At 69.5% G+C, this 115343-nt stretch carries 93 protein-coding genes and 3 pseudogenes (2 of these 96 cut by a window edge); 46 read left to right on the top strand and 50 right to left on the bottom strand.

Going from position 1 to position 115343, the window contains the following annotated elements; genetic code table 11:
• From ACFVBH_RS20935 to ACFVBH_RS20920, 4 genes are all read right to left on the bottom strand, one after another.
• Positions 1-602, bottom strand: the 5' portion of a protein-coding gene (locus tag ACFVBH_RS20935; RefSeq protein ID WP_354987739.1) for an alpha/beta hydrolase. 253 nt of this gene lie to the left of the window's left edge; only the first 602 of its 855 coding nucleotides appear in the window; it begins with the start codon at positions 600-602; its stop codon lies off the left edge, out of view.
• Between the two features lie 111 nt (positions 603-713).
• Complete coding sequence (locus ACFVBH_RS20930) at positions 714-1469, bottom strand: alpha/beta hydrolase (RefSeq protein ID WP_354987738.1); 756 nt, start codon at positions 1467-1469, stop codon at positions 714-716.
• 127 nt (positions 1470-1596) lie between these two features.
• Positions 1597-2460 (bottom strand): alpha/beta fold hydrolase, encoded by an 864-nt coding sequence (locus tag ACFVBH_RS20925; RefSeq protein ID WP_379003552.1) that lies wholly within the window; start codon positions 2458-2460, stop codon positions 1597-1599.
• An 89-nt stretch (positions 2461-2549) separates the two neighbouring features.
• A complete protein-coding gene (locus ACFVBH_RS20920; RefSeq protein ID WP_379003550.1) occupies positions 2550-3176 on the bottom strand; it encodes a TetR/AcrR family transcriptional regulator in 627 nt (208 codons plus the stop codon).
• A gap of 191 nt (positions 3177-3367) precedes the next feature.
• Here ACFVBH_RS20920 and ACFVBH_RS20915 point away from each other — a divergent pair, with 191 nt between their 5' ends.
• Positions 3368-6619, top strand: a complete 3252-nt coding sequence (locus ACFVBH_RS20915; RefSeq protein ID WP_379003548.1) for an ATP-binding protein — start codon at positions 3368-3370, stop codon at positions 6617-6619.
• A 397-nt stretch (positions 6620-7016) separates the two neighbouring features.
• Positions 7017-7175: a hypothetical protein gene (locus tag ACFVBH_RS20910; RefSeq protein WP_354987734.1), complete on the top strand. Its 159-nt coding sequence runs from the start codon at positions 7017-7019 to the stop codon at positions 7173-7175.
• Between the two features lie 130 nt (positions 7176-7305).
• Here the strand turns inward: ACFVBH_RS20910 and ACFVBH_RS20905 are convergent, their stop codons facing one another.
• Entirely contained in the window at positions 7306-7980 is a 675-nt protein-coding gene (locus ACFVBH_RS20905) for a TetR/AcrR family transcriptional regulator (RefSeq protein WP_379003546.1), read from the bottom strand.
• Between the two features lie 118 nt (positions 7981-8098).
• On the opposite strand from ACFVBH_RS20905, the gene ACFVBH_RS20900 reads away from it, so the two are divergent.
• Positions 8099-9598, top strand: a complete 1500-nt coding sequence (locus ACFVBH_RS20900) for an MFS transporter (protein WP_354987732.1) — start codon at positions 8099-8101, stop codon at positions 9596-9598.
• Between the two features lie 148 nt (positions 9599-9746).
• Here the strand turns inward: ACFVBH_RS20900 and ACFVBH_RS20895 are convergent, their stop codons facing one another.
• From ACFVBH_RS20895 to ACFVBH_RS20880, 4 genes are all read right to left on the bottom strand, one after another.
• Positions 9747-11345 (bottom strand): AMP-binding protein, encoded by a 1599-nt coding sequence (locus ACFVBH_RS20895; protein WP_379003544.1) that lies wholly within the window; start codon positions 11343-11345, stop codon positions 9747-9749.
• 223 nt (positions 11346-11568) lie between these two features.
• A complete protein-coding gene (locus tag ACFVBH_RS20890) occupies positions 11569-11736 on the bottom strand; it encodes a hypothetical protein (RefSeq protein ID WP_379003542.1) in 168 nt (55 codons plus the stop codon).
• A gap of 76 nt (positions 11737-11812) precedes the next feature.
• Complete coding sequence (locus tag ACFVBH_RS20885) at positions 11813-12319, bottom strand: nitroreductase family deazaflavin-dependent oxidoreductase (RefSeq protein WP_379003540.1); 507 nt, start codon at positions 12317-12319, stop codon at positions 11813-11815.
• 138 nt (positions 12320-12457) lie between these two features.
• On the bottom strand, positions 12458-12844 hold the full coding sequence (locus ACFVBH_RS20880; RefSeq protein ID WP_379003538.1) for a MerR family transcriptional regulator: 387 nt from the start codon (positions 12842-12844) through the stop codon (positions 12458-12460).
• Between the two features lie 56 nt (positions 12845-12900).
• Between ACFVBH_RS20880 and ACFVBH_RS20875 the strand changes: the two genes are divergently transcribed.
• The 9 genes from ACFVBH_RS20875 to ACFVBH_RS20835 all read left to right on the top strand — a co-directional run bounded on the left by ACFVBH_RS20875 (position 12901) and on the right by ACFVBH_RS20835 (position 21290).
• Positions 12901-14442, top strand: coding sequence for an MFS transporter (locus tag ACFVBH_RS20875; protein ID WP_379003536.1), 1542 nt, complete (start codon positions 12901-12903; stop codon positions 14440-14442).
• 240 nt (positions 14443-14682) lie between these two features.
• Positions 14683-15591 (top strand): oxidoreductase, encoded by a 909-nt coding sequence (locus ACFVBH_RS20870; RefSeq protein ID WP_379003534.1) that lies wholly within the window; start codon positions 14683-14685, stop codon positions 15589-15591.
• Positions 15592-16471: 880 nt separating this feature from the next.
• Positions 16472-16912 (top strand): PaaI family thioesterase, encoded by a 441-nt coding sequence (locus ACFVBH_RS20865; protein WP_379003532.1) that lies wholly within the window; start codon positions 16472-16474, stop codon positions 16910-16912.
• A 136-nt stretch (positions 16913-17048) separates the two neighbouring features.
• On the top strand, positions 17049-17351 hold the full coding sequence (locus tag ACFVBH_RS20860) for an urease subunit gamma (protein WP_379003530.1): 303 nt from the start codon (positions 17049-17051) through the stop codon (positions 17349-17351).
• A gap of 5 nt (positions 17352-17356) precedes the next feature.
• On the top strand, positions 17357-17668 hold the full coding sequence (locus ACFVBH_RS20855; protein WP_354987721.1) for an urease subunit beta: 312 nt from the start codon (positions 17357-17359) through the stop codon (positions 17666-17668).
• The gene (locus ACFVBH_RS20850; RefSeq protein WP_379003527.1) at positions 17668-19389 is read left to right on the top strand and encodes an urease subunit alpha; all 1722 of its coding nucleotides are present in this window, start codon (positions 17668-17670) and stop codon (positions 19387-19389) included. Before ACFVBH_RS20855 ends, ACFVBH_RS20850 begins: the two co-directional genes overlap by 1 nt.
• A 206-nt stretch (positions 19390-19595) precedes the next feature.
• Positions 19596-20264, top strand: coding sequence for an O-methyltransferase (locus ACFVBH_RS20845; RefSeq protein ID WP_354987719.1), 669 nt, complete (start codon positions 19596-19598; stop codon positions 20262-20264).
• Positions 20265-20376: 112 nt separating this feature from the next.
• Positions 20377-20637, top strand: coding sequence for a hypothetical protein (locus ACFVBH_RS20840; RefSeq protein ID WP_379003525.1), 261 nt, complete (start codon positions 20377-20379; stop codon positions 20635-20637).
• Positions 20638-20879: 242 nt separating this feature from the next.
• Positions 20880-21290 carry a YchJ family metal-binding protein gene (locus ACFVBH_RS20835; protein ID WP_354987717.1) on the top strand — a complete coding sequence of 137 codons (411 nt, stop codon included), beginning with the start codon at positions 20880-20882 and terminating at the stop codon, positions 21288-21290.
• Between the two features lie 162 nt (positions 21291-21452).
• Here ACFVBH_RS20835 and ACFVBH_RS20830 read toward each other — a convergent pair whose 3' ends face one another.
• Together ACFVBH_RS20830 and ACFVBH_RS20825 are read right to left on the bottom strand one after the other, a co-directional pair.
• A complete protein-coding gene (locus tag ACFVBH_RS20830) occupies positions 21453-22223 on the bottom strand; it encodes a VOC family protein (RefSeq protein ID WP_379003523.1) in 771 nt (256 codons plus the stop codon).
• Positions 22224-22345: 122 nt separating this feature from the next.
• Complete coding sequence (locus tag ACFVBH_RS20825; protein WP_354987715.1) at positions 22346-23014, bottom strand: helix-turn-helix domain-containing protein; 669 nt, start codon at positions 23012-23014, stop codon at positions 22346-22348.
• A 133-nt stretch (positions 23015-23147) separates the two neighbouring features.
• Here ACFVBH_RS20825 and ACFVBH_RS20820 point away from each other — a divergent pair, with 133 nt between their 5' ends.
• Positions 23148-24614 (top strand): MFS transporter, encoded by a 1467-nt coding sequence (locus ACFVBH_RS20820; RefSeq protein WP_354987714.1) that lies wholly within the window; start codon positions 23148-23150, stop codon positions 24612-24614.
• Here the strand turns inward: ACFVBH_RS20820 and ACFVBH_RS20815 are convergent.
• Positions 24589-25371 (bottom strand): hypothetical protein, encoded by a 783-nt coding sequence (locus tag ACFVBH_RS20815; protein WP_379003520.1) that lies wholly within the window; start codon positions 25369-25371, stop codon positions 24589-24591. The two genes, ACFVBH_RS20820 and ACFVBH_RS20815, sit on opposite strands and share 26 nt — an antisense overlap.
• Before the next feature lie 111 nt (positions 25372-25482).
• Here ACFVBH_RS20815 and ACFVBH_RS20810 point away from each other — a divergent pair, with 111 nt between their 5' ends.
• Positions 25483-26379, top strand: a complete 897-nt coding sequence (locus ACFVBH_RS20810; RefSeq protein WP_354987712.1) for an SDR family NAD(P)-dependent oxidoreductase — start codon at positions 25483-25485, stop codon at positions 26377-26379.
• A gap of 4 nt (positions 26380-26383) precedes the next feature.
• On the opposite strand, the gene ACFVBH_RS20805 is transcribed toward ACFVBH_RS20810, so the two are convergent.
• Positions 26384-27361: a zinc-binding dehydrogenase gene (locus ACFVBH_RS20805; protein WP_379003518.1), complete on the bottom strand. Its 978-nt coding sequence runs from the start codon at positions 27359-27361 to the stop codon at positions 26384-26386.
• Between the two features lie 114 nt (positions 27362-27475).
• Here ACFVBH_RS20805 and ACFVBH_RS20800 point away from each other — a divergent pair, with 114 nt between their 5' ends.
• The 3 genes from ACFVBH_RS20800 to ACFVBH_RS20790 all read left to right on the top strand — a co-directional run bounded on the left by ACFVBH_RS20800 (position 27476) and on the right by ACFVBH_RS20790 (position 29611).
• Positions 27476-28108: an urease accessory protein UreF gene (locus ACFVBH_RS20800; protein ID WP_379003516.1), complete on the top strand. Its 633-nt coding sequence runs from the start codon at positions 27476-27478 to the stop codon at positions 28106-28108.
• A 109-nt stretch (positions 28109-28217) separates the two neighbouring features.
• Positions 28218-28931 (top strand): urease accessory protein UreG, encoded by a 714-nt coding sequence (gene ureG, locus ACFVBH_RS20795; RefSeq protein ID WP_379003514.1) that lies wholly within the window; start codon positions 28218-28220, stop codon positions 28929-28931.
• A gap of 29 nt (positions 28932-28960) precedes the next feature.
• Entirely contained in the window at positions 28961-29611 is a 651-nt protein-coding gene (locus tag ACFVBH_RS20790; RefSeq protein WP_379003512.1) for an urease accessory protein UreD, read from the top strand.
• 116 nt (positions 29612-29727) lie between these two features.
• Here ACFVBH_RS20790 and ACFVBH_RS20785 read toward each other — a convergent pair whose 3' ends face one another.
• The 5 genes from ACFVBH_RS20785 to ACFVBH_RS20765 all read right to left on the bottom strand — a co-directional run bounded on the left by ACFVBH_RS20785 (position 29728) and on the right by ACFVBH_RS20765 (position 34621).
• Positions 29728-30504, bottom strand: coding sequence for a hypothetical protein (locus ACFVBH_RS20785; RefSeq protein WP_354987707.1), 777 nt, complete (start codon positions 30502-30504; stop codon positions 29728-29730).
• Between the two features lie 203 nt (positions 30505-30707).
• A complete protein-coding gene (locus tag ACFVBH_RS20780; RefSeq protein ID WP_379003510.1) occupies positions 30708-31622 on the bottom strand; it encodes a hypothetical protein in 915 nt (304 codons plus the stop codon).
• Between the two features lie 97 nt (positions 31623-31719).
• The gene (locus ACFVBH_RS20775) at positions 31720-33162 is read right to left on the bottom strand and encodes an NAD(P)/FAD-dependent oxidoreductase (RefSeq protein WP_354988678.1); all 1443 of its coding nucleotides are present in this window, start codon (positions 33160-33162) and stop codon (positions 31720-31722) included.
• Between the two features lie 247 nt (positions 33163-33409).
• On the bottom strand, positions 33410-34312 hold the full coding sequence (locus ACFVBH_RS20770; protein WP_379003508.1) for a tat pathway signal sequence: 903 nt from the start codon (positions 34310-34312) through the stop codon (positions 33410-33412).
• 102 nt (positions 34313-34414) lie between these two features.
• A complete protein-coding gene (locus ACFVBH_RS20765) occupies positions 34415-34621 on the bottom strand; it encodes a hypothetical protein (RefSeq protein WP_354988676.1) in 207 nt (68 codons plus the stop codon).
• Between the two features lie 180 nt (positions 34622-34801).
• Here ACFVBH_RS20765 and recC point away from each other — a divergent pair, with 180 nt between their 5' ends.
• From recC to ACFVBH_RS20715, 10 genes and pseudogenes are all read left to right on the top strand, one after another.
• The gene (gene recC, locus ACFVBH_RS20760) at positions 34802-38140 is read left to right on the top strand and encodes an exodeoxyribonuclease V subunit gamma (RefSeq protein WP_379003505.1); all 3339 of its coding nucleotides are present in this window, start codon (positions 34802-34804) and stop codon (positions 38138-38140) included.
• A 640-nt stretch (positions 38141-38780) separates the two neighbouring features.
• Positions 38781-42158: a UvrD-helicase domain-containing protein gene (locus ACFVBH_RS20755; RefSeq protein ID WP_379004559.1), complete on the top strand. Its 3378-nt coding sequence runs from the start codon at positions 38781-38783 to the stop codon at positions 42156-42158.
• Positions 42155-44041, top strand: coding sequence for an exodeoxyribonuclease V subunit alpha (gene recD, locus ACFVBH_RS20750; RefSeq protein WP_379003503.1), 1887 nt, complete (start codon positions 42155-42157; stop codon positions 44039-44041). Before ACFVBH_RS20755 ends, recD begins: the two co-directional genes overlap by 4 nt.
• Before the next feature lie 137 nt (positions 44042-44178).
• Entirely contained in the window at positions 44179-45027 is an 849-nt protein-coding gene (locus tag ACFVBH_RS20745) for an alpha/beta fold hydrolase (RefSeq protein ID WP_379003501.1), read from the top strand.
• Between the two features lie 248 nt (positions 45028-45275).
• Positions 45276-46754 (top strand): flavin-containing monooxygenase, encoded by a 1479-nt coding sequence (locus ACFVBH_RS20740; RefSeq protein ID WP_379003499.1) that lies wholly within the window; start codon positions 45276-45278, stop codon positions 46752-46754.
• A 166-nt stretch (positions 46755-46920) separates the two neighbouring features.
• Positions 46921-48597, top strand: coding sequence for a urocanate hydratase (hutU, locus tag ACFVBH_RS20735; protein WP_379003497.1), 1677 nt, complete (start codon positions 46921-46923; stop codon positions 48595-48597).
• A gap of 8 nt (positions 48598-48605) precedes the next feature.
• Positions 48606-49133, top strand: a pseudogene (locus tag ACFVBH_RS20730) (cytosine permease); the annotation flags it as partial.
• Positions 49134-49176: 43 nt separating this feature from the next.
• On the top strand, positions 49177-50361 hold the full coding sequence (gene hutI, locus ACFVBH_RS20725; protein ID WP_379003495.1) for an imidazolonepropionase: 1185 nt from the start codon (positions 49177-49179) through the stop codon (positions 50359-50361).
• Positions 50358-51347, top strand: coding sequence for a formimidoylglutamase (gene hutG, locus ACFVBH_RS20720; RefSeq protein ID WP_379003493.1), 990 nt, complete (start codon positions 50358-50360; stop codon positions 51345-51347). Before hutI ends, hutG begins: the two co-directional genes overlap by 4 nt.
• Positions 51348-51846: 499 nt before the next feature.
• Complete coding sequence (locus ACFVBH_RS20715; protein ID WP_379003491.1) at positions 51847-52563, top strand: hypothetical protein; 717 nt, start codon at positions 51847-51849, stop codon at positions 52561-52563.
• Positions 52564-52686: 123 nt separating this feature from the next.
• Here the strand turns inward: ACFVBH_RS20715 and ACFVBH_RS20710 are convergent, their stop codons facing one another.
• The 4 genes from ACFVBH_RS20710 to ACFVBH_RS20695 form a co-directional block, all read right to left on the bottom strand.
• Positions 52687-53676, bottom strand: a complete 990-nt coding sequence (locus tag ACFVBH_RS20710; protein ID WP_379003488.1) for a TAXI family TRAP transporter solute-binding subunit — start codon at positions 53674-53676, stop codon at positions 52687-52689.
• Positions 53673-55781, bottom strand: coding sequence for a TRAP transporter permease (locus tag ACFVBH_RS20705; RefSeq protein ID WP_379003485.1), 2109 nt, complete (start codon positions 55779-55781; stop codon positions 53673-53675). The genes ACFVBH_RS20710 and ACFVBH_RS20705 overlap by 4 nt, the downstream gene beginning before the upstream one ends.
• A gap of 313 nt (positions 55782-56094) precedes the next feature.
• Complete coding sequence (locus ACFVBH_RS20700; RefSeq protein ID WP_354988664.1) at positions 56095-56301, bottom strand: 4-oxalocrotonate tautomerase family protein; 207 nt, start codon at positions 56299-56301, stop codon at positions 56095-56097.
• Between the two features lie 27 nt (positions 56302-56328).
• Entirely contained in the window at positions 56329-57069 is a 741-nt protein-coding gene (locus ACFVBH_RS20695; protein WP_379003483.1) for an SDR family NAD(P)-dependent oxidoreductase, read from the bottom strand.
• A gap of 113 nt (positions 57070-57182) precedes the next feature.
• On the opposite strand from ACFVBH_RS20695, the gene ACFVBH_RS20690 reads away from it, so the two are divergent.
• The 4 genes from ACFVBH_RS20690 to ACFVBH_RS20675 all read left to right on the top strand — a co-directional run bounded on the left by ACFVBH_RS20690 (position 57183) and on the right by ACFVBH_RS20675 (position 60792).
• The gene (locus ACFVBH_RS20690; protein WP_354988662.1) at positions 57183-58082 is read left to right on the top strand and encodes a LysR family transcriptional regulator; all 900 of its coding nucleotides are present in this window, start codon (positions 57183-57185) and stop codon (positions 58080-58082) included.
• A gap of 204 nt (positions 58083-58286) precedes the next feature.
• Positions 58287-60077 (top strand): lipase family protein, encoded by a 1791-nt coding sequence (locus ACFVBH_RS20685; RefSeq protein ID WP_379003481.1) that lies wholly within the window; start codon positions 58287-58289, stop codon positions 60075-60077.
• A 110-nt stretch (positions 60078-60187) separates the two neighbouring features.
• Complete coding sequence (locus ACFVBH_RS20680; RefSeq protein WP_379003478.1) at positions 60188-60463, top strand: hypothetical protein; 276 nt, start codon at positions 60188-60190, stop codon at positions 60461-60463.
• Entirely contained in the window at positions 60463-60792 is a 330-nt protein-coding gene (locus ACFVBH_RS20675) for a hypothetical protein (protein WP_354988659.1), read from the top strand. Before ACFVBH_RS20680 ends, ACFVBH_RS20675 begins: the two co-directional genes overlap by 1 nt.
• Before the next feature lie 53 nt (positions 60793-60845).
• On the opposite strand, the gene ACFVBH_RS20670 is transcribed toward ACFVBH_RS20675, so the two are convergent.
• Positions 60846-61508 (bottom strand): TetR/AcrR family transcriptional regulator, encoded by a 663-nt coding sequence (locus tag ACFVBH_RS20670; protein ID WP_379003476.1) that lies wholly within the window; start codon positions 61506-61508, stop codon positions 60846-60848.
• A 153-nt stretch (positions 61509-61661) separates the two neighbouring features.
• Here ACFVBH_RS20670 and ACFVBH_RS20665 point away from each other — a divergent pair, with 153 nt between their 5' ends.
• Positions 61662-63233 (top strand): succinic semialdehyde dehydrogenase, encoded by a 1572-nt coding sequence (locus tag ACFVBH_RS20665; protein ID WP_379003474.1) that lies wholly within the window; start codon positions 61662-61664, stop codon positions 63231-63233.
• Positions 63234-63269: 36 nt separating this feature from the next.
• Positions 63270-64094 carry an SDR family NAD(P)-dependent oxidoreductase gene (locus ACFVBH_RS20660; protein WP_354988656.1) on the top strand — a complete coding sequence of 275 codons (825 nt, stop codon included), beginning with the start codon at positions 63270-63272 and terminating at the stop codon, positions 64092-64094.
• A 56-nt stretch (positions 64095-64150) separates the two neighbouring features.
• Here the strand turns inward: ACFVBH_RS20660 and ACFVBH_RS20655 are convergent, their stop codons facing one another.
• The 4 genes and pseudogenes from ACFVBH_RS20655 to ACFVBH_RS20640 form a co-directional block, all read right to left on the bottom strand.
• Entirely contained in the window at positions 64151-64861 is a 711-nt protein-coding gene (locus ACFVBH_RS20655; protein ID WP_379003472.1) for an HAD family hydrolase, read from the bottom strand.
• A gap of 484 nt (positions 64862-65345) precedes the next feature.
• A complete protein-coding gene (locus tag ACFVBH_RS20650; protein WP_379004557.1) occupies positions 65346-66119 on the bottom strand; it encodes a methyltransferase in 774 nt (257 codons plus the stop codon).
• A pseudogene (locus ACFVBH_RS20645) lies at positions 66111-66374 on the bottom strand (putative protein N(5)-glutamine methyltransferase); the annotation flags it as partial. The gene ACFVBH_RS20650 and the pseudogene ACFVBH_RS20645, both read right to left, overlap by 9 nt.
• Before the next feature lie 60 nt (positions 66375-66434).
• Positions 66435-67295 (bottom strand): YdcF family protein, encoded by an 861-nt coding sequence (locus ACFVBH_RS20640; protein WP_354988653.1) that lies wholly within the window; start codon positions 67293-67295, stop codon positions 66435-66437.
• A 259-nt stretch (positions 67296-67554) separates the two neighbouring features.
• Between ACFVBH_RS20640 and ACFVBH_RS20635 the strand changes: the two genes are divergently transcribed.
• Positions 67555-68406 (top strand): bifunctional 5,10-methylenetetrahydrofolate dehydrogenase/5,10-methenyltetrahydrofolate cyclohydrolase, encoded by an 852-nt coding sequence (locus ACFVBH_RS20635; protein ID WP_379003470.1) that lies wholly within the window; start codon positions 67555-67557, stop codon positions 68404-68406.
• Positions 68407-68765: 359 nt separating this feature from the next.
• Here the strand turns inward: ACFVBH_RS20635 and ACFVBH_RS20630 are convergent, their stop codons facing one another.
• The 3 genes from ACFVBH_RS20630 to ACFVBH_RS20620 form a co-directional block, all read right to left on the bottom strand.
• Positions 68766-69497 carry a L,D-transpeptidase gene (locus tag ACFVBH_RS20630; RefSeq protein WP_354988680.1) on the bottom strand — a complete coding sequence of 244 codons (732 nt, stop codon included), beginning with the start codon at positions 69495-69497 and terminating at the stop codon, positions 68766-68768.
• Between the two features lie 529 nt (positions 69498-70026).
• On the bottom strand, positions 70027-70164 hold the full coding sequence (locus tag ACFVBH_RS20625) for a hypothetical protein (RefSeq protein WP_379003468.1): 138 nt from the start codon (positions 70162-70164) through the stop codon (positions 70027-70029).
• A 213-nt stretch (positions 70165-70377) separates the two neighbouring features.
• Positions 70378-71028, bottom strand: coding sequence for a cyclodeaminase/cyclohydrolase family protein (locus ACFVBH_RS20620; protein WP_379003466.1), 651 nt, complete (start codon positions 71026-71028; stop codon positions 70378-70380).
• A gap of 149 nt (positions 71029-71177) precedes the next feature.
• On the opposite strand from ACFVBH_RS20620, the gene ACFVBH_RS20615 reads away from it, so the two are divergent.
• A complete protein-coding gene (locus tag ACFVBH_RS20615; protein ID WP_354987694.1) occupies positions 71178-72218 on the top strand; it encodes an LLM class F420-dependent oxidoreductase in 1041 nt (346 codons plus the stop codon).
• Positions 72219-72310: 92 nt separating this feature from the next.
• On the opposite strand, the gene ACFVBH_RS20610 is transcribed toward ACFVBH_RS20615, so the two are convergent.
• The 3 genes from ACFVBH_RS20610 to ACFVBH_RS20600 form a co-directional block, all read right to left on the bottom strand.
• On the bottom strand, positions 72311-72646 hold the full coding sequence (locus ACFVBH_RS20610; protein ID WP_379004554.1) for an STAS domain-containing protein: 336 nt from the start codon (positions 72644-72646) through the stop codon (positions 72311-72313).
• 406 nt (positions 72647-73052) lie between these two features.
• Entirely contained in the window at positions 73053-74444 is a 1392-nt protein-coding gene (locus ACFVBH_RS20605) for a family 1 glycosylhydrolase (protein WP_379003464.1), read from the bottom strand.
• 186 nt (positions 74445-74630) lie between these two features.
• Positions 74631-75782, bottom strand: coding sequence for an asparaginase (locus tag ACFVBH_RS20600; protein WP_379003462.1), 1152 nt, complete (start codon positions 75780-75782; stop codon positions 74631-74633).
• 127 nt (positions 75783-75909) lie between these two features.
• On the opposite strand from ACFVBH_RS20600, the gene ACFVBH_RS20595 reads away from it, so the two are divergent.
• A complete protein-coding gene (locus tag ACFVBH_RS20595) occupies positions 75910-77544 on the top strand; it encodes a bifunctional aspartate transaminase/aspartate 4-decarboxylase (protein WP_379003460.1) in 1635 nt (544 codons plus the stop codon).
• 29 nt (positions 77545-77573) lie between these two features.
• Positions 77574-79256, top strand: coding sequence for an aspartate-alanine antiporter (gene aspT, locus ACFVBH_RS20590; RefSeq protein ID WP_379003458.1), 1683 nt, complete (start codon positions 77574-77576; stop codon positions 79254-79256).
• Between the two features lie 106 nt (positions 79257-79362).
• Here the strand turns inward: aspT and ACFVBH_RS20585 are convergent, their stop codons facing one another.
• The 9 genes from ACFVBH_RS20585 to ACFVBH_RS20545 form a co-directional block, all read right to left on the bottom strand.
• A complete protein-coding gene (locus ACFVBH_RS20585) occupies positions 79363-80145 on the bottom strand; it encodes a helix-turn-helix domain-containing protein (protein ID WP_354987689.1) in 783 nt (260 codons plus the stop codon).
• Positions 80146-80503: 358 nt separating this feature from the next.
• On the bottom strand, positions 80504-82861 hold the full coding sequence (locus ACFVBH_RS20580; RefSeq protein WP_379003455.1) for a SpoIIE family protein phosphatase: 2358 nt from the start codon (positions 82859-82861) through the stop codon (positions 80504-80506).
• Positions 82858-83580: a SpoIIE family protein phosphatase gene (locus tag ACFVBH_RS20575; protein WP_354987687.1), complete on the bottom strand. Its 723-nt coding sequence runs from the start codon at positions 83578-83580 to the stop codon at positions 82858-82860. The genes ACFVBH_RS20580 and ACFVBH_RS20575 overlap by 4 nt, the downstream gene beginning before the upstream one ends.
• A complete protein-coding gene (locus ACFVBH_RS20570) occupies positions 83573-83998 on the bottom strand; it encodes an ATP-binding protein (protein ID WP_379004552.1) in 426 nt (141 codons plus the stop codon). Before ACFVBH_RS20570 ends, ACFVBH_RS20575 begins: the two co-directional genes overlap by 8 nt.
• Positions 83976-84365 carry an STAS domain-containing protein gene (locus tag ACFVBH_RS20565; RefSeq protein WP_354987686.1) on the bottom strand — a complete coding sequence of 130 codons (390 nt, stop codon included), beginning with the start codon at positions 84363-84365 and terminating at the stop codon, positions 83976-83978. The genes ACFVBH_RS20570 and ACFVBH_RS20565 overlap by 23 nt, the downstream gene beginning before the upstream one ends.
• A gap of 14 nt (positions 84366-84379) precedes the next feature.
• On the bottom strand, positions 84380-85276 hold the full coding sequence (locus tag ACFVBH_RS20560) for an STAS domain-containing protein (protein ID WP_354987685.1): 897 nt from the start codon (positions 85274-85276) through the stop codon (positions 84380-84382).
• Between the two features lie 195 nt (positions 85277-85471).
• Entirely contained in the window at positions 85472-85948 is a 477-nt protein-coding gene (locus ACFVBH_RS20555; protein ID WP_354987684.1) for a MarR family winged helix-turn-helix transcriptional regulator, read from the bottom strand.
• 154 nt (positions 85949-86102) lie between these two features.
• A complete protein-coding gene (locus ACFVBH_RS20550) occupies positions 86103-86252 on the bottom strand; it encodes a hypothetical protein (RefSeq protein ID WP_379003451.1) in 150 nt (49 codons plus the stop codon).
• Between the two features lie 100 nt (positions 86253-86352).
• The gene (locus ACFVBH_RS20545) at positions 86353-87153 is read right to left on the bottom strand and encodes a helix-turn-helix transcriptional regulator (RefSeq protein ID WP_354987682.1); all 801 of its coding nucleotides are present in this window, start codon (positions 87151-87153) and stop codon (positions 86353-86355) included.
• A gap of 299 nt (positions 87154-87452) precedes the next feature.
• Between ACFVBH_RS20545 and ACFVBH_RS20540 the strand changes: the two genes are divergently transcribed.
• The 4 genes from ACFVBH_RS20540 to ACFVBH_RS20525 all read left to right on the top strand — a co-directional run bounded on the left by ACFVBH_RS20540 (position 87453) and on the right by ACFVBH_RS20525 (position 91738).
• Complete coding sequence (locus tag ACFVBH_RS20540; protein WP_354987681.1) at positions 87453-89129, top strand: fumarate hydratase; 1677 nt, start codon at positions 87453-87455, stop codon at positions 89127-89129.
• A gap of 17 nt (positions 89130-89146) precedes the next feature.
• Positions 89147-89749 (top strand): M15 family metallopeptidase, encoded by a 603-nt coding sequence (locus ACFVBH_RS20535; RefSeq protein ID WP_354987680.1) that lies wholly within the window; start codon positions 89147-89149, stop codon positions 89747-89749.
• Between the two features lie 108 nt (positions 89750-89857).
• Complete coding sequence (locus tag ACFVBH_RS20530; RefSeq protein ID WP_379003448.1) at positions 89858-90130, top strand: hypothetical protein; 273 nt, start codon at positions 89858-89860, stop codon at positions 90128-90130.
• A gap of 219 nt (positions 90131-90349) precedes the next feature.
• The gene (locus tag ACFVBH_RS20525; protein WP_379003446.1) at positions 90350-91738 is read left to right on the top strand and encodes a metallophosphoesterase; all 1389 of its coding nucleotides are present in this window, start codon (positions 90350-90352) and stop codon (positions 91736-91738) included.
• Between the two features lie 258 nt (positions 91739-91996).
• Here the strand turns inward: ACFVBH_RS20525 and ACFVBH_RS20520 are convergent, their stop codons facing one another.
• From ACFVBH_RS20520 to ACFVBH_RS20495, 6 genes and pseudogenes are all read right to left on the bottom strand, one after another.
• A complete protein-coding gene (locus ACFVBH_RS20520) occupies positions 91997-93214 on the bottom strand; it encodes a hypothetical protein (RefSeq protein ID WP_354987677.1) in 1218 nt (405 codons plus the stop codon).
• 580 nt (positions 93215-93794) lie between these two features.
• Positions 93795-98636, bottom strand: a complete 4842-nt coding sequence (locus tag ACFVBH_RS20515) for an SbcC/MukB-like Walker B domain-containing protein (protein WP_379003443.1) — start codon at positions 98634-98636, stop codon at positions 93795-93797.
• Between the two features lie 731 nt (positions 98637-99367).
• Positions 99368-100729: pseudogene (locus ACFVBH_RS20510) on the bottom strand (TIGR02678 family protein); the annotation flags it as partial.
• Entirely contained in the window at positions 100729-102666 is a 1938-nt protein-coding gene (locus tag ACFVBH_RS20505; RefSeq protein WP_379003440.1) for a TIGR02677 family protein, read from the bottom strand. The gene ACFVBH_RS20505 and the pseudogene ACFVBH_RS20510, both read right to left, overlap by 1 nt.
• A 52-nt stretch (positions 102667-102718) precedes the next feature.
• Entirely contained in the window at positions 102719-103477 is a 759-nt protein-coding gene (locus ACFVBH_RS20500) for a DUF2127 domain-containing protein (RefSeq protein WP_379003438.1), read from the bottom strand.
• 36 nt (positions 103478-103513) lie between these two features.
• On the bottom strand, positions 103514-104707 hold the full coding sequence (locus tag ACFVBH_RS20495) for an XRE family transcriptional regulator (protein ID WP_354987674.1): 1194 nt from the start codon (positions 104705-104707) through the stop codon (positions 103514-103516).
• Between the two features lie 189 nt (positions 104708-104896).
• On the opposite strand from ACFVBH_RS20495, the gene ACFVBH_RS20490 reads away from it, so the two are divergent.
• A complete protein-coding gene (locus tag ACFVBH_RS20490) occupies positions 104897-105202 on the top strand; it encodes a hypothetical protein (protein ID WP_379003436.1) in 306 nt (101 codons plus the stop codon).
• Positions 105203-105585: 383 nt separating this feature from the next.
• Here the strand turns inward: ACFVBH_RS20490 and ACFVBH_RS20485 are convergent, their stop codons facing one another.
• Positions 105586-106479, bottom strand: a complete 894-nt coding sequence (locus ACFVBH_RS20485) for a PAC2 family protein (RefSeq protein ID WP_354987672.1) — start codon at positions 106477-106479, stop codon at positions 105586-105588.
• 210 nt (positions 106480-106689) lie between these two features.
• Here ACFVBH_RS20485 and metH point away from each other — a divergent pair, with 210 nt between their 5' ends.
• Positions 106690-110268: a methionine synthase gene (gene metH / locus ACFVBH_RS20480; RefSeq protein ID WP_379003434.1), complete on the top strand. Its 3579-nt coding sequence runs from the start codon at positions 106690-106692 to the stop codon at positions 110266-110268.
• 81 nt (positions 110269-110349) lie between these two features.
• Positions 110350-112080 carry a serine/threonine-protein kinase gene (locus ACFVBH_RS20475; protein WP_379003432.1) on the top strand — a complete coding sequence of 577 codons (1731 nt, stop codon included), beginning with the start codon at positions 110350-110352 and terminating at the stop codon, positions 112078-112080.
• A gap of 52 nt (positions 112081-112132) precedes the next feature.
• Here the strand turns inward: ACFVBH_RS20475 and ACFVBH_RS20470 are convergent, their stop codons facing one another.
• Positions 112133-113938 carry a hypothetical protein gene (locus tag ACFVBH_RS20470; protein ID WP_379003429.1) on the bottom strand — a complete coding sequence of 602 codons (1806 nt, stop codon included), beginning with the start codon at positions 113936-113938 and terminating at the stop codon, positions 112133-112135.
• Positions 113939-114189: 251 nt separating this feature from the next.
• On the opposite strand from ACFVBH_RS20470, the gene ACFVBH_RS20465 reads away from it, so the two are divergent.
• Together ACFVBH_RS20465 and ACFVBH_RS20460 are read left to right on the top strand one after the other, a co-directional pair.
• Entirely contained in the window at positions 114190-114864 is a 675-nt protein-coding gene (locus tag ACFVBH_RS20465; RefSeq protein ID WP_354987668.1) for an HAD family phosphatase, read from the top strand.
• Between the two features lie 225 nt (positions 114865-115089).
• Positions 115090-115343 carry the 5' end (the start) of a cutinase family protein gene (locus ACFVBH_RS20460; RefSeq protein WP_354987667.1) on the top strand. 1414 nt of this gene lie beyond the right edge of the window, so the window shows 254 of its 1668 coding nt (coding positions 1-254); its start codon is at positions 115090-115092; its stop codon lies beyond the right edge, outside the window.

The following is a 115343-nucleotide window of genomic DNA, read 5'->3' as shown; positions in this document are numbered from 1 at the left end:
AACGGATTGAAATTGGCGGTCGCGGCCTGGAAGATCGGCACACTCGACGCGGGGACGTGGAACTCCTCGTAGAGTGCGCGACCCTCGCTTTCGCTCAGCGCGTTCGACCAGCCGAACGCGAACTGCTCCCAGGTAAGTGTCACGCCGTGCCTGGTGTGATTGAAGCGGAGTAGCGCGGGCGCCGCGGCTTTGAGTGCCTTGGGCGGGAGCGCGGTCACACCCTGGAACTGGGCCGGGCTGATGGCGACCGTTGCGGCGTTCTTCGATTCGCCGGCGAGCTTCTGCGCGATGAGGCCACCGAAACTGTGACCGATCACCACCGGTGCTCGGTCCAGGGCGTCGATTGCCTCGGCGTAGTGCTCGGTGACCTGATTGACCATCTTCCCCGCGAAGGCGTCCGGGTTGGCCTTCGCTTGATCGACCGTGTCCGGGTCGTCGGGCCAGCCGGGAGCGAGGGTGGCATAGCCCTGGTCCTCGAACAGGTCACGCCACACGCGCCAGCTGCTGGAGAGCAACCAGAGGCCGTGCACGAACACGACCGGGGTCTTGCCGGAGGCGTTCGCGGCGGTGATCTCGTCGAGTTCCGTGGAGGTCAGAGTCATTGCGGTTCCGTTCTGTCGTGGGTTGTGCACGGGCTCAATCCGTTTCGGCGCCGATCGTGCAGCTCTCCGGACATCTCGAGAGCTGCACGGTCATCGCGTCCGCGCCGCTGCTTACCGCGCCGACGATTCGGCCGGCTCGTTCTGCGCGGCGGTCACGGCGGCGAGAGCCTCGCGGATCACAGCGACGACCTCCGCGGGACGGGCGTGCATGACGAGGTGTGAGGACTCGACCTCGACGACCGATACTCCGGCGCGCTCGTAGCCGAAACGCTGCACGTCGGGGTTGATCGCCTGGTCGGCGGAGGCGACGATGCCCCACGCCGGCTTCTCGGCCCAGGCGGGCGCGCCGACAGCGGGTTCGCCGAACGCGGCCGCGGCGAGCGGGCGCTGGGACACGGCCAGGACCGTGGTCAGCGCGGCGTCGACCTCGGCTGCGAAGATCGCCGGGAATCGGGTGACGTCGACCGACACGTCGGTGCCGGGCTCGGCTGCTCCTTCGATCGGATACGGGGTGTAGACCAGGGCTTCGCCCAGGGGCGAGGGGGCGAAGCGGTTCTGCAGTTCGCCCAGGCTCTCGCCCTCGGCGAGCACATATGCGGCCAGATAGACCAGGCCGGCGACGTTGGGTTCGTTGCCGGCGACGGTGATGACCGCTCCTCCGTAGGAATGCCCGACGAGCAGGACCGGGCCGTCGATCCGGCGCACCACGGAGGCGATGTAGGCGGCGTCGGCGGCGAGGCTGCGATTGCCCGACGGCGGCGCTACCACCTCGATGCCCGCATCCAAGAGCCGGCGGACAACGGGGGCGTAGCTCGAGGCGTCGGCGAAGGCGCCGTGGACCAGAACGACGGTGGGGGAGTTCGACATGATGGGCTTCTTTCGTGAACCGCCCGGGGCGGCGGACTCGTCCATCGGGATGCGATGGCCGATACTCGAACGCTAACCAGGGCCTGTTGATGGCGAGTGACCGATTTGTGTACCCGCACATCCGATTTCAGAGGTGTTTGCCGAGGAAGCCCACTACCAGAGCGGCGACGTCGTGCAAAGCGGTTTCGAGCAGGAAATGTCCGCCGTCGAGTAGATGCACCTCGGCATCGGGGAGATCGGTGACGAAGGCGAGCGCGCCCGCGGGCCCGAACACCGGGTCGTTGCGGCCCCACACCGCGAGCAGGGGCACCTGGCTGGCGCGAAAGTACCGCTGTACCAAGGGGTACAGCATCAGGTTGGCGGGATAGTCGCCGAACAGTGCGAGCTGTACCCGGTCATTGCCGGGCCGGGTGATCAGGTCGTAGTCGCGCGTCCACGTCGCCGGATCGATGAGCGTCTCGTTGGGTTCGCCCGATACGTACAGCCACCGGATCAGGTCGAGGGTGAGCATTTCGCGTGCACCCGCTTCGGCGTCCGGCACCGGGTTCTGCCAGTACCGGCGCAGCGGGACAAAGAACTCGGGCTGCAATCCCTCGTTGTAGGCATTGCCGCTCTGGCTGACGATCGCCCGCACCGCCTCCGGCGTCCGCAGCGCGAGACGCCAGCCGATCGGTGCACCGTAGTCGTGCACGTAGAGGGCGTAGCGGTCGATGCCGAGCTGAGTCAGGAGTCCGGCGGTGATGGTGGCCAGCGAATCGAAGGAGTATGCGAACTCTTCTGCCGGTGGCGCGTCGGAGAGTCCGAATCCGAGCAGATCGGGCGCGAGGACATGCCACCGGTCCGCGAGCAGCGGCAAAAGCCCCCGGAACATCGACGAGCCGGTCGGGAATCCGTGCAGGAACACCACGCTCGGATGGTCACGAGAACCGGCCTCGCGGAAGAACACTCGGTGCCCACCGACGTTGGCATAGCGGTGGTGGACAGAGACCATGTCAGCGCGTCCTCGACTCCGGTTCTCGGTGACCTCGTACTCGTCGCGAGCGTAGGAGAGCGTTGTTGACGATCAGTTGACGGGCACGGTCAGGGCTCGAGAACGGCGGATTCGACGCGCTCGAGCAGCCAGCGCTGCGCCCGGTCGATACCCCATCCGAAGGTCTCCGACGCCAGCACGAGCTGGGGGTTCCGGAAATGGAAGAAGATGATCCGCGCCGCGTCGGTCACCGAGAGTCCGTCGGCGAGCTCGCCGATATCCGCGATGCCCTGCGTGATGATCTCGAGCGCCTCGGTGTGTCTCCCGTCGGCGATCCGCATGAACTCCTGCGCCTGAGGTGAGCTGGCCGCCGCCCGTTCGACGATGCGCATGATGTCCCCGGCCTCGGCCGCGTGGGCGACGTATCCCTCGGCGAGGATGCGCAGTTTGTCGCGGCCGGTGCGGCCACGCTCGGCGTCACCGATGATGCGGCCGACCGTCGGGCTCGTGGTCCACATGTCCATCAGGGTGCCGAGCAGCCCCTCTTTGCCGCCGCATTGCGCGTAGACGGTGGCGGGGGAGACGCGCGCCTCGCAGGCGATCATGGCGACCGTGGTCCGCTCGTAGCCGTGGTCCGCGAACAGTTTCCGGGCAGCCGCGACGACCCCGCGGCGGGTCATCTCGGCGTATTCGTCGCGCCGGTTTCGAGTCGTTGCCTGCTCGGTCTGCTCGGACATCGACTGCCGCACTGCCTTTCCCCTTGGCGGAACACCGTGCGCAGCGGGTGTTCGTCCCCATCACCCGCTGTGCTCGAAGGTCTCTACTGGCTGGAGTGGCACTCCAGCCAGTAGAGTGTACCTCGACGCCACGCCGGAGCAGCCCCCGATCAAGGGTTCGACGACTGGGTCGCCTATCCAGGGAGTCGCACATGACCATCGAGCTCTTCGTGCAGAGCGCAGATGACGCGGAGCCCGAAGCGGCGGCCGATGAGCTGCGCCTGCAGGTGCTCGGGCCCCTGCGGGTATGGCAGGGCGAGATCGAATTGCACGCCGGACCTCGTCAGCAGGCCTACCTTCTGGGCCTGCTGCTCGCCCGCCACGGCCGCCCGACCGGGGCCGACGAGCTCATCGACCTGATCTGGGGCGAGGACGCACCGGCGAGCGCACTCAATGTGCTGCACAAGTACATCGGCGCCATCCGCCGAATTCTGCAACCCGACCTGCCTGCCCGCGAGTCCGGCGCCTTCCTGCTCAAACGGGCCAGCGGGTATGTCTGCACGATCGGGCCCGACATCCTCGACCTCGCCCGATTCCGGGAGTTCACCGCTCGCGCTCGGTCCGATCTCGCCGCCGGCGACACCGCGGCCGCATTCGATCGCTTTTTGGACGCCGTCGCGCTGTGGAGCGGCCCGGCCGGTGATGGCTGGACGCACAATCCCGACGCGGCACCGATCTTCGCCGCTCTGAACGACGAGTTCCTCCAAACCTGTGTCGAAGTGGCTCGGCTCGCCGACTCGCTCGGTGAATCGACTCGCGCGCTTCCCGCCCTGCGGCGCGCGGCCGCGATGGCTGCCCTGCACGAGCCGGTACAGGCCGCCTTGGTCACCCTGCTCGGGCGGGCCGGAAGGCAGGCGGAAGCCCTCGAGGTGTTCGACGCGGTCCGGCGGCGACTCGACGAGGAGCTCGGCATCGACCCCGGCACGATCCTGCGCGCGGCCCGCCAGGGCGTCCTGACCCAGCTGACGGCCGGGTCGGATGCCGTGCGAACGTCCCCCGTAATCCCCTCGCCCACAGCCACTCTCGGCGCGCTGTCGCCAGCGGACGAGAGCCTGCGGACACCGGTCGCGCGACCTGGGATCGTCGGCCGATCCGAGGAACTGGCCGCCCTGGATCGAGCCCTGGAACCGGCGCTGCTCGGTGGGCGGGCGATCGTGGTGCTCGAGGGCGAGCCCGGAGTGGGCAAGAGCCGACTGATGGAGTTCCTCGCGCACGATGCCGAATCCCGTGAGGCCCTGGTCGTCTGGGGCCATTGCCTCGACGGTGACGGCGCCCCGACGATGTGGCCCTGGGTCGAAGTGGCGACCGGACTCCTCGACGCGCTGCCGGCAGCGCGGCGTGAGCACTGGCTCTCGCGCGACCTCGGTCACTTCGTGGGCGCCCATCGCGACGAGATGCCCGCCAATCTCGATGGAAACGCTCGCTTCCGGCTGCTCGAGCAGATGGTCGATGTGATCACCGAAACCGCTGCGGCCCGGCCCGTCGCGCTCATCTTCGACGACCTGCAGTGGGCCGAGCCCAGCTCGCTGCAACTGCTCGATGCCGTCGTCAAGCGGCTTCCGCCCGCGGTGGCGGTGATCGCCGCGATGCGAGACCGAGGCACGGCCCCGAGCCTCGAACTGACCCGAACCCTGGCGACGATGAGCCGAACCTCCGGGCACCGGCGAATATTCGTGGGCCCACTCGCTCCGGTGGAGGTCGGCGAGCTCGTGCGCAGCGAGACCGGAACCATCCCCCCGGCCGAGGTCATCGAGATGATCTACCGACGCACCACCGGCAACCCCTTTTTCGTGCGAGAACTGGCACGGCTACTCGGGCCGCAAGGTGTGAGCGCCACCGAGGCCGTCGCGTTGAGCGGTGTTCCGCTCACCGTGCGCGATGTCGTGCGCGACCGGCTGGCCGCCCTGGGCGGTGACACGATCGCGCTGCTCGAGGTGGCCGCGCTGATCGGGCGCTCGGTCGAGCTGCTGTTACTCGCCCGTGCGGCGTCCCTCGACGTCGGAACCTGCCTCGAGCGGCTCGAGCCGGTGCGCGATCTCGGATTGATCGGCCCGGTAGCCGATGATCCCTTCTCCTATCGGTACACCCATGACCTGGTTCGCCAAGCGGTGTCGGAGGGAGTCTCGCCGGTGCGGCGCTCGGCGATCCACGGACATATCGCGGACGCGATCGAGACGGGCGCGCTGAGCGACGAGTCCGCTCCCGAACGGCTGGCGCACCACCTGTGGTCGGCGGGTCCGATCACCGATCCCGGCCGAACCGTCTCGGCGCTGATCGGCGCGGGTTCCCGGGCTACCGCCAAGACCTCGCTGCAGGCCGCCGAACGACACCTCGGGTCCGCGGTCGAGCTGGCGCGCAAGGCGTCGCTACCCGAACTGGAGCTCGCCGCCCTCTCGCAGCTGATCGCGGTCGTGGGCATGCGCTCGATGTACGGCATCGCCTCGGTCAGCCTGCTCGAGCGGGCCGAGCAGGTGGCCAGGCGACTCGGGGACGAACGCGTCGCCACCGGATTTCTGTTCTCGCGCTGGACCGCGCACGGTCAGGGACTGCAACTCGAGCAGAGCACCGTGCTCGCCGACCAGCTCGACCGGCTCGCCTCGACATCGGCCGATCCCGTCGTCCGCATGTACGGAACGACCGCCGTCGGCATCCATCGCTGGTGCATCGGCGAGGTCGGAGAATCCTTCCGCCGCCTCGATGCCATCAGCCCGGCCCTCGTGCCGCAGCTCGATCCGCTGGAGAACGACCCGGTTCGTGACGGTGTGCAGTTGATGGCCGCGGGTATGTTCGCCGAGATCACCGGCTACCACGGCGACCTGGCACGCGCCGACGACCTGTTCGCCATCCTCGGCATGGCAGCCGGTCGCGATCCCTACGCGGTCACCGTCGCCACCTCGTTCGAGGCCAGAACCGCCGCGGTCGCGGGTGATGCGCTCGGAGCACTGCGGGCGGCCGACCGCGGCATAGCGGTCGATCCCGAGTTCTCGTTCGTCTCCCTCGGCACCTACCTGCGACTGGCTCGCCTATGGGGGCAGGCACTGACCGGACTCGCTCCGGCCGATGCCGCCGGCGCGGCCGACGAGCTCATCCGCGGCAATCTCAGCAGCCCCGCACGGACCTGCGTCTCGACCTGGCTCGCGCTGCTGGCCGAAATGTATTTGGCCGCCGGCTCTTCGGCGGCCGCCGCGGCGGCCCTCGATCGCGCCGACGACGCACTCATCCGCTACGGGCAGCGATCGGCCGAGCCCCTCGCCATCCTCGTCCGCGCCGAACTCGCCCGGGCCGAGGGCGACGATCACGCCGCGTTCCGCGCGGCCGAGCGCGCCCGCGCCCTGGCTCGGAAGCGTGAGGCGCACCTGTTCGCCGAGCGCGCCGAGCGATTCCTCATCGAACTGCGTGGGTGAAACGGAGCGGTTGCCGGAATCCACCAACTCTCCACTGGGCGCCGGCGCTCGCCGGTCGATGCTGTCTTCGAACTCGGGCGTGAAGGGACGGCTGATCCGTCCATGGTGTCCTGACCGGATAACTCGAATCATGGCTTGGAACAGCACATTCCCGCGATCCGAGCCCGTGTCCGCTTCCTCGCACCGGCGTTGAGGACTTCACTGGTGTTCGCCACTCGGCACCACGGAAAGTGTTGGTGTCGAACGGCATACCCGGGGATCGGCAGGCCGACTTCAAGGGTTCGTCAACAGCAGACTGATTTTCGTGAACAAGGGGGAACACAGTGAAAGCAATCATCGCGGCCGTCACGATGGCCGGACTCGCACTCTTCGGCGCAGGTACGACGGGGATCTTGAAGTGACCGCGAACGACGCCGAGCCCGATCCGCGGGCGCACTGGCGGCATCTGCCTCCCGAGCCGCGCGAGTGGATCGAGGAGAAGCCGGTCGAACCCTCGGCCGCGAGCTACATACCCGAGCCGGATACCTCCGCACAGGCTGCTCGCTACGGCAACTGAGCCCGGCGAACCTCGTTTCGGGTCTCTCGGATGTCCGGAGCCGGTGACACTCTGCCGCGCGTTATCGGACGAACAGGGGGAGTGCGGGCGATGACGGGAACTGACATCGGCCGGCGAGCAGGCCGGCGTATCAGCGCTTCCGGCCCGTACAGATATGGGACTTCGCCATCTCCACCTGTTCGTCCGTCAGCGGGGGCACGATCAGCGCGAGGCGAGGAGCCGCGTCGCCGCGGATCCCGTTGAGGACGACGGCCTGGTAGCGCCTCCAGAGGTCGGGGTTCACCGGTCTGGCGAACTCGGCCAGCGAATCGATCATGTGGACCAGGGAGAAGATGTCCGACGGCTCGATATCGGGTTGGATCACGCCCGCCGCGCAGGCGCGACCGACCACCGCCGAGATGACCGGCTTGATGCGATTCCGCATCTCGGCCAGGCCGTCGAGATCGTTGTCGAGTTCCAGCATCACTTCGCTGAGCCCGCGGTTGGTGGCCAGGTGCGTGCACGCGTACTCGAAGAACTGCACCAGCCCCTCCCACGGGTCGGGGTGGGCGGCCGCGGTCTCGGCGGCGATCGCGAACCCGCCGACATTGGCCGCGAAGACCTCGGCGATCAGTTCGTCCTTGCCCGTGAAGCGGCGGTAGACCGTCCCGATGCCCACCCCCGCGCGCTCGGCCACGTCATCGAGGGAGATCTCCAGCCCGCGGTCGGCGAAGAGCTCGCGGGCCGCTTCGACGATCCGGCGCTGATTGCGGACCGCGTCGGCGCGCAAACGCCGAGGTGGGGACCCGGTTGTGGTGTGGTTCACATGTGCCTCCCGATGAGACGCGCGAGACTAAGTGGAGGAATGTCCTCCGTTATGGTGCTAGCTTACTCGATAAGCGGAGATTCGCCCTCCGCATCACGCTTCGACACCAAGGGGACTCATGACAACCACGTACGACCGTGGGGCACCCGCCCCCGAGAAGACGGATTCGGGCCGCCGCGGCTCGCATGCTCTGCGCTGGTGGGTGCTCGCCGTTCTGGGCGTCGCACAGCTCATGGTCGTACTCGACGCGACCGTCGTGAACATCGCGCTTCCCGCGGCGCAGGCGGACCTCGGCTTCGGCGACGGCGACCGCCAATGGGTGGTCACCGGGTACGCGCTGGCCTTCGGCAGCCTTCTGCTGCTCGGTGGTCGGCTCAGCGACCTGTTCGGCCGTCGCAACACCTTCATCGTCGGTCTGGTCGGTTTCGCGGTCACCTCGGCCATCGGCGGCGCGGCCACCAGCTTCGAGATGCTGGTCGCCGCGCGCGTCGGCCAGGGTGTGTTCGGCGCGCTGCTCGCGCCCGCGGCCCTGTCGCTGCTGAGTGTCACCTTCACCGAACCGTCCGAGCGCGCAAAGGCTTTCGGCATCTTCGGTGCCGTCGCGGGCGCCGGCGGCGCCATCGGCCTGCTGCTGGGCGGCATGCTCACCGAATGGGCGTCGTGGCGCTGGGTGATGTTCGTGAACCTCGCTTTCGCCGCCGTCGCGCTGGTCGGCGCGGTGCTGCTGCTGGCCAAGCACGCGGTCACCGAACGCCCCAAGCTCGACATCCCGGGCACCCTCGTGGTCACGGCCGCGCTGTTCGGCATCGTCTACGGCTTCTCGCACGCCGAGTCGACCAGCTGGACCAATCCGGTCACGCTGGGCTTCCTGATCGGCGGCGCGGTCCTGCTCGCGGTCTTCGTGTGGCTCGAGACCCGGGTCGCGAATCCGCTGCTGCCGCTGCGCATCGTGCTCGATCGCACCCGCGGCGGGTCGTACCTGACGGTGTTCGTCATGGGCATCGGCATGTTCGCGATCTTCCTGTTCCTGACCTACTACATGCAGCTGAGCATGGGCTACTCGCCGATCAAGACCGGCCTGGCCTTCCTGCCGATGGTCGCGGGCATGGTCATCTCCTCGACCACCGTGCCCTCGCTGGTGCTGCCCAAACTCGGCCCGAAGATCGTGGTGAGCGCGGGCTTCCTGGTCGCCGCGGCCGGCATGGGCCTGCTGACCCAGATCAGCCTGGACAGCTCCTACGTCGCCAATATCCTTCCGGCACTGGTGCTCATGGGCCTCGGCCTCGGTGGCGCGATGTCGACCGCCTTCCAGGGCGCGACCTCGGGCGTACACCACGAGGACGCGGGCGTCGCCTCGGCGATGGTCAACACCAGCCAGCAGGTCGGCGGCTCGATCGGCACCGCGCTGCTGAGTACCATCGCCGCCTCGGCCGCGACCGACTACCTCGGTTCGCATCAGCCCAGCGCACTGGCTGCCGCACAGGCCCAGATCGAGAGCTACACCACCAGCTTCTGGTGGGCCACCGCGATTTTCGTGGCGGGCGCGGTCCTGACCGGGATCCTGATGCCCAACACGGTTCCGGCGCCCGCGGAAGGGGAACCGGTGCTCGCGCACTGATTCCCGGAACGAACGACACAGCGCCCGCGTCAACGACGACGCGGGCGCTGTGCTGTGAGAAGACCGCTGTTTCGCAGACCGGGCGGTGACCACCTTCGGCGCGATCGGTGATGTTGCCGTGGTCGAGTGGCGTGAGATGGCAGGTGGTTCAGCGATACCCGGCCGCGATCTCCACGCGTCGCAATTTGCCCGAGGTGGTCTTGGGGAGTTCTCCGACCGGGACCAGATCCACCAACCCCGGCGTGACCCCGCATTCGGCCGCGACCCGTTCGGAGATCAACCGGCGAGCGGCTTTCTTGTCGTCGCCGGAGTACTCGGCCACGACGACGAGCTGGTCGCGCCGTGCTCCACTGCCACCACCATTGACCGCGGCGATGGCGCCCGGGCGAACCCCCGCGACACCCACGACCGCCCGCTCGATCTCCTGCGGGAAGATGTTCCGCCCCGCGATGGTGATCAACTCCTTGCTGCGGCCGCAGACGACGAGCTGGTCGTCGACCAGGTAGCCCAGGTCTCCGGTGCCGATCCATTCCCCGGCGCCGATCGGGGTGTCACCGTGATACCCGATCATCTGTGCGGCGGAACGGAATTGGATCTCGCCGACCGGGCGTACGGCATCGAATTCGGTGTTGTGGGTGGTGGGCGCGACTCGGAGCTCGACACCGTCGAGCGCCGAGCCGAGCAGTGCGGCCCGATGTGTCGTTCCATCGGGCGCCGGTACCTCGTCGTAGGTGAGTCCGGTCCCGGCCGTGGGCATCGTGAGCGCACAGGTGGCCTCGGCGAGCCCGTAGGACGGGCATACCGCGCTCGCGTCGAACCCCGCCGACGCGAGCTGCTCGCTGAATCGCTGCGTCGCGGCGACGTCGATGGGTTCACCACCGTTGATGGCGACCCGTAGCGCGCTCAGATCCGCGCCGGCGGACAGCCGCGCGTAGCGGCCGACCAGCGCGTAGGCGAAATTCGGTGCGGCAGTAACGGTCGCGCCGCTGGTGGTGAGCCATTGCAGCCAGTCGAAGGGTGATTTCGCGAATGCGGAGGTCGGTGCGAGCCAGGTGGGAGCGCCGGTCAGCAATCCCGCGAGCAGCATCATCAAACCCATGTCGTGATACAGCGGCAACCAACTGCACAGGACGTCACCGTCTCGAAACTGCTGGCGCGCAAGCACATCTCGGACATTCGCCAGCGCAGCGGGCGCGGTCAGCGCGACGGCCTTCGGCATACCGGTGGATCCCGCGGTGCCCTGATAGATCGAGACGGCATCGACCGCTGTCGGTGTCGGCCCGAATCCCGCCGGCGCGGTACGCCAGAGGTCGACTTCGTCGAATCCCCCTGTGCGGAAGCCGGATTCGGCGGCCTGGACCCCGCCCAGCGCATGTAGCGCGGTGCCCTGGCAATACACCTGCCCCACGCCCAACGCGCCGAGCTGGGTCGTCGTTCGCGCGGCCCACGAATCCAGGCTCGTGAAGCGGTTGGGCCCCGGCAGCAGGGTGGAGGCGCGTCCGGCCAGCCACGCCGCGAGCACGATCGTGACGGTTTCATAGCCCGATTCGCCGATCACCGCCACCGGCCCTGCCGCGCTCCCTCGGTCCTGCAGGTGAGCGGCGATGCCCTCGGCGTGCGCCAGCACCTCGCTCCACGGTCGACTGTCCCAGCGGTCTTCGTCCTTGTTCAGGATATGGAGGTCGGCATCACGGCTCGAGGCCGCGCGGACGGCCGCGGCGAGCGCGTTCTCCTTCGGTGGTGTCATCGCGTTCCTTACCTTGTCGCCGATCTCTGAGGCGTTGGCCGGCGGTCGACCGAGATCCTTCAGTCAACCGGGAGCGGCGGCCATGGATCGGGACTAATGAGACGGGATGTGTGACTCACATCACCGCCGCTGTCCGCCGTCGATCGGCCGGCGCACCACTGAGAACCCGCTTGCAGGGTCTGGATCCTCGCGTGCAGTGACATGGACGACCGCTACTGGACTGTCATGCGAGCGTCAAGCGCTCGTCTGACATGTCGTACCGCTCGGCGATGGGGTACCCGGGATCGGTTTTCGCGGGGGATTCCCACCGGACGAGGCGCTCGCCGATATCGGACGCCACGAACCATGCGGCCGACTCGGTGAGATAGACGTATTCCTTTGCCTTTGCCATGTCGTCAAAGGTGAGGTCCAGGCACCCTCGACACGGGGCCGAACGCGCCACACTGCTTGCTGAGTCGGCCACCGGCCTATCTTGTCAGGGCGAAAATGCGCAAATCGCGCGCGGTGCGGTTCTTGTAGGCGGTGTACGCCTGTGTGGTCTCCTCGAATCGCGCGAAGATCTCGCGCTTGCGCGTCTCGTCCTCGATGAGGCCGGCGCGCACCGGAATCCGCTGTCCGGCGATGGTGACCTCGCCGTCGGGATTGGCAAGCAGGTTCCCGGTCCAGGCCGGGTGGTGTTGCTGTCCGAAATTGCTGCCGATCACGTACAGCGTGTCCCCGTCATGTACGTACAGCAGCGGGGTGGTGCGGGGCTGCCCGGATTTGCGCCCGATGGTGGTGAGCAGGATGACGGGCGCGCCGATCGGCCCGAGCACGGTGTATTTGCAGCCGGTGCGCTCGAGAATCCGCCGATCCAGCGGCGTGAGCTTGCGTACCACCAGAGACCCGAGCTTGGTCGCGGCGAACGGGCTGGCAACACGGGAAAGGAGGTTGGTGCGCGAACCCCAGATTCGGTCCGGAAACTGCTCACTCATGTCCGGAACCTTAGTGCTCGGCATCGTGCCGTGTCGGCCCGTCGCGCACCTTTGGCTGTCGCACGGACGTGGTAGCGAGTGATGCGGCCGCTCTCGACGGTCAGGTCCAGGTCGAAGCGGGAACGGTCCCGGGCGTGGTCAGGTGGCTGAACGTTCGACCGCATTGACGACTTCGGCTGGCGCGGTGGCTATTACGGTGTCCAGCGCCCGGCGGGCGGTTTCCAGGTCGATGATGTTCGCGGTGATGCGGTCGCGTTCGCGATAGAGGTCGACCAACAGTTCGGGGCAGTCGGCGATGAGTTGTCCATCGCCGGTGGACATGCAGGGGAGCAGGTCGGCGATTGTCGTGGTGGACAGGCCCGCGGCGAGCAGGTTGCGGATGTTGAGCACCGTGTCGACGTCGGATTCGGTGTATTCGCGGTACCCCGACGGGTGCCGGTACGGGTGCAGCAGTCCCTGCTCCTCGTAGTAACGCAGCAGACGCGGGCTCACGCCGGTGCGCCGCTGCAATGCCCCGATTCGCACCGAACCTCCTGCGGATACTTGACTCTCACATTGATGTGAGACTTTAGCGTAGCCGCATGTCCGATTCCCACTCTCCGTCCAGCCATCGAACGGTCGAATCCGCTGCAGGCCCGCGCGAATGGCTCGGCCTCGCGGTACTCACCCTGCCCACCCTGTTGCTCGCGATGGATGTCACCGTCCTCTATCTGGCCGTACCGCACCTGACGGCGGATCTGCGGCCGACCGGAATCGAACAGCTGTGGATCGCCGACATCTACGGCTTCATGATCGCCGGTTTCCTGATCACCATGGGCACGGTCGGTGACCGCGTCGGCCGGCGCAGACTGCTGATGTTCGGCGCGAGCGGATTCGCCGCGGCGTCGGTACTCGCGGCCTTCGCCACCAGCCCGCTGCAGCTGATCCTCGCTCGCGCACTGCTGGGGATAGCGGGTGCGACCCTGATGCCGTCGACCCTCGCGTTGATCAGCAATATGTTCCGCGACGCCGGACAGCGCACGATGGCCATCGGGGTGTGGGCAACGTGTATGTCGGCCGGTATGGCCGCGGGTCCGATCATCGGCGGGGTCATGCTGGAGTCGTTCTGGTGGGGCTCGGTGTTCCTGCTCGCCGTGCCGATCATGGCGCTGCTGCTGGCCACGGCCCCGGCACTGCTACCGGAGTACCGGGATGCCGACGCCGGCGGCATCGACGTGCCCAGTGTGCTGCTGAGCCTGCTGACGATCCTGCCCCTGGTCTTCGGTATCAAAAAGGCGGCCGAGACCGGGATTTCCGCCCTGCCGTTGGTGTCGATCCTGGTCGGTTTCGTATTCGGCCGGGCCTTCGTGCGCAGGCAACGCACACTCGAGTCTCCGCTGATGGAGCTGCGCTTGTTCGGCAATCCGACTTTCCGTGCGGCACTGTTCATTCTGCTCTTCGGCCTCGGAACGGTCGGTGGCAGCTATCTGTTCATCACGCAATATCTGCAATTGGTGCGCGGTCTCACGCCGCTTACCGCCGGCCTCTGGCTGCTGCCTCCTGCGGGCGCGCTGATTCTCTCCTCGACGCTGACCCCGATCATCGTCCGCAGGACACCGCCGCGATTCGTCATCGCGGCCGCGCTGGCACTGGCGACATCGGGCTATCTGACCCTGGCGTTCGTCGACGCCGTCGGGGGTCTGCCGCTGCTGATAGCGGGTTTCGTCCTGGTTTACGCCGGCATCAGTCCGCTCATGGTGCTCGGCACCGATTTGGTCATCGGGACCACGCCGCCGGAGCGGGCGGGCTCGGCCGCGGCCATGTCCGAGACCGGCATGGAGTTCGGTGTCGCCACCGGCATCGCCGTGCTCGGCGTCGTCGGTACCGCGGTGTACCGATCCGAGATGTCCGCGGCTGCGCTGCCGAATATGCCTGCGGCAGCGCAGGATTCACTAGCAGCTGCCGACGCCGCTGCGGCAGACCTGCCTCCGATCCTCGGTGACGCCGTCCTCGCCGCAGCCCGTGCGGCGTTCACGAACGGCCTCAACCTCACCGCGCTCGTGTGCGGGGCGACGACGGCCGTACTCGCCGTCGTGACGCTCCGCTCGCTGCGGACGGTCGCGGATTCGGAGACGTCGCGGTGACACGACCCGATAGTCCGGCGTTGCCAGCAACACCCGAGGCGACCCACACCTGCCCAACGCCTGAAAAGCCCCTAATAAGAGGCCATTTCGGGCGTCATCATGTGCTGGTCCCGTCCGGGGCGATTTCATCCCTGGGAGGGCGTGGTCGGCGAGTGCGAGCATCCGCGAGACAGTGGCAACACCCATCGCGGTGTTCTCCGCGCAGAGCCGGGCCCGACTCTGGCGGGTAGGTTCGCAGGGATGGCACGCACCGGATGGACCACAACTGATATGCCTGCGCTCGACGGCCGCACCGTCATCGTGACGGGCGCGAACAGCGGGGTCGGACTGGCGACCGCAACGGCGTTCGCGCAGGCCGGTGCTCACGTAGTACTCGCGGTGCGCGACACCGAGCGTGGTAAAGCAGCCGCAGCTGTCGTGGGCGGGCGTAACGAGGTTCGCCGCCTCGATCTCGCCGATCTGGCCTCGGTACGGGAATTCGCCGGGAACTGGAACCGGCCGGTCGACATTCTGATCAATAACGCCGGGGTGGCCGGATTTCCCGGTTCGCGCACCGCGGACGGCTTCGATCTGCAGTTCGGCACAAATCATCTCGGCCACTACGCGCTGACCAACCTGCTGCTACCGAACCTCACCGACCGCGTGGTGACGCTGGCCTCGGGCGCGCATCGGGCCGGTGATATCCACTTCGACGACCTCGAACTGTCCCGTCGGAAGTACGGGTTCGCGGCCTCCTACGGTCAATCCAAACTCGCCAACCTGCTGTTCACTCTGGAACTCGATCGCCGTTTGCGCGCGGTCGGATCGCCGATCCGGGCGCTGGCGGCGCACCCCGGGTACGCCGCCACGAATCTGGGCACCCAGGGCCGCAACAGGTTCCTCGTCGCCGCCGTCCGCGCGGTGGGCAACGCCCTGGCCCAAAGCAGCGAACAGGGCGCGCTGCCCACTTTGTTCGCCGCGACCCAGGACCTGCCCGGTGCCAGCTACATCGGTCCGGACGGACGACGCGAAATGCACGGCCATCCCACACTCGTCGGCCGATCCGCCAAAGCCGCCGACCCGATCATCGCGCAACGCCTCTGGACGGCCTCCGCGGAACTCACGGGCATCGAGTTCGACCTGCGGCCCGAATCCATTCGGAACACGTGAAGCCCGTTGCGCCAAAACTAATCCGAGCGTCACTCCTCTGGCCGGTCAAGTCGGGCGCGGGTGCGTCCGCTTCCTGACGAGAAGTCGAGACCGAGGCGTGGGCTGAGACCTTCACTGAGCGTCTGTCCCATCGAGCCGCTCGTGATCGCGAGACCTGAACAGCTCCACCGTGATTCGAACCGGGATGTGACTCAGGCGCACTACGGCGAAACGCGGTGTACTTCGGATTGGCGGAAATTGGGCGGTGGGTCCACCCGCTTGGAGTGAACCCACCGCCGGCACGGGATCGGGGGCCGCCGCAGCCCTCGGGGCCTCTCTCGATCCAAACGCCACCCTGATAGTAGGACAGGCTTACCTAACTTGCAAGGTTGGTCGATGGGGATCTTTCGGTGCGGTTCGTGGGAGAAGTCTGTCGGTGGTCTTCGAGCCTCGCGCTCGACGACGTGGGATTGATTGGCGCGGAACCGTGTTCGATGTCGAGGTGGGTCCGCGGCGGCGGGGTTCTCGGCCGGTGGCCGACCGACCGGGCTCCGCTGGGGAAAGAAAAAGGGCGGTGGGTTCTCGCAGCCGAAGCTGGGAACCCACCGCCCGGCAGGAGATCGAGACCGCGGCAGCCCTCCGGGTCTCGCTCGATCCAAGCGCCACCACTAGTGTAGGTCAGGCTTACCTAACTAGCAAGTGGTGGTGTCGGCATCCGGGCCGAGACCTCACGGTTCCGAGCTTTGCGGCTGTCAACACCGCTGTTCGAGGCGACCCGCCATCCCGTCCAGTCATCACCGCCAGTGGCCAATGGACGGGCCTCGCCGGTGAGTGCGGCCACTGCCGCGGTCGAGGGGAGCCCGCCGCTTCGTATTTCCGGGGCCCGTGCGAATGTGACGGTATGACCGACGACTTCTCCCAGATCAAGTCCATGGCCGACGTGACGCCCGAGCTCATGACCAAATTCAGTGAGGGCACCTTCACCGATCTCATCGGGTTGAAGTTCACCGAGCTCAGCGTCGACCGCGTCACCGCCGAGTGGGTGGTCACCCCGCAGCAGTTCCAGCCCGCCGGCATCGTGAACGGCGGCGTGTACTGCACCGTCATCGAGACCTTGGCCAGCATCGCGGGCAGCGCGTGGCTGGGGGAGCGCGGGACCGTCGTCGGGGTCAACAACAACACCGACTTCCTGCGCGCGGTACGTGAGGGCACGCTCAGGGGTGAAGCCACCCCCGTGCATCGCGGCCGCTCGCAGCAACTCTGGGTCGTCGTCATCACCGACGAACAGGACCGCACCGTGGCGCGCGGGCAGGTCCGGCTGCAGAACCTCACCCAGAACTGAACGACCGGGCTGGGTTCTGGCGTCGCGCGCCGGGCCGGGCAGCGCCGAACTGCCCGGCCCGCACCGAAACACGGGGTTAACCCGGACCGTGTCAGAATGGCCGACGACCCGCCCGCGACCTCGGTGAGGAGCCCGAATGCGACTGTCGCCGCACGAGCAGGAACGCCTGCTGCTGAGTTACGCGGCCGAGCTGGCCCGCCGGCGGCAGGCGCGCGGACTCAAGCTGAACCATCCGGAATCGGTGGCGCTCATCGTCGATCACGTGCTCGAGGGCGCGCGCGACGGTCGTACCGTGGCCGAGCTCATGTCCTCGGGCCGGGGCGTGCTCAGCCGTGACGACGTCATGCCCGGCGTCCCGGAGATGATCCACGACGTGCAGGTCGAAGCCACCTTTCCGGACGGCACCAAGCTCGTCACCGTCCACCACCCGATCGGCTGACGCCCATGATCCCCGGTGAATACCTCTGCGCCGAAGGCACCATCGAACTCAACCCCGGCGCGCAACGTCTCGAACTCGAGGTGGTGAACACCGGCGACCGGCCGGTGCAGGTGGGCAGCCACGTGCACTTCCCGCAGGCCAATGCCGCGCTCGATTTCGATCGCGACGCCGCGCACGGCCACCGGCTCGACATCCCCGCCGGCACCGCCGTGCGCTTCGAACCCGGTCTGGCCCAGCGGGTTCGGCTGGTCCCGCTGGGCGGCACCCGCGAAGTCCACGGCATCAGCCTCACCCCTCCCGGAAAGCTGGATGCCTGATGGCCGAACTCTCCCGCGCCCGCTACGCCGAACTCTTCGGACCCACGACCGGCGATCGAATTCGCCTGGCGGACACCGACCTGCTCATCGAGATCACCGAAGACCGCAGCGGCGGACCGGGTCTGGCGGGCGACGAGGCGGTGTTCGGCGGCGGCAAGGTCCTGCGCGAATCCATGGGCCAGGCCCGCGCCACCCGTGCCGAAGGCGCCCCGGACACCGTGATCACCGGCGTGGTGATCATCGATCACTGGGGAATCATCAAGGCCGACATCGGCATTCGTGACGGCCGCATCAGCGCCATCGGCAAGGCGGGCAACCCCGACACCATGTCGGGTGTGCACCCGGATCTGGTCGTGGGTCCCTCGACCGAGATCATCGCGGGCAACGGGCGCATCGTCACCCCGGGCGCCATCGACACCCACGTGCACTTCATCTGCCCGCAGCTGCTCGAGGAGGCCATGGGCGGCGGCATCACCACGCTCATCGGCGGCGGCACCGGCCCGGCCGAGGGCTCCAAGGCCACCACCGTCACCCCGGGCGCCTGGCACCTGGGCCGCATGCTCGAGGCCACCGACGGCTGGCCTATGAATATCGTGCTGCTGGGCAAGGGCAACACCGTGCGGCACGAGGCCATGTGGGAGCAATTGCGCGGCGGCGCCGCCGGTTTCAAGCTGCACGAGGATTGGGGCACCACCCCGGCCGCGATCGACGCCTGCCTCACCGTCGCCGACGCGTCGGGCGTGCAGGTGGCCCTGCATTCGGACACCCTGAACGAGGCCGGATTCGTCGAGGACACCCTCGCCGCCATTCGCGGCCGCGCGATCCACTCGTATCACACCGAGGGCGCGGGCGGCGGGCACGCGCCCGACATCATCACCGTCGCAGCGCATCTCAACGTGCTGCCCAGCTCCACCAACCCGACCCGGCCGCACACGGTCAACACCCTGGACGAGCACCTGGACATGCTCATGGTGTGCCATCACCTGAGCCCGTCCATCCCCGAGGATCTGGCGTTCGCCGAGAGCCGGATCCGGCCCTCCACCATCGCCGCCGAGGATCTGCTGCACGACATGGGCGCGATCTCCATGATCGGCAGCGACTCCCAGGCGATGGGCCGCATCGGCGAGGTGGTCATGCGCACCTGGCAGACCGCGCACGTGATGAAGAAGCGCCGCGGCCCGCTCGCGGGAGACGGTGCGGCGGACAACAATCGGGTACAGCGCTACATCGCGAAGTACACGATCTGCCCGGCGGTCGCACACGGGCTCGATCACGAGATCGGGTCCATCGAGGTCGGCAAGCTCGCCGATCTGGTGCTGTGGGAGCCTGCCTTCTTCGGGGTGCGCCCGCACGCGGTGCTCAAGGGCGGCATGATCGCCTGGGCCGCCATGGGTGATGCCAACGCCTCGATTCCCACCCCGCAGCCGGTGCTGCCCCGGCCCATGTTCGGCGCCGCGCCGGTGGTGGCGGCGGGCACCTCGCTGTCGTTCGTGTCCGAGCAGGCCATCGAGGACGGGCTGCCGAATCGCCTGCGGGTGAATCGAAAACTGGTGCCGGTGGCCAACGTTCGCAAGCGCACCAAGGAGCACATGCCGCGCAACGAGGCCATGCCGCGCATCGAGGTCGATCCCGACACCTTCACCGTCCGGATCGACGGCGAGGTCTGGGCGGAGGAGCCCGCCACCGAACTGCCGATGGCGCAGCGCTACTTCCTGTTCTGACGCGGGTAGGCGCGCGGATCGCGGCATGTGGACCCGGCCGCGATGCCGCATGGACCCTCGCCGCGGCGTCGTGCGGGTGCCCGGTCGCGATATGGCGTCGATCTCGGTCGCGATGCAGCTCGGATCCCGCACACGCGGCCCCCGGATCCCGATCACGCTGAATCGAAGGGGACCGGCGTTCTCGCCCCGGTGGCAGACTGGCGAGCATGACTACTGCCGACTGGGCCGATGTTGATCGCTATCTGGTGGACACCCTGGTGGGAGACGGGGATTCCGCGACCCTGGAGGCGAACGCCGCCGCCGGGCTGCCCGCCATCGATGTGTCGCCGCCGCAGGGCAAGTTCCTGTACCTGCTCGCCCGGACCGCCCGGGCGCGCCGCGTGCTCGAGATCGGCACGCTCGGCGGCTACAGCACCACCTGGCTGGCCCGCGCGGTCGGCAAGGACGGCCGGGTCGTCACCCTGGAATTCGAGCCCCTGCACGCCGAGGTCGCGCGCGAGAACCTGGACCGCGCCGCGGTGGGGGACCGGGTAGAGATTCGCGTCGGCGCCGCGCTGGACACGCTCCCGGTGCTCGCCGAGGAGGAGTCCGAACCGTTCGACCTGGTGTTCATCGACGCCGACAAGGTCAACAACGCGAACTACGTCACCTGGGCGCTGCGGCTGACCCACCCGGGCTCGGTCATCATCGTCGACAACGTGGTGCGCCACGGCGGGATCGCGGACCCGGATTCGGCCGATGCCGCGGTGCGCGCCAGCCGCGAGGTGCTCGAGCTGCTCGCGGCCGAGCCGACCCTGGAGGCCACCGCCGTGCAGACCGTCGGCGGCAAGGGCTGGGACGGATTCGCCTACGCGGTGGTCAAAGACGCCGACTGAGACGTGTTATAGCTCACCGAATGCCCCTGACCTGGTGTTTGGCTAACGGTGTGGCGCAGTTCTCGCGATTGCTGTTTGTATGCCGGTTGCCCGGTCAATACCGTCGGTGGGTATGAGCGACCCGTACGGACCCACCTTCCCGCCGCCCGGGTTCATGGCGCCACGGGAGCCCGGTGACCCCGAATCCGAGACCCTGCGAAACCGTCTGCGCCACACCGTCGTTCTCGTCGCTCCGGTCGCCACGCTCGTGCTGATGGTCGGCCTGCTTGCCGCCATCATGTGGCAGGGCGAGCACGGCGGCGCGGCGCACGTCAAGGACGGCCGGGCCACCACGGCCACGGTCGCGCCCACCGCCGGCCACCAGCCGTCGTAACCCCGGGCGCACGAGCCTCGGCCGCGCACCCGGGAAGGGGGCGCGGTTGTCTCGCGGCCGATGAATATGCCCATATGTGTTCTGCGACCGCGCTTTCGAAGGTCGGCCGACTGCACGGGCGTCGGCCGCCTCGTGCATCGGGCCATGCGCGAATGCGCCGGGCGGGTGTGCGGATGCGGGGCGGTAGGGGGTGCGGTATGCCGCCGTCCAGCACCGGGTCCGGTCCCAGCACAATGGTGCCCATGTCCAAGCGTGGAAAGCCCCGTCCGGTCGCTACCGACTGCCCCTGCGGCCTGCCCGCGACCTACGCGGACTGCTGCGGCCGGCTGCACGCGGGAACGATGCGGGCCGGTACCGCCGAACAGCTCATGCGGTCGCGATTCAGCGCGTTCGCGGTGCGGGACGAGGCGTATCTGCTGCGCAGCTGGGACCCCGGCACCCGCCCGGCCGACGTCGACTTCGATCCGGGCACCCGCTGGGAGCGCCTGGAGATTCTCGGCGCGACCGGCGGCGGGCCGTTCCACTCCGAGGGCACGGTCGAGTTCCGCGCGCACTACCGGGCCGGCGGCGCGGCGGGCGCGCTGCACGAGAACAGCCGATTCCGCCGCGCCGACGGCGACTGGGTCTACCTCGACGGTGACATCGAGAACTGATCGCCGAGCCTGGATGTGCCGCTGGGTCGCGCGGTTGACGCCGTGGCCCACGATCGGCAGGTCCGGGTCCCGCGGTTCAGGGCACTCCCGATTGCGGGCGATGGCCGTGCGTATGTCGGCCGAGACCCGGTGACCGGCGGCTCATCCGTGAGGCGATGCCCCTCAGCCCACGGCCATGATTCCGAATACCGCCCCGGCCTGATCCGCGATGACACCGACCCGGGACGGGCCCGGCAGATCCTGCGGCTCCTGAATGACGCTGCCGCCCAGTTCAATTGCCCGCGCCGCGACCTTGTCCGCGTCGGCGACCCGAATCGTGGTGCCCCAGAACGGCGCGGGCTCCCCGGTCGTCGCCCGATGCGCGCCGCCGAACTCGTGGCCCGCGTCGAGCGAGATCGCCTGATACGGGTTCTCCGTCGCGGTCTCCCAGGCGGCGTTGCCGTACTTCCAGCCCAGCACCCGCCCGTAGTGGGCGAGCGCGTCGGCGGGCGCGCGCACCGCGCCGTACTCGATCCAGCACGGGTTGTCGTACTGCCCCCAGCGTTCGGTGCCGGGTGCGGTGTGGAGGCGGGTGATGCCGTAGGGCGCGCCGTCCGGATCGGTGAGGATGGCGAACTCCAACTCCCCGAACGCTTCTCGCGGCTCGAGGAACACCGCGCCGCCGTCCGCCACGGCCGCGGCGGTGGTCGCGGCGACCTCCTCGACCGCGAAGTACGGCAGCCAGATCGCGGGTTTGACCGAGCCGTCGTCGGCCAGCGCGGTCACGATGCCCGCGACCTGCGCCCCTTCCAGCGACAGTCGCGTGTAGTGCCCGGCCTCGGCTCCCATGTCCTGCGCGGTCCAGCCGAACAGTCCGCGATAGAACTCCGCGGTCGCGCCGATATCGGGTGCGGTGACGTCGAACCAGCAGGGTGTGCCCGGGGTGAATGCCATGTCATCTCCTCGTCGATCGAATGGACACGCGCATGCGGGAACGCCGGATGTGCAGCGCGTGCACCAGTGGGGACGATGTGCGGCGGCGGAATTCATCGCCGCGCGCGGAATCGGCCGGCGGGTTACCGCGCGGTGCGGACCTCGAACCCGTCGCACAGCGCGGCCAATCCGCTGTCCAGCATGACGATGGGGTCCAGCAGTCCGGCATCGCCGATTCCGTGCAGGTCGGCCAGCGCGGGCGGGGTGGGCCAGCGCGGGTCGCCGTCCAGCAGCGCGGTGAGACCCGAGCCGGGCTCGGCCTCGGTGTCGCGCACCGCGAGCAGATGCGCGCTGACGTGCTGGAGGGCGACCCCGGCGATGTAGCTCCACACCGACAGCGACATGCGGGTCGCCTCGCGGGTGTCGACGCCGAGTTCGCGGAAGCCCTCGACCAGCCAGGCCAGCACGACCAGGCTGTGCTCGCCGAAGTTGTAGCGCGGCACCGCGAAGGTGAACAGCACCCAGGGATGTTCGCGGTACAGCCGCCAATCCACCTCGGCGGCGATGCGCACCCGATCGCGCCAGGTCCAGCCCTGTCCGTCGGCGGGTGGGTAGGGATTGCGCCGTGACACCTCGTCGGTCATCTCGGCCAGCAGCGTGTCCTTGTTGGGGATGTGCCGGTACAGCGACATGGCTCCGGCGCCCATCCGGTCGGCGATGCGGCGCATGGACAGCGCGTCCAGTCCGGCTTCGTCGGCGAGGGTGATGGCGGCCTCGACAATGGCCGTCCGGGTGAGCTTGGCCTCGGTCATCGGATGAATTCTTCCCTTTTCCACGATGGCGTGCGTACACTGTACCCCGGCCCACGCGTACGTCGTACGCACGGCCGCTCCGACTTCCCGGGCCGCCGCGTGCGACCCGAAAATTCAGCCCGAAGGATAGGTGATGACCAGTACTCTCGCGCGCTCTGCCGAGCAGACGCCGCGCCGCGCCTGGGCCGGACTGGCGGTGCTGCTGCTGCCGGTTCTGCTGGTGTCGATGGATATGTCCGTGTTGTACCTGGCCATGCCCACCCTGACCGCGGACCTGGATCCCTCGGCGACCCAGCAGCTGTGGATCCTGGACATCTACGGCTTCATGATCGCCGGCCTGCTCATCACCATGGGCAACCTGGGCGATCGCATCGGGCGGCGCAACATCCTGCTCGCGGGCGCCACGGTCTTCGGCGTCGCGTCCGTGCTGGCGGCCTTCGCTCCCAGCGCCCCGGTGCTCATCGCGGCCCGCGCGCTCATGGGCGTCGGCGGTGCGACCCTGCTGCCGTCGAGTCTGGCGCTGATCTCCAACCTCTTCCCCGAAGCCCGGGCCCGCGCCACCGCCATCGGCGTGTGGACCGCGTTCTTCGCGGGCGGCTCGGCGGTCGGCCCGATCATCGGCGGCGTACTGCTGCACCACTTCTCGTGGGGCTCGGTCTTCCTGATCAACACCCCGGTGCTGCTGGTGCTGCTGGTCTTCGGTCCGCTGCTGCTGCCCGAACACCGCTCCTCGGCCCTGGGCCCGCTGGATCTGTGGAGCGTCGCGCTGTCCATCGGCGGCATTCTGCCGCTGGTCTACGCGGTCAAGCACTGTGCCGCCGAGGGATTCGACGCGCCCGCGATCGGCATCGGCCTGGTCGGATTGCTGCTGCTGGTGCTGTTCGTGCGCCGCCAGCGGCAGTTGAGCGAACCGCTGCTGGATCTGAGCCTGTTCCGCCGCGGCCTGTTCTCGGTCGCCATCGGTTCGAGCACGGTCGGCATGCTGGCCCTGGCGGGCATGAGCTTCCTCACCAGCACCTACCTGCAATCGGTGACCGGCCGCGATCCACTGCAGGCCGCCCTGCTCGGAATCCCCATGGCCGTCACGGTTTTCGCGTGCTCGATGACCGGCGCGCGGGTCGGGCGGTGGCTGGGCAACCGGCGCAGCTTCGTCCTGGCGCTGGGTATGGCCTCGATCGGCAATCTGCTGCTGCTGGGCATGGGCGTGCACGACGGGATCGGTTACTACATCGCCGGAACGGTGATCGCCGGCGCCGGACTGGGTATCGCGTTCACCCTGGTGTCCGAGGTGGCGGTGTCCTCGGTGCCCCCCGAGCGCGCCGGTTCCGCGGTCGGGATCTCCGAGACCAGTTTCGAACTCGGCAACGGCCTGGGCCTGGCGCTGCTCGGCTCGCTCGCCGCGCTGGTGTTCCGTAACGGCGGTGATTTCGGTCAGACGCTGGGGGAGACCATCACCCATGCCGGGGACAACGTGGCGCTGATCGAATCCGCGCGCGCGTCGTTCGTGCAGGGCATGCACGTGGCCACCACCGCGGGCGCGATCCTGCTGGGGATCATGGCGATCATCGCCGGGGTCAGCGGCCGAACACCGCGCTCATGATGTCGCCGACCGCTTTGTTCATGGGTCGCACGACCTTCGCGTAGAGCCACCCGAGCGGGCGCACCACCGTCGCCCGCCACGCGGTGGCGATCGCGGCGAACAGCGGCCGCAGCACGGTGCGGTACAGGAAGCTGCAGGGTGCCACCACCAGGACTCCGACGACGATGGTGGCCACCCGCCAGCCGTAGGCCAGCGCGGCCCCGAAGACGCGCACGATCGGCAGGACGATCCAGCGCCAGATCGCCACCGCCGGGGCGATGATCAGCCATTTGACCAGGAACCAGGTGATCGCGGCGACGGCCCGGCCCACGGGCCGCAGAATCCGGCGATCGAGCCACCGGGCGGCCGGGGCGATGACACGGGTGCCGAGCCAGACCAGCGCGGGGCGCAGTGCTCGCCGCCAGATCCATTGCTCCACGGCGTTTTTCAGCGGGCGCAGGACGAAGTCGAGCAGCAGCGCGCCCAGCGGGGTCAGGATCGCGCCCCACAGCAGCTGCTGAATCAGCAGGCCCCACAGGTAATCCTTGACGAACACGATCGCCGGTCGCACGATCCAGCGCCGGACGAAGCGGCCGATCGGGACCAGTAGATGATCGAGGATGTACTGCAGCGCCGTGAGCACGACGCGGCCCAGGAGTTTGCAGCCCTCCCAGAGCAGGCGCAACGGCAGGAAGATCACCACCGCGATCGCGCGGGCTACCCAGCCGCCGATGGAGATGTTTTCCGAATCCCGCTGTGGCGGAGTCTGTGCCGACATGCATCCCATCTTTTCCGGTCGGGGACGTTCTCGATCCCGTAGCAAAACTCTGTGTGCCCCGGGTATTTCCACTCAGCCCCCCGCTCGCGTTAACGCGGTTACAGTCGAAGCGTGGGTGAGAATTCGACGCCGAACACCACCGAGAACTCCGGCTCGAACGGGCGGCCGTTCGCCGAACGAGTCGCTACCAGGCTGTTGTATCCGACCACCCGCCCGCGACCGAAAGAACTGCGCGAGGCCGTGTCCGGGCGCGTGGTGCTGGTCACCGGCGCATCGCACGGCATCGGCAAGGCGGCAGCCAAGAAGCTGGCCGCGGCCGGCGCGATCGTGCTGCTGGTGGCGCGCAGCCTCGACGATCTCGAGGAGGTGGCCGCCGAGATCCGCGCGGCCGATGGCGTCGCGCACATCTATCGCGCCGACATCACCGATATGGCGGCGGTGGAGGAGCTCGGGGCCGCGCTGCTCGCCGAACACGGGCAGATCGACGTGGTGATCAATAACGCGGGCAAGTCGATTCGCCGTTCACTCGACGAATCCTATGACCGCTTCCACGATTTCACCCGCACGATGGACGTCAATTACCTGGGCCCGGTGCGATTGCTGCTGACCCTGCTGCCGAGCATGCGCGAGCACCGCAACGGTCACATCGTCAATATCTCGACCTGGGGCCTGCGTATGCCGCCCGCCCCGCGCTGGGCGGCCTACGGCGCGTCGAAGGCGGCCTTCGACATCTGGTTGCGCACGGTGGCGACCGAGATCGCCGTCGACAATGTCACGACGACCTCGGTCTACATGCCCCTGGTGCACACGCGGATGAGCGCGCCCAGCGATTTCACCGGCGTCCCCGGGCTCACCGCCACCGAGGCCGCGGATCTGGTGTGCCACGCGGTGGTGTCGCGCCCGCACGAGATCACCCCGTGGTGGACCGGCCCCGTCCAGGCGTGGACGGACCTGCGCCGCGGCGCGACCCAGCGTTTCATGGAACGCAGCTTCCGCGGGCGGGAGTGAGGGGCTAGGGGATCAGCACGACTTTGCCGGTGGTGGCCCGGGTTTCGATGGCGTGATGGGCGGCGGCGGCCTGGGCCAGGGGGAAGCGGTGCAGGTCGGGGCGCAGGCGACCGGCGGCAGCCTCGGCGAGTGCGCGGTTTTCGAGATTGCGCAGACCGCCCGCGCGCTCGAGCATGGGCGGGCCCAGCACGAACCGGGAGCTCACGCCGAGGGCGGCCTGCTCCTCGTCGGTGATCGGGGCGGTGTCGTCGGCGAAGCCGTAGATCAGGCGCGTGCCGCCGGGCGCGAGCAGACCCAGTGCGACGCGGATGGTTTCGCCGCCGACGCTGTCGAACAGCACCTGTGCGGGACGGTCGCCGAACTCGGCGCGAATCCGATCGGCCCAGTCGGGGCGGAAGTAGTCCACGGCCAGATCCGCGCCGTTGCGCGCGACGAGATCGATCTTCTCCGGGCCGCCCGCCGCGCCGATGACCGTGGCCCCGGCGTTCTTCAGGTACTGCACGAGCAGGGTGCCGATGCCGCCCGCGGCGGCGGTGACGACGGCGACGGTGTCCGGGGTGATGTCGGCGAATTGCAGTATGCCCAGGGCGGTTCGGCCGGTGCCGATCATGGCGACGGCGGCCGGTGCGTCCAGGGTGGCCGGAATCTCGTGCAGGCGTTCGGTGTCGGTGACGGCGAACTCGGCGTAGCCGCCGGGCACCGGTCCCAGGTGGGCGACGACGTCGCGGCCGAGCCAGCTCTCGTCGGCGCCGGGACCGATAAGATCCACGCGGCCCGCGACCTCGCGGCCGGGAATGGTGGGGAGTTCGGGCAGGGGCAGTGGTCCCGCCGCGACGCCGCGCCGGATGGCGGTGTCGATGACGTGGACTCCGCTCGCGGCGACCGCGACGCGCACCTGCCCCGGTCCAGGGACGGGGTCCTCGACGGTCTCGTAGCGCAGATTCTCGGCGGACCCGAAGGTCGCGAGGCGAATGGCGTGCACGGCAACTCCTAGAACTCGACTGCCGCTAAGCCTGCAACCTCACCCCGGGTTCAGGTCAAGCGTCCGGTCCGCTTCGCTCTAAGATCGAACGATGCGATCCCCGGAGCAGCGCCGATGAGCCTGGCCACCCTGCTCAATCTCGCGGACTCGCGCCTGCCCATCGGCGGGCACGTGCATTCCGGCGGCATCGAGGAGGCCATCGCCTCGGGTCTGGTTCGCGACGTTCGCACCGTCGAGCTGTATCTGCGTCGTCGCGTGCGCACCTCGGGCGCGGTGGCCGCCGCCCTGGCCGCCGCGGTGTGCGCGGGCGAGCTCACCCCCGCCCGCGCCGAACTCGAAGCCGATGCCCGCACCCCGTCTCCGTCGGCGCGCACGGCGTCGCGCGCCCAGGGCCGCGGTTTGCTGCGCCTGGCCAAACAGGTGTGGCCGCAAGCGGATTGGACCGGCCTGCCCGCCCGCCCGCACCTGTCCACCGTCTTCGGCGTCGTCGGTATCGCCTGTGCCGCGGCGCCCGAAGAGGTCGCCTCGGTCGTCGTCTACACCACCATGACCGGCGCCGCGACCGCCGCCCAGCGCCTGCTGGCCCTGGACCCCGCGGCGGTGGCCGCCTGCACCATCCGCCTGTCGGCCCTGTGCGACGACACCGCCCGCACGGCCGCCGGGTCTCTCACGGCCCTGTCGGACCCGCTCCAGGATGTCCTGGCCGAACGCCATCTCCGGCGCGATATGCCGCTGTTCGCGTCCTGACCGCCGGGGACGGTGTTTCCGCGCCGGGATGCGGTTCGAGGCGCGACCCGCCGCGCGTTCGCGGTGGCGGGTTACACGCGGTTTACGTGCGTGCGTCAGGATGGGCGGTATGCCACCTCATTTCATCGATGGAGAGCCGCACGATCACGGGCCGGACCGGCCGCGGCGGGAGCGCACGGCGGGGGAGCCGGTGCGGATCGGGGTCGGGGGACCGGTGGGGTCGGGCAAGACGGCGCTGGTGGCGGCACTGTGCCGGCAGCTGCGCGAGGAACTGTCGCTCGCCGTGCTGACCAACGACATCTACACCACCGAGGACGCGGACTTCCTGCGGCGGCACGCGGTGCTGGCCGACGAGCGCATCACCGCCGTGCAGACCGGCGGCTGCCCGCACACCGCCATTCGCGACGACATCACGGCGAACCTGGACGCGATCGACGATCTGATCGAAGCCAATCCGCCGCTGGATCTGATCCTGGTGGAGTCGGGCGGGGACAACCTGACCGCCACCTTCTCCTCGGGCCTGATCGACGCGCAGATCTTCGTGGTCGATGTCGCCGGTGGCGACAAGGTGCCGCGCAAGGGCGGTCCGGGGGTGACCTTCTCGGATCTGCTGGTCATCAACAAGACCGATCTGGCGCCGATGGTGGGTGCGGATCTGGCCGTCATGGACCGGGATTCGAGCAAGGTGCGCGAGGGCAGGCCCTTCGTGTTCACCTCGCTGACCGAGGATCCGGCGGCGACGCCGGTCCTGACCTGGGTGCGCGAGCAGCTGCGCCTGGCCGCCGAGCAGGACGCCGCCGCCGTTGTGCCGCATGCGCATTGACGCGCCGACCGGCCGCGGGCCGGTGATCCGTGCGCACTGAGCTGCGTATCGTCGCGGCCGCCGGAACCCTGCCGCGACTGCACGCGGTCGGCGGCCTGGCGGCCCGGCACACCGGGCCCGACACGGTGCACCTGATCGGCACGGCCGCCACCCCCCTGGGCGGCGACGAGCTGGACATCTCGATCGTGGTGGGCGCGGGCGCCCGGCTGATCGTGCGCTCGGTGGCGGCCACCATCGCGCTGCCGGGGCGGCACACCCGGAAGTCGGTGGCGCACTGGCGCTTCGAGGTGGGCGCGGACGGTGACCTGGACTTCGATCCGGAGCCCACGGTGGTCGCGGGCGGCGCCGAGCACGAGACGTTCACCACGGTGTCGCTGGGGGAGAACGCACGCCTGCGACTGCGAGAAAGGGTGCAGATCGGGCGGATCGGGGAGACGCACGGGCACTGGTCGGGGGAGCTGCACGCCGACATCGGCGCCACGCCGCTGCTGCGGCATCGACTGGAGTTGGGCGCGGACGCGGTGACCGACGACGCGCTGTCCGGTCCGCGAGCGCTGGAGAGTGTGCTCACCTACCCGGATGCCCGGGACGTCGAGACCGCCGGGCTGGATTCGGCGCTGCTGCCACTGGCCGCGGGCGGCGCCCTGTTCACCCGCACCGCATCCCTGCTGACGGTCTGATCGCTACGGCCGTAAGAACTTTCACGCGCGGCGGGAGCCGGACCTCACCCCCGGTTCCCGCCGCGCGCGCACTACTGAACGCTGTACTACCGCGAGAATGGTGTCGACGAGGAGAATCAGTTGCCGACGACGCGCGGCGGAGCGTTGAACGCGTTCACCGCACCGACCGCGGCACCCACCGCGGCGCCGGCCACGGCTGCGGGTACGGCTACGGCGGCGGCGCCGGCCACGGCACCCGCCGCGGGACCCGCGACCAGGCCGACCGGGAACAGCGGCAGGCCGACCACGAGGCCCAGGACCGCGCCGACGGTCGCCGAGGTGAGCGCGACCGGCATCGACGCGCTGGCACCGGCCACCGCACCCATGGCGGCGGTGCCCATGGTCTGTCCGGCAATGCGATCCGAGCGGCTGCGCTCCATTCCGATGGAATCGAGGAACGTCGCGATGTTCGCTTCGGTCTGCGCGGACTGATCGTTGATCTGGATGGCCTGTTCTTTGTCCATCCAGGTCGGGGCGTCGACCGACACGTCGCCGAAGCGGAACTTTCCGGCGGGCGGGGCGATCGGCGGCACCGGGGCGACCGGAACCGGCGGGTGGAGCACGCCGACGGGCGCCAGGTAGCTCTTGTCCGGGGCCGACCGCGACCACTGGATGGAGCTGTAGGTTTCGTTCGGGATCTGCATGCCCTCGTAGGGCATGACATTCGGTGAGTCGGCGGCGGGCCACTGAGCGGGCGCGTCGTCGGTTTGCGTCACCGGATTGGGCTCTGCCGGAGCGGCATTGGCGGCGCCGGATCCGACGATCGCCAAGACTAGGGGAACCGCGCCTGCCGCGACAACATTTCCGACCTTGTTGCGATGCGGGTTGAGCGCGCGGTGCTTACCTGCGGCCATTACGACCTTTCTATCCGGGGGACATCGACGCCCGACATTCGGACCCGTCGGTCAACCGGATTGGTGGTCGAATCGGACTATCGGAATCGTCCGTATTGCCGAAAGTTAGCTAATTGCGGTGCTATTCGGGCAAAAGGGCCGGAACCCCCATTAGGGGATTCCGGCCCGTCCATTCGCCGATCACTCGAATGTTGCTATCGGCACTACCCCGCGGGGACGACCTCGGCCGGCGCCATGACGCCGTTGGCAGCCCCGACCGCGGCGCCGACGCCCGCGCCCACGGCGGCCGCGGGCACCGCGACCAGCGCGACGGCCGCACTGGCCCCGATGGTCGGGCCGAAGAACCAGCCGAAGGGTGCGAACGGGGTGCCGGCCAGCGCGCCGACGAGGCCGCCCATGGCCGCCGCGGCGATCTCGACCGGTGCGGCCACGCCGACGCCCACGACCGCGCCGACGGCGGCGTTGCCGATGGTCTGGGCCGCGATGCGATCCGAGCGGCTGGCCTCGAAGCCCGCCGAGTCGAGGTTCGCGGCCAGGTCGGCCTCGGCCCGCGCGGAGATGCCATTGATCTGCGCGGCCTGCTCCGGGGTGAGCCACGCCGGGATGTCGACCTGGGTGTCGCCGAAGCGCAGCTTGCCCTCCGGTGCGGCGATCGGCGCGACGGCCCGGACGGCGGCCGGATCGGGCATGCGCAGCGCGTCCGGGTTCACCGCGGCGAGCGGGGCGTTCGGGATCTGGCGGACCCCGGTGGCGGAGTCGCGGCCGACGTAGACGACCGGGGCGATCGCGGCGACGGCGGGCTCGGCCGCGCCGACGACCGGTTCGGGCTCGGCGGCGGGCTCGACCTCGAGCGCGACGGGCGCGGTCTCGGCGGCCGGCGGCGCCGCGAGCAGACCGCGCAGTTCCGCCGGTACCGCGAACTGCCCGAACGGGGTGTCGAGCAGGTCGGTTTGCGGCTCGGTGGCGGCGGGCTGGGTTTCTTCGGTTGGAATCGGCTCGGCCGCTGCGGTTCCGGCGGAACCGAGTGCGGCGACCAGCGGGAGCGCGCCCGCGATGGCGAGGGAACCGATACGCCGCCGGCGCGACGAAATCTGATCAACCGGTTGGCGTTTGCCCATGGATGACCTTTCTGCCGAATGTCAATTGATGACCGACATTCGGATCCGGCATATGGGCCGGATTGGTCAGGGGATCCCCCCGGTCGAGGTTAGGGGATTACCCCGCGCGCTGTTCTCCGGACGGACCGGTCTTGGTGTTCGCTACGGATTTGCCATTCTCCGTCGGTGATTCGCCGCCGATTTGCTTGTGCAGCTCGAGCGCCTCTTCGGGGTCGTCCAGCGCCTCGAGTGCGAGCCGGGCGAACACCCACTGCTCGGTCGCGGCCATCTGCCCGCGGTGCCGGCCCAGGAACGAGACGAACCATTCGAAGACGGTGACGAACCGGCTGCGGAACCCGACCAGGTACCACAGGTGCAGCGCGAGCCACGCCAGCCAGGCGATGAACCCGCTGAACTCGAGCTTGCCCACCTGGCACACGGCGTAGAACCGCGACACCGTGGCCATCGAGCCCTTGTCGAAGTACTTGAAGGGCTTGCGCTGTTCGGGCGTCTCACCCTTGATGCCGGACTTGATGGCCTTGGCCGCGTAGGTGCCGCCCTGGATCGCGCCCTGCGCCTGGCCCGGCACGTTCGGCACCGACATGAGGTCGCCGATGACGAAGACGTTCGGGTAGCCCTTGATGGTCAGGTCCTGCTCGACGATCACGCGCCCTGCCCGGTCGGTCTCGGTGCCCTTGGAGCGCTCGGCGAGCATCTTGCCGAGCTCGCTGGCCTGCACGCCGGCCGACCACACCTTGCACGCGGATTCGATGCGGCGGGTGCCGTCCTTGTCCTTCACGGTCACACCGCGCGCGTCGACGTTGGTGACCATGGCGTTGAGCTGGATCTCCACGCCCATCTTCTCGAGCCGCTGGTGCGCCTTGCCGCCGAGCTTGGGGCCCATGGGCTTGAGCACGGCGTCCGCGCCCTCGACCAGGATGACGCGCGCGTCGCGGGTGTCGATGTTGCGGAAGGTGCCGTCCAGGGTGCGATCGGCGAGTTCGGCGATCTGCCCGGCCAATTCGACGCCGGTGGGGCCGCCGCCGACCACCACGAAGTTCATGAAGCGCTCGCGGGTCTCCTCGTCCTTGGCCAGTTCGGCCTCTTCGAAGGAGCCCAGGATTCGCGCGCGCAGTTCGAGGGCGTCGTCGATCGTCTTCATGCCCGGGGCGTAGGTGGCGAACTGATCGTTGCCGAAGTAGGACTGCTGCGCGCCGGTGGCCACGATCAGGCTGTCGAACGGGGTGACGGTGTCCTGGTTGAGCAGTCGCGAGGTGACGTTGCCGCTGTCGAGATCGATGTCGTTGACCTCGCCCATGATGACCCGCACGTTGCGCTGTTTGCGCAGCACGATGCGGGTGGCGGGGGCGATCTCACCGACGGACAGGATGCCGGTGGCGACCTGGTAGAGCAGCGGCTGGAACAGGTGCGTGGAGGTCTTGGAGATCAGGGTGACGTCCACGTCGGCCTTGCGTAGATGCTGGCAGGCGAAAAGGCCACCGAACCCGGACCCGATCACCACCACGCGATGGCGCTGTTCGACGGAATTATCGGTGCTCATCTAGTCCCTGCTCCTCGCCAGACGGTGAAACTACGACACTTCACGCCCAACGGTAGTACGGCGTGAGGTGCGACGACCAATCAGGACCAATCGGAATCCGCGCCACGACAGCTCTGTCGAAAATACAATATGGGCGGTCGTTCAGGGGCAATCTCGTGGTCATCGTGGCCGGTCGGGTTTCCCGGTGTGCGGGACCGGTGGCCGCGACCCCGGCCGGAGCCGGGATCGCGACGTCCTCCGATACCGGTCAGCGACCGGCGAACAGCATCTTCGCGACGCGCGTGGTGGTCTCCGAGCCGTCGGTGTAGCTGCCGGCCGGGCCCTGCTCGCTCATGATGGCCAGGGTGTAGCGCTCACCCGGTCCGGCGAAACCGACCGAGTTCACGACCCAGCCGCCGTTCTCCTGTGACCAGCCGTTCTTCAGGCCCGGCTGCATCGCCGCGCCCGCGCCCCACACGCCCCAGTGCTGATTGGTGTCCACCCGGCGCATGCGATCGACCAGATAGGCGCGGTCGTCCGGGTGCATACGGGTCAGCACATTGTCCATGAGCGCGTCCAGATCGGACGGGCTGCACTGCTGGAAACCCCAGTCCGGGAACAGCTTCGTCTGCTCGACGGTGGTGACCGGCGGCAGCGGCACGAGATTGCTCATGCCATTGGCGCGGAAGGCGTTCTGGAACGCCATCCGGTCCAGGCCCGCGTACTTGTTCCAGAGAATGTCCGCGGCATTGTCATTGGACGTGGCGAGCATCGATTCGAGCAGTGCGCGATCACCGGTATCGAGGTTGATGGCCCCGACCCGCGCGCGATTGATCAGATCTTCCGCGATGGCCAGCTTGATGGTGGACGCGGTCCAGAACATCCTGTCCGCGTTGTCATTACGGTAGATGCCGCCGGTGACTCTGTCGCGCACCACATATCCGGTGGTGCCGGGGCGAGTGCGCAGATAGTTGTCGACCGCGGTGATTCTGGTGCTGAGATCGCAGTCGAAACCGGGCAGGCAACCCTGCGCCAGTACCGGCAGCGCACCGGCGGAAGAGACGAATACCGGTGCTGCGGGAATGAAAGCGGCAGCGGCGAGGACGCAAGCGGAGGCGGCCACGCGGGAGCGCCGGGCCATGGGGGAACGCACGTGGGGAACAATAGACATCACAATGCGGTTGGCGCACGTCTTGAGCGAAAGCAATGTGTGTGATAGCGAAATTCCACTGTCACACCGGGATTCGCATCCCCCTCCGGCGCGTCGATGCCGTCAGCGGAAGGCCGCGGTCAGTTCCTCGATGCTGCGCCCGTTGAGCCGGTAGCAGTGTTCGAACGCCTCGGTGTGCCGATCCCGCGGCCAAGCCGCCAGTACTACGCCGCGGCCGTAATACCGCGAGTGCACGAGTTCCCAGCGGTCTCCGACCCGGCGGACCGTGAACCCGCGCCTGGGCACCATGGGAATCACCGACGCTGACATGCCTCGAACCAGCCTTTCCTTCACCGATTTTCTTTCCTCCCCCGAAATGCACTGTCGCATACCACACTCGATATCCCGGGTGACGCGCCCTAGCTAATCTTCGGCATGTGGCGGGTGTCACCCGCCGAGCCGGGGTGCCCGGTGATTGCATGCGGATCGCTGACTGTATAAACACAGCTCGTGCACATTCATCGGGCCGAGCGTGCGGACACGCTCGCCGACGCGCTGGCCGAGCTGCTCGCCGAACCGCTGGGCGACCCCTTCACCCCCGAGGTGGTGGCGGTGCCTGCCAAAGGCATCGAGCGCTGGCTCAATCAGCGCCTGTCCGCGGTGCTCGGCAGCGGGGCGCTCGCCGATGGAGTATCGGCCAATATCGATTTCGCCGACCCGGCGGGGCTGGTCGCGGCGGTGCTGGCCGAGGCCACCGGGTACGCGCCGGATGAGGACCCGTGGGCGGCCGAGCGGGTGGTGTGGACCCTGCTGCCGGTGCTCGACGACGTGCTGGATCAGCCGTGGGGCGCGGTGCTCGCCCGGCATCTCGGGCACAACGACCCGGCCGGTTACCGGGTCGGGCGGCGCTACGCCACCGCGGCCCGGATCGCGGCGCTGTTCGCGGGCTATGCCCAGCAGCGGCCCGCCATGATCGCCGAATGGGCGAGCGGGGCCGACACCGACGGCGCGGGCGGGCGGCTGCCGGAGGATCTGCGCTGGCAGCCCGAGCTGTGGCGGCGGCTGCGCGCGGCGGTCGGCGCGCCGAGTCCGGCCGAGCGGCTCGAGGCGGCCTGCGCGCGACTGCGATCGGACCCGTCGGCGGTGTCGCTGCCGGAGCGGATCTCGCTGTTCGGGGTGACGCGCCTGGGCACCGACCAGTGGGAGGTGCTGTCCGCGCTCTCGATCGGGCGGCAGGTGCACCTGTGGCTGGTGCACCCGAGCCCGGCGCTGTGGACCAAGCTCGCCGACGCCGAGGTGATCCCCAATTCCAGTGTGCGGGTGCGGCATCCGCTGCTGGCCGCGCTCGGCCGCGACGTGCGGGAGCTGCAGGAGCGGCTGGCGGGCTACGACCACATCGACACCTACCACCCGCGCCCCGAACCGGCCGGCGCGCGCAGCCTGCTCATCGAGTTGCAGGCCGCCATCCGGCAGGACCGCTGGTCGCTGCTGCCCGATCCGAGCCTGGCCGACGGCAGCATCACCGTGCACTCGTGCCACGGTCCGGCCCGCCAGGTGGAGGTCCTGCGGGACAGCCTGCTGGGGTTGTTCGCGGCCGATGCCACCCTCGAACCGCGCGATGTCATCGTCATGTGCCCGGATGTGGAGAGCTACGCGCCGCTGGTGCGCGCGGCGTTCGGGCAGTGGTCCCTGGAGGGCGGTGAGAACGGGCATCCGGCGCACGGCTTGCGGGTGCGCCTGGCCGATCGGGCGCAGCGCGCGGTGAATCCGCTGCTGGACGTGATCGGGATTCTGCTCGAGCTGGCGGACGGTCGCGTCACCGTCACCGAGGCGCTGGATCTGGCTGCCTCCGAACCGGTTCGGTTGCGCTGCGGCTTCGACGACGACGATATCGAGCGGCTGCGGGACTGGGCCGCCGAGACCGGCGCGCGCTGGGGGATCGGGCAGCGCCAGCGGCAGGCGTTCGGGCTCGGTGACTTCGCGCAGAACACGCTCAACGCCGCGGTGGATCGGATCCTGCTGGGTGTGGCCGCGGGCGAATCCAGCGAGGACTGGCTGGAATTGGTGCTGCCGCTGGACGACGTGGACAGCAACGACATCGACCTGGCCGGGCGCTTCGCCGAGTTCGTGGACCGGCTCGCGGTCTGCCTGCGCGATCTGCGCGGGCCGACGCTCGCCGAGCCCGCCGGAACGGCGCGGCCCGCGGCCGACTGGGCGCAGGTGCTGGGCCGCGCTCTGGACCTGCTGACCGAGGTGCCGCCGGCGCAGGGCTGGATGGGCGTGCAGGCGCGCCGCGAACTGGCCGCGGCCACCGAGCACGCGGGGCGGATTCCGCTGCGGCTCACCGACATCGCGGCGCTGCTGGACGCGCGGCTGGCCGGGCGTCCCTCGCGCGCGAACTTCCGGACCGGTGAGCTGACGGTGTGCACCATGGTGCCCATGCGGTCGGTGCCGCACCGGGTCGTGGTGCTGCTCGGGCTCGACGACGAGGTGTTCCCGCGCGCGGGCGGGGTGGACGGCGACGACGTGCTGGCCCGCCATCGCCGCCCGGGCGACCGTGATCCGCGCAGTGAGGATCGGCAGCTGCTGCTGGACGCCATCATGGCCGCGGGTGAGCGACTGGTGTTGCTGCACACCGGATCCGATCCGGTGTCCGGCGCGCATCGACCGCCCGCGATTCCACTGGCCGAACTGCTCGACACGGTGCGCGCGCACGTCGGAGCGCAGGCGTTGGGGCGGGTCGTCACCCGGCATCCGCTGCAGCCCTTCGACCGTCGCAATTTCGAGGCGGGGAAGCCCTTCAGCTTCGACACCGTCGCGCTGGCGGGTGCGCAGGCGGCCCAGCGGCCGCCCGGGCCGCGCCCGCTGTTCCTGCCCGCGCCGCTGCCCGGGGGCGAGCGCGCGGATGTGGAGCTCGCCGATCTGGTGGCTTTCGTCGAACACCCGATGCGCGCTTTCCTGTGGCAGCGCTTGGGGATTCGGGTGCCCGAGGACGCCGAGGAGATCGCGGACCGGCTGCCCATCGAACTCGACGGGCTCACCAAGTGGAGCATCGGCGAGCGCATGCTGACCTCCCGGCTCACCGGGGTCGACCCCAACGCGCTGCGGGCCGCGGAGTGGCGGCGCGGCACCCTGCCGCCGTTCGCGCTCGGCGCGGCCGTGCTGGACGAGGTGGAGGGCACGGTGGACCGGCTGGTGCGCGTCGCCCAGCCGCTGCACGAGATCCCGGGCCGGACGATCGACATCGCGGTGGATCTGGGCGACGGCCGCCGCCTCAGCGGTACCGTGCCGGAGGTGCACGACGACGCGGTACTGCGCACCACGTTCTCCCGGGTCGCGCCCAAACACCGGATGGCCGCGTGGGTTCGGCTGCTGGCGCTGGCCGCGACCGGCGACCATCAGAGCTGGCGGGCCATCACCATCGGGCGCGGCAAGATGCAGCGCCCCACCTGGCAGTCCACCCTGGTCTCGCCGAACGCGCCGACCGCCCGTGCGCTGCTGCGCGACCTGGCCGACCTGCGCGACCGCGGCCTGGCCGAGCCGCTGCCCATAGCCCCCGCGGCCTCGTCCGTCTACGCCGAACGCCGCCTGGCGGGCTCCACCCCCGAGGACGCCCTGCTGGCCGCCGAACACGAATTCGACGGCGGCAAGGACGGTCCCGGCCGCTACGGCGAACACACCGACCGCTACCTGCGCTACATCCTGGGCCCGGCCCCCCGCTTCCACCAGCTCGCCGAAACCCTGACCCAGGACCCGCCGTCCGCGCAATCCGAACCGACCCGCTTCGGCGAACTCGCCCGCCGCCTGTGGAACCCCCTGCTCACCAACGAGCACCAGGGCCAGCCGTGACGACCCACCCGACGACCCCGGAAAGGCGCGGATGACCGACGACCTGTTCTCGCTCGCCGACGCCCCCGCCATCCCCCCGGCCCCGCGCGCCCGCCGCGACCCCGCACCCCCGCCCCGCCGGACCTCGGAAAATCCCGACGCCCCGGACCTTTTCAGCGTCCCGGGTGACGCTGCGACCGGCGCTGAGCCGGACCCCGCCCCCGCCGCGGAACAGTCCGGCGACCGCTCCGCCATGACCGGGCGGCATCCCGCGGACGACCCGGATCCCGGGCGCTCCGCCGACGCACGGCCCGCCGACCCGACCGGGTCCCTGCCGACTTCGGACTCGCCTGCTGCCCGGGATGTCGCGGGTGCTGGGGAGCCGGGGCTCTTCGATGACGTACAGCCTTCCGGTGGGGCCGACTTCCTGCCGACCTCGGACTCGCTCTTCGGCGATGTGGGAGGCGGCGGCGCGGGGAGCGAGCCGGATCCGGGACCCGCGTCCGGCGGGACCGTTCCCGGCCTCTTCGGTGATGCGGCAGCCGGTGGGGGTCGGGATTCGGTGGCGGAATACGCTGCGGGTGAGGCGGATTCGGGTGATCGCGGATCGGGTGTGGCGCAGGGCGAAGGGTTGTGGGGGGACGAGGAGAGGGTGGGGCCGGTGGGTGCGAGTGGTCTCGGGGGCGCGGACGGTGTTGCGGGCGGCGGGGATTCGGGGGACGGATTCGCGTTGACGGGGCCGCTGCCGGTCGGGACGACGGTGCTCGAGGCCAGTGCGGGGACGGGCAAGACCTACGCCATCGTCGGACTGGCGGTGCGGTTCGTGGCCGAGGCGGGCGTGGACATCTCGCGACTGCTGCTGGTGACCTTCAGCCGGGCGGCCACCCAGGAACTGCGCGAGCGCACCCGCGACCGGTTCGTGGCGGTCGCCGCGGCGCTGGCCGAGCCGGAGCGGGCCCAGGCCCAGGACGACGAGCTGATCCGGCATCTGGCACAGGCGAATCCGGGTGAGGTGAACGCGCGCCGGGAACGGCTGCTGGCGGCGCTGTCGGATTTCGACGCCGGGACCATCGCCACCACGCACAGCTTCTGCCAGCGCATGCTGGACGAGCTCGGCTTCGCCGGCGAACTCGATCCGGGCGTGCGGCTGGTGGAGAGCATCGAGGACGTGGTGTCCACCGTCGCGGACGATCTGTACCTGGGCAGGTACGCGCGCGGGGACGCCCCGTTCGGCCCGGCCGACGCCCAGCGCCTGGCCGCCGCGGCAGTCGGGGACCGGGCCGCGACGCTGGTGCCCGAGGCCGAGGGCGAGGATGACCCGGCGGGGGAGCGGGTCGCGTTCGCGGCCGCGGCTCGCGCCGAAACCGCGCGGCGCAAACGGCTTTCGGGCCTGCGCGACTTCGACGACCTGCTCACCCTGCTGCACGACGTGCTCGCCGATCCCGAGCACGGGGAGCGCGCCTGCCGCCGCATTCGCGACCGCTTCGAGGTGGCCCTGGTCGACGAGTTCCAGGACACCGACCCGCTGCAGTGGGACATCCTGCGCCGCGCCTTCCACGGGCACACCACCCTGGTGCTGGTCGGCGACCCGAAACAGGCCATCTACGCCTTCCGCGGCGCGGAGGTGCTCAGCTACCTGGACGCGGTCGTGCACGCCGACGCCAAGCGCGAGCTGACCACCAACTGGCGCAGCGACGCCGGACTGCTGGCCGCCCTGGAACACCTGCACGGCGGAGCGGCCCTGGGGCACAAGGAGATCACCGTCCACAAGGTCGCGGCCACCCGCGCCTTCACCCGCCTGTCCGGCGCTCCCGAAGCCGTCACCCCCTTCCGGCTGCGCTGCCTGCCCCGCACCGGCGCGGGCCCGCTGAACCGCTCGGGCTACCCGACCGTCGGCCGCCAGCGCGAGCGGGTGGCCATCGACGTCGCCGCCGATATCGTGCGCCTGCTGGAATCGGGCGCCCTGATCAACGCGGGCACCCCCTGCGAGAGGCCGCTCGGGCCCGGCGATATCGCGGTCCTGGTGCGCAACCGCAATCAACTGGACCTGATCCGCAAGGAACTCGAACTCGCCGGTGTCGCCGCCGTACTCGCCGGTGGCGCGAGCGTTTTCGGCACACCCGCCGCCACCGAATGGCTGTGGCTGCTGCACGCGCTGGAACAGCCGCACCGCGCCGATCGGGTGCGCCTGGCCGCGGGCACCGCGCTGCTCGGGGTGAGCGCGCAGGAGATCGATTCCGGCGGTGCGGATCTCGTCGGCCGGCTCGGCGCGGAACTGCGCGACGCCGCCCGCCTGTTCGGCCGCACCGGCTTCGCCGCCGTCTTCGAGAAGATGAGCGCGCACACCCGCCTCGCGCCGCGCCTGCTGGCCCTCGAAGGCGGCGAACGGCAGCTGACCGATCTGCGCCAGATCGCCCAGCTGCTCGACGAGGCCGCCCTGCGTGAGGGTTTGGGCCTGAGCGCGCTCACCCGCTGGCTCGCCGACCGCGTCCGCGACCCGCATTCGGGCAGCGTGGCCGACCGCAGCCGCCGCCTGGACCGCGACGCCGCGGCGGTGCAGATCGCCACCGTGCACGCCAGCAAGGGCCTCGAATTCCCGGTCGTGTACCTGCCTTTCGCCTGGGACGCGGCCAAACTCCGCAACCCCCCGACCATGCTCTTCCACGACGAGCGGGGCCGTCGCGTCCTGGACGTCGGCGGCCCGGACGCCCCCGGCTACGGCACGCGCCGCCTGCGCGCCGAGAGCGAGGAAGCCTCGGAGGAGCTGCGCCTGCTGTACGTGGCGCTCACCCGCGCGGGGGCACAGGTGGTGGCCTGGTGGGCGCCCGCCTTCGACACCCAGACCGCGCCGCTGCACCGCATGATCCTGGGCCGCGAACCGGGGAGCCCCGCCGTGGCCGACAAGGTCGGCGTTCCCGCGGATTCGGTGGTGCTCGACCGCATCCGGGAATGGGCGGCCGGCGCCGAGCCGGGCGTGATCGCGATCGAACCGGTGTCGGTCTTCCAGCGTGAACGCCTGCGCCGCACCGACGCCGGCGTCGCCCCCGAGCACCTGGACGTCGCGCGCTTCGACCGCACCCTGGACCAGGACTGGCGGCGCACGTCCTACTCCGCGCTCACCGCCGGGGCGCACGACGCGATGCCGGCCGGGGACACCCCCGACGGCGGTGGCGTCGCGGACGAACCCGTTACCCCGAGCGTGCTTCTCGACGACGCCGAGCTCTTCGCCGCGGCCGCGCCCTCGCTCATGAACACGCTGCCCTACGGCGCGGAGTTCGGCACGCTGGTGCACGAGATCCTGGAGTACGTCGACACCGACGCCGCCGACCTGGCCGCCGAAATGCACACGCGCTGTGCGCAGGCGGTGGCCGAGCAGATGTTCGACGCCGATCCCGAGGTGCTCGCGCGGGCCCTGCTCGCGGTCATGCACACCCCCATCGGCGTCGGCACCCTGGCGAGCATCTCGGCCCGGGATCGGCTCAGCGAACTGGATTTCGAGTTGCCCCTGGCCGGCGGCGACCAGCCCGTCGCGGGCCGTGTCACGGTCCCGGCCATCGCCGATCTGCTGCGCCGCCACCTGCCCGCGGGCGACGTGTTCGCCCCCTACGCCGATCAGCTCGCCCACCTGGACGACGCCCCGCTGCGCGGCTACCTCACCGGCAGCATCGATGCCGTATTGCGCGTCCCCGGACCGGCTTTCGTGGTGGTCGACTACAAGACCAACCGCCTGGGCGCCGGCGACCTGACCGTCGCGCACTACACCCACGAGCGCATGGCCGCGGAGATGATGCGCTCGCACTACCCCCTGCAGGCGATCCTGTACTCGGTTGCCCTGCACCGCTACCTGCGCTGGCGGCTGCCCGCCTACGACCCCGCCACCCACCTCGGCGGCATCCGCTACCTGTTCGTCCGCGGCATGATCGGCCCCCACACCCCCGGCGGCGCAGGCGTTTTCGACTGGAAACCCCCTGCCGCCCTGGTGGTGGATCTGTCCGCCCTCCTCGCGGGCGACGTGAACGCAACGGAGGTGGCGCGGTGACCGCGATTCAGCTGGCGCAGCGGGGGACAGGGCTGCTGCAGGTGTTCAACGCCGCCGGTGTGCTCAACGCCGCGGACGTGCACGTGGCGCTGCGGCTCACGCGACTCGCGCGGGAGAGCTCGGAGGCCGTGCTGTTCGCGACCGCGCTCGCGGTGCGCGCCGTGCGGTCGGGATCGGTGTGCCTCGAGGTGCGGCGCATGCACGAGATCGGCGTGGACGCAGAGGGTACCGAGGAATCCGCGATCGACCCGGCCACGCTGCCGTGGCCGGACGTCGGGCAGGTCATCGCGGCGCTGCGGGTGAGCCCGCTGGTGTGCGGGAGCGCGGCCGGGCCGTTGCGCCCGCTGCGGCTCATCGACCCGGCGGGCGGCTCGGACGCGGGTCCGCTGCTGTACCTGGACCGGTACTACCGGCAGGAGGAGACGATCCGGCAGGTGCTGACCGAACGCTCCACCACCCAGCCCATGGTGGACGCGGGATTGATTCGGCGCGAACTGGATCGGCTGTTCCCGGAACAGGGCGGACCCGGCGAGCCCCCGGACCGTCAGCGCCTGGCCGCCGCGCTGGCGACCACGCAGTGGACCACCGTCGTCGCGGGCGGGCCGGGCACCGGCAAGACCCACACTATCGCCCGGGTGCTGGCCCTGCTGGTCGCCCACCAGGAAGCGATCCCGGGCGCGCCCGCGCTGCGCATCGCCCTGGCCGCCCCCACCGGCAAAGCCGCTGCGCGCCTGCAGGAATCGGTGCGCGAGCAGGCCGGTGACATCGGGCTGCCCGAGCTCACCGCCGCCACCCTGCACCGGCTGCTGGGCTGGCAGCGCGGCGGGGCGGGGCGCTTCAAGCACAACGAGTTCAATCGGCTGCCGTACGACGTGATCGTGGTCGACGAGACCTCCATGGTGTCGCTGACCATGATGAGCCGCCTGCTCCCGGCGGTGCGCCCGGACGCCCGCCTGGTCCTGGTCGGCGACCCGGATCAGCTCGCCTCGGTCGACGCGGGCGCCGTGCTCGCCGACCTGGTGGCCGGACCGATTGCCGGACAGGCGAATCCGGCCCTGGAACAGATCCTGGGCGCGGATCTGCGCGCCACCGCGGCACATCCGGACGCCCTGTCCGGGCGCGAACGCGAACGCCTGCGCGGCGGCATCGTGCGCCTGACCCGGGGCCGCCGCTTCGGCGGGCGGATCGCCGAGCTCGCGGTCGCCGTGCGCGCGGGCGACGCCGACACCGCCATGGAACTGCTGGCGTCCGGCGGCGCCGAACTCTCGCTGCACACCCCCGACGACATCGCACAGGTGCGCGCCGATGTGCTGCGCGCGGCGCAGTCCGCCACCGACGCCGCGCTCACCGGCGACGCCACCGCCGCCCTGACCGCGCTGGAATCGCATCGCCTGCTCTGCGCGCACCGGCAGGGTCCCTTCGGCGTGGAGCGCTGGGACCGCCTGGCCGCGAGCTGGGTGGCGGCGGCGGGCATCAGCTCCGATCCCGGTCCCGGCCACTGGTATCCGGGTCAGCCGCTGCTGGTGACCGCCAACGATCACGAGGCGCGGATCTACAACGGCGACACCGGCGTCATCGTGCGCGCGCCCGACGGCACCCTGCGCGCCGCGCTGCAGCGCGGCACCGAACCGTACCTGGTGCATCCCACCCAGTTCCCGGGCGTCACCACGGTGTACGCCATGACGATCCACCGCAGCCAGGGCAGCCAGTACGACAACGTCTCGGTGGTGCTGCCGGGCCCGGAGTCGACGCTGCTGACCCGGGAGTTGCTGTACACGGCCATCACCCGTGCGCGGCGGCACGTGCGGGTGCTGGGCACCGAGGAGTCGATCCGCGCGGCAATCGGCCGGCGTGTGCTGCGCGCCAGCGGTCTGCGGGCCTGAATTCGCCGACACACCGGACGCGCGGGTGCGAGGTTCGCGAATGCTTTGCGGGCCTGCGCCGCAGGCGTAGCGTGTGCTCCGAAATACCGTTGTCGCGCGCGTAATTCGACACCGCGCCACTGGTCGGAAGGTTTCAGATGGGTGATACCGAATCGGAAATCGAGCAGAGTTCCGATACCGTCATTTCCGCGGACGGCACACAGATCGAATACCTGACCGTCGGTGACGGTCCCGCGGTGATCGTGGTTCCCGGCGCGCTATCGGTAGCTGCCGGATTCGCCCGTTTCGCCGGCGCTTTGAGCACCGGCTTCACCGTGCACACCATCCAACGGCGTGGACGCGGCGGCAGCGGCCCGCAGAGCGAGCACTACACGATCGCCGAAGATCGCGCGGATGTCGAAGCGCTACAGGCCAAGACCGGCGCGGCCCTGTTGGTCGGCCACAGTTACGGTGGGTTGGTCGCCCTGGAATCCGCGCGCGGCAATTCCGGATTCACGAAACTGGCGCTCTACGAACCCGGCGTCTCCATCGCCGGTTCCCTGCCCACGGAGTGGATGTCCGCCTACGAGAAATACCTCGCCGAGGACAAACCCTTCGACGCGTTCGTCGAATTCGTCCGCGCCCTGGGCCCGGATCTCGTGCGCAAGATGCCGCGCTGGATGTTCCGCAGCATGATGACGGTGTTCATGAAGGCTCCCGAGAAGGAGATGGTGTTCAGCCAGCTCGAGCAGAACCTGCGCGAACACCGGGAGATCGTGCGGCTCGACGACACCTATTCGAACTACGCCGAGATCACCGCCGCCACTCTGCTGCTCGACGGTGACAAGGACCGTCACGTATTCATCGACCCCAACCACGAGCTACTCGCGTCCACCCTGCCGCACTGCGAACGCCATACCATCGCGGGAGTCGACCACTTCGGCATGGACAAGGGCGATCCCGAACGCGTGGCCGGTGTCGTCGGGGAATTCTTCTCGCGCAAGTGAATCGGTGAACCGCGCGGCGGGCCGGAACGGAACCACGGGCATGCACCACGCTGTCCTGTCCGCCACCCGCCGCATCGGCCGCCCGAAAATTTCATCCATCATCGGCGCATTGCGACTGCGTACCTGATCGGCGCTTCGAGCCATCCCCTCGGCGCGGGTGGATACCCTGGGGTCGGATACGCCGGTGTCCGCCGGCCGGGTTCGGTTGACGACGAGCGCCGGATACATGCGAATCGAAGGGTAGATCGATGAGCACCACGCCCGAGCACGTCGATGTGCTGATTGTCGGGGCAGGATTGTCCGGGGTGGGTGCGGCGCACCACCTGCAGTCGGCCTTCCCGGGCCGGACCTATGCCATTCTGGAGATGCGCGAGGCGATCGGCGGAACCTGGGATCTGTTCCGGTACCCCGGGATTCGCTCGGATTCGGACATGTTCACCCTCGGCTACCGGTTCAGGCCGTGGCTGGGGGACAAGGCCATCGCCGACGGTGACTCGATCCTGAACTACGTGCGCGACACCGCCGCCGAGGGCGGCATCGACAGGCATATTCGCTACCGGCACCGGGTGGTGCGCGCCGAATGGTCCAGCGCGGCCAATCGCTGGACCGTGACCGCCGACCACGACGGCGAATCCGTGGTCATCACCGCCGGCTTCCTGTTCAGCTGCTCGGGCTACTACCGCTACGACCGGGGGTACACGCCGGAATTCGCGGGCCGGGACAGGTTCGCGGGCCCCATCGTGCACCCGCAGCACTGGCCCGAGCAGCTGGATGTGGCGGGCAAGCGGGTGGTCGTCATCGGCTCCGGGGCCACCGCGGTCACCCTCGGCCCGGCGCTCACCGCACAGGGCGCGCGGGTCACCATGCTGCAGCGCTCGCCCTCGTACATCCTGTCCATGCCCGCGCGCGACGCGTTCGCCGACCGGGTGCGCCGCGTACTGCCGGCCAAGGCCGCCTACGCGCTGGCCCGCGCCAAGAACGTGGTCTTCAGCACGGTCATGTACCAGGCGTCCCAGCGCTATCCCGCGCGCGTGCGCGCCTGGATCCACGGCCTGCAAACCCGCTGGCTCCCGGCCGGATACGACATCGGCACCCACTTCAATCCCGCCTACAACCCGTGGGATCAGCGCCTGTGCCTGGTGCCCAACGGCGACCTGTTCCGCGCGATCCGGCGCGGCGAACTGGAGATGGTCACCGACCACATCGACACCTTCACCGAGTCCGGTATCGACCTGCGCTCGGGCCGTCATCTCGACGCCGATGTCATCATCACCGCGACGGGTCTGAACCTCGTCGTCTTCGGCGGCGTCGAGATGGTCGTGGACGGCCGGTCGGTGCACCTGCCCGACGCGATGGCCTACAAGGCCATGATGCTGTCCGATGTCCCCAATTTCGCGTTCATCATCGGCTATACCAACGCCTCCTGGACGCTCAAGGCGGACCTGGTGTGCGAGCACGTGGTTCGCCTGCTGCGCCATATGGACGCCAACGGCTACGCCGCCGCCACCCCGGTCCGGGATCCGGCGGTCGGCACCGCCCCCTTCATGGATTTCGAACCCGGCTACGTTCGCCGCGTCCTGGACACCCTGCCCAAGCAGGGTGACCGCGCGCCCTGGAAGCTCACCATGAACTACCTGTCCGACATTCCCAAACTCCGGTACGGCCGTGTCGCGGACCCGGCCCTGCGCTTCGACCGTGCGCCCGCGAAAGTGCCTTCGGCCCACTGACTTCGGCGCCGCGCCGGCCTGTCAGGCAGGCCGTGCCCGATCCGGGCGCACGGCCTCAGCGCCCGAACACGCTCGCGCCGGTTGCGCGAACCCGGATGGACTCCCGCAGGTCCGGCTGAACGGAGTCACACGGCCGGATGTGCGCCCGACGAGACCGAGGAACACCATGGACATCTCTTCCCCCGGACACGAACCGCGTCCCGTGCGCGCCCCCCGCGGCCCCGAACTGACAACCCTGGGCTGGCAGCAGGAGGGCGCGCTGCGCATGCTCATGAACAACCTCGATCCCGAGGTCGCCGAACATCCGGACAGCCTGGTCGTCTACGGCGGCACCGGCCGCGCGGCGCGCAGCTGGGCGGCGTTCGACGCCATGGTCGCCACGCTGAAGACCCTGAAGAGCGACGAGACCATGCTGGTGCAGTCCGGCAAGCCGGTCGGGGTGTTCCGCACCAGCGAATGGGCCCCCCGCGTGCTGATCGCCAATTCGAATCTGGTCGGCGACTGGGCGAACTGGGAGGAGTTCCGCCGGCTGGAGGAACTCGGGCTCACCATGTACGGGCAGATGACGGCCGGATCCTGGATCTACATCGGTACCCAGGGCATCCTGCAGGGCACCTACGAGACCTTCGGGGCCATCGCGCGCAAGCGATTCGGCGGCACCCTGGCCGGAACCATCACCCTCACCGCGGGTCTGGGCGGAATGGGCGGCGCGCAGCCGCTCGCGGTCACCATGAACGAGGGCGCGGCCATCTGCGTGGACTGTGACGTCACCCGCATCGACCGCCGCATCGCGCACCGCTACCTGGACGTCAAAGCCGACGACCTGGACCACGCACTGGAATTGGCGACCGCGGCGCGCGATGCCCGCCGGCCGCTGTCCATCGGCGTGGAAGGCAATGCGGCCGAGGTCTTTCCGGCGCTGCTGGAGCGGGAAGCGCCCTTGGACATCGTCACCGACCAGACCTCCGCCCACGACCCGCTGTCATACCTGCCGATCGGCGTCGACTTCGCCGACATGAAGACCGTCGCGGAGAAGGATCCCGCCTGGTTCACCGAACAGGCGCAGTTGTCGATGGCCGCCCACGTGCGCGCCATGGTCGGATTCCTCGATCGCGGCGTCGAGGTGTTCGACTACGGCAACTCCATCCGCGACGAGGCCCGCAAGGGCGGCTACGACCGCGCCTTCGACTTCCCCGGCTTCGTGCCCGCCTACATCCGCCCGCTCTTCGAGGAGGGCCTGGGCCCGTTCCGCTGGGCCGCGCTCTCGGGCGACCCGGCCGACATCGCCGCCACCGATCGCGCCATCCTCGAACTGTTTCCGGACAACGAACATCTGCGCCGCTGGATCACCCTGGCGGGGGAGAAGGTCGCCTTCGAGGGGCTGCCCGCGCGCATCTGCTGGCTCGGCTACGGCGAACGGCACCGGGCCGGACTGAAATTCAACGAGATGGTCGCCGGTGGAGAGCTGTCCGCGCCCGTGGCCATCGGCCGCGACCACCTGGATTCGGGGTCGGTGGCCTCGCCCTACCGCGAAACCGAGTCCATGCGTGACGGATCCGATGCGATCGCCGACTGGCCGCTGCTGAACGCCCTGCTCAACACCGCGTCCGGCGCGTCGTGGGTGTCGCTGCACCACGGCGGCGGCGTCGGCATGGGCCGGTCCCTGCACGCCGGGCAGGTCGTCGTCGCGGACGGCACCGACCTGGCCGCCCGCAAGATCGAGGCGGTGCTCACCAACGATCCGGGAATGGGCGTCATCCGGCACGCCGACGCCGGCTACGAACACGCCATCGACACCGCCCGCACCCGCGGTGTCCGAATCCCCATGTCCGAGAACAACTGATCCACCGCGATCGCGCCACCTTCAGGTCCACCTTCGCCGGTAGGGTGCTCGGCTCGCAGTGGTCCATGACGTTCGGCGCGCTCATCGCGGCCGTGGCCGGGGATCGTTCATGAAGGGACCAGGTCGGGTTCATCGGCGATCTCGCCGGACCGGCGCTGGTTGCCGCGGCGATGTACCCGGTGATCGTGATCGGCAAGCTGACGGTCAACGTCGTGCTGGCGCGGCTCATGGTGCCCACGCCGTGGATCGCGATCAAACTGATCGACTACTACCTGATCTCCAAGGAGCGCATCGACATTCCGGCGCTCCACGACGCCGCGGGACGGTACGGGGCCTGGAATGTGACCGCACTGAGCTGCTACGCCCTCGGTGTCGCGGCGCAGATTCCGTTTCCGGCGACCAAGCTCTATACCGGTCCGGTCACCGGGTGGCTCGGCGGCGCGGACATCTCGTGGATCGTGGGCCCGGTCGTCACGGCCGGTCTGTACTACCTGCTCGCCCAGCGCACCGCCAACCCGCCGGAACGGATGATCTAGCCGCCGGACACCGACATGGCCGAGGTCTGAAGGGAATTCGATCGTGAACGCGTTCGTCATCGGCAACATCGGCACCCTGGTCACCAACGATCCGAGCCTGGGGGCCGGGCCGCTGGGTGTGCGGCACGACGCCGCCGTCGCCTTCTCAGACGGGCGGGTGGGCTGGGTGGGGGACAGTGCCCGCGCGCCCGCCGGGGATCACGGCGTGGATCTGGGCGGGCGGGCGCTGCTGCCGGGCTTCGTGGAAAGCCATTCGCACCTGGTGTTCGCGGGCGATCGCGCGCGGGAGTTCTCGGCCCGTATGACCGGGACGCCGTACACCGCGGGCGGGATCCGCACCACGATCGAGGCGACACGGGCGGCGAGTGACGATGCGCTGGAAGCCAATGCGCGCCGGCTGCTCAACGAGGCGCTGCGCTCGGGCAGCACGACCGTGGAGATCAAGACCGGGTACGGGCAGACCACCCGCGACGAGCTGCGCGGGGTGCGGATCGCGAGCCGGGTCACCGACGAGGTGACGCTGCTCGCGGCGCACGTGCCGCCGCCGGAATACGCGGGGCGAGCCGATGACTACGTGGCCATGGTGTGCGCGGAGATGGTGGAAGCCTGTGCGCCCTACGCGAAATGGATCGATGTGTTCTGCGAGCGCGGGGCGTTCGACGAGGATCAGTCGCGGGCGGTGCTGAAAGCCGGTGTGGCGCACGGGCTCGTGCCCCGGGTGCACGGCAATCAGCTCGGGCAGGGCCCGGGTGTGCGGCTGGCCGTGGAGGTAGGCGCGGCGTCGGTGGATCACGTCACCTACGTCTCGGCCTCGGACATCGATGCGCTGGCGGGCGGTTCGACGGTGGCGACGCTGCTGCCCGGCGCGGATTTCTGCACCCGCAACGACTATCCCGGCGCGCGGGCGCTGCTGGACGCGGGCGTGACCGTCGCGCTCGGCGCGGACTGCAACCCCGGCACCTGCTACACCACCAGCCTGCCGTTCTGCATCGCCCTGGCGGTGCGAGAGATGCACATGACCCCGGAGGAAGCGGTGTGGGCGGCCACCGCGGGTGGCGCGAAAGCGTTGCGGCGCGGCGATATCGGGACGCTGTCGATCGGCAGCCGCGCCGATGCCATCGCTCTGGACGCGCCCTCGTATCTGCACCTGGCCTACCGGCCCGGCGTCGCACTGGTCCGCGAGGTCTTCAAGGACGGCACACTCATCATCTCGGGAGGACAGCGATGACGGCCACGGATGGCAGCGACGGCGCGGAGATCGTCGTGGACGTTCCGCCCGCACCCTGGACCGGGCGGATCGACGGGGACGGTCCCGAGCACCTGCGCTGGCACGGCGCGGTCCGCCCGTACGATGCGTCGGCGTCCGAAACCGGCTGTGTGCTCATCGGTTTCGCGAGCGACGAAGGCGTCCGCCGCAACCTGGGACGCGTCGGCGCAGCCGCGGGCCCCGACGCCCTGCGGGCGTCCCTGGCCTCGATGGCCCTGGCCGCGCCCCTGCCGATCGAGGACGCCGGAACGGTGGCCGTCACCGACGGCGACCTGGAGTCGGGCCAGCAGCGCCTGGCCCGCGCGGTCACCGCCGCCATCGACTCCGCCCGGTTGCCGGTGGTCCTCGGCGGCGGTCACGAGGTGGCCTACGGCACCTACCTCGGCGTGGCAGCCTCCCGCCCCCGCCGCACCCGCCCCCGCCTGGGAATCCTGAACCTGGACGCCCACTTCGACCTGCGCGCCGATCCGGTCCCCAGCTCGGGCACCCCGTTCCGCCAGGCCCTGGAGGCCGAACGGGCGGCAGGCACCCCGCTCCGCTACGCCGTCCTCGGCATCAGCGAGCCCAGCAACACGCCCGCCCTCTTCGCCGCCGCCGCCACCCACGACGTCCACCACCTCCTCGACGAGGACTGCACCCCAGCAAATCTGACGAAGATAGACACTTTCCTCGACGCCTTCGTATCGGCGGTAGACCTGATCCACCTGACGATCGACCTCGACGTCCTCCCCGCCGCCGTGGCCCCCGGCGTCAGCGCCCCCGCCGCCTACGGCGTCCCCCTGGAAACGATCCACCACGTCTGCGCCCGCATAACCACAACCGGGAAGTTGATAGCCGTAGACGTGGCCGAACTGAACCCGTCCTTGGACGTCGACAACCGCACCGCCCGCACCGCCGCCCGCCTGATCCACACCGTGGTGACCCGGCATATAGCGCCCACATGCTGAGCTGCCCCACTCGCCGGTCGCCGATAAGGACCGTTTCGCCTCGGCGGGCCCGCAACGACGAGACCCGTATCGCCCAGAGGGGTCAACCGGTACCGGCCGAGTGCGGCTTCCAGCCCCCGCACAGGATTGCACTCTCTGCCGGGCGAGCGCAGCCATGGTGCCGAGGGGATGGGCCAGTCGTTTTGCGTCGTCGGTTCCCGCAACGGCGGAAGGCGTACCTCCCGGGCGGATCAACCGGCACCGGGTGAGTGTGGATTCCGGCCGCCCACACGAAATTTGGCTCCCGCCGGGGCGAGCGTAGCCATCGCGACGGGGGATGGATCAGTGGGCTCGCGTCGTCGCCGGGACGGTGGAACCGCGAGCCTCGACATTCGAACGCCCCGGTCGATCGGTCGTTTCAGCCCGCCGGTGGCACGGGGAACGGAACGCGCCGGGTCGATAAATGACTGTGGCACAGCGACTTTCACGCGATTGCGTACCGTCGACTACCGTCGGCAACGTGCTCTACGTGATTCTGTGGCTGGCCCCGCTGGTGAGCTGGGCGTTGATCGCGCGGACCTGGCGCGGGCGGATCACCGGGCTGGGGGTGCTGGGGCTGCTGGCGGGTGGGCAGCTCGTCATGTGGCAGGGGTGGGTGGGGCGGGAGTACCAGCTCACCTCGCTGGCGGTGCTGACCGGGGTCATCATGTTCGTGGCGGTGATCGGGCCCGTCGTGGATATCTTCCGGGCTTCGCCGCCGCCACGGTCCGCGCACGGGCGGATGGCGCTCGGGTGGCTGCTCAACGCCGGATACTGCGTGCTGTGCGGACTGATCCTGCTGACCTCGGCGACGGTCGTCGGTATGTTCGGGCGCATGTCCTGGGTGCCGGGCGAGGACGCGCTCGGGCCGTTGCCGGCGGGCCTGTCCGTCCGCGAGACCGTCGACCTGGGCTGCACCGCCCGCAGCTCCGCGAGCAGCTGCGACCGTAATTTCGTCATCGACGGTGCGAACAGCACCCCCGACCGGACCGCCGAAGACGTCCGCCGCCACCTGGAAACCACGGCCGGCTGGACCTTCGCCCCCGCCAAGTCGTTAGCCCGCGGCACCCGCGTCCTCTGGCAGGGCGCGTGCCGCTCGCAGGGCCGCATGCTGGATCGCTACGTCGCCTGCGCCTGGGTGTCCATCAAGGAGAGCGGCATGGTCGTCGTGCAGATGAGCTACCAGGACGACTGGTGAGACCCGTCCCGGCCGAACCGACCCATTCACCCACTGGATCCACGCGGACGTCACCGCACGCCCTGTGTCACTGATCGTTTCGATCCCGGGCGGTCGTGCCAAGGCGCGGCACCGAAGGCTGGGTTACCTCAGTGCGTGGTCCGCGCCGCGGTGAAGTTCCACCGGGGCGGTGTTGCGGGCCGTGGCGCGGTCTATGCCCTTCGCCGCCGGGTTGGCCTGTTCCAGTTGGGGTTTGCGGTCGAACAGGACGGTCGTCAGGGCGCAGGCCAGGTTCGCGTCGAGGTCGGCGCGGACCAGCAGGAGGTTGGGGACCACTATCGTTTTCACGTCGGTGGGGAGGGCGTAGGTCGCCGCGGGGATCGTGCCTGCCTCGTAGACCGGGTTCACCGTGCGCATCTTGTCCAGGAGATCGGCTATGTCGAGGAAGCGGACCTTGTCCTTCGCGGTGGTGAACAGGTCGGTGATGCCGGGGGTGGGGAGGCCGCCGGACCAGAACATCGCGTCCACCGAGCCGTCTTTCAGGCCGTCCACGGTTTTGGCCAGGTCCAGGCGCTGGGCCGAGACGTCGGAGTCGGGGTTCAGGCCGGCGGCTGTCAGCAGGCGCTGGGCGATCACCTCGGTGCCGGACTTCGGGGAACCGGTCGAGACGCGTTTGCCGCGCATGTCGGCGACCGAGTTGATGCCCGCGTCGGCCCGCACTATCACCTGGGTGTAGTTGGTGTAGATGCGCGAAAGAGCCCGCACCGGTTGCTTTTCGGTGAAACCACCGGTCCCCAGCACCGCGTCCGCGGCGCTGTCGGCGAGGGAGAACGCGACCTGGTAGTTGCCCGACACCAGCTGCTGGATGTTCTGCACCGAGGCGCCGGTCTCGGCGGCGGTGGCCTTGACCTTGCCGCCGGTCGCCTCGGAAATCTGTTGCGCGTAAGCGTTTCCGAGCGCGAAGTACACCCCGGTCGCGTTGCCGGTGGCGATGCCGACGCGGGCCTCCTGACCCACCTCGCAGGTCACCGCCCCGCCGGTGTCGGCCTGCGGGGCGTCCTGGCGCCCACCGCATCCGGTGAGCGCGGCCGCCGCCAGCACCGCCGCCACGGCGATCGTTCCGAACCTGGTCATGGATTTCCCTCGACTTCTGCCTGCGGCGGAACTGCCTCCGCCGGAGTGGATTCCCGGCCCGGCCGGGTCATACGGGTGAGCAGCCAGGCCACCGCGAGCAGCGCGAGCCCGATGCCGAGACTGATCAGGGTCGGATACAGCAGCACGATGCCGGCCGCGGCCGCCAGCACCCGGGCGGGTGTGCCCGCCGCGCCCGCGCCGAAGATCCAGCCGCCCGTCGCCATGGCCAGCGCCGCCACCCCGACCGCGACCATCAGCCCGGTCGCGACGATCTCCAGGATCGGCCCGCGCCCGAGCAGCCGCTCCCCGGATCCGGTGAGCACGAACACCAACGGCACCAGGAACGCGGGCAGCGCATAACGCAGCGTCTGCCACATGGTCGGCATGGTCCGCCCGCCGGTCACCGCCGCCGCGCCCACCGCCGCCAGCGCCGTCGGCGGGGTGACCTCCGAGAGCACCGAGTAGTAGAAGACGAACATGGCGGTCGCGGGCGGCGACACCCCGAGCGTGAGCAGCGCCGGCCCGATGATCACCCAGCCGATCACGAACGACGCCGTCACCGGAATGGCAAGACCCAGCAGCGCCAGCGCCACCGCGGCCAGCAGCACCGTGCAGGTCAGCACCACGGTCGCGTTGTCCGACACCGCCGAGGCCGCCCGCACCAGCACCGCCGCCAACTGCGCGCCCAGCCCGGTTTTGGTGGTCATGGAGGTGATGACCCCCGCCGCCGCGCACACCGCCACCACCGGCAGCGCGGCGCGAATACCACGGGACAGCGCGGTCAACCCACCGATCACGAAGTCGCGGACGGTCGGATCCGAACGCGGATCACGCCGCCGCACAGCACGATCCGCGACCGCCAGCACGAACGCGAGCGCGGTGGCATAAGCGACCGCGCGCGTAGCGCTGACCCCGATCAGCAGCAAACCCATGATCGCGATGAGCGACAGGAAGTGATACCCGAAGCGCCCCAGCAGCTTCCACGCCGACCCCGGTGCGTCCGCGAGCGGCGGCGCGGCCCGCGAGCGCGCGTGGAACCGTCGCGCGTCGATCTCCACCGCGAGCAGAATGCCCAGGTAGTACAGGATCGTCGGAATCGTCGCCCACACCAGCACCGTCAGGTACGAAACCTCCAGGTACTCCGCCACGATGAACGCCGCCACCCCCAGCGTCGGCGGCGACAGGATCGCTCCCACGCCCGCCGCCGCGAGCATGCCGCCCGCCTGCTCCGGCGCGTATCCCGCGCGCTTGAGAATCGGCCACGTCACCGCGGCGGTGCTGACCGCGGTCGCGGTTCCCGACCCCGACACCGTGCCGAGCAGGAAACCCGAGGTCACCGCCGTGCGCCCGGCCGCACTGTTCGAACGCCGGAACGCCGCCACCGACAGGTCGACGAAAAACCGCGCCGCACCGGAGAATTCGAGCACCGCGCCGTAGATGGTGAACAGCACGATGTAGCTCGCCGCCACGTCGAGCGGTGTGCCGTAGAACCCGCTCGCGGAGTTGTAGAGCGCGTCCACGATCTGCGCGAAATCCAGTCCGGCGTGTGCCACGGACCAGTGCTGGGGGAGCAGTCCGCCGTAATACCCGTACGCCAGGAACAGCACGCACACCACCGGCAGCACCCACCCCGTGGTGCGCCGGCACGCCTCCAGCACCAGCAGCAGCACGACCGCGCCCATGCCCACGTCGACCGGATCCAGCAGCCCCTGCCTGTCCAGGAACGCGTCGTACCCACCGCCGCCCGACCCGATGCGCACCGGCAGCACCGGGTACAGGCACACCAGCAGCGCGATCGCCGCCAGCGCCCAATCCAGCGGCGCCGGACCGTCTTCGCGATCGAGCGGCCGCAGCCGCCACCCCGACCGGTAGCTCAGGAAGACCAGCGGCAGCGTGCACGCCAGAAAGATGACCAGGTAGTACTGACTGCCCTGCGGCAGCGGCCGGAACACCTGCCACAGCGTGAACACCGCGATCGCCAGGGCGCACGCGGACACGAACGCCGCCGACCGCCCGGACAGCACCCGCGCGGGCCGCTCGTCATCGTCCACGCCCAGGTCGGCCGGCGTCGCGAGCTCCGGACTGGCATCGCGCGTGGCCGACATGGGCGCGACCATATCAACGGGCGGTCTGTTTCGCAGCGGCTTGCGGCTCGGTGTCGTGCGATCTTCGCAATCGACGTGGTCCGCATCGAATATCCGCGTCCCGCTGCGGGTTCGGCGCGTGGACCCGCGTCCGCTGGCGACCGGATCGGCGGCGGCCGTACGCGCCCGTCCGGTCCGCGCGGCGCGATTGCGGCCGGGTGGAGCCACGGGCCCGGCTCGGTCGCGCAGGTCGATGCCGGCGATGCGCGGTCGGTCCCGCGTCGACCCCGAGCCCGCGCTGCCGCCCGGCGCCGGGTGTCGTGCTCGGCGCCGATCAGCCCCGGGTCGCCGCGCGGTACTCCTCGACCGGCAACCCGCCCACTCCCCAATCCTCGAGCGCCACTTCGTCGATCACCACGAACGTGGTCCTCGGATCCTTGTCGAGCACATCCACCAGCACATCGGTCATGCGCCGGATGATCTCGGCCTTCTGCTGAACGGTGACGCCTTCGCGGGTGACTTTGACGTTGACGTAGGGCATGTCGGTGTCCTTTCTCGGTTATGGGATTCAGCGGCGGGCGGTGACGTAGCCGCCGTCGGAATTGATGCGCACGCCGGTCGCGAATTCGGCATCGGTGAGATGCAGGACCGAGGACGCGATCTCCTCGGCCTCGGCGATGCGGTTCAGCACCGCGAGCGCGGCAAGATCCTCCGAACCGTTGGCCGCGTGCAACGGCGTCCGCACGATGCCGGGCGCGACCTCGTTGACCCGAATGCCATACTGCGCCAACTCCGCCGACAGCGCCACGGTCAGCGCCCGCACCCCGCCCTTGGACGCGAGCGCGGCACTGGCGGGCAGCCCGCCGATGGCATGGGAGAGCAGCACGGTGGTGATGTTGACGATGGCGCCGCCGCGACCCTGCTCGACCAGTTGCCGGGCCACGGCCTGCGTGACCAGGTAGGTGCCGCGCAGATTGCCGTTCAGGAAGCCGTCGAGCTCCTCGACCCGTACGTCCAGAAGCGGTGTGGCGCCGAAGGTTCCGGCGTTGTTGACCAGTATGTCGACCGATCCGAACGCCTCGACGGCGGCGGCGACCAGCGCCGGGCCGGTCCCGGGATCGCCGATGTCGCCGACCACGAACCGCGTGCGCTCGCCCCCGTCCAGGCGCTCGACGGCCGCGCGTAGTTTGTCCTTGTCGCGACCGCCGATCACCACGTTGTCACCGCGGGCGACCAGGGCCGCCGCCACCGCGTAGCCGATGCCGCTCGATCCGCCGGTGACGATCGCGGTACGTGAACCCGTAGTCATCTCAACCTCTTTCGTCCCGCCGGTCCCGCTGGACCGGCTTCGCTATCGAGGATCGCCCGTCCCGGGTATATAAGTCCAAGACGTACTTCTGCGATTAACGCTAAGCTGAGCTTATGGATCTGGATGTCCGTGACCTGGAACTGCTGGACGCGCTGGCCACCGGTGGCACGCTGCAGCAGGCCGCCGATCGGCTCTTCGTGAGCCAGCCCGCGCTGAGTCAGCGCCTGCTCAAGATGGAGGAGCGGCTCGGTACGGCGCTCTTCGATCGGGTGGGCCGGCGGCTGGTGCCGAATCTGGCGGGAAAAGGGCTGCTGCCCAAAGCCTCTCGCATTCTCGCCGATCTCTCGGCCGCGGAGCGGGAGGTGCGCCAGGTAGCCCGATACGGTGACCGGCACGTGCGCCTGGCCACCCAGTGCGCGACCACTTTCTCCTGGCTCACCCCGCTCATGCGCGAGCTGCGCGTCGCGCGCCCGGACGCCTCGGTCCGCATTCGCGATATCGCCGATGACGATCCGCTCGACGCGCTGCTGGCCCAGCGCATCGATGTCGCCATCGTCACCAAGCTCGGCACCGGCGCGGCACACGTGCGCCTGACGCACCTGATGGATGACGAAATGGTCGTGGTCGTGCCGCCCGGGCATCGCTGGACGGCCAGAAAGTACCTGACAGCGCGGGATTTCACCGGTGAGACCCTGATTCTGCACGACAGTTACGACCAGTCCCGGCCCAATCCCGCCCCGCTGCCGCTACCGGTGGGCGCGCGCCCGGCGGAGGTGACCATCGTCCCCATGGTCACCGAACTGCTGATCGAACTCGTCGCCAACGGCGAGGGTGTGGGCGTCATACCCTCCTGGGTCGCAGCGCCTTTCGTGCAGCGCGGCGAGGTGCTCACCGTGCGCATGGGCGCTCGCGGCGACATCCGGCCGTGGTTCGCCGGGGTCCGCCCGGACGAGGATCGCCCGCACATCCTGGACTTCATCACCCTCCTGACCGCGCATTTCGCCGCCCTCTGAACCCGGCGCGGGACACGGGCGCGTTCGTGCGCGCCCGGCTCCGCGGCTCACGCATGGTGACGGCGTCCGGCTGCTCCTGGAGTGTCGGCGTGGTGGGCAGGTGGTCGCGGAACACGACGCGATCGGGCGTTGGCGCGCGAGAGCCCCGGTCCGGCCCGGCCTGTGCCAGTATTCTCGGATGCTGGCGATGTGCTGGAGGCTCGGATGACGCGGGATGGATCGGCGCGGCGGGCTCGGCGGTTCACCGAAGTCCTGTCCGGTCTCCCGAATTGGGTGTCCCTGACCGCCGGGGTGCTCGCCGTGCTCGTCGGCGCGATCCTGGTCGTCCGACCGCTGACCTCGTTGACGCTGCTGGCCCTGCTGATCGCCTGCGCGGCCCTGGTCACCGGCGTCGGCGAAGTGCTGGGCGCGCGGGAGCATTCGGCGTGGGACGCCGTGCTGGCGCTGGGTTGGATAGCTCTGGGTGTGCTGATCCTCATCGCCTCCGGGCCGGCTATCGACCTGATCGCACCGGTGGTGGCGATCGCCCTGGTCGTCGGTGGTGTGCTGCGGCTGCTGCGTGCTCGCCGCGGAACCACCTCGGCTCGTCTCGTCGCACTCCTGCTGGGGATCGCCGAGATCATCCTGGGCATCGTGGCGCTGCGGTGGCCCGATGTGACGCTGCTGATCGTCGCCGTCCTGTTCGGCATCCGCACCGTCGCGTTCGGCGTCTCCATCCTGTGGGATGCGGTAACCGGCCGCCGCGCAACGACTTCCGGAGCCGTCGAACCGGCACGCTCACGCTGGGCCGCCTCCGGCCGGGTCCTGGCCGCCGCGACGGCGCTGCTGATCGCGGTCGCCGCCGCCCTCACGAGTGCGCATCTGCGTTCGGGCACCCCGCGGGTCGACGCCTTCTACACGGCTCCGGACGAGATCCCGGCCGCCGCCGGCACCCTGCTGCGCGCCGAACCCTTCACCCGCGACGTCCCCGGCAACGCCCGCGCCTGGCGGATTCTCTACACGACCACCTTGGACGCCGATCGCCCCGCGCTCGCCAGCGCCATTGTTCTGGTGCCGGAACGCGAAGCCGCGGAACCGCTTCCGGTGATCGCCTGGGCGCACGGCACCACCGGCTACGCGCGACCCTGCGCACCCAGCCTCGCCACGCACCCCTTCGAATCGGGCGCGCTGCCCGCCCTGGATCAGATCGTGGAATCCGGATGGGCCTTGGTCGCAACGGATTACACCGGGCTCGGAACCGAAGGCTCGCACCCGTACCTGATCGGGCAGGGGGAAGGCCGCTCGGTGCTGGATGCCGTCCGGGCCGCCCGGCAGCTCACCGATATCCGGCTGGCCGATCGCACCGTGGTGTGGGGGCATTCGCAGGGCGGCCACGCCGCGCTCTGGGCCGGGCTGCTCGCACCCGGCTACGCCCCGGAGGCCGGCGTGATCGGCGTCGCCGCAATGGCTCCCGCCAGTGACGCGGTCGGCCTCGTCTCGCGGCTGCCCGAGATCACCGGCGGCAGCGTCTTCGCCTCGTACGTCGTCGCCGCCTACACCGCGCACTATCCCGACGTGGATTTCAACGCCTACATCGATCCCGCCGCTCGCACCCTGGTCCGGCAGATGAGCGAACGCTGCCTCGCCGAACCCGGCGTGCTGGTCTCGGTGCTGTCGGCGCTGTCGCTGGAGAAGGACCGCCCGATCTTCGCCACCGATCCGCTCTCCGGTGCGCTGGGAGTCCGCCTGCGCGAGAACATTCCGGCGGGCGCGCTCACCGTGCCGGTCCTGCTCGCACAGGGCGCGGCCGACACCCTGGTCGACCCGGCTGTCCAATCCCGTTACGCCGCAGCGCGATGCGCCGACGGCTGGAATCTGGACTATCGCGTCTATCCGGGCCGCGACCATATCGGCGTGGTCGCCGCCGATTCCCCGCTGATTCCGGATCTGCTCGGCTGGACCCAGCAGCGGCTCTCCGCGCTGCCCCAGCAACCCGCCTGCCCGCCGCTCGGGTGAACCGCCGTCGCGCAATGTCCGCCATTATCGGCGTCTATTCGTCGCGTTTTCGACGGCCATATCGCCGGTATGCGGTTTCACCTGCCGTAATACATGCGTAGTATTGCCGCATGGGGTTTGATTGGGCCGATTGGGCGCTGGCACACCTGATCGGCATCGATCCCCAGGAGGTACGCCAGGTTTTGGCCACCGCGCGGCGCTGGCCGCGCACGGCGCACGATGGAAATGTCGAAGTGCTCAGCATTTGGGGGCGCACGGCGGGCGGGCGACCGCTGATCATCGTGACCAGGCAGACCGACCAGTGGACGTGGATGATTGTCGGCGCCCGCGAAATGCACGACGATGAGCTGAAAGCCTTCGAACACTGGGAGAAGGAGAGCCGGTGATGAGCGAGAACTTCCCGTCGACCCCGCACGAGACGGCCGCGTTCCTGGATCGCCTCGTCTTCAGCGATGATCCGGTCCCCGCGGACCGGGTTCCCCCGCGCCTGCAGCCCGACGACGACATCATGGTCACGACGTCGATCCGCCTCCCGCTCTCCCTGCACGGCCGCCTGAAACAGCTCGCCGAGGAACGCCACATAGGCGTCTCCACCCTTCTGCGCGAATGGGCCGAGGCCGCGGTGGCCGACCTCGACGACGAGAACCAGATGATCTCCCTGGCCGAGGCGAAACGGGCCCTGTCCCGGGTTCATCCCATCCACCGCGCGAGCTGAATTCCGAACGCCGCCTATGGTTCAGGGTCGGTCGTCCGCTATCCCCGACCGTTTCAGTCGGTGAAGAGGGTGGGGATCGTCAGGGCGTATTCGACGTCTTCGCGGCGGCCGAGGGTCACCAGGACGCTGCGGATCATGGTGAGACGAGCGGCGGCGACGGTCTCGGGGGTCGGTTCGCCGGCCGCTGAAATGCGGTAGACCACGTATTCGCAGGTGTGCAGGGCCGTGTCGAGATCCAGGGGTGAGGGGATCGGGCGGCCGAGGTCGGTGAACTTGGCGCGGATCAGGGCCCGGATGTCCTCCAGGGCGGATTCGCGGTAGGACGAGACGGGGGAGCCGGGGTCGTACAGCTCGGCGAAGAGCGGGGACAGCATGGGCCCGTGGCCGCCGGCCCAGTACAGGTACGCCTCGATCATGTTGATACCCAGCTCGACCGGGACCTCGGTGCGTTCCAGCGCTGAGCGGATGCCGCCCACCAGGTCGTCGTTGGAGACCGTGAGCACCGCGTGCAGCGGTTCCACCGCGTTGGCGAAATAGCGGTAGAAGGTCGGGCGAGCCAGGCCCGCCGCCTCGATGATGCGGGCCACGCTCAGTCCGCGCGAACCGTGCTGGGCGAAGACCTCGGCGGTGGCCAGGATGATGCGGGCGCGGACCTGATCGGCCTGCTCCTCGGTTTGCGGCGGTCGGCCGCGCCGGGTGGGCGAGGCGGCGGTCACGGGCGTGTGGCCCCGACGCGAGTGCGCGTGGTCGGCGCGAGGCTTGACATGAGGTGTGTCACGACTATTAATCTAACACTAGTGTTCACCTAACATTGGTGTTCAGAAAATAGTGGGCTACTGCCCGCGATATGCCTATCGAGAGGGCGACCAATGACGACTGCCCCGCAGCTCGCCACCGCCGACGCACTGCCCTTCGACCTCGTGCAGCGCCTGCTGGGCCATGCCGTGGCCGGCGGCGCGCCCGCGGTCGAGGTGTTCGCACCGGCCACCGGCCGCAAGATCGCCGACCTGCCGCAGTCCTCGGTCGCCGATGTGGAGACCGCGTTCGCGACCGCGCGCCGGGTCCAGGCCGAATGGGCCGGGACCCCGATCGAGGAACGCGTGGCCGTGCTGCGCCGCGTTCACGATCTGGTGCTCGCAGAGCAGGACACCATCCTGGACATCGTGCAGACCGAGACCGGCAAGTCCCGGGTGCACGCCTTCGACGAGGTCTCCGACGTCGCGGTCAACACCCGCTACTACGCCGCCGAGGGCAAACGCATTCTGGCGCACCGCAAGCCGCGCGGCGTCATGCCGGTGCTGACCCAGGTCGAGGTGCGCAACCGGCCCAAGGGCGTGGTCGCGGTCATCTCGCCGTGGAACTACCCGCTCGCGCTGGGCGCCTCCGACGCGCTGCCCGCGCTGCTGGCCGGCAACGCCGTCGTGGGCCGCCCGGACAACCAGACCGCGCTGACCCTGCTGTGGGCCATCGACATCGCCGAGCGCGCGGGCCTGCCCAAGGGGCTGTGGCAGGCGGTCCTGGGCCGCGGCGCGACCCTAGGACCCGAGGTCATCGCCCGCGCCGACTACGTCGACTACACCGGTTCCAGCGCAACCGGCCGCACCATCGCCCAGCAGGCGGGCGAGCGGCTCATCGGCTACTCCCTGGAACTGGGCGGCAAGAACCCGCTGCTGGTCCTGGGCGACGCCGACGTCTCGGCCGCCGCCAAGATCGCGGTCCGTGCCTGCTTCGCCTCGGCCGGTCAGCTGTGTGAGTCGATCGAGCGAATCTACGTGCACGCCAACGTCTATGACCGGTTCGTCACCGAATTCGTGGCCAACACGAAGAAGCTCGAGCTCGGTAAGGCCCTGGACTACGGCTACGAGATCGGCTCGCTCACCTTCCCGCGCCAGATCGATACCGTCAGTGCGCACGTCGACGACGCCGTCGCCAAGGGCGCGACCGTCCTCGCGGGTGGCAAGGCCCGTCCGGACCTGGGCCCGTACTTCTACGAGCCCACGATCCTCACCGACGTGCGCGAGGGCATGACCGTGTACCGCGAGGAGACCTTCGGGCCGGTCGTGTCGGTGTACAAGGTCGCGAGCGACGACGATGCCGTCACCCAGGCCAACGACACCCCGTACGGTCTCAACGCCAGTGTGTGGAGCCGCGATACCGAGCACGGGCGCGCTGTCGCCGCGCGTATCAACGCCGGGTCGGTGAACGTCAACGAGGGTTTCATCGCCGCGTGGGGCTCGATCGCCGCGCCGTCGGGCGGTCTGGGCATCTCCGGCACCGGCCGCCGGCACGGTCCGGAGGGGCTGCTCAAGTACATCGATACCCAGACCATCGCGGTGCAGCGCGTGCTGCCGATCGCGCCGCTGCCCGGTATGTCCGAGCAGCTGTGGGCCAAGACCATGACACTGTATTTGGGTGTCATGAAGAGCTTGCGGCAGAAATGATCCGGCGAGAACTTTGGACAAGGGGAGCGGCAGGGAATGAAGAACGTAGCGGGTAAGAAGGTCCTGGTCACCGGTGCGGCGATGGGGCTCGGAAAGTCCTTCGCCGAGCACGCGGTGCGCGAGCAGGCCGCCGACGTGGTGCTGTGGGACATCAACGAGATCACCCTGAAGCAGACCGTGGCCGAGCTGACGGCGCTGGGCGGCAGCCGGATTCACAGCTACGTGGTCGACGTGTCCGACCGCGACGCCATCGCCGAGGCGGGTGCGGCGGTGCGCGCGGAGGTCGGCGATATCGACGTGCTGGTCAACAACGCCGGCATCGTGCGCGGTAACGGGTACTTCTGGGAGACCGAGAACCGTACCGACATCGACAAGACCATGGCGATCAATTCCCTTGCCCCCATGTACATCACGCTCGAGTTCCTGCCCGCGATGGTGGCCGGCTCGGGTGAGGCTCGGGTGCTGAACATCGCCTCCTCCGCGGCCCTGGTCGCCAACCCGCGCATGAGCGTGTACGCCGCGTCCAAGTGGGCGGCGCTGGGCTGGTCGGATTCGGTGCGGCTGGAGCTCGAGCAGGCGGGCAAGGACCACGTCAAGGTCACCACGGTCTGCCCGACGTACATCAACACCGGAATGTTCGACGGCGCCAAGGGTTTCCTGTTCACGCCGATCCTCGAGCAGGACCACGTGGTGGACACCTCGTGGGCGGAGATGAAGAAGGGGTCGGCCCTGGTGGTCATGCCGTGGACCTCGCGCCTGAACCGCGCGATCTCCGGGCTGCTGCCGCTGAAGGTGCGCGACTTCTACCTCAACACCGTGGGCGTCTACACCTCGATGGAAGAGTTCACCGGCCGCAAGTAGAGCGGTTCGCGCGATGGCCCGTTCCCGGTGTCGGCCGGGGCGGGCCATCGCGTCGTTCAGGCGGTGAGCCTGCCGAAATCCTCGGCTGCGACCAGCTCGGTCAGCGATCGGATGACGGTGATGCCGTCACCCGAGCTGCCGGTGCCCGTGCGGTCGAGCCAGTAGGCCCGCAGGCCCGCGTCCCGGGCGCCGATCCCGTCGGTGTCGTAGCGGTCACCCACGTAGGCCACCTCGCCGGGCGGCAGACCGAGCATGGCGCAGCCCGCCAGGAAGATGGCGGATTCCGGCTTGGCCGAACCGAATTCGGCCGAACACAGGATCGCGTCGCCGAAATGCTCGTGCAGCCCCACGGCCCGCAGTTTGCCCATCTGATGGTCGCGCGCGGAATTGGAGACGACCCCGAGCGCGGTCCGTGCCCGCAGTCCGGTGAGGGCCTCGGCGACTTCGGCGAACGCCACCCAGTTGGTGTCCCGCCGCGCCGCGTACCCCGCGAACCACGCGGCCGGATCCTCGGCCCGCACCCCGATCCGCTCCAGAAATCGGGTCGTGCGCAGCAGCTGCTGTCCGTGAAAGGTCAACTCGCCCGCCAGGAATCGCGGATACTCCTGCTCTTCGAGCTCACGCCACAGCGCCACCGCCGCGTCCTCGGAGTCGAACCGCTCGACCAGCCCCTCGGCCCGCAGATGCCGCAGAATCCCCACCCGCGCCGTGGCCGAGTAGTCGATCAGCGTGTCATCGACATCGAACAAAATCCCGCGAATACCCACCACCCCAAGCTACCTCCCCGCCCCGACCCCCACCCGCCCCGCCACACCCGCCCACCCGGCGTGAGCCGAGTTTGTTGAGCTGCCCGGTCCTCAATAGCAATTGACTGGCAAATTTAGTCACCGTGGTCGAGCAGGGAGCCGCCGAGTCCGCGAGACCCTGTACCTGCCGGATCGGTAAGCGCCGTCCCGCTCGAATGCATCCTGCTTGTCCGGCCGCCGGCGTGCACTCGCAGCAGTTGCATGTCCTGGGCACCCGCATCCCCGAGCAAACGCGCGCGGGATCCGGACGAGACCGCCGAGCTGAGCCGACGCAGCAACTCCGGGCTCTATCCCCTTGCGGGCGAGTGTCTTTGCCGCTCGATGCCGCCGGGCCCGTCCGGCTGCATCGAATGCGGCTCCACCTGATCGCGGGGCGCCGAGCCGGCGGGGCGCCGAACCATCGCGACCTCCGGCGAAACCGGTCGCGTCGAGGCTGGTGCGCCGATCAGTCGGGGCGGGTGCCTATGACCACGGTGGCCCCGCGTTCCTCGTCCTCGGCGACGCGGGCGGACAGGCCGGCGGCGCGCATGATCGCGGCGGCCGGGTCGGCCTGGGCCTCGGACTCCTCGACCAGCAGGTGGCCGCCGGGGGCCAGCCAGTGGGGGGCCGCGGCGGCTATGCGGCGCAGGAGGTCGAGGCCGTCGGGGCCGCCGTCGAGGGTCACGCGGGGTTCGTGGTCGCGGGCCTCGGGGGGCATGGTCGCGATCTCGGCGGAGGGGACGTAAGGGGTGTTGGCGAGCAGGATGTCGACGCGGCCGGCGAGGTCGGCGGGGAGGGGCTCGAACAGATCGCCGTGGAAGACGGCGGCGGCCAGCGGCTCGAGGTTGCGGCGCGCGCAGGCCACCCCGTGTGGCTCGATATCGGCGGCCGTGAGGTTCACCCGAATACCTTCGGCGAGTAGGTCTGTCACGAGAGACAAGCCCAACGCGCCACTGCCGCAGCACATATCGAGTATGACCAGGTCGGAGGCGGACGAAACGGCAACGGGTGAAGGCGAGTTCGCGAATGCGGATCGCCCTCGACCGCCGGCGGGCGCATCGCCGGATCTGGGAACCGCGGCTGTCTCGGGCTCCGGGCCGGGGGCGCCGGGTGTGCTCGTCGCGACCGTCGGCGCCGTTGCCGGCGTGTTCTCGGCCCGGGCCGAGACGGGGTGATCCCGTGCGGGCTCGCCGGTCGAACCGGTCAGCCCGCGCTCGGCCCGGTCGCGGCCGAGCGTCACCGCCTGTTCCACCAGGAAGGCCGTGCGCTGTCGGGGGACGAAGACGTGCGGGCCGACCGCGACGCGCAGGCCTCGGAACTCGGCCCAGCCGAGGAGATGCTCCAGGGGAGAGCCCGCTACGCGTTGGGCGACAAGGGTTTCCAGGTGGTCGGGGTCCGCTGCCGCCGCCAGGAGCAGGGCGGCCTCGTCTTCGGCGAAGACGCAGCCGGCCGTGCGCAGGCGGTGCACCAGGGTGTCGAGGTCGTGCGCGCTCACCGGGTCATTGTGCGCCGCGGACCCGCGCCGAATCGACGCGGGTCCGCGGGAAAGGGGAGGTCAGCGCTCGGAGGGCAGGCGCATCGTCCGGGTGACATCGAGGTAGATACCGCGCTGGCTGCTGCGCGCGGGCGGGGGCAGCTGGGAGACGAGCTGCTCGAGCGAGGTGGTCGCGCCGACCACCGGGATGCCCGCGACGATGAAGTCGGCCACCGCGCGGCGAATGTGGTTGGGGGAGGTCACCACGATGGCGCTGGTCGCGCCCGCCTCGCGCAGCATGGCCGCGCCGTACAGCGCGTTCTGCACGGTCGATCCGGCGCGATGGTCGGTCAGGATCCGGCTGGCCGGAATGCCGCGCCCGATCAGCCAGCCCGCCATGGCCGCCGCCTCGGTGATCCCGTTCTGCGGGTTGCCGCCGGACACCAGGATCGGCGACATCGGGGAGGCGATGGCCTGCAACCACGCCGCCTGCATGCGATTCACCAGCTCGGGGCGCATGCTGCCGTCGGGCAGCAGCCCGTACCCGCACACCGCGATGCCGGTGCCGGGTCCGGCGATGGCCGGAATCGGGTTGGGCAGCGTGCCCACCGCCGAGCCGATCGCGTGGAAGACGTGCCGGGTGCGCCCGGCCAGTTCGGGATCGATCACGTTCAGGCGGTTCAGCGCGACCTCGCGGGTGATCAGGTCACCGGCGTAGTCCGACCAGATGGCCTGCAGTGACAGCGCGTGCGCGTCATCGGGAGATTCGGCGAGCAACTGCCGCAGGTCGGCCAGTCCCGCGGCGTCGTCGCCGTCGAGGAAATTGTCCTGGGCCGAGTTGTAGAGCGTGCCCGGGTCCGCGTACGCGGTGCCGGGTGCGAACAGGGTCAGGGCGGCGGCCGCCGCTACGAGCAGGGTGGGGATACGCCTGGCGATCTGCACTGCTGTCGACCTTTCCGAGAGATGGTCACGCATGCTTCCGAGCGGGTCTGCCTTCTTTGCTGAATAGTGGCTCGGTTCCGACTGAGAGCACGATACGGCTGGCGCGGGCCGTTGTCGGGGATTTGCCGTAGAGAAATTGCAGGTTTGAACGGACCTGTTACCGGCAACGCGCGTGGGCGCGCGGAAATCAGCGGAGAACGTCCCGCCTACCCAAAGGCGCGTGCGGCTCGCCCCGGCCCGCGGGTTAGGGTGTCAATCCGTGGACACGACTTCGCTCATCGGCAAGGAACTCGCCGCCGCCATCAATGCCGACACCAAGCAGCGCGCGGTCGCGCGCACCGAAGCCGGCAGCGCCCCGCGCCTGGCCCTGGTGATCGCCAACGACGACCCGGCCAGCGCCTGGTACGTGAAGTCGCTCAATCGCGCCGCCGAGCGCAACGGAATCGTCTGCGAGAACGTCGATCTCGGTGTCGAGGCGACCGCCGAGGAGATTCGCGCCAAGCTCGCCGAACTCTCCGCCGACGTCACGGTGGACGCCATCATGCTGCAGACCCCGCTGCCCAAGGGCGTCGGCCTGGACGATGTGAGCCTGTCCATCGCCGCGGCCAAGGACGTGGACGGGGTCAGCCCGCTCTCGCTCGGCCTGCTCGCCTCCGGCCTGCCCGGCTTCCCGCCCGCCACCTCCGAAGCCGTGGTGGAACTGGCCAAGTTCCACGGAATCGCTTTGGAGGGACGGCATGTCGCGGTCGTCGGCCGTTCCAACGTGGTCGGCAAGCCGCTGGCCCAGCTGCTGCTGGCCGAGAACGCCACGGTGACCGTCGCCCATTCGCGCACGCGTGACCTGCCGGCGATCACCTCGGCCGCCGACATCGTGGTCGCCGCGGTCGGCCGCGCGGGCCTGATCACCGCCGACCATGTGCGCGAGGGCGCGGTGGTCATCGACGTGGGCACCAACGAGGACGACAACGGCAACATCACCGGCGACGTGAACGCGGAGTCGGTCACCGGCGTCGCCGGCGCACTGAGCCCGGTCCCCGGCGGCGTCGGCCCGGTCACCACCGCGCTGCTGATGCGGCACGTGGTGCAGGCCGCGGAGAACGCGAATCACTGAGCGCGGCAAACTGATTCCCCGCTGACCGGGCGGGGTGTCGACCCCGCTCGCCGCGCGGCCCGGATCGGCCGCGCGTGGTCGAATCCGCCTCTCTCGGTGGAATCGGTCTGCGCACAGCCCGAGTCGGCCCCCGGACATCGGAATCGACGCGCGTACAGCCGAGTCGGCCTGCGCACATCCCGAGTCGGGTCGCGCACGTCGGAATCGCCGCGCGTACAGCCCGAGTCGGCTCGCGCACAACCGAGTCGGCCCGGCCAGCGGAGTCGGCCCAGCGCAGCGGAGGAATCAGCCCGTACGCAGCGGAACGGTGCGGGATTCGTATGAATCCCGCACCGCCGCCGTCTATTCGGGGTAACCGCCTACCAGTGCACGCTCACCGGATCGCCGATTCCGACGTTGTCGTAGAACCATTCGGCATCACCGGGCGCCAGGTTGATGCAGCCGTGGCTGACATTCGCGTAACCCTGTGAATCCACCGACCATGGCGCAGAGTGGACGAAAACACCGCCCCAGGTGAGCCTCTCGGCGAACTCACCCTCGATCAGGTAGCCCTCGGACGAGTTGAGCGGAATGCCGATGGTGCGCGAATCGAAGGTCACCGAGCGGAAGCGCTCGAGCACCGGGAACGTGCCGACCGGTGTCTCCCAGCCGGGTTTGCCCATGGACGCCGGCATGGTGCGCACCGGGACGCCGCCCATGAAGACGGTGAAGGTGTGCGCGGACATGTCGGCATCGGCGCTCACGCCGCCGTTCGTTTCGAATTGGGTGTGCAGGCGCCCCACCGACACCGTGATCGGCGACGAGGTGGGCAGGTAGCCGGCCGACGTCCATGTCAGTTGTCGATCGTCCACCCAGGAGAAGTTGCCCGCCAAAGTGGTGCCGGCGCGAATGTTCACTGCCCGCTCGGCGCGGGCGCGATCCTTCACGGGTTCGGCGAACCGCACGTTCACGGGTGCGGCAATTCCCACTGTCTGACCGGGCCCCGGCGTAATCGCCTGCACCGCCGGGAGATTGGGTGCCGATATCAGCACCGCCCCTGCGGCTCCGGACCCGAACGCGGCTGCCGCCGCCACCACGGTTGCGACGAACATGAGACGAATCGCGTTCCGCATTGGTTCCATCCCTTCACACAGGGGTGTGGTCCTGGACGCTCAGCCTATGACCGATTCGCCCTCGGCGTACGGAAACGTGCCCGCTTCGTGACCTACGCATCGGCGTGGAAGATGGACGGAAAGCCGCTGCTCTAGTAGTGATTCCCCCGCTGACAAGGGCTATTGGGACGAATGTGCCGATTTTCCGGCGGCACCCGCCCGGGCGTGGCGAGATACGCCCGCCGCGCGGATTTGGCGGTGTGTCAATGCCACTGCCGCCCGAACACGGCGGTCGCCCGCCGCCCGAAAGCGCCCCCGGAGCACAGTCGCGCGGCGGCTGACCGACCCGATGGTCCGGTATCCGGAGGGCCGCGGATTCACCGCCGCCGATTCCCGGCCGGACCGGATCCAATGTGCTGCTGCTCGGGGGCGGGCGGCGGCGGGGGCGGGACCTCCGCGGGCGGCGGTTCCGGAGCGGGCGGCGGCGCCGAATCGACGGGCTGCGTGGTCGACGACTTGGATCCGACGACTAGATCGTGGTGAGGCACTGCGCGCTGTCCGCCGGTATGTCGACGTCCAGGTACTCCCGGCCGGTGATTCGGCTGATTCGCGCCGCCGCGCGACCCCGCCGCCGCGCGACCCTGCTGCTGCGCGGCTCTGCTGTCACGCGATCCCGCTGTCATGCGTTCTGCTGCTGTGCGATCCCGCTGCCGCGCAATGCTGCTGCCGCGTAATCCCGCCACGCAGAACTACACATTTGCGATGCCGTGCTGGTCGGATACGTGATGCCGTGCCGGTCGGGTGGGCGATGCGTGCCGGTCGGATACACGAGAGCCCCGTCCGGCGCCGGACGGGGCTCTCGTGTGACGCGGGTCGATCCTCAGCCGGTGATGGCCGCGACCACGTCGTTGTGCAGCGCGTCGGCGCGGGCGATGACCTCTTCGATCTGCTTCAGTACCGGCGCGAACTCCGCGCCCGCCACCCCGTCCAGCGACGCGACGTTGATGGCGATGTTCAGCTGCGAGCTGGCCACCGCGGCCCGGGCGGCGTCGGCGGCCGCGCCGATGTCGGTGACCACGTTGGGGTTGCCGATGGGCAGCAGCTCGGCCGCCAGGGAGACGACCTCGTCGGCGGCGGCGACCACGGCCGCGGGGACACGAGCGGCCTCCAGCAGCGCGGCGGTGATGGCCTCGGCCCGGCTGGCCTTGTCCGCCTCGGACTCCTTCGCCAGCTTGTACGCGGCCCCGACCGCGGTGAAGGCGGCGGCGTCCGCGTCGGCCAATGCGAGCGCGCGTTCGCGGGCGGTGTCGGCGGCGGCGATGATGCGGTCGACGACCGGGCGGTTGTCGGCGTCCTTGGCGCGGGTGGTGTAGCGCGCGACCATGGCGACCAGGGCGGCCCCCTGTGCGGCATGCAGCGCGGCGACCGCGCCGCCGCCCGGCGCGGGCACCTTCGCGGCCAAGTCCTCCAGGTAGGCCTGCAGTGTCGAATCACCGAAGCTGGTGCCGGCCTGCGCGGCGTCCTGAGTCATGAGGAATGGCCTCCCTTGGGATTGCGGGTCTTTCGCACGCGTGGGCGCACGTTGTCCCCGCTCACGGTACCGGTTGCCGACCACCGCCCCGACTCCGGCAGCCCCGGCCGATGTGAACCGGGAATCGCATGGTGAGTAATGTCCCGGCTATGCGTATCGGACTGTCGATCAATTACACCGACGGCTTCAAGGAAATCGCCGCCGAGGTGGCCGATCTCGAGAAGGCCGGCCTCGACATCGTGTTCGTGCCGGAGGCGTATTCGTTCGACGCGGTGAGCGCGATCGGCTACCTCGCCGGCAAGACCGAGCGGGTCGAGCTGGCCTCGGGCATCATGCAGCTGTACACCCGCACGCCCACCCTCACCGCCATGACGGCGGCCGGTCTGGACTACGTCTCGGACGGGCGGTTCATCCTCGGGCTGGGCGCCTCGGGCCCGCAGGTGATCGAGGGCTTCCACGGCGTGCCCTACGACGCGCCCATCGGCCGCACCCGCGAGGTGCTCGAGATCTGCCGCAAGGTGTGGAAGCGCGAGCGCCTCGAGTACAACGGCAAGTACTACACGATCCCGCTGCCCGCGGAAAAGGGCACCGGCCTGGGCAAGCCGCTCAAGCTCATCAATCATCCCGTGCGCGAGGACATTCCGGTGCTGCTCGCGGCGCTCGGCCCGAAGAACGTGGAACTCGCCGCCGAGCTCGCGCAGGGCTGGCAGCCGATCTTCTTCCTGCCGGAGAAGGCCGACGCCATCTGGGGCGAGTCGCTGAAAGCCGGTCTGGCCAAGCGTGATCCGAAGCTGGGCGATCTGCAGGTCTTCGCCGGTCCGGCGCTGGCGATCGGCGACAACGTCGAGCCGCTGCGCGAATTCGTGAAGCCGCATCTGGCGCTGTACATCGGCGGCATGGGCGCCAAGGGCAAGAACTTCTATCACACCCTGGCCACCAAGTACGGCTACGGCGCCGAGGCCGACCGCATCCAGGAACTGTACCTGCAGGGCAAGAAAGATGAAGCCGCCAAGGTGGTGCCGGACGATCTGGTCCGCGACGTCTGCCTGATCGGTTCGGCCGGTTTCGTGAAGGAGCGCGTGGCCGCGTTCCGTGAGGCCGGCGTGACCGCGCTGAACGTGGTTCCGCTCGCGGCGACCTCCGCCGATCGGGTCAAGCTCGTCGAGCAGCTGCGCGCCATCTGCGACTGATCACCGAGTCGACGACGCCCCGGCCGTTCGTGACGGCCGGGGCGTTCTGCGTTCGGGGACTCGCGACCGCGTCGTCGCGGGCGGGGAATCGGTCAGTTCTGTTGCAGCGCGGTGAGGGCCTCGGGCAGCGTCGGGTGCAGCGCGAAGACCTGATCGAGATTGGTCATGCGCAGCTGCCGCCCGGTGGCGGGCCCGTCGGCGACGACGACGATCCGGGTGGCCCCGGCGCGCTGGTGCGCGGCCACGAGCGCGGCCATGCCGGCCGAGGCCAGGAAGCTCACCTCGGACAGGTCGATGATCAGGGCGCCCGGCTTGCCGCCCAGGATGGATTCGATCGCGTTCTCGAGCGCGGGTGCGGTCGCCAGGTCGACTTCACCGATCACGGCGAGCACGGTCGCATCGTCGTGGACGGTGACCGAGGTGGTCATCGTTTCGCCGAGTGGATACGCGTCTCCGGAAGTGTTGGTCACCTAAGAGACTCTACAAGTGAACGGTGACGCAAGTGTCCGCAACAGCCTCAGCTAACCCGCATAGCGCTGGTAGGCAATGATTTTGGCCGGTGTGCACACGCACTCGGGCGAACGGTGCGGGCAGGGCTTACCCGTTCTCGGCGGGGTGAAACACTCGCGATGAATCTCGCATGTCGGTGCAGGTCGGAGCATGGACCGCGGTGCATGGAACCGGCGTCGAGGGGTGTCGGGGCGGCTGAAATCCGGGTGACAAAAGATTCCGACCGGTACGGGCGAGTCGGGGCCAGGCCGCGGCGTGATCACGTGGCGGCGTAGATGCGCCGCTGACGCAGATGCGCCAGCAACGGCCTCGTCTCGTCTGCGCCTACGGCACCGACACCGGGCGCAGGCAGCTGTCGATGGGCGTGACGATCGAGCACAGGGCGGGTTCTCGGGTCGGGCGGTACTCGGCGGCGACCCCGGCGCGCGCGGTGATGTCCCGCAGCGCGGGGACGGCGGTGGTGGGCCGCCGCGTGAGAGCGGGGTCGGTCTTCGCGTCGACGGTGTACAGCCCGAAACGCGGTGCGTAGCTGCCCCATTCGTAGTTGTCGGTCAGGCTCCAGTAGTTGTAGCCGATGACGTCGATGCCGTCGGCCACGGCGCGCTGGATCCAATAGACGGTGTCCCGCAGGTGATCTCCGCGGTCGTAGCCGTCGGAACGGGGGAGTCCGTTGTCGGTCGGCATGCCGTTCTCGACCACGTAGAGGGGCAGGCCCGGAAACTTCTCGGCGTAGCTGCGCAGGTCGTAGTAGATGCCCTCGGGTTCGATGGCGTTCTTCCAGAGTTCCTCGCCCACCAGCGCCGGGGTCGGCGGATTCGACAGCGACGCACCGTAATAGAAGTCGATCCCGAGGTAGTCGAGCTTGTCGCGCACGCGGTCGACGAAGAGCAGATCGGTGAGGTTCTGCACGATGGGGTACTGCGCCACGTTGCTGGTGACCCGGGCGCCGGGCTGGCGGGCGTGGATGTAGTCGTAGATCTCGCGGTGCGCCTGCACGAGCCGCTCGAACATGGGCAGGGCGTCCAGCACCCCGATGTCGCCGATCCGGATCGACTGCATGACGTAGCCCATGGGCTCGTTGATGGTCACCCACAGCGGGTCCAGCGGTGCGTACCGGTCCACCACGCGGCGCATGTTGGCCAGCCAGTCGGTGGCCATGTTCTTGTTCTTCCAGCCGCCGCGGTCCGCGGCCCAGCCCGGGAAGACCCAGTGGTCCAGGGTGAGCATGGGCCGCATGCCCGCCGCGCGAATACGCTGCACGACCCGGTCGTAGAACTCGAAATCGCCGTCGTTCCAGACCCCGGCCCGCGGTTGGACGCGCGCCCATTCGATGGAGAGCCGGAACACCTTCACCCCGAGGCCGGCGGCCAGGTCGATGTCCTCGGCATAGCGGGTGTAGAAGTCGACCGAGTCGCCGTAGGTGTGGGTGGCCTTGCCCGAGTTCGCGTAGCGGCTCCAATTGCTGTCCGGGGCATGGCCTTCGGACTGGAAGCCGGCCATGGACACGCCCCAGAGGAAGTCCGGCCCCAGCGGCTGCACGGTGGTGGGCGCGCCGCCGAAGCTGCCCGTGCCGGAGCCGCTGCCCGAGCCCGATGATCCCGATCCGCCGGATCCCGATCCCCCGCTGCCGGTCGGTGCGGCGGCGGCCATGCCGGACCCGGCCAGGGTGATGACGACGGCCGACACGACCGTACAGAGCAGCCGAGAACGTCTCATGCCAGTACTTCCTCCGGGGCGATCCAGCGCGTTCCCGACATGGCCGCGCATGGTGCCCACACCCTACTGGTCACTTGTTCAACATGGGTGGTGAATGGGTAGAACCCGGGAAACCGCACGGCGGCAAGCTATTCGGTGGATCCGGCCCGGGTCACAGCCCCGCGCCGGATCACCCAACCGCCCGGATCAGGACGCCGCGGCGAAGTCCCGCTGCACCTGCTGGGGATCGGTGACGCCGTTGACCAGCAACAGCTGCAATAGAATCCGGGACTTGGCCGGGTTCAGCCCGAGCGCGGACACGGTGCCCAGCTCGTCGTCGTTGAGTTCGGCGTTGCGCACCACCGCCCCGGAGCCCACCCGGCTGGACCGCACGACGAGGACGCCCTTGCCCGCGGCCGCGCTCAGCGCGCTCACGACCGGCTTGGCGGTATTGCCGTCGCCCACGCCCGCGAGCACCAGGCCGCGCGCGCCGTGGCCGAGCGCGTCGTTCACCGCGGTCGCGTCCATCCCCGCGTGCGAATAGATGATGTCGACCCGCGGCAGCGGCGCGGAATCGGGCACCGGGAATCCCAGGCGCGTCTGCTGCGCGGCGGGTTCGGCGAAGGTCACCGCGGCCGCGTCGACGTGCCCGATGGGCCCGGTATTGGGGGAGACGAAGGTCTGCAGGCTGGTGGTATTGGATTTGGTCACGTCGGTCGCGCCGTGGATGGTGTCGTTCAGGACCACCATCGTGCCGCGATCGCGCGCTGCCGGATCGGCCGCGACCTGCACGCCCGAGCGCAGATTGGCGGGCCCGTCCGCGCTCAGGGCGGTCGAGGGGCGCATCGAGCCGACCAGCACCACCGGCTTCGGGCTCGCGACCACGTGATCGAGGAAGAACGCGGTCTCCTCGATGGTGTCGGTGCCGTGGGTGACCACGATCCCGTCGGCCCCGTCCGCGGCGAAGATCTCGTTGATGCGGTCGGCCAGCTTCAGCCACACCTCGTCGTTCATGTCCTGGCTGCCGATGTTGGAGATCTGCTCGGCCTGTAGCGCGGCGATCTTGTCCAGACCCGGTACCGCGTCGATGAGGTCCTGTGCGGTCGCCTCGCCGGCGGTGTAGCCGACCGCCGAATTGGCGTTGGCCTTACCGGCAATGGTGCCGCCGGTGGCGAGAATGGTGACCCGGGGGAGAGTGCCGGGGGATTGGGATTGATTCGACGAGGTCCCGGCGGCGGGTTGTGCGGCAGCCGATGTCTTTCCGGCGGCGGATTCCTCGGGGTCGTTCGCGCAACCCGCGACCAGCAGGCCCGAGCAGGCCAGCAGGCCGACGATACGGAGAATGGAACTTCGCGCCATGGAGACTCCTTCAGAATCGGGTTGCGCGCGTATGATTCTTCCGTTCAGTAGTGATCCTACGATTCTTCCTATCACGACGTGCGTTGCCTCGGAGAGTGACCGGACTTCGACATACGGAGAGTGGACGATGAGCATCGATAATCAGGTCGATCGCGGTACGGAGAAGAAGTACGAACAGCTCAGTCCGTTCGAACTGAAAGACGAACTCATCGCGCTGGCCGATGCGAATATGCGCAAGACCGCGCACGTGATGATCAATGCCGGTCGCGGAAATCCGAACTGGACCTCGGTCGTGCCGCGCGAGGCGTTCTATCTACTCGGGCAGTTCGCCGTCGCCGAAGCGAAACTCGACTGGGACGAGTTCCCGGGCCTGGCCGGTATGCCGCAGCCCGCGGGCATCGCGGGCCGCCTGGACCAATTCCTGACCGCGCAGACCGAGACCGACGCCGTGCGGCTGCTGCGCGGGTCCGTCGAATACGGCACCGCCACTTTGGGATTCGACGCCGACGCCTGGGTGGGCGAGCTGGCCGACGCCATTCACGGCGACCACTACCCGGTGCCCGACCGCATGCTGACCCACATCGAGCAGGTGGTGCACGCCTACCTCGACCTGGCCATGGGCGGCGCCCCGGACAGCGGCTGGGACCTGTTCGCCACCGAGGGCGGCACCGCGGCCATGTGCTATCTGTTCGATTCCTGCGTCGTGAACGGCATGCTCGCGCCCGGTGACCGCATCGCGATCATGACGCCGATCTTCACGCCGTACCTGGAGATTCCGCAGCTCGAGCGATTCCATTTCGACGTGCTCGAGATTCAGGCGTCCACGACCTCCGCCGACGGCATGCACACCTGGCAGTATCCGCCCTCGGAAATCGAGAAGCTCGCCGATCCCAGCGTCAAGGCGCTGTTTCTGGTGAATCCCTCGAATCCGCCGTCGGTCATGCTGGATTCGGCGACGCTGGAACGGATCACGCAGATCGCGACGAAGGAGAATCCGAACCTCACCATCATTACCGATGATGTGTACGGAACCTTCGTCGAGGGTTTCCGATCCCTCATGTCGGTGGCTTCGGCCAATACCATCGGCGTGTATTCGTTCAGCAAGTATTTCGGCTGTACCGGTTGGCGTTTGGGCGTCATCGCGGTGGCGAAGGACAATATCTTCGATCGGCGGCTGGCGAATATGCCCGCCGCCGATCGGGATCGGCTGACCGCACGGTATTCCAGCATCGCGCTGGAACCGGAGAAGCTGAAGTTCATCGACCGCATGGTGGCCGATTCGCGCGATGTGGCGCTCAATCACACCGCCGGGCTGTCCACCCCGCAGCAGGTGCAGATGGCGCTGTTCTCGCTCGCCGATCTGCTGGACAAGGATCTGAGCCATCGCAAGAACTGCGAGGCGATCATCGCGCGGCGGTTGACGATGCTGGCGGATGCGCTCGGGGTCGAGGCGCCCCGGGATCCCAACGCCGCCAACTACTACGTCGAACTCGATCTCATGGCGTGGGTGAAGCAGCACTGGAGTGCGGAATTCGCCGCGTGGCTCGAATCCGAGCACGAACCGGTGGATCCGGTGTTCCGGCTCGCCGAACAGGGTTCGATCGTGCTGCTCAACGGCGGCGGGTTCGACGGACCGCAGTGGTCGGTGCGGGTGTCGCTGGCCAACCTGCGCCAGGACAGTTACGCCGAGATCGGGCGGTGGCTGCGGCAGATCATGAACGAGTACCACCGGGAGTTCCAGGACCGCAGCAAGACCAACTGACCGGGCTCGCCGCGACAGAGGACGACTTCATGCATGCGATCAAGACGTTCCTGCAGGACACCCCCGAGGCCGCGCTGTTCCTGTGCCTGGCACTGGGTTACGCGATCGGCAAGATCAAGATTTGGAAGCTGTCCCTGGGCGGTGTGGCCGGCACGCTGATCGTGGCCATCTTCGTCGGCATGGCGGGGCACATCACCGTCAACGATCAGGTGAAGAACATCGCCTTCGCGATGTTCATCTTCACCCTCGGCTACATCTCCGGACCGACCTTCTTCGCCAGCCTGAACCGAAAGAGCCTGAAGTACGGCACTTTCACGCTGATCGAGGTGGCCAGCGTGCTGGCCATCACGGCGCTGGCGACCGTGATCATGAACCTGGATCCGGGCACCGCCGCCGGGCTGCTGGCCGGCGGCGCGACCGAATCCGCGGCCGTGGGCACCGCGACCGACGCCATCGCCCGGCTGGATCGCTCCGCCGACGAGATCACCGCCCTGCAGGCCAATGTCGGTACGGCGTACTCGATCTCGTACATCTGCGGGCTCATCGTGGTGGTGTTGCTGTCGAGCCAGATCTTCCCGCTCATCATGCGGATCAACCTGCGCGAGGAAGCCGACAAGCTGTGGAAGCAGCTCGGCGGCGGCAGCGACGACGATGACGGCACCCACGTGGAGGCCGCGCCCGATCTCGTCGGCCGCGCGTTCCGGGTGCAGCGCGTGGCCGGGCGGACCCTGGCCCAGGTGACCGCGGATCTCGGCGGTCACCTGACCGTGGAGCGAATCCTGCGCGGCGGCAAGGTGATCGCGGTCGCCGACGACGTGGTGCTGCTGGCCGGCGACCAGGTACTGGTCGTGGGTCCGCGCACCGCCATGGTCCCCGCCGAGACCGCCATCGGGCCGGAGATCGTGCCCAGCGCCGATCTCGAGACCGCGCTGGAGATCGACCAGGTCGTGCTGGATCACCGCCAGCGCGCGACCACCCTGGACGGCATCACCAAGCAGCTGGGCAACCGGCTGTACGTCACCGGTCTGGTCCGCGAGGACAAGGACCTGCCGTTGCGGCCCGGCATGCCGGTGCAGCGCGGCGATACCCTGAAGCTGACCGGCGCCAAGGCCGATCTCGACAAAGTCGTTCCCGCCCTGGGCTATCGACTGGACCCGACGGTCAAGGCCGACATCATCTACATCGCGCTGGGCCTGGTCCTCGGCTTCGTGATCGGCAAGATCGTGCTCACCGTGGGCACGATTCCGCTCACCCTCGGAACCGGCGGCGGCTGCCTGCTCACCGGCCTGCTCTTCGGCTGGTTCCGCTCCCGCAATCCCGAGATCGGCCAGTACGCACCCGCCGCGGCCGATGTCATCAAGACCCTCGGCCTGTCCGTGTTCATCGCCGTGGTCGGCCTCACCTCCGGTCCCCAGGCGGTGGACCTGGTCAAGAAGTTCGGCTGGGGCCTGCCGATCGCGGGCGTGCTGATGACCGCGATCCCGGCCTGCATCTCCCTGGTGGTGGCCTGGAAGTTCATGAAACTCCCCGCGCCCCTGGCGCTGGGCGCGATCACCGGCCAGCAGTGTTCCACCCCCGGCATCAGCGCCGTCCAGCAGGTGGCGGGCAACGCCACGCCGCTGATGTCCTACACGATCGTCTACGCCCTCTCCAATGTCGCACTCCCGCTGCTGGGTCCGATCGCGGTCGCCATGACGGTCGCCCTGACCTGACGCACCCCCGCGGCATGACGCCCGCGCTCGATCGCATCCGGCGATCGGCCGCGGGCGTGGTGATTTCGGTGAGCCGAGTCGACAGGGCGAGGCGTCGGGCCCGGTTCTACGCCGCGACCGGGAGCAGGAACTGGGAGATCAACCAGCCGGGGTGGGTGCCGGTTTGGAGCATGCCGGTTTGGACGAGGACCGTTCGGGGCGTGCCGGTGTGGAGATCGTGCAGGTTGAGGCGCCAGACCGGGGGAACGGCGGCCACCGTGCCCTCGGCCCAGATGCGGCGGAACTCGGGGTGGCGGCCGAGCTCGTCGAGGAGGTCGGCGAAGGCCGCCGCACCGCCGAAGCCACCCATGGCCAGGCGGAAGGCCTGGACCGACAGGGTGGTCGCGGCGCGCCAGTCGGCCAGCACCCGGCGGGCCAGCGGATGGGTGAAGAGCCAGCGAAACTGGTTGCCGCTCTCCAGCATTCCGGGGAAGGCGCGTTCCCAGCCGGGATTGCGGAGCAGGATGTGGCCGCCCACGGCCGTGATGGCGGCGGGGTGCGGGCCGTCCAGCAGGCGCTGGAGTTCGGGGGTGACGGCCGCGCGCAACTCCCGCAGCGGCGGGCAGCCGACATTCGACAGGCCGGCGAGTTCGCGCACGTACCGGCGCTCGACCTCCGAAAGGTGTTCCACGCGATCGAGATACCGGATGACGGCGTCGACCACTTCGTGCGTGGGGTGGCTGCGCGTGCCCTTTTCGAGGTGCGTGACATAGCTGGCGCTCACCCCGGCGTTGAAGGCGAGTCGTTCGCGTGAGATCCCGCGTGCGTCGCGCAATCGGCGCAGGAGAACGCCGAAAGTCGGCGCTGCCGGTTTGCCCGCGCGCCGTTCGATGGATAGCTCCGCTGTCACGACGGTTCTCCTCCCCTTGGTCGCGCAAACGGCTGTTTTCCGGGTGCGCGACCCCTCGACTGTGTCACGAAATCGGTCGCGCCGCAGGTCTGTGAGCTGAGCAAATGTGTAGCCACCGGCGAATATGAACGCGCACAATCTGTGTGCGCGTGGACATCCGGCCGGTCCGAGGCCGGAAAAGTGTTCTGGGTCACAGTCGATTGTGCGATTGCCCCAAGTTTTCGGGGCGCGCCCGGCAACCTCGCGCTCGGTGTGTCCTACGGCGAGTCGCAGGAGCCGGGTCGTGCCGCCGCGGGCGTCGACACTCGACGCGGTCGGCGGCTCGCCGGCCGGAAACCCGCCGAGCGACCCGGCGACGTCAGACGCGGCTGGCGGCGGAGAACGAGACGGCGGGCAGGCGGGTGGTCATCCGGACCTGGGTGCCCGGCCCGGAGTGATCGAAGTCCAGCTGCGTGGTCAGGGCGCGCATCATGGCGATGCCGCGGCCGCGATGGCCCGGATCGGACGGCAGCGGCCGCCAGACGCCGGTGTCGGTGACCACGAGGGTGACGGTGTCCGGCCCGCATTCGGCGGTGAGCAACACGCGATCACCGGTGCCGCCCTGCAGATACGCGTGTTCGATGCTGTTGCTGCACGCCTCGTTCGCGGCGGCGATGAGGTCCGCGGCGCAATCGTGCGGGACGGCCGCGGCGGCGAGCCAGAACTTGAGATCGCGGCGGATGCCGGAGAGTTCGGCGGGTTCGGCGGGCAGGTCCAGGCGCAGCGGTTCGGGGGGCTGCCGGTAGACCACCATGGCGATGTCGTCGTCGTATCCGGTGTCGGGCCGCAGCCGATCGAGCACCGCGTCGGCGACCTCGCGCGGCAATTGCCCTGCCGCGCCTGTCAATTCGTCGGCGAGGTCGACGAACCGCTCGTCGATGTCGATGCCGCGCTGTTCGACCAGGCCGTCGGTGAACAGCACCAGCGTCGAGCCGGGCGCCATGGCGGTGGTCGCCTCGGGACGGCGGGGCAGGTCGAAGGTGGCCAGCGGTACCGCGCGCCCGCCCTCGAGCAGCCGCCCGCGCGTGCCGGGTTCGGCCAGCACCGGCGGCATGTGCCCGGCGCTGGAGTAGCGCACGAGCCCGCGCACCGGATCCAGTATCGCCGCGCACACCGTGGTACACATGGCCCCCGGAATTCGCGAGGCGACCGTGTCGAGTTCGGCGAGCAGCTGCGCCGGTCCGGCCCCGCGCAGCAGCAGCGCCCGTGCGGCGGTGCGCAATTGGCCCATGACGACGGCGGCGGACAGCCCGCGGCCGACGCAATCGCCGACGACCACGCCGATGGTGTCATCGGCCAGGCGGACCACGTCGTACCAGTCGCCACCGATCTCGAGCGGCGGCAGCGCGGGTTCGTAGTGCACCGCGAAGCGCGGCGGCAGCTCGATCGGCCCCAGCATGGCGCGCTGCAGGGTCAGCGACGTGGCGCGGGCCTGATCGAAGTTCCGCGCCCGCTGCACCGCCAGGCTCAAATGCCCGATCAGCAGCGAGAACAGCGCCCAGTCGCCCGGTGTGATGACCCGCGGCGCGGCGAACCGCAACCACAGCGCCGAGTCCCCGGACTCCCCGAGCGGTGCGACGATGCCCTCCGAGCTCGCCGCGCCCTCGGGAATGGCGAACATGGTGCGGCCCGGTCGCAGTCGTGCCCGGTCCAGCAGTGCGCGCGCTCGCGCGTCGAGCACCTGGCGCGATTCGCGGCCGTCCCGGCCGGCGCCGTAGCGCCCGTCGCCCGCGGCCGCGCCGAAACTGTTGTGCGCGGCCAGCGAATTGCGCATACCGCTGACGCTCTGGGCGCCGTTGCCCTGCTTGGCGGCCTGCTCGGTCGGAAAGTCGTCCGAGACATAGAATTCCGGCCCGCTCTGACGGCTGTCCCACACCGAGACGACCGCGGATTCGGCGCCGACGGCCCGGCGCAGCTCCTCGAGCCCGACGGCCAGCACCTCGCCGACGCTGGTGGCCGCGACCACCTCCGCGGCCATGCGCGAGATCGCCTGATCACGCGCCTGCGCATCGTGTTCGGCGGTCACGTCGCGAATGGTGCCCACGAAGATGCGCTCGTCGTTCTCGGGTTTGACCAGGGAGCTGGTGCTCACCGCGAGCCAGAGCTGGCGCCCGTCGCGATGGCGGACCGGGGTGACGAACCGCGCGGCGTCGGTGCCCAGATCCGGGTAGCGCGGCGCGTCGGGCACCGTCCAGGGATGGGGGAGCGGGTACGGCACCCCGTCGGGGCCGTACCCGGTGAGCGCGCCGAAGGCCGAATTGACCTCCACCAGTGTGCCTTCGGCGTCCACGACGAAGAAGCCGTCCTGCAGCGACTCCACCAGCGCGGTGCGGAAGGCGTCGCGGCCCGCGAGATCGTCCGCGCGCGAACGCTGTTGCTCGTACCGGCGGTTGCCGTCCAGGAAGCCGCGGGTGGCCACGTCGAGGGCGGCCATGGTCTGCAGCAGGAATTCCAGTGCCGCTTCACCGCGATCGCCGACCTCGGGGCCGGGCAGCAGCTCCTCCTGCTCGAGGATGCGGAAATGGTGTTCGGTGAGATCGAGAATGCTGACACCCTCGACCAGGGCGCGCCGGCCGAGTTCGTAGCCCTCCGCGAGGGTGTTCTGGTTCGGGGCGCGCAGATGCAGCCGCAGCGCGGTGGTGTACGCGTCGCGGAAGGCCGCCAGCACCGAGCTCATTGCTTGGCGCCCGGGTGTCCGGGGACCGGGTGACCCGCGAGGGTGTGCCCCGGCCCGGAATGACTGTGCGCGGCTTGGCTCTGCACCGAATGCCCGTGCGGCACATGCCCGCGATGGCGGGCCGCGAGCACGAGGGCGTCGTCGGTGTCCTTGGCGTAGCGGGCCAGCACGTCGGCGGTGATGTCGGAAGTCGGCTTGCCCAGATCGATTCCGTCGGGGAAGTCGCTGGTGATGCCGTCGGTCGACATGAGCAGCAGATCGCCGGGGCGCACCGGCACGGTTTGCGGTTGCAGGTTCGGCGGCAGCAGATAGCCCACGATGCCGCCGGCGAGCAGGGCGGCGGCGCGAACGGCGGGTTTGCCGGGAGCCGCTGCGACGACCCGGGATTCGACGTTTCCGACGCCCAGCCAGTGCAGGCGGTCGCCGGAGTCGAACAGGGCCAGCGATACCGCGGCCCCGCGGGTATCGGACATGGCGCGATGGCACAGCAGCATCAGCACATCCAGGGGTTCGGCGCGATTCTCGGCCAGCACCTGTGCGGCCCGATCGGCGGCGTCGGCGGCGGCGGCGCCGTGCCCGAGTCCGTCCAGGACCGCGAAAAGCACTGAGCCACCGCCCGCGTCGAGGACGACGGAGCGGTCACCGGATACCCGCTGGCCGGGTAGCGCGCGCCCGGCCACGGCCCATTCCACCGCGCCGATGAAACCGTCCTCACGCACCGGTGGGTACCCACTTCCACATTTCCACAAGCGTGCCCTGACCCGGTTTGGAAGTGATGGCGAGACCGTCCATCAGACGGCGCGCGCCGGGCAGGCCGAGTCCGAGACCGCGGCCGGTGGAGTAGCCGTCCTCCAGCGCGCGGTCGATGTCGAGGATGCCGGGGCCCTGATCCTGGGCCTGAACCACCATGGAGCGGCGGCCTTCCCGGTCCTGCACCGTGAGCCGGACCTCGCCGGTGCCCGCGTAGCTCGTGATGTTTCGCGCCACCTCCGAGATGGCGGTGGCGATCATGGTGCGATCGGAGAGCGAGAAGCCGAGAGCGCTTGCCATCTCGAGTCCCGCTTGCCGTGCGGTCACGATGTCGTTGGACACCTTCACCGCGATCACCACGTTTTCAGCGGCCACGATCACGACCATCTCGTTGGCCACGTGCATTGATCTTGTGGTTCAGCCAGGCGAGTCCCTCTTCGAGGTCCAGTGCGGTGTGCATGCCCTCGAAGGTGAGTCCGAGTTGAACCATGGCGAATGCGACTTCGGGTTGCAGGCCGACGATGACCGTTTCCGCGCCTCTCAGCTTGGTCATGTGGGCGATGGTACGCAGCGACCTCGCGGCGAAGGAGTCCATTACATCGATTGCGGTGACATCGACGATGATTCCCTGCGCGCGGTACTTGCTGACGTACTTCATCAGGTCGTCCTGCAAGCGCTCGGTATCGGCGTCGGTGAGTGCGGACTGCACCGACGCGATCAGATAGGTGCCCTGCTTGAGTATGGGTACCGGCATTGGCCTGTCCCGGTTTACCGTCCGTCGCGATCGGCGGGAACTCGCGACACCTCGTAACCCAGGAGTCGCTCCGCCTCTTCGATACCGCCCTGAAGGTCGCCGACGGCGTTCATCTTCGACAGATCCAGGCCGATGGTCACCAGTGTGAGCGCGATCTCCGACGACAGGCCGGTAATGATGACATTGGCGCCCATGAGGCCGGACGCGTCGACGGTCTGCACGAGGTGGTTGGCCACGGTGGAGTCGATCGCCGGCACACCGGTGATGTCGATGACGACGACCTTGGCGCGGTTGGCGCGGATGGCGCGCAGCAGCTGTTCGGTGAGCTGCCGGGCGCGCTGGGAGTCCAGGACGCCGATGATGGGCAGAATCAGCAGCTGCTCGCGCACCTGGAGCACCGGGGTGGAGAGTTCGCGAATGGCTTCCTGCTGCTGGCGGATAACGCGCTCGCGCTCCTGCACGAAGGACACCGATACGGTGTTGGCGATGCGGTTGGCGGCCGGCTCGTACGCGTCCAATACTCGCTTGAGCAGCTCGAAGTCGCTCTGGTACTTCTCGAAGAGGCTGCGGGCCAGCACATCTCGCAGCAGGAGCACGATGCCGACGACCTCGTCGGTCTCGACGCCTCGCGGAATGATTCGTTCGGACAGGTCGCGCGCGTAGGTCTGCAGCGCTTCGACGCTACCGGTTTCGAGCACCTCGACGTAGTTGTCGTAGACCGAGGTCGCCTCGGAGAAGATCTCCTCCGGGGTCATCGCGGTCAGCAGCTGGGCATCGGTGATGCGACGGGCCCACTCCTCGCGCAGCTCGGTGCGGTTCTGCCGCAGATGCTCGACCAGCTGCGGGAGCAGATTGTCGACAGAACCGGCGGATTGTGAATCCGCCGGAAGGCCGATGGACACGTCGGACATGGAAATTCCTGCCCCTTTCGCTAAGGCCAGGTCGGGTGCTCGCTCATCTTCAACCAGCACAGCGCCGGCCGATTTGCCGACCGTACGCCGGTGCCGACCGCGGTCGGAAGCCGGTGCCGAGCCTAGTCTTACCCACTACCCGGCGTGTGCCAAACCAAACGCCGGTCAGCACCTTTTTCGGCATCGAAACGCGGTTCAGGACGGGTTCCGGGTGGCCGGTCGGCGGTGATGGGCCAGCAGGGTGTCGTAGATATCGGCGAGTGCGGTGAGTTGTCCGCTGTCCAGCACGTCGATCATGTGCCGGCGCACGCTCTCCACGTGCGCGGGCGCTGCGCCCGCCAAGACCTGCTCGCCCTTGGCGGTCAGCACCGCCGCGGTGCGCCGGGCGTCGTCCGGCACGGCCTCGCGCGCGACCAGCCCGCGCTTCTCCATCCGGGTGATCTGATGCGAGAGCCGGCTCTGCGACCATTCGAGCACCGCGGCCAGTTCCGCGAAGCTGCGCCGGTGGTCGGTGGCGTCGGCGAGCCGGGCGAGGACCGTGTATTCGACGTAGGTCAGGTTGGATTCCCGCAGGGAATCACGTCCGACCGCGGCGGCGATGAGGTCGCGGGTGAACACGAATCCCAGCCATGCGCGCGTCTCGACGTCGTCGAGCCAACGGGGTTCGGTCACGGTTCCACTCCCGGGTTCTGCACTCATGCTAAGTCCTCCCCGCCGCCGATAAGCGCATCATCACAGGTAACCACCCCCCGACTTGAAGGTGCAACCTGTGCCGACACACACAACTCGTTGCCGATTCACACAAGTCCGGGCGCGAATACGCAGTTCACCGCTTGTGCGAACCGAAGCAAGTGTGCAGCGCGCCCGCGCTCCGCGCGCCCGGGGCGGCGCCCACCGCGACCTCGGCGCGGCCGGGGATGACGAGGGTGACCGGGGCGGTCGCCATGATCAGCGGCGCCGGGACGTCGATCGGCACGCGGTGTCGCGGTCGCCGCGGTGGTCCCGCCGGCCGGTCGCACGGGTTCGCTGCTTTCGCCGATCGGACATTCGGTTCGCACCGGTATCCGCCGCACCACTCAGCCCGCCAGTTCGTTCAGCAGATCGATGGTGTGCCCGCTGCTCGCCGCCTGCCCGGCCAGGAACACATGGAACTGGCGATAGCGCTCGGTCTCGTGCGGGACGACCGAGAACCGGGTGTCGGCCAGTTCGGGCTGGCAGAGCAGATCGGGAACCGTGGCGTCGGCAAAGCGCAAGCAGGTGAAGGGGTTTCGCACGAACGCCGGCCCGCAGGCGTGATCCTCGATGATCTGCAGCGTGATGTGCGGGCGCTGCGCCAGGCCCAGGAGGTGCTCGACCTGCTCGGCCCAGACGGCCTCGCCGCCGAGCGGGCGGTGGAACGCCGCGTTCTCGACGATCATCCACACGTGCGGGGGATTCGAGCGCCCCAGCGTCAGTTGCGACCGCATGCGCTGGGCGAGCATTCGATCGATCTCGTGCCGGGCGTGATCGGGATGGGCGGATTTGAGTGCGGCGCGGGCGTATCGGGGCGTCTGGGCGAGCACGGGAACCAGCGCCTGTTCGTACTGCAGGATCTTGGCCACCGGTTCCAGATCCATCAGCAGATCCAGTCGCAGGGTGTGGTCTACATCGCTGCGGTCGCCATAGCCGCAGGCCAGGTACCGCGCCTGCGCGGAGTCCGGAATCCCGTACAGCCGCAGCAGTGCGCGGACGGTCTCGATGGGAACGTGCCGATAGCCGCCGGATTCGAGTCGGCTGATCTTGGATGCGTCGAAGTGGATGGCCGCCGCGACCTGCTGCTGGGTGAGACCGCATCCGTCGCGTAGTCGGCGTAGCTGGATTCCCAGTAGTACGAGCAAAGCCGGTGGGCCGGTTAGGTTTCGCGCCGGCCCGGGATGTCTGGTTCGGCGGCTGCGCGTGTCCTGTGTATGAGGCACCTGCCCGAGTGTTCCATGTGTCGCGTGTCACTTTCCAGGGCAATTGTCCGTGCAGATGCAATTGCATATGACTTCACAGCGCGGTGGATCGCACGTCGTGAGGGGTCCTGAACCGTGCGGTAAGGCTTGCCTTTGCTCGGGGGCAGGGGCGGCGGTGGTTACAGTCTTTCTGCTTGAACCGTTGGCTGAACAGCCCCAGCCCTGCTCGAGGAGTGCGATTCGTGACCGCGCCTGACTTCCTGTACTCGGATCTGCTGCCTATCGGTGCCGACGAGACCCCGTACCGGTTGCTGACCACCGAGGGTGTCAGCACGTTCGAGGCGGGCGGGCGCAGCTTCCTGCAGGTCGAGCCCGAGGTGCTGCGCATGCTGACCGCCGAGGCCATGCACGACATCAGCCACTTCCTGCGGCCCGATCACCTGAAGCAGCTGCGCAAGATCATCGACGATCCCGAGGCCAGCGGCAACGACCGGTTCGTGGCCCTGGACCTGCTCAAGAACGTCAACATCTCCGCGGGCGGCATCCTGCCCATGTGCCAGGACACCGGCACCGCGATCGTGATGGGCAAGAAGTCCGAGGGCGTGCTCACCGGAGCCGATGACGCGGAATGGATTTCGCGCGGTGTGTTCGACGCCTACACCAAGCTGAACCTGCGCTACTCCCAGCTCGCCCCGATCACCATGTGGGACGAGAAGAACACCGGTCAGAATCTGCCCGCGCAGGTCGAGTTGTATTCCGAGCAGGGCAATCCCGCGTCCCCGGCCTACAAGTTCCTGTTCATGGCCAAGGGCGGCGGTTCGGCCAACAAGTCGTTCCTGTTCCAGGAGACCAAGGCCATCCTGAACCCGGACCGCATGCTCGAGTTCCTGGACGAGAAGATCCGCTCGCTCGGCACCGCGGCCTGCCCGCCGTACCACCTGGCGGTCGTCATCGGCGGCACCAGCGCCGAATTCGCCTTGAAGACGGCCAAGTACGCCTCGGCGCACTACCTGGACAACATGCCGACCGAGGGATCGATGGCCGCGCACGGCTTCCGCGACCTCGAGCTCGAGGAGCAGGTCTTCAAGCTCACCCAGTCCTTCGGCATCGGCGCGCAGTTCGGCGGCAAGTACTTCTGCCACGACGTGCGCGTGATCCGCCTGCCCCGGCACGGCGCCTCGCTCCCGGTCGCCATCGCGGTCTCCTGCTCGGCCGACCGCCAGGCCCGCGCCAAGATCACCGCCGAGGGCGTGTTCCTCGAGCAGCTCGAACGTGAACCGGCGCAGTACCTTCCGGAGCAGACCGACGCCATCCTGGGCGGCGACGTGGTCCGCATCGACCTGAACCGGCCGATGGACGAGATCCGCGCCGAACTCTCCAAATACCCGGTGAAGACCCGGCTTTCGCTGACCGGCCCGTTGGTCGTGGCGCGCGACATCGCGCACGCCAAGATCAAGGAGCGGCTGGACGCGGGCGAGCCCATGCCGCAGTACATGCGCGACATGGCCGTCTACTACGCCGGTCCGGCCAAAACCCCGGACGGCTACGCCTCGGGCTCGTTCGGCCCCACCACCGCGGGCCGCATGGACTCCTACGTCGACCAGTTCCAGGCCGCGGGCGGCTCGCACGTCATGCTCGCCAAGGGCAATCGCTCGGCCCAGGTCACCAAGGCGTGCAACGCGCACGGCGGCTTCTACCTCGGCTCGATCGGCGGACCCGCCGCGCGGCTCGCGCTCGATTGCATCAAATCCGTCGAGGTTCTCGAATACCCTGAACTCGGCATGGAGGCGGTGTGGAAGATCGAGGTCGAGGACTTCCCGGCCTTCATCGTCGTGGATGACAAAGGCAACGACTTCTTCGCCGAAACCTCGAAGCCGATCGCGCTGCGAGTGCGCGAGCGGTCCAAGGAACGAGTCTGAGCGAAGGAGCTGATTCGATGCGGGCGTACGGCCGCGACGACGTGCGGGGTTCGACCGCACGACGGAATGTCTCGACCGTCCGGCGGTATGCCGCGATAGCCGCATTGGCCGGCGCCGGCGTGGTGGGCGGCGTACTGCCCGCCCCCGCGGGCGCCGCGCCCCGCCCGCACGCCGCCCCCGTCCTGCCGGGGCACACCGAGGCGCCCGGGAACGCCGTACCCGCGGCCACGGCCATCGCCGATGACGCCGACGGCCTGAATCCGCTACTGGCGGCGGCCTATTGGGCCGCGGCGGCGGAAGCGCACGCGGCCGGTGTTCCACTCTCGATCACCTCCGGGCACCGCACCTACGGCGAGCAGGACGCGCTGTGGCAGGACGGCATCGCCACCTACGGCAGCCCCGACGCCGCCCGCCGCTGGGTGCTGCCCCCGGAGGAGTCCACCCACGTGTCCGGCGACGCGATCGACGTCGGCCCGCTCGAGGGCGCGCAGTGGCTCGAGGCCAACGGCAATCGCTGGGGGCTGTGCCGCTCCTACGAGAACGAGTACTGGCACTTCGAGCTGGAGACGCTGCCGAATCACCCCTGCCCGCCGCGACTACCGGACGCGAGCGCGCGCTAGCAGCGAACAAATCCGACCGGACACTCTGGTGTCCGGTCATTCGCCGCTGTGCGCACGCTCCGAGTTCGGCATTCTGGGTTCGGCACATATCTAGCTACGGAGGCATGGGTGGGCAGGCAACGCACACGAACGGCATTCGGCTCCATGGGCCGGCAGCGCCCTCCCGTTCGCATCTCGCGTGTCGCCCCCAGAAAAGCACCGCCGCGCACCGGGCTGGACGCCGTGCTCACCCCCGGCTGGCTGATCCTGGAACTGCCCACCGCGATTCTTCTCGCGGTGTTCGTCGGCACCGGCTGGCTCGGCTACGCCCAGCATTCGGGCACCCCGGCCCAGCCGCGGCCGGCGGTCGTGGTGCCCGCCGACCAGCCGCCCGGCCGCTGAGCGCCGCGCCGGTCGAACAGGTTGCCGCGTAAGGGATGCGGCTGTGCCCGTGGGGCGCGTGCTGTGCCGCGGCAACGTGTGAGCGATCGGTGCGGGGCGCCACGCGTCGCGGGCAAAATCCTTCTGCGCGAAGCCGATCGGTCAGCCGCAGGGCGGCCGCTGTTCAACGGGCGGCCGTAGCGTCACCGGTGTGCGGTGACCCTGCGGACGGAGGCCCCCATGCTGGATCCTCGACTTCGGACCGGATGGCTGGCGGGCGCCGCCACCGGCGCGGCGGCGGTGGCCGTGCGCGTGCCCCGGCCGTCGGCCGCGAATGCCGTTCGGGCGACCGGCAATTCGGTGGTGGCCTCGGACCTGGAGGTCGTCACCGTCACCGACACCTCGGTGATCCTGACCTGGACAACGCGCGCTCGCGATCGCCGGGGGAGCTGGCGGCCAGAACCGGCCGACACCGAGGTGCGGATCGGACCGGGGGACAGCCGCGAACCCGTGCCGGTGCGGCTGTTCGACGCCGAGCGCACCCCCTACCACTACGCGGAGATCCACGGCCTGGAACCGGGCCGCGCCTACCGCTTCGAAGCCTATTCCGACGGCGGTCGCGCCCACCCCGCCCGCACGCTGGTCACGCGCCGCGCCGGAACACCGGAATCCACCGGGATTTTCACCACGCTCACCCCGCCCCCGGGCCGGCTGCTGCGCACCCTCGCCCTGCTGAACGACCTGCACTACGGCGAGGACCGCAGCGGGCAACTGGTGCCCGGGCTGCTCGAGGGCGAACGCGGCGAGCAGTACCCGGAATTCATGCTGGGCGCGGCCCTGGACGAACTCGCGGCTCCGAATCGGCGTGCCGACCAGTTGATCGTCGCGGGCGATCTGACCGACACCGGAACCCTCGATCAGACCCTGGCCGTGCGTGCGCGCCTGGACGATTGGGGCGCGCTGGGCCGGGAGTACTTCGTCTGCCGCGGCAATCACGACATGCCGCCCAAAGGCGAACCCGACCACTGGGGCTCGATCTTCCATCCGCATCAGCGGTTGATCGAGTACTCGGTGGGCGGATTGCGCCTGATCGCACTGGACACCACCCGGCTCGCGGGCTCCGGCGGCACCCTCGGCGGGACCCAGGTCGAGCGCCTGCGCGAGCTGCTGCGCGGCGACCCCGACCGCCCGACGCTCGTATTCGGTCACCATCCGGTCACGAGGCACGCGGCGGTAAGCAACCCCGGCGGACCGGGTTTCGTGCTCGACAGGGCGAATGCGGCCGCATTACACGGCATCTACCGATCGGCGCCGGGCGTCTTCCTGCATCACAGCGGGCACACGCATCGAAATCGGGTGACCCGGCCCGATATCGGCGTCGGCGTGGAATTCCTGGAAGTGGCGGCGGCCAAGGAGTATCCGGGCGGCTACACGCTGCTGCGCGTCTACGAGGGCGGCTACCTCGCGAACTTCTACAAGACGCGGTCCGAACCCGCACGGCGCTGGAGCACCCGCACCCGCCGCCAGTACCTCGGCCTGCACCCGGATCACGCGCTCGGCAGCTGCGCCGACCGCAATCACGCGGTGCGGCGCGACTTCTCGGGTCTGCGGGCCGCCGGGGCCAGTTAGGCCGCGGGCACGGACGCGACCGGCCACGGCCCGAATCGCGTGTGGGCACGGTGATTCGTGTGCGAGGTCCAGCGCCGATCACTGGCGACCGCGCCCGGAGTGGGCAGCCCGTGGGCGGCGTTCTCACCCGGCGATCAGCTGATTATCGCCGGGTGAGCCGGACTCGTGCACCCGGTGCGAGTGGGTACGCCGGGGGCGGGACGACTCGAAGGAGTTGTCGCGCAGGGTTGGTCGCGAGCGCGGGGGCGCTCGGCCGGATCAGTCGTCGAATCCGCCGGAGCCACCGTTGCGGGCACGCGCGGCGGCCCGGGCGCGACGGCGCGCGGCCTGCAGTTCGGCGAGTTCCTGTTCCAGGGTCTCGGCGATCCGGAACTGGCCGGTGTCGTACACGTTCAGCGGGGGCACCGGGTCGGCGCCGTCACTGAGCGAGGACTCGGCTTCGAGCATCTTGCGGGACTTCGTGGTGGCCGAGGTGCGCTCCTCGCGTTCGGGCGCGCGCGGGGCCTCCTTGGGCTTCGCCTTCGGCTTGACGGCCTCGGCGCTGTCCACCACCTGGGCGTTGCCCATGTCGCGAATCTGCTCGGACTCCACGTGCGGCTGGCCCGCGGTCAGCGCGGGCGTGGCCGGAGCCATGCCCGGGCTCGGCGCGGGATTGCGGGTCGGCCAGCTGACCACGGTCGGCAGCGTGCGCCGCATCTGCTCGGCCGGGTCCGGCAGATCCCGGATCTGATCGGTGGCACGCACGATGGCCAGGCCGTACCGGGCGCTCGCGGCGTTGTGGATCAGCAGCGCGACACCGATCATGATGGGCGCGATGGCGTGCACGGCGACGTCGTACCAGCTACCCGACTTCAGGTACGGGTAGGTGTTCAGCGTGACCGTCAGGCCCAGCAGGGCCATCTCGGCCGCGACGACCTGCTTGGTGCTGTCCAGCACGCCCCACTCGGCGACCTTGTTGGTGCCGATCATGATGATCACGAGGCAGACGCTGATCATGCCTTCGAGCAGGTAGCTGAACCAGAACAGCGGATCGCTGGGGCCGCCGGGCGCGATGTTGTGCTGCACGTTGACCGCGGACCAGAGCATGCCGGCCGCGACGACACCGGCCAGCGCGCGCAGCGACCAGGCCCGATGCTTGTACAGCGACGCCAGTTTGGCGTGCGGGCTGGACTCACGCCGCTGCGCGGCGATCGCCTTGCGAGCGAGCAAGAGGTCCCGAATGTCGGCCTTCTCAATCTCTTGGGTGGTCTGCCGCGTGCGGTCGGCCGTGGCGGCCGCCGCCTCGGCTTGCTTCCAGCGCTGCGAGCGATCCTCGTCGCGGATGCGCTCGGCCAGCTCGCGTTCGGCTTGCAGCTCGTTTTCCGAGAGCGCTTCGGTGAGGGCGGGATCGAACTGGTAGACCAGCCGGCCGCGGGCCTTCTCGACCCGCCGCGCCAGCTGGGAGACGTCGTCCTCGGGCGGATGTTCGAGAGTCATCAGGACCCCTGTCCGGGGAAGTTCGATGGGCGAGCGGTGAACTCGAAAGGGATCGGCACGGAAAACATTTCTAGTCGATAACTGCCTCTCGGCGAAACTGTTGATTTGCCGATGCACCAATCCTTACGGCGCGCCGCGCCGCGACACGCGCAATCCGATCTTGCCCGGGACGTTTACCGGGTGGTATCGGCCCGGGTGTCAAGGTGGGTGATCGGTACTGTCCCGCTGACGGATTCGCGAGATTCGGTGATGCGGAACGGGCATGGATCGGTCGCGCGGCCGGGTGGCGGTGCGCGTCGGGCGGCGGCGAATCCGGCATCGCGCATCGAACCGGGCGTTCGGAACCAATCGCCGGGACCGTGTGCGCGGGCTCACTCGACGCCGCGTTTCGTAGCGTAGTGAATGTGCTGCCGTCGGCTGCCACCCGAATCGGGTGCCTTCGGTACGCGTTTCGGGCAGGGGCCGCGGGCGCGATTCCGGGCATATCGGCGGGGCGCGACTGGCGGGCCGCACCGGTGCGGCTTGTTGTGCACCGGACAATTCGATCGAACTTCCCGAATGTCCGGTGCACGAGCAGGACTCAGAGCAGCGCTACCGCACCCTCCACCGCGTGCGGGAGCCGTCGCCGATTAGGGGAGCCCAGCGCCGTGGTCAGGTCCGAGCCGTCGTGCTCGGCCAGCAGATCGGCGCTGTCCCACACCAGCAGCGTCGCGCTGACGGTGTTCTCCGCCGCCGAGTGCGCCAGATCGTAGTGCGCGCAGCCGGGCACGTGCGCGTAGGTGATCCAGAGGTCGTAGCCGGTCATGAACAGGTCCAGATCGAATTGCACGGACAGGCCCAGCAGTTCGCTCTTACCGTTGTCGTCGACGCCGGCGAAGGCTTCGTCCAGCGCCAGCAGGCGCGGGGCCTGCGGGTCGGCCGAATCCAGCATGACGTGCGCGGCCGCGAACAGCGGCAGGTGCAGCGAGACCGACTGCTCACCGCCCGAGAGCGCGCTGTGCCGGGCCACGGTGAGCCGGTCCTCGGTGCCGTCGGAGGTGATGATGGTGAAGGAGAACACCCGCCACGCGCGGTAATCCAGTGTCGCGGCCAGGATCTCGGGGAACGAACGCTCGGGGTGCGCGGCGCGCGCCGAGCGGATCTCGGCCGCGAAGTGCGAGCGAATGGTGGCCAGATCGTCGGGCACCAGTTCCGAGGAGTCGCGGTCCAGGAGCTTGCACACCGCGCGGGCGGGTTCGGAGAGATTGTCCGCCAGCACCCAGTGCACGCCGATCGTGTTGCCCGAGGACATGCGCCGCTGCTTCATCTCGGTGCCCATGCGGGTGATGAGATCGCGGGCGTCGCTGGTGCGTTCGTGAATCTGCTGCGCGAGTCCGGTCAGCAGCGCGTCCTCGAGGATGCGGCGTTCGGAGTCGGTGAGCAGCAGTTCCTGATCCTTGCGCGCCCCGCCGATGCGCTCGGCGAAATCGGCGAGCGCGGACAGGCCGTGATCGTCGTGGACCTGCACCACGGTCAGGCCGTCGGCGGCGTCCCAGTGCAGGCGGTAGTCCTGGCGGGCGGCGGTGAGCGCGGCGTCGAACTCCTGCAGTGCGGCGGTGACCGCGCTGCGGGTGGACTTTCGGGTCGCCTCGCCCGCGCGCACCGAAGCGGTTGCGGCGGCGAGGTTCTCGAACAGGGTCGCGACCTCCTCCGGCAGCACCCGCATGTCCTGTTCGGGGTCGCCGTTCTCGATGCGGTACAGCAGCTGCTCTGGGGTGGACCAGGCGGCATCGCTGGCGGGCCAGCGGTTCTCGACGGGTGCGCCGAGCAGGCTGAGCAGATCCGGGCGCGCGTAGGGGGCCAGATGCCGGACGTCGGCGAGCAATTCGGTGAGGGCGGTCCGCAGGGTCTCGTGCGCGGCCCGGTGCGCGCCCTCGGCGGTGCCGACCGCCTCGATGGCCTCGTGCGCGGCCTTGCGCGCCGACTTCTGTTCGGCCCGAGCCGCGTCGATGCGTTCGCGGGCGGCCTCGAGTTCGCGATCGATGTCCGCTGCCCCTGCTCCCAGGGCCTCGCGCAGGGTCTCGAGCTTGCGCAGCTGCTCCTCGTAGCCCGAGCGCGCGGCCTCGGCCTCCTCGGCGAACGCCTCGGCGAGATCGGTGGCCTCGTCGAGCCGGTCGGAGGTCTCGCGGGAGCGCTCGTGCTCGCGGGCGTGATCCCCGCGCAGGCGCAGCAGCGCGGTGCCCGCGTTCTCGAAGTGCCGGACCGCCGCGGCGAGCGCGTCGAGTTCGGCGGGTTCGCGCGGGACCCGGTGCTCGGCCGCGATCGCGCGCACCTTCTTGTCGGCGGCGGCGTACTCGTTCACGGCCTGGTCGATGTCGCGCTCGGCCTGCGCGGCGGCCTCGGATCGCGATCGCAGCATGCCCGCGGCCTCCGAGACCGCGCGCAGGGCGGCGGTGACAGCGGTGGTGCGCGGCAACGCCTTCGACGCCGCGGACACCCGTCCCAGTTCCTCGGTGGCGGCCTGTTCGGCGGCCTTCGCGTCCCGGGCCTCGGTCTCGGCGGTCTCGATGGCTGCGGCAAGCTCGGCCAGGCGCAGTTCCCGGCGCCGGGCGCGCGCGGTGCTGCCGATGAACTCGGCATCACCCTTGGCGTGCCGCCCGACCTGCACCCCCTGCCGGAACCGGCCGTCGGTGCCGACGGTCAGCTGCCCGTCCGCGCCGACGGCGGTGGTGGCGGTCGCGACCCGCGCGGTCGTCTCCTCGTACAGCGCGATCGAGGCCAGCACATCGGCGACGCGCTCGCGCGGCACCGCCAGGTCACCGGAGTCCTCCTCGACGACGAGCACGTCGGCGAGCGTGCGCCCGGTGGGCCGCTGCCTCGCCGGCAGGGGCACCAGGAACTGATCGGAGGCATGCTCGGGCAGATCCGCCCCCGCGCACACCCACCCGTCCAACAGGTTCGCCGCCTGCAACGCGGCCTCGATCCCCGCGGCGGCACCGGGCTCTACCGAATCGGCGAACCGCACGAGCCGCCACAGCGGTGCGCCCGCGGGTGCGGCCGAGGCGGTCGCGCCACCTGGCGAATCATTCGAGACCTGCGCGCGCGCCGCGCCATCCGCACCGGCTGCGCTCGCGGCCGATGCGGTCGTGCTCCCTGCGGGACCGTTCGAGACCTGCGCGCCTGCCGCGTCATTCGCACCGGCGATCTCGTCGACCGTGCTCTCGGCCGCGCCCCGCGTGCGACTCGCAGCGCGTGCGGCGCCCGGCGTACCGGATGTCCCGGCGTGCGGCGTTCCGAGCCGGTTGCGATCGGCTCGAGCGTGGAAAGCCGGTGGGGCGTCGTCCCGTTCGGCCGCGACCTGCTCGCGTTCGGCGCGCAACTCGGCGGCGCGCGCGGTGGCCTGGGCCGCGTGGGCGCGGGCCTCCTGGCGGCGGGTCCGGATCTCCTCGGTGAGCGGCTCCGAGCGCTCGGCGAGCACTTCGGCCGGCGTGAGCGCGACCGATGGCTCGTCGGAAAGCGCTGCCGCCAAGGTGTTTCGGGCCGGGGTGGTCGCGGAATCGCCCGGGGTCACGGGGGAGCCCGTGCCGGAACCACCCGCGTCGCCAGCGCGGTCCGCGCCGGAACTGCTCGCCGGGCCCGTTCCGAGCGCGCCGCCCGAACCGCTCACGGAACTGGTTCCGAGCGCGCCGCCGGAACTGCTCGCGGGGCCGGATCCAAGCGCGCCGCTCGAACTGCTCGCGGGGCCGGATCCAAGCGCGCCGCTCGAACTGCTCGCGGGGCCGAATCCAAGCGCTCCGCCCGAACCGCTCGCCGGGGTCGCCCCGGCCGACGCACCACGTCCGCGTCGCTTGCCCTTCGCCGCTGCGGGCGGCCGTGCCGAATGCTCGGTGCCCGCCTGGGCGAGGGCCTCGTCCAGGGACTCGAACAGGCCTTCGCGGATGGGGGAGTAGACCTCGCGGTGGCTGTCCCACCAATCGCGCAGAGCGGTCGCGGTGTCGGCGCGGGTCAGGGCCACGGCGGCCTCGGTTTCGGCGAGGTCCACGGCCGCGGACTCGCGGAGTTCGGTGGCGCGCTGGGCGGCTCGTTCGGCCCGGGTCCGTTCGGTGGCGGCGGCCTCGACCAGGGTCAGGGCGCGGCGGACCGCGCGCACGTCGGCGTCGCGTTCCTCGGCGTGCGCGCGGACCGTGGTGGTGAGGTGTTCGGCGCGAGCCTGTTCGGGCAGCGCGGTCCAGGCGATGCCGGCTTCCTCGGCGGCCGTGCGCAATTCGTCCTCGCCGCGGGCCAGGGCCGCGGCGGCGTGCTGCACGGCGGCCAAGGCGCGCTCGGACTCCCCGGCGCGCTGATCGACGGTCTGGCGGGCCTTGAGGGACTTGTCGTGGTGCACCGCGGACGAGGCTTCCAGGCGGCGCACCGCGTCGGCGAGGTCGTCGAGCTGCTGTTTGCCCTCGTAGGCGCTCGAGCGCTGCAGCGTCTCGCGATCGGAGAGCGCCTGTTCGTAGGCGCGGTCGGCGTCCTCGGCCCGCGTTTCCACGGCCGCGCGCTCACCATCGCGACGCCGGCGCAGCGCCGCGGCCGCGTGCAGCGCGGTTCCGGCGTGTGTCACCGCGTCCAACCGCGTGCGAACCTGGTCGACATCGGTCTTGGCCTGTACCGCAAGGTATTTGCGGTACACCCCGACGAACGCGCGGGTGGCGGTGTCGGCCTGCACCAGGCCCTCCAGGGTCCGCCCGACCTCTTCCATATCGCTGAACGAGCGCGCCGCGTCCAGGATCATCTGCTCGTCCAGCGGGCGCAGACCGTCGGTGAGCGCTTGCGAGAGCCCGCGCGGGTCGAGGTTCTTGGCCAGCTGCGGGCGGCGCAGGGTCAGAATGAGATTGATGAGCTGGTCGTAGCGCTGCTGCCCGAGCCCGAACATGCGCGCGTCGATGGCGGCGCGATACTCCACCGGCCGGTCCACGATCGCGTCGCCGCCGATCTGCTCGGCCAGCTGCTTGCGGGTGAGCGGGCGGTCGTCCGGGCCCAGCAGTGAGAAGTCCACGCCCACGCGGCCGTCGGCGACGAAGTACCAGCGCGTCACCTTGTCCGAGGAGCGGGTGGCGCGCATGCCGATGCCGATGGTCACCGCTTCGGGCGCGTCCCAGCTGCCGCGCGCGAACTCCATCCACACGTACGAATACGCCGATTCCTGCTTGCGGTACAGCAGATTCGACTTCATGGTGCGCTCTTCACCGGCGAACGGATTGAGCCGGCGCGGCTCGATCCGCCCGTCCAGCACGAACGGGAACAGCACCTCGAGGGCCTTGGTCTTACCCGAGCCGTTGGGCCCGCGCAGCACGAGCCTGCCGTCGCCGAAGCAGAACTCCTGGTCGCGGTAGTCCCACAGATTGACGATGCCCGCGCGCGTGGGAACGAAGCGGACGCCACCGTGAATGAGCTCTGCCATCAGTCCCCGGAACCCTTCTCGATGAAATCTGCCGTCTGCATATCGCCCCGCCGCTCCGGACCCGCCGCCGTGTCGGCCGCCGGCTCGCGGTCACCCGGTGAGCCGCTGCCCGCTTCGTCACGTGGCGAGTCCCCGTCGCGCTCCGCACCCGGGTCGGCGTCACCCGCCGCCGGTTTCGGACCCGCGGCGTCCGGCGGCCGTGTGCCGCCCGACATGTCCCGGGTCGAGGGGTCATCCGCCCGTGCGGCGGGGCGGTCGGTCTCCCCGTGTCCCGCGGCGGTCGACGGATCCGGCTCCACAGCATCGGACGGCAGGTCTCCCACCGCGCTGAGGTCGGAGACGTCGTGCTCGGTCGGCCCCGCGCCGGGAACGGTGTCCCCGGCGACGGATTCGTCAGCTCCAGTGGCGGATTCGTCCGCCCCGGCCACGGATTCGACCGCGTCCGCCACGGATTCGATCGTTGCGACCGTGTCTCCAGCCGATGCCGCGGCACCTCCGCCACCCTCCGGCGGCGCCGTTGCGGAGGACAGGTCTCGATCCGCGCTGAGGTCGGAGACGTCGTGCTCGGTCGGCCCTGCGCCGGGAGCGACCACTTCGGTGGCGGATTCGACCGTCGCGACCGGGTCGGCGGCATTGGCCGAGGACGTTCCGTCACCGTCCGCGCTATCGGACCGGTCGTCGCCGTCCGCGTCGCGCACGGGCTCCCCGGCCGCCGGTGTGCCGAGTTCGGTTGCGGAGCTGAACAGTTCGGTCTCCGCACGGCTGCGGATGGTGACTATCGCGCCGCGGTAGCGGGCCAGGGCGGGCAGGACCAGCAGGCCGGTGCCGATCGGTTCGACCAGGCGCAGGCGCTCGAGCAGGCTCACCGCCTCGGCCGTGAGGCCCGGCACGTCGGCCTGCCATTGCGCGGCGAAGGTCGCGCCGTATCGATGGGTGAGCATTCGGACCGTGTCGCCGATCCATTCGGACGCGATGAACGGGAACTCCGGAACTTCCGGCTCCGCAACGTCTTCGAGTTCGGTCGCGTCCTCGTCCGCGGCGAAGATGTCGACGGGATCGGCGAGGGGAGCGAAGACGCTGGAACGGGGGATCGCGCTGTCGAGCTGTTCCACCAGATCTGTCAGGGGCCGTTCGGGCCGGGGCATGCGGAACACCGGATTGTCGATGTCCAGCACCAGATCCGCGATCTCCCCGGCCAGCAGCAGCGCCACCTGCGCGAGGGTGCCGGTGCCGGGGAACCGCACGTCCGAGAGCCGCCCCGAACTGTCGATGAGCGCGACGCCCTCCGCGCGCCGTTCGGCCCGCAGACCGGTGATCAGCTCCACCTCGGCGACGAGCTTCTCCTGGGCGAGCATCGTGCGGTGCGGTTCGGCGAAGTCGTCGGCGTACACCACCGGCTGTTCGACCAGGGCGCGCCGCACCTTGCGCGCGGCCAGCGACTGCGCGGGGGAGCGAGTGTCCTTGCCGCCGGCCTCCTCACCCAGCAGCCCGGTCACGCTGTGCAGATGCTGCAGCGCGCGCGGCGGCCGGAACAGCGCGAACACCACCGAGCGGTCGATGTCGTAGAGCGCTTCGCCCGCTTCGGGATCGCTCGCCCAGCCCCCGGCGTCACCGTCCGCCAGGGTCACCGCGCCGCGCGCGGCCAGCCAGCCCACGGCGTCGACGAAGGCATCCCGGTCCGCGGCGCGGTCGGCTGCCAGGTCCAGCCCGTCCACCCGCTCGGTGTACGAGGCGACCTGATCGGCCAACTCCGACAGCGTGATCTGATCCCCGGCTCGCCCGAGCGCGGCCAGCGCCAACGCCAGATACGCGTAGCGGCGGCGGTCGAAGAGCCGATCCGCGGTGGTCCGCCCCGGCCGCCCGGACTCCAGCCGATCCAGCACCGGGAACAGCCGCGCGGTGGTCTCGGTGACCTCGAGTCGGTACCCGAACAGCTCGGCGAGATCCTCGCGCAGTTCGGTCGCCCACCGCCGGACCAGCGGCAACGCAATGCGATCCGGGTACTGCCGGGTGATCAGGTGATTGGCCAGCACCACCCGCGCCGCACGCTGATAGCCGTCCAGCGCCAGCGAATCGATGCCTCGCGCGTGCATCAGCGCACCCCCTGCTCGACGGCGGCGTCCGCGCCACCCGCGCGCCCGGCATCCGATCCGGCGGCGGTGACCTCCGGCTGCCGGTCGCCGACCGCTGATGTGACGCCAGGGTCGGTCGCCACCGTGTGGCCGCCGGCATCCGGCGATGTGCCGCCGGTGGCGACCGACGATGTGCCGTCGGTGGTGAGAGCGGACGCGCCGCCGGTGCCGACCGGAGCTGTGCCGCCCGTGCCGGGCGATGATGTGCCGCCGGTGGCGGTCTCGACACCCGGACCCCGTTGTGCGGCAGCGGCATCCGGTCCGCCCTCGCGCGGCCCGCCGGGCGCCTTCGCGCGGGCGGGAGAACCGGACTTGTCCTTGCGCAGCGCGGCGGTGTCGCGCACCTGGAGGCGGCGATTGTTCAGGTGCAGCAGCCCGCGGGCCGTGCGCACGGCGGTCGAGCCCTCGCATTCGGAGACGGTGAGCGTCACCCCGCTGTCGGAACCCGTGGTGCCCGGCACCCTTCCGCTGACCGGAACCCAGGCGGTGGAGGCCGCGTCCAGCAGGCGCAGCAGCACCTCGGTCTCACCCTCGTCGAGCTCGCGTTCGTGGATGTCGGAGGCGGCCAGCGAGGCCGCCGCCCGGGCCCGTGCGCGCTGGGAGTCCAGCTGGGTCTGGCGCAGCCGGCGGATGCCCGCGTCGTTGCGCTGCAGCCGGGCGGGAGCGCCGGGCGTGGGCGGGCGGCCGGTCTCCGCCAGGGTGCGCGCGATCTCCAGAGGCGGTGCGTCCCACCAGGACCGAATGGCCGGAATGACATCGGCGTCGGGATGCTGCATGGCCAGGTGCCGGGGCCGGCCCAGCCCGAAGACCGCGTCGAACAGCGCGTGCGCGGCGTCGGCGGAGGGTGCGGCGGTGAACCAGCCCGCCAGATGCCGCAGCGCCGATTCCCGGCTCACCCCGCCCTTGCGCGTCTCGGTGACCCGGCGCAGCAGCGACAGCACCGCGGCGATCGCGCTCATGGTGGCCTCGCGCAGCCGATCGCATTCGGTGATGCCGCCCTCGCCCGCGTCGTTCACGAACCAGGAGCGCAGGCCCTGCCAGCGGGCGCGCCAATCCTCCTGCCGCTCGGCGCGATTGAGCAGCACCCGTTCGTCGCAGTGCGCCGCGCGCTCGATGAGCTCGTCGACCCCGGTGTCCTCGACCGCGCGAATCGCCGCGGCCAGGCGCGGCGCGAACCGGGCCAGATCCATGGAGAACTCGCGCATGTGCGCCAGCAGCGCGTCCTTGTGCGCGAGGAACGCCTCGGGCGTGGCCTCGGTGGTGCGCACGAGATCGCCCAGGGTCAGATAGAAGTGCGCGGCCCGCTCGGCCAGATCCGACAGCGCGCGGTCCAGGCGCGCGAGCACCCGGTAGACCTGCGGCGAGTCCCCGGTGCGATTGGCCTCGGCGAGGGTGTGCAGATCCGCCAGCAGTTCCGGCAGCACGAGCCGCGACAGCGAGGCTTCGTCGAGCCGCGCCTCCAGCACCTCCGACACTGCCCGAAATGCCTGAAATCCCGCCTGGGAGAACTGATACACGAAGTGCCGGTTCCGGTATTCGGCCAGCGTCGCTGCCCGCGTCCCGTCATAACTACGCTCCAGTACGCCCCACTGATGCAGCTGCTCGAGCAGCGGCCCCACCTCGGTGGGCGTCAGCTCCGGCGCCCCCGGGCAACGTCCGAGCGTCTCCACGACGTCGGAGGCGTGCAGCAGCACCACGTACGCACCCCGGGCGATATCGAACGCGCGCAGAACCCACAGGTAGTCGCCCCGCTTCTCGGCGGTGGCGAAGGAGAACAGCCGCAGCCGGTCGGCGTGCGGGAACTCCTCGGCCCGAACCCCCTCGGGGCCGGGCAGCAATCCGTCAGCGGACTCGTACACCGGGGCAAGGGTAGTACCGCCCACCGACCGGTCCGGCATTGCGGCGGGTATCGGCGCGCCCGCGTCGCGCCCGCGCGAGCGCTCGGTCCGGCTAGGTCGCCTCGACGGCCGCGCGCTCGACTGTGAGCAGACTCTCGGTATGGTGCTCGGCGTAATAGGCGGCCGCGCCGCCGTGCAGGCCGAACAGCCGCTTGGACCACAGCAGCCACACGATCGCCGCCAGATTCACCAGCAGCGCCAGCACCCGCAGCACGGTGACCTTCTCGGTGAGCTCGTAGATCTCGAGCGGCAGGAAGAGGCTGGTGGCGATGACGGCGAAGTACTCGCCCCAGCGCTGCACGAGCCAGAGCCCGGTCGCTTCGACGAGTTGGACTGCGGCGTAGGCGAAGATGGCCACGGCCAGCCAGGTCAGCGTGGTCGGCGACAGTGTGAACGCCTTGTCGGTCCAGGTGAAGATCTTGGAATGATCGGGGTCCCAGCCGATTTGGTCCGCCAGCTGGCGCAGTAGCGGCAGGTCCTGATCCCAGATCTCCCGCCAGTGGTCCTGCGAGCCTCGCAGCTTCAGCACCCCGGCCCCGAGCAGGATCAGCACCAGCGCGCGCAGGACCCGCTCGGCGGCCAGCAGCCGCATGATGACCCGGTCCCGCAGCAGCCGTCCGCGCGGCACCTCGGGCGCGTCCTCGGCCGGGCCGTGCGCGCGGGCGGGCCCGGGCACGAAATCGCCGCAGCGCAGGCACCGCCACGACTCGCCGGCGGCGGTGTCGACGTGCAGCCGCGCGGCGAGCGCGGGCTCGTCCGGAGCGTAGGTCTCGTGGCCGCGAACGGCGCAGGTCCAGAGACTGATGTCCATGAATTGGAGCGTAACGGGCATACCGCCCGTGGCGGGTCAGCCCGCCGCGAGTGAACGCAACTGGTCGAGGTAGGCGCGGGTGCGCGGATCACCCGGGAAGCGCTGGATCATCTCCCGCGCGGTCTCCCCGGCGATCCACATGAGCGAGGGCAGCGACCGCCGCTTGCCGGTGAAGGCCCGCAGGCCCTCGTCCAGCGCCAGTTCGAGATTGCGGTCGCGCACCGCCACCACCGCCAGGGTCAGGTGCGCCTCGGCCACCCGCATGGGTTTGCGAATCGACCCGTCCGGCCGGGTCGAGGACAGGATGACCTGACGCGCATAGCTTTCGGCGAGCCGGTCGTCCCCGGCCACCCGGCAGCAGTCCATGGCGTAGAAGTCGAACTTCTGTGGATCGACCACGAAATGATTGTCCAAATTGGTGGGATGGTCCATATTGTCCAGAATCGAACGGCCCTGGGCGAGAGCGGCTTCCACCTCGCGCCGGTCACCCAGCCGCGCCCACGCCTTGGCGCGCTGCGCGGCCAGCTGCACCCCGACCCCCAGCTGCGCGGTCCCGGCGTGCGCCGCCTCGGCCGTTTCGATCGCCCCGCGGTAGTTGGCCTGGGTCAGCGCGAACCACGCCGCCATTTCCGCACCCCAGCCGATGATTTCGGCGTGATCGGCCTCCTGGCCCAGCGAGAGCGCCGCGCGCCGAGTGGCTTCGGCGGCCGTGCGCCAGCCCAGGTCGTAATCCACGCACCCGACCAGCAGCGCCACCCAGCCGGCCAGCACCAGCACCTCGCGATGCTGGGCCAGGGTCAGTCTGCCGTCCAGCAGCGAGGTGATCCGGCGCAGCCACGCGGTGCCCTCGGCGTGCAGTTCGTGTGGGTCACAACAGGGATACTCCGAACACAATCGATCGGCGGTGATGCGAATGGCGTCCAGGGTGGCCGAGGAGACGTCGGACATCCGTAGCCTGCCGATGAATTCGAGCGTGTCCATCCCGGTGGCGGAAAGCAACTCGTCATCGCGATTGGGTCGCGCCTTGGGAAAGAACGCGGCCGTGACGGTGTCGAATGACGCCGCGATTATGGGCGCGTAGAAATCGTCGGGTCTGGATTCGCCGGACTCCCAACGCCTCCAGTTGCGCAGCAGTGTGCTGTCGGTGGGTAGATTGTGCGTCGACTTACCGCGCATCGCGCGCACGGCGTCGGCTTGTGACCACCCCCGAGCATCACGTTCGGAGCGCATTCGGACAGCCCAGACAGGTCGATCATCACCAGCGGACACGTCTGTAGTATCTCACCAGTTAACGTTCGATGGACCCGGATAGGGCACGCAGATGTCAGTGGGTTGACATCTGCAATTGCATCCGCGAGAACGTCATGCTGGTTGCGGGCACACTTCACGACAGCGATCCCCTATCCAATGGAGGTTCGGGTGGAAGCGTTGATCTATGGGTACGTGCGTGACGATCTGGCCGATGGCCGCAGCGAAGAGCTGGAGAACGCCATGAGCAGCCTGGCTCAGTCGGCCGGATTCTGCTTCGCCGCCACGTTCCATGAATCGACCCCCGGCGACGGCACCGCTTTCGCGGAGCTCACCGCCGAACTCAAGAGAGCCGATGCGCACCACGTGGTGGTGCCCTCGCTCGATCACCTTGCCGGCCAGACCATTCCGCGAGACATCCTCATCGCGAAACTGGCCCACGAGGCGGCCGCTCAGATCTGGGCCGTCGAACACTGACGCCGCCGCTCCGGCTGTTCCGTCCTGCACCGGCATGAGCCTGGCTCGATATCCCGTGCCCATGTCATGAACCGCGCGGCCGTCACCCGGCCGCCGACCACCTTTGCAGGGCGAGCAGTAGGCGTGCGTTGCCCCACGAATTCCCTTGCCCGCGCGGGGGATTGCCGACCGGCGCAACACGCCGGGTATTCGGCGTGGGCGGAGACGACCGCCGGTGTCAGTCGGTGCCATTCGGCCACAGGCCGATTCGCGCACGAGCGCGCGAATAGACGCCGGTCGGCGGTGCACAGCGAATGGTGGTGCGCCGTGAATCGTGATGTGCCGCGAATCGCGGCCGTGTGCGCTCCCGGCCGCGCACGCTCGTCGAACGCGCCGGGGCAGGGTCAGAGTCCGAAGCCCCCGCGGCCGCGCCGGCGCAGGTACTTCTCGAATTCGGCGGCGATCGCATCGCCGTCGATCTTGGCCATGGCCTCGTTGAGATCGACCTCGGCGTCGCCGCGCTCCTCGAGCGAGCGCACGTACTCCGCGATTTCCTCGTCGCCGGTGGTCATTTCGTTGACCGTGGACTCCCACTCCTCGGCCTGCTCCGGCAAACCGCCCAGCGGCACTTCGACATCGAGCACGTCCTCGACCCGGTGCAGCAGCGCGATCACGGCCTTGGGATTGGGCGGCTGCGAAACATAGTGCGGGACCGCGGCCCAGAAGGAGATGGCCGGCACGCCCGCGCGCACGCAGGCGTCCTGCAGCACGCCGGTGATACCGGTCGGGCCCTCGTACCGGGTCTGCTCGAGATTGAACCGTTCGGCCGCTTCCTTGGAATAGGCGGTGCCGGTGACGGGTACGGGCCGGGTGTGCGGGGTGTCCGCGAGCAGGGCGCCCAGAATGACCACGGTGGTCACGTCGAGTTGCTCGATGAACTCCAGCAGGTCGTTGCAGAAGCTGCGCCACCGCATGTTCGGTTCCACGCCGCGCAGCAGCACGACGTCGCGATCGCTGCCGGGCGGCGAGCACACCGAGAGCATCGTCGAGGGCCAGTGGATTTCGCGGGTGACGCCGTCGACCTGACGGACGGTGGGCCGGTTCACCTGATAGTCGTAGTAGTCCTCGGAGTCCAGCTCGGCGAGGGGCTGCGCGTCCCAGATCAGTTCCAGGTGCTCGACCGCGCCACTGGCGGCGTCCGCGGCGTCGTTCCAGCCTTCGAAGGCGGCGACGAGTATCGGATTGCGCAGGGTGGGCAGGTCCGATTCGGGTGGCACCGGGGGTTCACTGGCGTTCACCCGGTCAGCTTAGGGGGTTAGGTGGCCAGACGTGCCAACGACGCGCAACCGCGCTGGTCGCGGGGTCCCGGTCAGGATATGCGGGAGGCCGATACCGAGAGCCCCCGGTGAGAGCGAAGTGGGCGACCCGCCGCACGGCGCGCGGAGCTTGCGGAGCGGCGCGCTACACCGAGGGTCGGATTGTCCGGAGCTCCCACTACTCTTGAGAGCATGTCTGTGTCCCCACGCGCCGAGTTCGACACCACCCTACTCGACACGCTAAGTCGGCGTGTCGTGATCGGCGACGGCGCGATGGGCACCATGTTGCAGGCCGCGGATCTGACTCTGGACGACTTCCGCGGCCTCGAGGGTTGCAATGAGATCCTGAACGAAACCCGCCCCGACGTGCTGAAAAGCATCCACCGGGCGTATTTCGAAGCCGGCGCCGACGCCGTGGAGACCAATACCTTCGGTTGCAACCTGCCCAACCTCGCCGATTACGACATTTCGGACCGTATCCGTGACCTTTCCGAGCGCGGCACCCGCCTGGCCCGTGAGGTAGCCGACGAGATGGGCCCGTCCGCGGACGGCACCCCCCGCTACGTCCTGGGTTCGATGGGCCCGGGCACCAAACTCCCCACCCTGGGCCACGCGCCCTACGCCGTGCTGCGCGACGCCTACACCGAGGCGGCGCTGGGCATGCTCGAAGGCGGCGCGGACGCGATCCTCATCGAGACCTGCCAGGACCTGCTGCAGGTCAAGTCCGCCATCGTCGGCAGCCGGCACGCCATGGCGCGGACCGGGCGCAGGATCCCGATCATCACCCACGTGACCGTGGAGACCACCGGCACCATGCTGGTCGGCTCGGAGATCGGCGCCGCGCTCACCGCGCTGGAGAACCTCGGCATCGACATGATCGGCCTGAACTGCGCCACCGGCCCGGACGAGATGAGCGAGCACCTGCGCCATCTGTCCAAGCACGCCGGGATGCCGGTCTCGGTCATGCCCAACGCCGGGCTGCCGGTGCTGGGCGCCAACGGCGCCGAATACCCGCTCACCCCCGAGGAACTCGCGATCGCGCTGAGCGGTTTCGTCTCCGAATTCGGCCTGGGCCTGGTCGGCGGCTGCTGCGGCACGACCCCCGAGCACATTCGCCAGGTCGCCGAGGCCGTGCGCACCACCACCCCGGCCGTGCGCGCGCCGCTGCACGAGCCCAGCGTGTCCTCCATCTACAGCCAGGTCCCGTTCCAGCAGGACGCCACCATCATGATGATCGGTGAGCGCACCAATGCCAACGGCTCCAAGGCTTTCCGCGACGCCATGCTCGCCCAGGACTGGCAGAAGTGCCTGGACATCGCCAAGGACCAGATCCGCGACGGCGCGCACATGCTGGACCTGTGCGTGGACTACGTGGGCCGTGACGGCGCGGTCGACATGAACGAACTCGCCGCCCGCCTGGCCACCGCCTCCACGCTGCCGATCATGCTCGACTCCACCGAATTGCCGGTGCTGCGTGCGGGATTGGAGCAGCTGGGCGGGCGCTGCGCGGTCAACTCGGTGAACTACGAGGACGGCGCCGGCCCGGAATCGCGGTTCCAGCAGACCATGGCGCTGGTGGCCGAACACGGTGCGGCCGTGGTGGCGCTGACCATCGACGAGGAGGGCCAGGCGCGCACCGCCGAGACCAAGGTCGCCATCGCCGAGCGGCTCATCGCCGACATCACCGAGAACTGGGGCCTGCGCGAGTCCGACATCATCGTCGACACCCTGACCTTCACCCTGGGCACCGGCCAGGAGGAGTCGCGCAAGGACGGCATCGAGACCATCGAGGCCATTCGCCTGCTCAAGCAGCGTCATCCCGAGGTGCAGACCACGCTGGGTCTGTCCAACATCTCCTTCGGTCTCAACCCGGCCGCGCGCCAGGTACTCAATTCGGTCTTCATGAACGAATGCGTCGAAGCCGGACTGGATTCGGCCATCGTGCACGCCTCCAAGATCTTGCCCATGGCGCGGATCCCCGAGGACCAGCGCACCGTCGCCCTGGATCTGGTGTACGACCGCCGGACCGAGGACTACGACCCGCTGCAGGAACTCATGACCATGTTCGAGGGCGTCTCGGCGGCCTCGTCCAAGGCCTCGCGCGCCGAGGAACTCGCGGCGCTGCCGCTGTTCGAACGCCTCGAGCGCCGGATCGTGGACGGCGACCGCAACGGTCTCGAAGCCGACCTCGACGAGGCCATGACGGAGGTTCCGCCGCTGCAGATCATCAACGAGACGCTGCTCGCGGGCATGAAGACCGTCGGTGAGCTGTTCGGCTCGGGACAGATGCAGCTGCCCTTCGTGCTGCAGTCGGCCGAGGTCATGAAAACCGCCGTGGCGCACCTGGAACCGCACATGGAGGCCACCGACGACTCGGGCAAGGGCCGCATCGTGCTGGCGACGGTCAAGGGCGACGTGCACGACATCGGCAAGAACCTGGTGGACATCATTCTGTCCAACAACGGTTACGAGGTTGTGAATCTCGGTATCAAGCAGCCGATTTCGGCGATCCTGGATGCGGCGGTGGACAAGAAGGCCGATGTGGTCGGCATGTCCGGGCTGCTGGTGAAGTCCACGGTCATCATGAAGGAGAACCTCGAGGAGATGAACGCCCGCGGGGTCGCGGAGCAGTTCCCGGTGCTGCTCGGTGGTGCGGCACTGACTCGTTCGTACGTGGAGAACGATCTCACCGACGTCTACGAGGGCGATGTGCACTACGCCCGCGACGCGTTCGAGGGCCTGAACCTGATGGACCAGATCATGACCCGCAAGCGCGGTGGCGGCCTGGATCCGGACAGCCCCGAGGCCATCGCCGAACGGGAGAAGAACGCCGAACGCAAAGCGCGGCACGAGCGTTCCAAGCGCATCGCCGAGGAGCGCAAGGCCAAGGAGGTGCCGGTCGAGGTGCCCGCGCGCTCGGACGTGGCCGCCGATCTGCCGGTGCCGACCCCGCCGTTCTGGGGCACCCGCGTCATCAAGGGCCTGTCCGTCGGCGAGTACTCCGGTCTGCTGGACGAGCGGGCGCTGTTCCTGGGGCAGTGGGGACTACGCGGTCAGCGTGGCGGCGAGGGCGCCTCCTACGAGGAGTTGGTGGAGACCGAAGGCCGTCCGCGCCTGCGGTATTGGCTCGATCGGCTCATCGCCGAGGGCGTGCTCCAGCACGCCGCGGTGGTGTACGGCTACTTCCCGGCGGTCTCCGAGGGTGACGATGTGATTGTTCTCACCGAGCCGAAACCCGATGCGCCGGAACGGTATCGCTTCACTTTCCCGCGCCAGCAGCGTGACCGATTCCTCAATATCGCCGACTTCATCCGCTCCCGCGAACTGGCCGCCGAACGCGGTCAGGTCGACGTGCTGCCGTTCCAGCTGGTCACCATGGGTCAGCCCATCGCCGACTTCGCCAATCAGCTGTTCGCGGACAACAACTATCGCGACTACCTCGAGGTGCACGGCATCGGCGTGCAGCTGACCGAGGCCCTGGCCGAGTTTTGGCATCGCCGAATCCGGGAAGAACTTGTGCTGGAAGGGCATTCCGTCGCCGACGACGATCCTTCCGATGTGCAGGAATACTTCAAGCTCGGCTACCGTGGCGCTCGCTACTCGTTCGGCTACGGCGCGTGCCCCGACCTGGAGGACCGCGCGAAACTCGTTGACCTGCTGGAGGCGGGCCGGATCGGAGTGGTGCTGTCGGAGGAGTTGCAACTGCATCCGGAGCAGTCGACGGATGCGTTCGTACTGCTGCACCCGGAGGCAAAGTACTTCAACGCCTAAGATTTTCACGAGGTTTCCGGGCTTTCGCGCAGAGTTGCAGGGTGGCTCGGCGTGCGAGACCAGCAGGAGGGGTACAACCACATGACTTCAGACCGGCTGATTGCGGGGCGGTACCGACTAACGGATCCGATCGGCACCGGTGCGATGGGGGTCGTGTGGCGCGCGACCGATGTCCGGCTGCGTCGGACGGTGGCGGTGAAGCAGTTGCTGCTCGGGCCCGGGCTCACCCGGTCCCAGGCCCTCGAGGCCAAGATGCGCGCGATGCGGGAGGGGCGCATCGCCGCGCGACTGCATCACCCCAACGCCGTGACCGTGTTCGACGTCGCGGAGGAGGACGGCCAGCCGTGGCTGGTCATGGAGTACGTGAACGCGGCCTCGCTGGCCGCGCTCATGCGGGAGAAGGGTCCGCTCGAGCCCACCGAGGTCGCCCGGATCGGGGCCAAGGTGGCCGCGGCCCTGGCCGCCGCGCACAAGGCGGGCATCGTGCACCGCGACGTGAAGCCCGCGAACATCCTGGTCGCCGACGACGGCACGGTGAAGATCACCGACTTCGGCATCTCGCGCGCCATCGGCGATGTGACCGTCACCTCCACCGGTTTCCTGGCGGGCACGCCGGCCTACCTCGCACCCGAGGTGGCGCGCGGGGAGAACCCGGAATCGCCCTCGGACGTGTTCGCGCTGGGTTCGACGTTGTACGCCGCCGTGGAGGGCATGCCGCCCTTCGGTGAGGGCGACAATCCGCTCGCGGTCCTGCATTCGGTGGCCCGGGCCATGGTGCCGCCGCCGCGCCGGGCCGGTGCGCTCGGTTCGGTGCTCATGGACCTGCTCGCCGCCGAGGCGGACGACCGGCCCGACATGGAACAGGCCGCCGAACGGCTCCAGGCCGTGGCCGACGGGCGGGTGCCCGCGCCGCATCAGCCGACCAAGATCCTGCCGGCCGCGGGAGCCGCAGCGGTCGCGGCCGCCGCCGGCCCCGCCGATACGTCGGGATCGGACGCCACCACGGTGCTGTCCACCTCGCACACCGGCGCTTCCGGCAATGCCGGGGACGCCACGGTGCACATCGATATGGACAAGGGCAAGGAACGGGCCGCCGCGCCGGTGCCGTCCGCGACCGGTCCCATGGTGCCCTTCGCCGCGAAGAACGGTGGCGGCGAGGGCAATTCACGCCGGTTCGCCCTGGCCGCCCTCGGTGTCGTCGCGGCGTTGCTACTGGCCACCGTGATCGCCCTGGCGGTGAACCGCGGCGGTGACGAGCCGCCGGTCACCGCCGACGGCACCAGCGTCACCGCGCCCGCGCCGGGCCAGGAGTCCTCGGAGAACCCCGGGGCGGAGCCGGGCGGCGGCAACGTGCAGCAGCCCTCGCGCACCGGCGCGGCCGGTCAGGCCCCGCGCGCGACCACCACGACCACCGTGCCGCCGACCACCACCACGTCGGCGAATCCGAGCACCACGACCACGACCACGACGACGACAACCCCGCCGACGACAACCCCGGCCGGCCCGCCGTCCGCGGCGTCGGTGGCCTCGTTCGTGCAGGGTTACTACGGGATGCTGCCCGGCAACGTGGGCGGTGCGTGGGGCATGCTCACGCCCGGCTACCAGGCCTCGACCGGCGGCTACAACTCGTATTCGCAGTTCTGGTCGAGCATCGCCTCGGTCAGCGTGGGCGGGGTCACGCCTTCGGGCGAGAACCGGGCCGTGGTCAACCTCACCTACAAGATGAAGAACGGTCAGGTCAGCAGCGAAAGCCGGTGGATCCAGGTCGATTCCGCCAACGGCCGGATGATGATCGCCGCCTCCGGCCTCTGACGCGCGGAACGCCCGGCCCGGGCACCCGGGCCCGGGCGTCCTCGTCCGGTGCTCAGCGGGCGCTGGTGCGGAACGGCTCGGCGGGTGCACCCAGATTCGGTGTGCCCAGCAGGGAATCCGAACTCAGGGCGTAGATGCCGTCGTTGGTCAGCAGCCACACGATCTTGCGGTCGTACTCGACGTACACCCCGTGGGTGGGGTTGCTGCGCGCCCAGTCCTGGGTTTCGGGACCGAAGGTCGGCGGCGCGAAATAGCCTGCGATCCGGGGGTTCTCCGGATCCGAGACGTCGAAGAACTGCGCACCGGCGTTGTAGAAGTCGTAGATCAGCAGACCGTCCTTCGGATCGCCGGGCGAGGTGTAGTAGCCGCTGCGTTTGGGGCCGAAGCTGCCGCCGCGCTGGCAGAAGTCGGTCACCGGCGCGTTCTCGGGCGGAGTCGGCCGGGGGAGGCGGTCGACGATGCGCGGATTCGCCGGATCGGTCGCGTCGATCTGGAAGATGTCCTTGTACGGCTCGTAGCAGTCCTCGGACAGCGGATAGCCGCTCAGGTAGACCATGCCGGTCCGTTCGAACTGGGAGACGTCGACGTTGTCGGCTTCGGTGCCCGAGACCGACATGGGGATGTCGAGGTGACCGACCTCGCGCAGATTCGCCGGATCGGAGATGTCCAGGATCGACAGGCCGAAGCCGCCCATGGCCGCGAAGCCGTACCTGCCGCCCGCCTCGATCGGGGTCGGGATGTAGAGCGGATTGCGCGAACCCATCCACGAGGTCCGGTTGCCGCAGCGCGGATTGGCCCGGTACGCGGCTTCCTCGCCGCGCACCATGCCCTCGCGATGCCAGGTGTCCAGCAGTCGGGGCTGCGCCGGGTCGGCCATGTCCCAGACCTGGAATCCGTTGGCGTACAGGTAGGTCGGGTACTCCTGGTTCGACCAGTCGTCGCTCGGTGCGGTCGAGACGAACATGTAGCGGCCGCCGTCCCAGTGCGGGACGTCGAGCGAGCCCGAACCCTGCTGCGGCCCGCTCATATCCGGGGCGAGCGGATTGTCCTGGGCGGCATCGGTGCTCACCGTGGCCAGCAGTTGCCAGTCCTGTTTGCGCGGCCCGTTCAGTTTGTAGACCTTGAAGCCTTTGAGCTGGGTGTCCGCGCGCGCCGCGGCCACCCCGCCGGGCGCGCCGAACTTACTGTGCTCGGGGGTGTCACCGAGCCAGAAGGGGATCTGGCGGCGCATCTCGAAGCTCTGCACCATGATGTAGCCGCCGTACCGCTCACTCCACTGGATGGTGGACGCGCCCCAGAAGTCGTGCGCGGCCCAGTCCTTGCCCGCGAGGGCTTCGTCGTTGCCCTCGACCTCGCCCAGGTCCGAACGAGACAGCGATTCCACGACCCGGACGTTCTTGACGTCGGTGATGTCGTAGACCCGCGCCTCGCTGCGGTCGTACTGGAACATGTACCGGCGGCCGTCGAAATCGACGATGTTCTGCCAGGAGTGGAACGGGTCGGGCGTGAAGCGCTGCCCGCCGTAGTGCGCCTCGACCGTCACGTTGTCGCTGCGATAGGTGTTGGGGTCGTAGCCGCCGGTCGCGGGGAACAGCTCCTCGCCGCCCCCGGGGAACGGATGCTGTTCCTCCTCGTTCACGTAGGTCAGCGCGGGATGCAGGAACGAGCCGTCGTTCTGCATGCCGTAGCTGCCGGGATCGGCCTGCGACGGCCGCCTGTCCTCGCACACCATCGCGATATCGGGATCCACCGCCGCGGCGGCCGCGCGCTCGTCCGCGGTCCGCGTCACCACCACCGTCGCGCCCGTCGCCGCGATCACCGCCGTCGCCGCGGCCGCCCATTTCATTCGCCTGTTCACAGCCATGAAGTCTGCTGACGCGGGTGCTGCGGCAACCCCTCCTCGAAGCCGCACTCGCCCGCCGGAATCCGGCCGCCGGGCCCTTGCCGTCCGGCCGCGCCGGTGCTAAGGCAGCGCCGGCCCTCCGTGCCGGTCGCGTCGAACGGATGGTCGATCCTCGCCGGACCTGTTCGGGCCGGGGCCGATACGCTGGGCACGGCCGTACGGCGTATGCGGTCCCTGATGAGGCATGTGAGAGGAGTCGTGACCCGGTGACCCGGTTGCAAGCCGTGCTGTGGGATATGGACGGAACCCTGCTGGACTCGGAGAAGCTCTGGGATGTGGCGGTGCGCGAACTCGCCGCCGAACTCGGCCACGAGATGAACGACGACATGCGGCGCGCGCTGATCGGCGCCTCGGGCCCCAACGCCCTGCGCATCATGTTCACCGGGCTCGGGCTCGATCCCACGCCCGATGCGTTGCGTGAGGCCGGGCACTGGATCGAGCAGCGGGTGATCGAGATGTTCCGCGATCCGATTCCGTGGCGCCCGGGCGCGCGCGAGACCCTGGCGGCGCTGCTGGCCGCGGATCTGCCGATGGCCCTGGTCACCAACACCAAGCGCTCCCTGACCGAGTACGGCCTGGACACCCTGGGGCGTGAGCACTTCCGCGCCACCGTCTGCGCCGACGAGGTCGGTCAGGGCAAGCCCGCGCCGGATCTCTACCTGCGCGCGGCCGAACTGCTCGGTGTGGACCCGGAACACACTGTGGCCATTGAGGATTCGCCCACCGGTGCGATGTCGGCCGAAGCGGCGGGCTGTACGGTGCTGGTGGTGCCCTGCGAGATCGAGGTGCCCGCGGCTCCCGGCCGCAACTTCCGCGAGTCGCTGGTCGGGGTGACGCACACCGATCTGCACGAGCTGGTGCTCGCCCGCCACGGTCGTTGATCCGCTGGCGCGCAACACACATCGGGGCGTGCGCCGGAGTGACGGGGGTCACTCCGGCCGGCCGGAGTGGTGGAAAAGTGCCTGTTCGGCGGGGGTGAGCAACGAGTCGGTGATAGCCGATCGGTTGCGTAAGTAACGCTTCCGGGGCCGGTGACGACGTCTCCTGTGACACTGGCCCGTTCGTCGGGGGCCCGGCCATCCGCTTTGTGGAATGGGGATATTGGCATGCCTTTGGGCGAATTTTTCGCGAAACACAAGATTGCTTCGGCGGTGGCGGCCCCGGCAATCCTGGGAGTGGTAGCGGTGGTCGGCGCGACCCTGTCGCTGTCCTCGCCCGAATCCGAGACCGCGGCGCCGCAATTGCGCTCCTCGGTCACCGAATGCCATGACATGGTCACCATTTCGGTTGCCGGTCGCGGGGATACACCGGTCGCGGGCACCACCAAATTGCTCGTCGACGCCAATGGCCAGGAATTGCC

Origin of the sequence: Nocardia sp. NPDC057668 (assembly GCF_042799795.1) — a bacterium.
GTDB lineage: Bacteria > Actinomycetota > Actinomycetes > Mycobacteriales > Mycobacteriaceae > Nocardia.
This window is presented reverse-complemented; position numbering and strand designations above follow the sequence as displayed.

Bases quoted from the DNA above. Each gene is read 5' to 3' on its own strand.
- ACFVBH_RS20780 (WP_379003510.1), bottom strand. From the start codon at position 31,622: ATGGGCAAACGCCAACCGGTTGATCAGATTTCGTCGCGCCGGCGGCGT.
- ACFVBH_RS20885 (WP_379003540.1), bottom strand. From the start codon at position 12,319: ATGAGTGAGCAGTTTCCGGACCGAATCTGGGGTTCGCGCACCAACCTC.
- ACFVBH_RS20710 (WP_379003488.1), bottom strand. From the start codon at position 53,676: ATGACCAGGTTCGGAACGATCGCCGTGGCGGCGGTGCTGGCGGCGGCC.
- ACFVBH_RS20920 (WP_379003550.1), bottom strand. From the start codon at position 3,176: ATGTCCGAGCAGACCGAGCAGGCAACGACTCGAAACCGGCGCGACGAA.
- ACFVBH_RS20600 (WP_379003462.1), bottom strand. From the start codon at position 75,782: ATGGCGCGAAGTTCCATTCTCCGTATCGTCGGCCTGCTGGCCTGCTCG.
- ACFVBH_RS20570 (WP_379004552.1), bottom strand. From the start codon at position 83,998: ATGGTCGTGATCGTGGCCGCTGAAAACGTGGTGATCGCGGTGAAGGTG.
- ACFVBH_RS20915 (WP_379003548.1), top strand. From the start codon at position 3,368: ATGACCATCGAGCTCTTCGTGCAGAGCGCAGATGACGCGGAGCCCGAA.
- ACFVBH_RS20560 (WP_354987685.1), bottom strand. From the start codon at position 85,276: ATGTCCGACGTGTCCATCGGCCTTCCGGCGGATTCACAATCCGCCGGT.
- ACFVBH_RS20890 (WP_379003542.1), bottom strand. From the start codon at position 11,736: ATGGCAAAGGCAAAGGAATACGTCTATCTCACCGAGTCGGCCGCATGG.
- ACFVBH_RS20615 (WP_354987694.1), top strand. From the start codon at position 71,178: ATGCGTATCGGACTGTCGATCAATTACACCGACGGCTTCAAGGAAATC.
- ACFVBH_RS20535 (WP_354987680.1), top strand. From the start codon at position 89,147: ATGCGGGCGTACGGCCGCGACGACGTGCGGGGTTCGACCGCACGACGG.
- ACFVBH_RS20565 (WP_354987686.1), bottom strand. From the start codon at position 84,365: ATGCCGGTACCCATACTCAAGCAGGGCACCTATCTGATCGCGTCGGTG.
- metH (WP_379003434.1), top strand. From the start codon at position 106,690: ATGTCTGTGTCCCCACGCGCCGAGTTCGACACCACCCTACTCGACACG.
- ACFVBH_RS20900 (WP_354987732.1), top strand. From the start codon at position 8,099: ATGACAACCACGTACGACCGTGGGGCACCCGCCCCCGAGAAGACGGAT.
- ACFVBH_RS20775 (WP_354988678.1), bottom strand. From the start codon at position 33,162: ATGAGCACCGATAATTCCGTCGAACAGCGCCATCGCGTGGTGGTGATC.
- ACFVBH_RS20785 (WP_354987707.1), bottom strand. From the start codon at position 30,504: ATGGCCGCAGGTAAGCACCGCGCGCTCAACCCGCATCGCAACAAGGTC.
- ACFVBH_RS20895 (WP_379003544.1), bottom strand. From the start codon at position 11,345: ATGACACCACCGAAGGAGAACGCGCTCGCCGCGGCCGTCCGCGCGGCC.
- ACFVBH_RS20850 (WP_379003527.1), top strand. From the start codon at position 17,668: ATGGCCGAACTCTCCCGCGCCCGCTACGCCGAACTCTTCGGACCCACG.
- ACFVBH_RS20825 (WP_354987715.1), bottom strand. From the start codon at position 23,014: ATGACCGAGGCCAAGCTCACCCGGACGGCCATTGTCGAGGCCGCCATC.
- ACFVBH_RS20660 (WP_354988656.1), top strand. From the start codon at position 63,270: ATGAAGAACGTAGCGGGTAAGAAGGTCCTGGTCACCGGTGCGGCGATG.
- ACFVBH_RS20875 (WP_379003536.1), top strand. From the start codon at position 12,901: ATGTCCGATTCCCACTCTCCGTCCAGCCATCGAACGGTCGAATCCGCT.
- ACFVBH_RS20505 (WP_379003440.1), bottom strand. From the start codon at position 102,666: ATGCCGGACCGGTCGGTGGGCGGTACTACCCTTGCCCCGGTGTACGAG.
- ACFVBH_RS20680 (WP_379003478.1), top strand. From the start codon at position 60,188: ATGGGGTTTGATTGGGCCGATTGGGCGCTGGCACACCTGATCGGCATC.
- ACFVBH_RS20855 (WP_354987721.1), top strand. From the start codon at position 17,357: ATGATCCCCGGTGAATACCTCTGCGCCGAAGGCACCATCGAACTCAAC.
- ACFVBH_RS20930 (WP_354987738.1), bottom strand. From the start codon at position 1,469: ATGTCGAACTCCCCCACCGTCGTTCTGGTCCACGGCGCCTTCGCCGAC.
- ACFVBH_RS20515 (WP_379003443.1), bottom strand. From the start codon at position 98,636: ATGGCAGAGCTCATTCACGGTGGCGTCCGCTTCGTTCCCACGCGCGCG.
- ACFVBH_RS20765 (WP_354988676.1), bottom strand. From the start codon at position 34,621: ATGTCAGCGTCGGTGATTCCCATGGTGCCCAGGCGCGGGTTCACGGTC.
- ACFVBH_RS20840 (WP_379003525.1), top strand. From the start codon at position 20,377: ATGAGCGACCCGTACGGACCCACCTTCCCGCCGCCCGGGTTCATGGCG.
- hutU (WP_379003497.1), top strand. From the start codon at position 46,921: ATGGACATCTCTTCCCCCGGACACGAACCGCGTCCCGTGCGCGCCCCC.
- ACFVBH_RS20495 (WP_354987674.1), bottom strand. From the start codon at position 104,707: ATGCGCTCCGAACGTGATGCTCGGGGGTGGTCACAAGCCGACGCCGTG.
- ACFVBH_RS20500 (WP_379003438.1), bottom strand. From the start codon at position 103,477: ATGGACATCAGTCTCTGGACCTGCGCCGTTCGCGGCCACGAGACCTAC.
- ACFVBH_RS20595 (WP_379003460.1), top strand. From the start codon at position 75,910: ATGAGCATCGATAATCAGGTCGATCGCGGTACGGAGAAGAAGTACGAA.
- ACFVBH_RS20820 (WP_354987714.1), top strand. From the start codon at position 23,148: ATGACCAGTACTCTCGCGCGCTCTGCCGAGCAGACGCCGCGCCGCGCC.
- ACFVBH_RS20630 (WP_354988680.1), bottom strand. From the start codon at position 69,497: ATGTTCGTCGCAACCGTGGTGGCGGCGGCAGCCGCGTTCGGGTCCGGA.
- ACFVBH_RS20525 (WP_379003446.1), top strand. From the start codon at position 90,350: ATGCTGGATCCTCGACTTCGGACCGGATGGCTGGCGGGCGCCGCCACC.
- ACFVBH_RS20685 (WP_379003481.1), top strand. From the start codon at position 58,287: ATGACGCGGGATGGATCGGCGCGGCGGGCTCGGCGGTTCACCGAAGTC.
- ACFVBH_RS20770 (WP_379003508.1), bottom strand. From the start codon at position 34,312: ATGTCTATTGTTCCCCACGTGCGTTCCCCCATGGCCCGGCGCTCCCGC.
- ACFVBH_RS20620 (WP_379003466.1), bottom strand. From the start codon at position 71,028: ATGACTCAGGACGCCGCGCAGGCCGGCACCAGCTTCGGTGATTCGACA.
- ACFVBH_RS20705 (WP_379003485.1), bottom strand. From the start codon at position 55,781: ATGTCGGCCACGCGCGATGCCAGTCCGGAGCTCGCGACGCCGGCCGAC.
- ACFVBH_RS20610 (WP_379004554.1), bottom strand. From the start codon at position 72,646: ATGACCACCTCGGTCACCGTCCACGACGATGCGACCGTGCTCGCCGTG.
- ACFVBH_RS20690 (WP_354988662.1), top strand. From the start codon at position 57,183: ATGGATCTGGATGTCCGTGACCTGGAACTGCTGGACGCGCTGGCCACC.
- ACFVBH_RS20830 (WP_379003523.1), bottom strand. From the start codon at position 22,223: ATGGCATTCACCCCGGGCACACCCTGCTGGTTCGACGTCACCGCACCC.
- ACFVBH_RS20605 (WP_379003464.1), bottom strand. From the start codon at position 74,444: ATGAGACGTTCTCGGCTGCTCTGTACGGTCGTGTCGGCCGTCGTCATC.
- ACFVBH_RS20520 (WP_354987677.1), bottom strand. From the start codon at position 93,214: ATGACTCTCGAACATCCGCCCGAGGACGACGTCTCCCAGCTGGCGCGG.
- ureG (WP_379003514.1), top strand. From the start codon at position 28,218: ATGCCACCTCATTTCATCGATGGAGAGCCGCACGATCACGGGCCGGAC.
- ACFVBH_RS20665 (WP_379003474.1), top strand. From the start codon at position 61,662: ATGACGACTGCCCCGCAGCTCGCCACCGCCGACGCACTGCCCTTCGAC.
- ACFVBH_RS20475 (WP_379003432.1), top strand. From the start codon at position 110,350: ATGACTTCAGACCGGCTGATTGCGGGGCGGTACCGACTAACGGATCCG.
- ACFVBH_RS20800 (WP_379003516.1), top strand. From the start codon at position 27,476: ATGAGCCTGGCCACCCTGCTCAATCTCGCGGACTCGCGCCTGCCCATC.
- ACFVBH_RS20815 (WP_379003520.1), bottom strand. From the start codon at position 25,371: ATGTCGGCACAGACTCCGCCACAGCGGGATTCGGAAAACATCTCCATC.
- ACFVBH_RS20925 (WP_379003552.1), bottom strand. From the start codon at position 2,460: ATGGTCTCTGTCCACCACCGCTATGCCAACGTCGGTGGGCACCGAGTG.
- ACFVBH_RS20740 (WP_379003499.1), top strand. From the start codon at position 45,276: ATGAGCACCACGCCCGAGCACGTCGATGTGCTGATTGTCGGGGCAGGA.
- ACFVBH_RS20835 (WP_354987717.1), top strand. From the start codon at position 20,880: ATGTCCAAGCGTGGAAAGCCCCGTCCGGTCGCTACCGACTGCCCCTGC.
- hutG (WP_379003493.1), top strand. From the start codon at position 50,358: ATGACGGCCACGGATGGCAGCGACGGCGCGGAGATCGTCGTGGACGTT.
- ACFVBH_RS20745 (WP_379003501.1), top strand. From the start codon at position 44,179: ATGGGTGATACCGAATCGGAAATCGAGCAGAGTTCCGATACCGTCATT.
- aspT (WP_379003458.1), top strand. From the start codon at position 77,574: ATGCATGCGATCAAGACGTTCCTGCAGGACACCCCCGAGGCCGCGCTG.
- ACFVBH_RS20845 (WP_354987719.1), top strand. From the start codon at position 19,596: ATGACTACTGCCGACTGGGCCGATGTTGATCGCTATCTGGTGGACACC.
- ACFVBH_RS20580 (WP_379003455.1), bottom strand. From the start codon at position 82,861: ATGAGCTCGGTGCTGGCGGCCTTCCGCGACGCGTACACCACCGCGCTG.
- ACFVBH_RS20700 (WP_354988664.1), bottom strand. From the start codon at position 56,301: ATGCCCTACGTCAACGTCAAAGTCACCCGCGAAGGCGTCACCGTTCAG.
- ACFVBH_RS20870 (WP_379003534.1), top strand. From the start codon at position 14,683: ATGGCACGCACCGGATGGACCACAACTGATATGCCTGCGCTCGACGGC.
- ACFVBH_RS20675 (WP_354988659.1), top strand. From the start codon at position 60,463: ATGAGCGAGAACTTCCCGTCGACCCCGCACGAGACGGCCGCGTTCCTG.
- ACFVBH_RS20865 (WP_379003532.1), top strand. From the start codon at position 16,472: ATGACCGACGACTTCTCCCAGATCAAGTCCATGGCCGACGTGACGCCC.
- ACFVBH_RS20860 (WP_379003530.1), top strand. From the start codon at position 17,049: ATGCGACTGTCGCCGCACGAGCAGGAACGCCTGCTGCTGAGTTACGCG.
- ACFVBH_RS20695 (WP_379003483.1), bottom strand. From the start codon at position 57,069: ATGACTACGGGTTCACGTACCGCGATCGTCACCGGCGGATCGAGCGGC.